The organism is Enterococcus sp. AZ089 (genome assembly GCF_050547225.1).
Classification (GTDB): Bacteria; Bacillota; Bacilli; order Lactobacillales; family Enterococcaceae; genus Enterococcus_D; species Enterococcus_D entomosocium.
The window spans coordinates 2,448,215-2,563,557 of sequence record NZ_CP172954.1 but is presented as its reverse complement, the minus strand read 5'-3'; the positions used below and the strand labels follow the sequence as shown (position 1 = coordinate 2,563,557).

The following is a 115,343-nucleotide window of genomic DNA, read 5'->3' as shown; positions in this document are numbered from 1 at the left end:
GCGGCAATTTTTATCGTCCAATCATTTTCTATACGACTGCTGAGCAAGAAGTGCTTGCGCAACGAGCCAAAAAGGAATTAGCACAATCTGGTTATTATCAGCAACCCATCGTGACCGAGATCCGCATGGCTGCACCCTTTTGGCCAGCGGAAAACTACCATCAAGCATTTTACAAGAAGCAGCCCAAGCGCTACCAGCGGATCAAGCGAGCGCGCAAGCAACTGATGCTTTTTTATAAACTGAAACGCTGGACAAACCGAGGGGAAAAACGATCATAGGCAGAAGATACATCAAAAAAGCGGGGCTCCGAGAAAAGGCCAGAGGATCAAATGAAGGCTCTTTTCTCCACAGGCCGCGCTTTTTTCTGCGCGTTTAGCCAATTGGATAAAAAACGAAGATTTATTTTAGAATAATGTCCAAAGAAAGCGTTAACAACAAGAATTATAATAGAGAAAGAAAAAGTGGCGAAAAAGGTCGAAAAAGCAGGCGTCTTTTGCTTGGTTCCTTTCTTCGAGGAAAGAAGGTGGGAAACACCAGAGAAAAATCAGCGGAAAAATCAATCAGCAACACCCCATAGCAACACAACATTTATTATATGAAGATTCATATAAGTTAGGAGAAATGTGATGAAAAAAAAGGGAACGTTCGTCTCACTGTTTATGGCTCTCATTCTTTTTATCTTTTCAGAAAGAACAGTGTTTGCGGCAGAAGCGATCAATGAGATCGTTGCACCAACTGGAGTCAAAGCATTTTTAGTACTGATTCCGTTAGTGTTAGTACTGGTTTTACTCTTTAAAAAAGTAGATATGATCATTGCTGGCTTGATTGCTGGGATATTGGCGATGATTATTGGCGGGATCAGTTTAGCTGAAGCCAATTCGCAACTGTTGGAAGCTATTCCGACGATGTTAAGTATTACGGTGCCAATCATCAATTCCGCTGTAGCGATGGCGGTCTTCAAAGCCGGTAGTTATACGGCAGCCTTAACCTTAGCCAAAAGAGGGACCAAAGGAAAAGTGGAATATGTGGCTGGTTTTATTGTCATCTTATTGGCAGCAGCGACTTATATGTCTGGGATCGGCGGCGGGAGTGCAATGGTGATCGCACCATTAGCATTTGCGGCGGTTGGGGTGGTACCCGAATTGATCGCAGCGATGTCGTTAGCGGCAGCTGTCTCCTTTACGACCTCTCCTGCCTCTTTGGAATCTAGTATCGTGTCTGAACTGGGCGGCTTTAGTGTCGCTTCTTATGTCGATCAAATGCGCCCATTTTGGTTGTTATTCGTTGGTTTGGCGATTTTATTGGCATTCTTCGGGACCAAGCGTCGTCATCTGGGCTTCAAAGAATCAGCCAACCAAGAGTACGAAAACAAAAGCAATGGCGAGTTATTCAAAACGACACTGCCTGCGATCTTCTTGCTTTTTGCGGTCATCTTTGGCCCGTTGATCAATGACCTGATCGGCTTTGTCCTCTTTACGCCGCTAGTTAATATGGTGGTCACGTTGGCGTTGATTTTTGTTTGTACCGACTTTTCGATGAATCAATCGGTGGAAGCGATGGTGGATGGGTCCACGTATATTTTGACCCGCTTGTTCCAAGTGGGGATCTTTTTAGCCTTCATCAACGTGATCGCTGAAACTGGGACGTTTGCTGTTATTGCCGGTGCGGCACAAAATGCCCCCGCAGCGATCGTCGTTCCCGTGGCGATCTTGACGGGTGTCTTGATTGGGATTCCCGCAGGTGCCTATGTCGGCTCCGTATTAACATTAGTGTTACCAGTTGCCGTTTCATTAGGCTTCCCAGTGTTAGCTCTTGGTTTTGTAACGATGGGGGTTGGACTCGGCAGTCAAATGAGTTTCGTCAACATTACGATGCAAGCTTTATCTTCTGGTTTCCAAATTCCGATTCTGGATGTAGTCAAAGGAAACGTGAAGTGGTTGAGTTTAGCAGCCGTATTATTATTAGTCATCGGCTTAGTGTTTGGCTGATGGATAGGAGGAAAACATGGATTTATTGATCAAACAAGCACGTCTTGAAGACGATGCAGAATTAGTAGACATTGCAATTTCAGGAGGAAAAATCACCGCAGTTGCACCCAACATTGAAGAATCAGCAGCAAAAACGATTGAGGCGAAAGGCAAAGTGGTGATCCCCGGATTGATCGAAAGCCATATCCACTTAGACAAAGCCTTGATTGCCGATCGTGAACCTAATAATTCAGGTACATTACAAGAAGCGATCCAAGTTACGGCAAAGCTCAAACCGACTTTTACCGAAGAAGATATTTATGATCGAGCGAAACGTGCATTAGAAATGCTGATCGTACATGGTACGACTGCTGTTCGCACCCATGCCGAATTTGATCCGGCGCAAGGCTTCACTGGGTTTGACACCATCATGCGCTTAAAAGAAGAGTACCGAGACCTGATCGACATTCAGGTCGTTGCCTTTCCGCAAGAAGGAATTTTTAAAGCACCCGGAACGGATAAAATGATGATTGAAGCGATGGAAAAAGGCGCCGATGTCGTTGGCGGCATTCCTTACAATGATGCGCCAGCCAATGAACACATCGACTTGATCTTTGAGATCGCCAAACAATTTGACAAAGACATTGACTTGCATCAGGATTTTGCTGACGAAGCAGACGATACATCGATCGTCTACCTGTGTGAAAAAACCATCGCAGAAGGCTACCAAGGTCGGGTATCTGTAGGACATTTGACTGCGCTGCACGCTATGGAACCGGATCAGCTGGCAGAAGTTATCGATTTGATGGTCAAAGCCCAAATCAATGTGATGCCGTTGCCTGCGACCGACTTACACTTAGGTGCTAGAAATGATGCCTACAACGTTCGTCGTGCCGTTACGCCGATTCGCAAATTACGTGATGCCGGTGTGAATATTTGCTTAGGCAGCAACAATATTCGTAACGCCTTTACGCCCTATGGCAACGGTGATTTGATTCAAATCGCTATGTTGGCTGTGCCAGTGGCGCATTTAGGCGGCGCCGATGACCTGCCGACAGTCTTGCCAATGATTACGACCAATACCGCCAAAGCATTAAATATCAAAGACTATGGGATCGCTGTTGGCAACCGCGCAGATTTGATTCTTTTAGATACCCAGAGAAAAGCCGATGTGCTGATCGATATTCCTGAACGTTTAGTGGTCATCAAAAATGGCCGCATCACCGTGGAAGTCAAAAAAGAAGTGACGATCCACCGTTAGCAACAGGTCATGTTTTCTTAAGTAGTACGATTTATTCGTGCTACTTTTTTTATCGTAATATAGTTGAAGTAACAAGATCATTTTCTAGTCATTTGTTCTTTTTTCATCTATGATAGAAAGAAAACCGCTATCACGGAGAGTTCGTTTAAGAAAAACCTGTCAAAACTGTTTGACAATGCCGTAATATCAATGGATTTGAGCAGCAATCACAGCAGGTCTGCGTTAAGGTAGAAGAAGGAGGCCAAGATGACGATTGGGGAAGCACTAAAGAACCATCGAGTCACACAGCAAATGAGCCAAGAAGAAGTAGCAAAAAAAATTTTAGTGACCCGCACATCGATCTCAAATTGGGAAACCGGCAAGACGGTACCAGACAGTTTGAATTTATTGAAACTGAGTACCCTTTATGGGTGCAGTGTCGATGAGCTATTAAAAAAGGAGCGAGCAGGAATGAAAAAGAACTTTCGTACGATGACCTATGGTGCTGGATTGAAAGACGGAACGATGCGTTTGAAAATCGAGACTGATGCCAGCAAGTTTTTCCCACGAGGTGTTGAAGTCAAAGCATCCGTCGATTTAGAAACAGGAGAAGTGACCTTTTTTGTCGAGCAAGAGGATTTGAAAAAGCTGAAAGCAGCCACCGACGAAAAATAATTTTTTTATGCAGGTTTTTGCTGAATTTTGCTTGGACAAGAGAAAAAAGTGATGGATAAAAAAACACGAGCCTACCTGCATCGTGTTTTTTTATGTGGGATGAAAGAGGACTGAGGCAATCGATGGAAGCTGATTCTGTTTTTTCTTATCTGCTATTTTCAAAGTTTGTAACGTTTAAGGGAAAGCGAAAAGATGTAAATGGATATATACAATATATAGTGAATAGATCGATTTTTATCTAAATAAAGCACAATATGTAGTATTTACTTTTTTAATAGATTGTGTAAAATAGCAGATGTAGTGAAGAAGGAGCTGTTGTTTTTGAGAGTAACTGTATGTTGCGGCACCCGTTTAGAAAATGAGGAAAAGTTGGCAATGACCGCTCGTGCCATCGGCAATGCCTTAGCAAAAAATCACATCGAGTTGGTTTATTGCGGCCCTTTGGCTGGCTTGATGAGGGAGATCGTGAAAGGGGTCTTTGAAAAAGAAGGCGCAGTGACGGGGATCTATCCATCAGGTTCCTTTGCAGAAGATTTGCCGCCAATCATCACTGGATCAAGCACATACACCGAGTTCTATACGGATACGAGGGAGGAACAAACGCAACAATTGCTGGAAATGAGCGATGCCTACCTTGTATTACCTGGTGGATTTGGTACACTAGAGGAGTTGTCATCAGTATGCTCTTTTACGACTCTTGGGCCCTTGTCAGGCAAGCCGATCGGTGTGTTGATGAACGAAGGCTTAAATGATGGACTAAAGCCGCTGCTAAAAATGTTTGAAGCTTCCAGCTTTGCTTGGGCTGAACTGTCTGAAACGCTCTTTTTCCTATCTGACGTTGAGTCGTTGATCCAACGATTGGCTGCGAAGGGGTCAGGAATGGAGTGCTTGGCAGGATGAAGCATGTCTATTTAGCGGGACCGTTTTTTTCAAACGAACAAGTCGGCCGACTCAAACAGGTAGAACGCAGTTTAGCTGAAAACCCGCAGCCCTTGGCGGTCTATTCGCCGCGCTTGTATCAAGAAGGTTCATCTGAACCCAATACACCAGAATAGGCAAGAGAAATTTTCGAAAAAGACATGCTGGAATTGACACGAGCCGACGTCGTCGTTGCCGTTTTGGTTGACCATGGAGGGATCACCGATCCGGGAACAGCCTTTGAAATCGGCGCAGCACACGTACTAAATAAACCAGTGATCGCTTTTCAGGAAAAAACCGCGGCGGTCAATCTGATGTTGCCGGAGTCGGAGCAAGCGTACTTGACTGATTTGGCGGCACGAACAGCGTATGATTTTGAAGCGATGGCGCACCGAGCATTTGTCGGTGACTATATTTAATAAAGGATGATGAATGTGTTATTAATCGCAGGAACGATCGGGGCAGGAAAAAGCAGTTTGACTGATTTTTTATCGAAGGAAATGGCGTCGAAGCCTTTCTATGAAAACGTGGAGGACAACGATGTTCTGCCATTGTTTTATTCCAATCCAGAACGATACGCCTTTTTATTGCAGATTTTTTTCTTAAACAAAAGCTTTTTAGGGATGCGGGAAGCTTTGTCCAATGATGACAATGTCATTGACCGCTCCATCTATGAGGATAGTTTGATGTTTCATCTAAATGCGGATCTAGGTCGAATCGCACCGATGGAAGTCGAACAATACGATAACCTGTTGAACACGATGTTGCGGGAATTGGAAGAATCTGCGCCGTTGAAGCATCCAGATCTAATGGTTCATATCAAGGTTTCCTTGGATACAATGATTGAACGGATCAACAAACGTGGTCGTTCCTATGAACAAATTGCCAACGATCCGACATTGTACGACTATTACAAAGAATTAAATCAGCGATACGATGAATGGTATGAAAACTTTGACGTTTGTCCGAAAATGCAAATTGATGGGGATCAATTGGACTTTGTTGCCAATGAAGACAACCTCATGGTGATCCTCGAGATGATCCAAGAAAAACTGGCGGAAGTCCGTCAGACCCATGGCAAAGGCCACTATTGTACGGACAAAGCCATCGCAAAAGGTGATTTTTCTAAGAAAAACGCAGCATCTGTGACAAGCTGACCCAGCAGTTGAGGACAGCTTACGAAAAAAAAGAAGTGTCTTATCGACAATGGGAGGGAGCAAGGCGATGAATGTTGAACGATTTATTGAAGCGAGGAAACAGGCGGGCTTCTCGCAGCAAGAACTTTCGGAAGGAATCTGTACGCAAGCCACTTTGAGTAAATTTGAAAACAACGGGCAGGCACCGTCCCTCAAAATTTTGATCAAATTGTGTAATCGGATCGGCTTGCCATTGGTCGACTTGTTTTCTTCCATGAATGTCGCAACGACCAAAATCAAAGAAGAATTGGCAAAAGCCGAATTCTACTTGATCACGAGCGAGTATGAACAGTTGGCTGCATTGTTAAGTCAAATCGAAGTGAAGCTGATCGATGAACCAGCATTAAAAGCGCAATATGATTATTTAAAAGGCTTTGAAATGATTTTTAATGAAGCTGCGATTACCGATGTCTTGTTTCAATTCGATCAGTTATTGATGAATGAAACGGCGGAGGAATTGTTTGATTTCTTAGCGTATACTGGGATCGGTTTGGTGTATGCCAGAGAAGAGGAATGGGCAAAGGCTGAGTTTTATGTGACGAAGGTCTTTGAGAAAATTTATACCTATCCGATCAAAACGATCGAAGACACGTGGCGGGTGTTGAACATCGTCTTTCATTGCGGCGTCTTTTATGCCAAAGTCGATGATTTGGAAACTAGTGATACCTTGTTGAATTATGTGTTGGCGATTTGTTCCGACAATCACTTGACCTACTACTTGGCTCGCGCGGCAGCCCAACTGACCGAAAATGCCATTCGTGAACAACAGCCGAAAGAAACAATTTTGGAAATGTTACACGATGCACGAGCATATGCCAAAATCAATAAAAACGTAAAATTACTGGCGCATTTAAAATCGATCGAGGAAACGATCAATTAAAAATATATTTTCGACAAAAAAGCTTTGTTGCTCAAATGCTTGATAGCTAGCAGTCCTTTCGACGAAGGGACTGCTTTTTTGAATTCCTTTTATATAAAAAAATATATAATCGTGTTGACAAAAAAATATATCGGGAGTATTCTTTAATTGTGAAAAAACTAACATAATTTGAGGTATATCGTTTTTAGGAGAAGGGATTTTATGAAGGCAGCAGTGAGAGAAGCCGCTCGCACGATTCAGCGGATGGGCACGTCCATTGAGTTAAAAGTCGCTCATACAGAACCAGAAAGTGTACTGGACGAGCTGGAGACCCAGCTGAAAGGATACGACCATCGCTTTAGTGCCAATGATCCGCGATCGGAATTGAATCAGCTGAATCAGTTGGCAGGACAAAAGGGGCTTGTGCTTGATCCAGAATTGTACCAGCTGATCGAAATCGGCAAACATCATAGCTGTGCTCCCCACAGTCAGCTGAATATTGCCATCGGTCCACTGGTCCAAGCATGGCGCATCGGGTTTGAAGATGCCCGCATCGTATCAAAGACGCAGGTCAAAGAATTGCTTGCGCTAACAGACCCGCAACAGATCCAATTGGCAGCAGGCAAGGTTTTTTTGAAAAAAGCTGGAATGAGGATCGACCTCGGAGCATTAGCAAAAGGCTACATCGCTGATAAGTTACGCACCCTTTGCCAAGCCCGTGGAGCAGCGTATGGATTGATCAACTTAGGCGGAAATATTGTCTGTTTCGGCGCTGCACCAAATCATTCGGACGGGCATTGGCGGATCGGGATCCGAGATCCCAAAGGCGGTCGGGCAGACACCTTGGGCATTCTGCCAATCAAGGACCAAACCGTCGTCACTTCGGGGATCTATGAGCGGGTCTTGACCACCGCTGAAGGAACGTATCATCATTTGATTGATCCTCAGAGTGGCTTTCCCATCGAATGTGGGTATTTGAGCATCACGATCGTTGCAGCGACATCGTTACTGGGGGAAATCTGGACTTCGCGCTTGTTTGGCAAGCCCATTCCAGTTGTTTTGCAAGAGATTCAGCAGCAGCCAGAAATCGAAGGAATCATCGTAACCAAAGAAAATGAAGTCATTGCCTCTAAAGGCATTCAGGCAAGACTTTTAAGATAGCCCAACCAGAAAGGAAGAGACAGGATGAAATTTATCGGATTCGTAGGAACCAATGCCACTCGTTCCACCAATCGCACGTTGTTGCAGTTTATGAAAAAAATGTTTGCCAATGAGGCAGAGATCGAACTAGTCGAGATCAAAGATCTTCCAATGTTCAACAAACCAGAATCAAAGGAGTTGCCCGTACAAGTAACCCAGCTTGCCGAAAAAATCACGGCAGCAGACGGTGTGATCATCAGCACACCAGAATACGATCATGCCGTACCCGCAGCGTTGATCAATGCCCTGAACTGGTTGTCCTATGGAATTTTCCCGTTTGTTGACAAGCCAGTGATGATCACTGGTGCTTCTTATGGGACGTTAGGTTCTTCTCGTGCCCAAGCCCATCTAAGACAGATTCTGGATTCTCCAGAGTTAAAAGCACGGATCATGCCTAGCTCTGAATTTCTATTAGGTCATTCGCTGCAAGCGTTTGACGAGCAAGGCAACTTGATCGATGAAGAGCAGACCCAAAAACTGCAAGGACTGTTCAACGATTTTCTATTATTTGTAAAAATTACCAGCCAGTTGCAGCACGCCCATACCGCCAATCAAAAAGAAGCTGCTGAATTTTCATGGGAAACCATCTAATCGCAAAAGATAGGAGCGTAAAGACAATGAAATTGATCGGAATCGTCGGATCAGCCGCTGAAGTCTCCACCAATCGTCAGCTGCTGAACTTTATCAAAAAGCAATACAAAAAGGAATTCACGTTAGAACTTGTAGAGATCAAAGACTTTCCTCTCTTTAATCAAGAGGAAGATCAAACCCAACGCCCAGCCATCCAGCGTTTGAATCGGCAATTATTGATGGCAGACGGTGTGATCATTGCTACACCAGAGCACAACCATACCGTGACGGCAGGACTGAAAAGCTTGCTAGAATGGCTTTCATTCAAGATCCATCCTCTGGAAAACAAACCAGTAATGATCGTGGGTGCCTCTTACTACGATCAAGGAACTTCAAGGGCCCAGCTGCATCTGCGCCAGATTTTGGACGCACCGGGAGTCAATGCTTTAGTGATGCCAGGAAATGAGTTTTTGTTGGGCAAAGCCAAAGAAGCTTTCGATGAAGCGGGTGATTTGATCGATGCCCGAACGGTTGCTTTTTTGGATGCGACGATCAACAGCTTCTTGCAATTTATCAAAGTCGTTTCTGCCTTAGCGGGTCCTAAACAATTGCCGCCCGAAGACCTCTACGCCACAGGGAAAACCGCAACCACCGTGGAAGGAGTGGATATGTATGATGATCAATGGCTGGAAAAAGCCGCTGAAGCAGTCGGTGCCGTTTCTGGCAATACCTACGTCAAACTAAATCGCGGCTTGCTGACAGTCGATCAGATCAATTACTTCTTAGATTCGATGCCGATGGAATTGACATTTGCCGATAGCAACAACCAATTCTTGTATTACAATCTGCGGGAAGAAGCCCAAAATATGCTGGCAGCACGTGTGCCAGGACAAGTCGGCAATCCATTAGCAAAATGCCATCCTGAAAAATCCTTCAAAAATGTTGAGTGGGTGATCCAACAGCTGCGCAGTGGGGCAACCGACGCGGTTCGGGTCCATGTGCCGAAACAGGTGCCAGAAAAATACATCGTCCACAATTATCAAGCGATGCACGATGAAAACGGCGAATATGCGGGGATCAACGAATACATCCTTGATTTCAAGCCAATCATCGAATGGTATTTGCAACAAACCGGTCAAAAACTTGTCGGCAATGAAGACGCCATTTCCAGTGCTTCTGTGCACCAAGAACCGACCGATGCGGTCACTAGTGCCAGTACTCATGACGCACCTGCAGCAGATGCGGTCACCAGCGCTTCAGTGAAATAAGGGTTGTCTAAAGGGAGAGAAGGAATCGCTAGAAGCATTCGCTTGCAATCAGTTGCCAAGCGAATGCTTCTCTTTTTGCTGCTTTTTCATGAATGAACGGTTTTCTATGAGCGATTGAATTGATCAAGGACATCGTTGCGAGGATTTCGAAAAGTTTCTGAAAAAAATTTGCATATTCATCTTTTGCTCCGTATACTAGTTTAGGACGTTGTTTATAAAACGCTGTATCATCGTACATATTTTTTTGATAGGAGGAATTGCATGAAAGACAAACGAAAAGTCTTGCGTCCGTTAGGATCAGGGTTTGCGATGGCGGTTCCTTTGTTTATAGGGATCCTTGTTCAGGACCCTTTGATAAGTTCTGTGGGGGCGATGGGGGCTTTTTCATACTTAGCTTTTCAACATCGGTCCCTTTTTTATAATCTGCGCGCCATTTTAACCCACGGGGCGGCGTTGCTGCTGGCCTTTATTTTAGGCGCTGGGACAGCACTGATTCCTTGGAGCGCGCCTTTTATTATCGGTGCTTTATCGTTTTCCGCGTTTTTGTTGTCAAAAGTGATGCGGATCCCCAAGCCGGATTATTTCTTCGTGTTGATGCTTTATGCCACCGGCTTTAACTTTCACGCCGCTCATCTTGGAGAAATCTTGCACCACAGTTCCTATTTGCTTTACGGCATCGCAGGCTCATTGCTTGCTGGACTGGTGATTTCGTTAGCTGAACAGCTACCGTTGAAAGAAGAAAAAACGGCCTTTCAACAACTGAGCTTGCACGAGAAATATTCGCTGGCATTATCTCAGCAACCAGAAATGGTCATCAAGGCGCTGCACTTTTCTTTGATATTGTTCATTGCGACCTACATTGCCTATCTGTTGCGGGACAGCAACGGCTATTGGATCTTGATTTCTGCTGCTGCCGTCTTGGCAGGAGAACATATGGAAAAAATCAAAAATCGCACGATTGGTAGGGTACTGGGAGGAATCGTGGGGCTGCTGCTGGGTTTCTTATTGATGTCCTTGCATATGCCCCTTGAAGCGATCGCAGTGGTATTGATCATTCTAAACATATTGACGGAGTTTTTTATGCCAGTCAATTATACCGTTGCTAATTTTTTTACCAACCCGCAAGTCCTGCTGTTAATGACCATCGGTACTAGTTTTACGCCGCTGAAATTGATCCCATTGCGTTTTTCAGGGGCATTGATCGGCAGCGTGCTGGCAATGCTGTTGATCTTTCTAATGGATTGGGCAGTAAAGCAAATGGAGCAAGCACTGGGAAACAAACCAGAAGACACGACGGATCAAACACAATAGAATGCACCATCATCGATAAGCAAGAGCAGCAGCTCTTGCTTTTTTTTGCCTTTGATCCTCTATCTAAACGTTATCTCCATCGGATAGGAAAAATAAGGGAAATATGAAATAATCGAGCAAAGGTTCCTATTTTGAAATAGAAGCGTTTACATTTTTGCAAAATAAAGTGGCAGAAACATCTACTTTTTTTGTTGTAAGCGAAATCATATACTCAAATCAGAGAAGGAGAGAAAGTTGTGAAAAAACGAATCGTAGATGTTTTGCATCGCCTGTTGGTGACTGATTATCCACTATCCATCGAGCAACTGGCAGAAGAGACCGCAGCCAGTGGGCGGACGATCCGCAATGATTTGAATGAGATCAACACGTTTCTTGCTGACTTACACATCGGACCGATCCAAACCCTTCGAGGAAAGGGCATCCTTTTGAAACTGACCTCGAAACAGCAAGCCATTGTTTGGCAGGCATTACACGCACAACAGTCGGAATATATGACCCGTGAAGAGCGTCGTTTTGATCTGCTGCTGCATCTGACATTTTCAAAAGAGATCCTGGTGTTGAATAAAAAAGAAGAAGCGTACCAGATATCAAAAAGCAGTATGGATGAAGACATGCGCCGTTTGCGGGCGGACATCAATAAATATGGCATTGAGATCATCAGCCTAGGAAAAAAAGGACTGCGGTTGAATGGATCGGAACGAGCGATTCGGACGATGATTTTTGACATCATCAATCAGCGGATCGGTAGGTTGCCACTTGATAAACAGACCCCAGATTTAGTCTTTACGAAATTGCTTTATCGCTATTTGCCGCAAAAAGAAATCAAACAGATCCAACTAGTGATGCAAGCAGTGTTGCCGCCAAATCAAAATGAGTTGTATAGCAGCCAAATCTTATTGTTTACCGCCATTTGGCTGATGCGTATCAGAATGAAGGAATTTATCACTCGCATGAACTGGTCTACTTCCAGCAATCAGCTCCAAGGGTCAGCCTATATTCAGGCGATCGCTGAAACCTTTTCGATCCAGCCACCAGAAATCGAAGTCAACTATCTTTCTTTCATCATCGAGTCACTGAACTTTAAAGATTTGTCCAATTCCATCGAATGGGCGCATGCGCAACTTTTGTCGCTGCAGCTGATTCAATTTGTCGAATGCCAAACCAAGATCCCTTTTAGTAAAAAGGAAGAAGAGCTGTTAGAGGGGTTGTATAAACATATGGCCGCGCTGATCGTTCGAGCCAAGAGCGGCATTCAAGTACCCAATCCGATCAAAGAGACCGTTCGCAAAAATTATGGACAAATCTACCAAGCCGTCAAGGGCTTCGCCCCCACGATCGAAGAGATCGTCGGTCAACCACTATCAGAAGATGAACTGACATTTCTCGTGATCCATTTTTCTACAGCCCTAAGTTCATTGAACCACGAAATCATTACGAGCTATAAGGCGGTCGTCGTCTGTAACCATGGAATGGCAACCGGCAATCTGCTGGCAGCCAGCCTCAAGGAGAAGTTTCCAGAAGTAGAAGTTGCGGCAGTCTTGAATTCACAAGAAGTCAATTTGATTACGAAATTCGATGTGGATCTGGTTTTTTCAACCTATGAGATCGATTATCGAGAAAAGCCGGTATTATTGATCCCACCGATCATCAATGAAGAAAATCACCAAGTGATCCGCCGTTTCTTAAACAACAATGAACAATTCAAGCGGATCGCCTTTGACCAAAAAAATGCCACACTGTTCTTCAATCAGTTGCTTACAGTGATTGAAGAAAGCGGCGGGACAGTCGATGCTGTCGCCTATCGCAAATTGACACACTTGTTTGAACAAAATCAATTAGCCATTAATGCAAGGGAGATTCAGCCAATGTTAAAAGATGTTTTATCCGCTAATCATATTCAATTAAACGTTCCTGTTCAAAATTGGGAAGAAGCCATTGAACGCTCTGCGCAGCCGCTACTAAAAGAACAGATCATCGAAAAACGCTATATCGAGGCAATGGTTGCGGCGGTGGAGGAATACGGTCCTTATATCGTCATTGGCAAACATTTGGCGCTGGCGCATGCACGACCAGAAGATGGCGCCCAGCAGCTGGGTGTGAGTGTCCTCACCTTGGCACCGCCAGTCGCATTTGGCAACCCAGAAATGGACCCCGTCAAAATCATTTTTTGCTTGGCTGCGGTGGACTCCTACTCTCATCTTGCCATCATGAAGGAATTGATCGAACTGATCAATGATGAAGAAAAAGTCACGCAGTTGCTGGCTTGCTCTACGATTGAAGCGTTTCAATCATTGCTATTTTCATAAAAAACAAGAAAAGGGGAAAAAATCATGAACAAATTATCGATCTTATTCGTATGCGGTGCAGGTCTTGGCAGCAGCTTTGCGGCTCAGATGTCAACAGAAGATGTCTTAACGAAATTAGGAGTGGAGGCGAAATTGGATCATGTCGATATCTCATCAGCGGTATCAATGAAACCAGACATCATCATTACGGCAGAGAATTTCCGAACGCAATTTGAAAAGTTTGCCTTGGACCCGACAACCGCAATCATTTATTTACGCAACATCGTTTCCAAACCAGAAATCGAAGAAAAAATCACTCCAGTATTAAAGGAAAAAGGCGCACTGTAAGGAAGAGGCATGACGAAGGGAGTTTGAAAAAATGGGCATCATCAATTTTATCATTGATAATATTTTAACGCAGGCATCGATCACGATCGCTTTGATCGCGATGTTAGGGCTGCTGCTTCAGAAAAAGTCAGCAGGTCAAGTCATTTCAGGAAGTTTGAAGACGCTATTGGGCTTCCAGGTTTTAAGCGCTGGTTCTAGCATCATCGTCGGTAGTTTGACCTATTTCGGCGAGATTTTCACAGAAGGATTCGACATGCAAGGCATAATTCCTTCCATTGAAGCCATCAACGGGCAAGCGATGAATGAGTTGGGATTGGGTCGGGACATAGCGCTGACATTTTTAGCCATCTTTGTTTTTAATATTTTATTGGCACGCTTTACAAAATGGAAATATATTTTCTTAACGGGTCAAGCCATTTTATGGATGGCGACCATGACGACGGTCTTTGGCTATTTCGCTGGTTTACGGGGCGTTGTCTTGATTCTTGTCGGTGGATTGATTGGGGCGATCTTTGCCGTAGCGATGCCAGCGATGGCTCAGCCCATCATCCGCAAAGTCACTGGGTCAGACGACATTGCTCTCGGACATTTCTGTACGATCGGCTACCTCTTTGAAGCAGGCGTTGCCTATCTGTTTGGAGAAAGAGGCGAGAAGAAAAAATCGATCGAAGACATCAAACTGCCACGTTCTTTTGAATTTTTACAAGATACCTATCTTTCTGTCATGGTCGTGATGGTTCCACTGTATATCGTGACGGTCTTGTTTGCTGGAGAAACCTTTGCTTCTACGCTCTCTGGTGATCAAAATTACATCATGTATGCCTTCTTGCAAGCCATTCAATTCGTGGTTGGGGTCTATGTTTTGCTAGCTGGCGTTCGGTTGCTCTTAGGCGAGATCGTCCCTGCGTTTCGTGGGATCGCCATGAAATTGGTGCCTGATGCAAAACCAGCACTTGATTGCCCAGTATTCTTCCCATATAGCCCCAATGCAGTTATTTTAGGCTTCATTACTACAACGATTGGGACAGTCATCGCCATGTTCGTTTTACCAGTCTTTGGCTTGGCGATGATCTTGCCAGGGATGCTGACGAACTTCTTTGCAGGCGGTACCGCTGGGATCTTCGGCAATGCGGTCGGTGGACGTCGAGGGGCGATCATCGGAGGGATCTTTCACGGCTTCTTCATTACGTTACTGCCAGCCCTACTTGTAACGATCTTCAATCAAATGGGCTTTGTTAACGCTACGGCAACTGATGTGGATACCGTTACGGCAGCCTTGCTATATGCTTGGATCATCAGTCCCTTATTGAAAAACTTTTAATCGCTAGGAGGAAGACCTATGTTCTCTTTTTTCAAAAAAGAAAAAAAGCCCACAGAAACACCAGCGGTTCCTTTGACCGCTGAAGAAAGCCAAGAGGCAGAAGCGCTTATTGCAAATCTAGAAAGTCAGTTGCAAGCAGAAACCGACATCGACGAACAAGCAAAATTGTATGAAGCGTTAGGCTTAGCGCAGGCAAAACTTTCCCGCACAGAAGAAGCGATCAACGCATTGGAAAAAAGCTTGCAGGCGAAAAAATCGATCGGGGACGGCTACAAAAAACTGATGTCCCTTTACAATGCTCAGCGTGCCGCCGCCGCACGAAACGGCGACGATGCAAAGATCGACTATTACATGGACAAAATGGAAGAAATGCGGCAAATCGCCAAACAACTTACGATCAGCGGCAATTAAACTAGACGAGGTGGAATCAAGGATGTATACAACATTAAAAGAAGTAACGAAAACAGCAGAAGCATTGAATTTTACAGTGGGGGCTTTTAATACCCATAATTTAGAAATGCTGCCAAGTATGCTGCGGGCAGCCAAAGAGATGGGGGCACCCATCATCATTCAAACAAGTATCGATACGGCGAAATACATCGGCTATGATGTCTTGGTCAATGTCGTCAAAACGATTGCCGATCACGAGCTAGTAGATGCTGTCTTGCATTTGGATCATGCCAGAGATTTCGATGAGATCAAAGCGGCGATTGATAGCGGCTATAGCTCGGTGATGTATGATGGCTCGCATTTGCCCTTCAAAGAAAACATTTTGAAGACGCGCGCAGTCGTCGAATACGCTCATGCTCATGGGGTGTCCGTCGAAGGAGAACTAGGAACGATCGGCGGCACAGAAGAAGGCATTCATGTGGAAGAAGACGATAAAGTCTTCACACGCCCAGAAGATGCGGTAGAATTTGTTGCTGCTACTGGCGTCGATGCGCTAGCCATCGCTATCGGAACCAATCACGGTCAATTCCGCTCCAAAACCGAAGTGAATGTTGAGTTATTGAAGGAGATTCATGCAGTCGTCGACGTGCCGCTAGTCATTCATGGAGGAACTGGCGTCAAAGAAGAAGATTATCCTGAATTGATCAATAACGGCATTCGCAAGTTTAATGTAGGTACTGAATTGTTGGTCAATTGGACGAAGATTGCGAAAGAAAATTTTGGGGCAACGGAAGTCAACAAATCTTTGCGCCACAACGTGATCCCATCCAATGAAGCCATCAAAGAAATCGTCAAGCACAAGATCGGCCTTTTCATGAATACGAAAGCGCCGACTGCGATCGGCAAATAGATGGTACGCAAAAAGATGCTTGTTTTATTAGCAGGCAGCCCTGGAACTGGAAAAAGTTATTTACTGAATCTGTTGAAGACACGTTTTCCTGATCTTTTCGCTCTTACGCCAGATGAAATCAAAGAGTGCTATGCCGAATCCCTCGGCTTTGATTCATTGGCAGAAAAAGCCCAGATCGAAAAGCAGTATGTTTGGCCTTTTTACTATCAGGCATTGGGCTTGTACATGTCTTTAGGAAAACGCTTGGTGGTCTCGGAATACCCTTTTAGTGAAAAACAGAAGCCCTTGCTAACTTTTCTCGCCCAAAGCTATGGTTATGAGTGCTTGACCATTCGTTTGACTGCTTCTTTTGAAACCTTATGGGAAAGACGTCACTTACGTGATCGAGCGGATGACCGTCATTTGAGTTTCATCATGGAACGGTACCATTACGGGGATGTACTGGAAGATAGACAAGCTGCAACCAACCATATAACCAAAGAAGCGTTTCGGCAAATCATCACTGATCGCCGTTACGATGACTTTCAGTTAGGAGCGCTTATCGAAGTCAATGTGGAAGATTACGAGCAAGTGGATTATCGCCCGTTGATCGAGAGAATCGCTGAACAACTCAATGACTTAAATTGAAGAAAAACAGGCGCTACACCTGAAAAGGGCAGCGTCTGTTTTTTTAGTCTAAGCCCAAAAATTTCGAAGTTCCTTGGTTTTGGACTTGGAGGATTTCGGCTAATACTTTGGCATCAAATTGTCCCTCTTTATTGGCGGAATAGACATTGACCTTGAGCTGGTAATCGGGCAAAGCATAGTTTTCAAGACTTGCTTCAAGCTGCGCGACCGCTTGTTTCGAGAGTGGTTCACCGACGAGTTTTAATTCAAGGGATTGTTTCTGCTCATTAAGTGTTTGCTCCAGCAAATAATGTTCCCCCAGTTTGGCTTCTACAAAACGCTTGGCATGGTATTCCACGATGGTCGTTTGGATCGTCGTATAAACGAAGAAACTCCCAATGACCGTGATCGGTAAGGCAACCACGGCAAACTTCCACCATTTTTGGTGACGGAAATCCCCATACTGCAACAGCCAGATGGTAATGAACAAGGAAAAACAAATCAAAAAGGAATTGGTGAAGAAGAGTTGAGCAGACTCCCATGAAATCGAATAGTCTTTGATCGACAGCCCATAACCCGTCACACAAAGCGGCAAAATCAGGGACGTCCCGATGGAGACGCCGATAATAACATCGTTGTCGCGGCCCCTGACTTTGGCAAAAGCCAGTGCTGAACCACCGATCAATGCGACGCAAATATCCCAAATCGTCGCAGACGTTTGGGTGATGATCTCAGGTGTTGTGTCTTTGACTGGCGTGAGTAAGAAAAAGGCAAATGAGATGATAAGTACGATGATGACTTGGATGCTAAAGACCAGCAGTCCTTTTTTAACCAAACGTAAATGGGAAAGACCTAAACCAAAGCCGATCCCGTTGATCCCATTTAAAAGTGGCGAAATTAACATCGCCCCGATAATCGTTGTCGTAGAGTTGTAGTTCAAACCAATCGAAGCAATCAGCGTTGCACAAACTAAAAGTGCATAGACGAGCATCGTTTGGTCCATATCTTTTTGAATTTTTCCAATCAATTGTTCTTTGGAAACTAAATCAGGCGTTAAGTTCACCTTCATCATCCTTTCTGAGAAAAATCGTTCTGCTCTTTTCATTGTCCCTTAAATCGGCCGATTTTACAAAAATCTGCGTCTATCACGTGATGATAGCAACGAGAATTCAATGATTGGGTTGCCAATCTTTTGCAAAACCGCCGAATTCCTCTAGAATAAGAAGCATAACAGAGAAATGGAAAAGGCGGGGAATGGATGAAAGATTATTTTGCGCAATACAAACGCCTGTTATCGATCGCTGAAGCAGGTTTGTACTATGGCAAAGATGTCTACGATAAGGAACGTTACCAAGAGATCAAAGAGTTGGCATTGCATTTGATGAGTACCGTCGTGGATCAAGACGCAGCTGCGTTGACCCTTTTAACAGAAAAAAATGAGGGCTATCCTACGCCCAAAGTCGATGTACGAGCATTGATCCAAAAAGGCGAAAAAATCTTGCTGGTGGAAGACAGCCTAACGAAAGAATGGTCACTGCCAGGAGGCTATGCAGAAATTGGCTTGACACCACGGGAAAACATCAAAAAAGAAGTGCTGGAAGAAACTGGCTTACTCGTTGAGGTCAAGGAGCTGCGAGCAATTTTTGATACGAATCTAAGACCAGACATTCCGCAAGTGTTTCAATACTATAAGCTGGTCTTTGCCTGTGATGTTTTGGCAGGGGACTTCATCAAAAACAGTGAAACCTCCAACAGCGATTACTTTTCGTTGAAGGAGCTGCCGAAGCTTTCCATCAAGCGCACCACCAAGGAACAACTGGAGCAATTGGTGAATGAGAAGTCGTTACACGTTGATTAAAAACAGCTAAGGGTAAGATGTTGGAAAAAGCGTTTTATTGGTTTTTTTAACTGGATAATATTTACTTGCAGATAAAGTTGGTTTATGATTGATTTCGTCGTTTTCATTATAAAAAATCAAGCAATGGCGACACCTTTGCTTGATTGCTGGAGGAGTAAAAATGAAGAATCAAATCAATTCCTTTTTTGGGCTGGATGCCTTACAAACAACGGTCAAACGAGAAATCTTAGCTGGTTTTACCACCTTTATCTCGATGGCCTATATTTTATTCGTCAATCCAACGGTCCTTGGGGCATCTGGGATGGACGAAGGTGCCGTCTTTACGGCAACGGCGTTAGCCAGCGCATTGGGCTGTATTTTGATGGGAGTTTTAGCAAAATACCCGATCGCTACGGCACCCGCATTAGGAATCAACGCCTTCTTTTCTTATTCAGTCTGTATTGGAATGGGGGTTCCATGGCAAACAGCATTAGCGGGTGTGTTTGTGGCATCACTGATTTTCATCGTGATCACGATCTTCAAATTACGGGAACTGATCATTGATGCGATCCCTGCTGATTTAAAATATGCCATCTCTGGCGGGATCGGTCTGTTCATCGCCTTTTTGGGATTGAGCGAAGGCGGGATCATCGTTTCTGACGATTCGACCCTTGTGGCGCTAGGTTCATTGAGTGTTGGTACGACGTGGCTGACGATTTTTGGTTTAGTGATCACTGCCGTCTTGATGGTTCGCCGAGTTCCTGGCGGAATTTTTATCGGGATGGCCGCAACAACTGTTTTAGGTCTTTTGACTGGCTTGATCCAAGCACCATCCAGTATCGTTTCTGCTGCACCAAGTATTTCGTCCACATTCTTAGTGGCGCTCAACCATGTTGGAGACATCAACTCCCTGCAAATGTGGGTCGTGGTGCTGACTTTCTTACTCGTCACTTTCTTTGATACCGCAGGCACCTTGGTGGGACTTGCCAATCAAGCTGGTTTCATGAAAGACAACAAAATGCCACGAGTCGGCAAAGCACTTGCTTCTGACTCCACTGCCATGCTCGCCGGTTCTTTATTAGGGACCTCACCAGTAGGGGCGTATGTGGAATCTTCCGCTGGGATCGCCGTGGGCGGTCGTTCTGGCTTGACTGCTGTGACGACTGGAATTTTCTTCTTGTTCGGCTTGTTCTTTTCACCATTGCTATCCGTTGTCACTTCTCAAGTGACGGCACCAGCACTGATCGTCGTAGGTGTGCTGATGGCACAATCGCTACGAGAGATCAAATGGCACGAAATGGAAATCGCAATCCCAGCCTTCTTGATTCTACTAGGCATGCCGTTGACCTACAGCATCTCCGATGGGATCGCCTTGGGCTTCATCTTTTACCCAATCACCATGTTAGCAGCCAAACGCGGCAAAGAAGTCTCACCGATCATGTACGGCTTGTTCTTTGTCTTTCTTGGGTTTATGTGGATTTTGAATGTGTGAGGGACAATTTAAGAGTAGGAATTGTATTCCTATATGAAATGAAAAAACAGTCAAGCTTGAGGCTTGGCTGTTTTTTTATTTGGAATAATTGGTAAATAGATGTGAACATTGATTTTTAAAATGTCTATATGATAGTACGTATGATTGAGGATTTTCTATTCAATCAGAAATAGTCAGAGTTATGTTCTAACTACTCTTGAGAAGAACGCTACTTCTCAATAAAAAAGTGAATTGATTATATATCAAATTATGGATTCGATTTTCAACTTATAATTTTTCACCATATTTAGCTTTAAGGTGAAATATAAAATATCCTGAGAGATGTTGTTTCAGTTTTCCATTCTTATTTTTTTACAATTTCTTCAACTGATCTATTTCATTATAATATCTTGTTAAAATTGTGGTAGCTGTTTAATATACTGTTTGGCTTCGCTTTAATTATTTTTAAATTATCATTAAATAGAAATAGTTTATAGGAAATGGATATTTTTAGCTTATTTTTTCAAATATCATAGATCAAATAAGGTATGATTAAATGAATATACAATGTTAAGATAGGTATAGTGATTTTGATTTGAATTGGAGGTGTGTAGATGAAAAACTTACAACTGAAGTTTATTGCTGACCCGACAACTGTTCGTTGGTTTCGGATACTAAACCTTTTTGAACGCACTCAAATAGCGACCAAAGGCCAATTAGCTAAACTAAATGAAGTTTCTGAACGGACGATTTTAACTGATATAAACAAGTTAAAAGAATATTTTTCTGATAGTGCTAAAATTGTTTCAACCAATAATGGCTATCTTTTCGAAAAAAAGAATTCCCTACGATTTATTGAACAAAAAGAAAAGCTATTGCAAAATGAAATTCTGTTTGAATTGTTAGGGAATATTTTCTATGGTGAACTAGAGGATGTAGCGGAATTGATTGACCGTTTTCACCTTTCTGAAACGTCTTTTCGACGCTATTTGAGACGAATTGAGCCGGTTCTTAAAGAATACGGCTTAAAACTATCACTTACTCCAATTGATTTAAAAGGTGATGAAGCAAACATCCGAAAATTTTTCAAAGACTTTTATTATGAAGGAGAAATGACCCCTCACACGTTGGTTCCTCCTAAAGAGATTCATGGATTAATCTATCAGACTTTTTTATCGAAGTTAACTGAAGCATCAGTTGGAACAGGTACTTCGCCGATTGAATTTTATTACAGTCTATATATTGCTATTGAGCGAGTACGACAAGGAAAAACAATCAAAGTTCCATCAAAGCTTTATAAAAATGTAATGAATAGCAAGGACTCCAATAATCTACTTTTGATCCAGCAAAGAATTCAAAAGAACTATCAAGTTGAATTAGGAGTAAACGAGCTTTGTTGGTTATATTTAGCTACTATTGCCAAGCGTCCTTTTGATCGAGTCGATCAAGATAAACTATTTTGTGAACTGTTACAATTAAATGATTCTTTAACTGTTCTAACGGAAAATTATCTAAAAAACTACTTTCCAGAATTACACACAACCGAACTATTTTGGGTTTTCGACGCTTTTTTCCTTTCGAGATATATCAATCACTTGATTTCTCCGGTCCAAAATAAAATAATGTCTGAGATTATAGAAAAAACCAAGTTTGAATGTAAGGAATCATACATGAAAAATCGCCATTTTCTGCGCTCCTTTCTATCTAAATTAGATTTAACAGAAGACTTTTTGGAAGATATGGCGACTAGCTTAACATTGCTATCAGAAAGACTGCGGGAACAATGGTTATATAAAAGGAAGAAAATTGTTTTTTTATTAGAAGGCGATCTATATGTTTGTCAAATGATAAAATCTCGAGTTTTTCAATATTTTGGTGATCGGCATCAAATCTTTTTCATTACGATTCCTGCTTTGACGGAAGATTTTTTGAATCAAGAAGATATTGATCTAGTTGTCACGAATTATAGTGAATATCTATCAGAGTATAATCTAAGTACCAACTGGTTACTATTAAAAACAGTACCTGATAAACAGGACTGGGAACTATTATTCAGAACAGTCGAACCTCAAATGTTCGAACTTATAAAATAATTAAATAATAAACATATTTTAAGTCTATTCAAAAGCAGGGAAAGCCTTTTGAATAGGCTTTTTTATGCTGTATTTCCCCCCAGGGTGAAAAATACGATTTTTGTATTCAAAAGCAACCTTATATACTCTTCTTTAGAACTTAGTATCCTTTTATGACTATGCGGGTTCGAAGGTGACTGCCTGAATAATAAATGATCATGATTTGAGAAATTGAAGCGAAAAGAATAGGAGTGTTAGGAAAGTGATACGCAAGTTAGGGTATATTATGTTGGTCATTACAATGGCATTAGGACATCCCATCACTGTATTAGCAAATACAGTTGTAGATGTTTCCCAAAATGACAGGGTTAAAAATAATCAGGAAATGACGGATCTTTCTATTGGTGAAGCTTTTACAGCTGAAGAAACGGAGGGAATTACGGAGCAGTTTGAAGAGAGTCGATTGACAGATGCGGAACAATCGACGCTATCTACTGAAGACAGTTTAGATACTACTGAATCTGTGGACCCTAGCGAAACAGAAAGCAGTATAGAGGCAGAAACATCTGAAAGCTCTTCTAAGGATGAATCCAGTGAAGCTAGTTTAGATAGTAAGGCGGAAGTCAATCAAGAGGAATCAGAAGAAGTGGCTGAAGGTCTATGGGGAACCGTTCCTTGGACATGGGATGAGGAAACGAAAACAATTGCGTTAGAAGAAGGGGCAGCCGGCACGTCAGCCACAGCACCTTGGAAAACCTACACGAATGTTGTTCAAATTTCTGTTAATGGCAAGGTTATTTTTCCAGAAGACGTTTCATGGTTGTTTGGATCACCGCAAGCGCAAGCAGCAGAACGTCTAACAGATTTGCTGACGATTGAGCATGCAGGAAATATCGATGTGTCAAATGTGACAAACATGGATCGCATGTTTCATGGCGTTACTACACTAAAAAATATTGATGTATCAAATTGGAATGTATCGAATGTGACGGACATGAATGGAATGTTTGGACAAACCAGATCTTTAGCAAGCTTAGATGTGTCAAATTGGGATGTATCAAATGTACAAAATATGGGAGGAATGTTTAATTCAGCAGAGTCTTTAACGAGTTTGGATGTTGCAAGTTGGGACGTATCAAGCGTGACGAATATGCGTAGCATGTTTGGTCTAGCCAGATCCCTATCCGACTTAGACCTTTCAAACTGGGATGTTTCCAGTGTAACTGATATGGGCTTGATGTTTAATGCGGTTAACTCTCTCACAAGCTTGGATCTTTCACGTTGGGATGTTTCGAGTGTAACAAACATGTCGAATATGTTTGGAATAGCGACTTCATTAGTTACTATTGACGTGTCAAACTGGGACGTGTCGAATGTCACATCGATGCTGAGTATGTTCAGTTCGGCTAGAGCGTTAACGAGTCTTGATCTTTCGAGCTGGGATGTAACGAATGTTACAAATACGAATAATATGTTTGACATGACCCAATCGTTACGTGAACTGACCTTAGGTGAGAAATCTATTTTTGCTTCAAACGTAAGATTGCCAAGAATCAACGCAGGTCTACCCTACTCTGGAAGATGGATAGAGCGTATCAATGATGAGGGGGATAACGGTTCAACTCCAGTAATTTATGCTTCATCTGATGAGTTTATGAATCAGTATGATGGCAGTAACCCAGGGACATATGTTTGGGAAAGGTTAATCTCAGCACCAGTGACTATACGTTATGAAGATACCGAAGGGAATGAGTTATCTGAACCAGACATGCTAGATGGGGAGGTAGGAGAACGATACATAAGTGAGCCCAAAGAGATTCCCGGTTGGTCTGTTGTAGAAACACCAGCCAATGCATCAGGTAGATTTACTGAAGAAGAACAGGAAGTCATTTATGTCTATGAGCGATCAGACTCATTAGTCAGAGGAACATGGGGAACCGTTCCTTGGACATGGGATGAGGAAACTCGAACAGTTGTGCTAGAAGAAGGAACAGCTGGCACGCCAGCCACATCCCCTTGGCGAATAACTTATAGAAATGTTACTCGAATTGTTGTAAATGGTACGGTCATTTTTCCAGCCAATTCAGCCTATATGTTTTCTGGTCATACCCTTGATACACGATTAACAAGTCTGGAGACTATCGAGAATGCAGAGAAAATCGATGTCTCGAATGTAACAAACTTTGGTTACATGTTTCATAGCGCTAGCGCATTACGTTCAGTGAACGTTTCAAATTGGGATACATCTAATGGAACAATCATGAACTATATGTTTAATGGAAACAGCAGCTTAACTGAATTGGACGTTTCAAATTGGGATACCTCCAATGTCACTGGTATGTTCTTTATGTTTCAAAATGTGAATCAGTTAACCGAGCTGGATGTCTCGAATTGGGAAACAGGTAATGTTACGAATATAAATAATATGTTTAATGGTGTTAGAAGAGTGACCAAGTTGGATGTCTCAAACTGGGATACCTCTAAAGTCGAAGGAATGCAGGGGGTCTTTCAAAATACTGCTAGTTTAACAGAAATCGATGTCTCGAATTGGGATACCTCTAAAGTAAAACGAACAGACTATATGTTCTATAATAATTTGACCGGTGATTGGGTCAGTAAATTGACTACGATTGATGTTTCAAATTGGGATACTTCAAATATAGAAAACATGATGAGTATGTTTGGGGGAGCAAGAAACTTACTTCATTTAGATGTGTCAAATTGGGATACCTCAAGCGTTACCAGTATGTTTAACTTATTTGAAGTAACACCGAAAATAGAAGAATTGGATTTATCAAATTGGGACACCACAAATGTTGGTTCTTCTAGTTCTGCATTTGCTGTTGCTAGTGGGATGTTTAGAGGAATGAATGGACTCAAAAGATTACATTTAGGAGATAAGACGACCTTTTTACATCTAGCAGAAAATCTCCGTCCTACTTTGCCAGAGAATGTGATGCCTGCTGAACTGTATACAGGTAATTGGATCTTTGAAAAAGACCTTGAGGGGAATCTTTCCACCGAACATTTAACCCTGACACCAACTAACTTTTTTCATGAATATGACGGAAGCAAGACTGGTACTTATGTGTGGGAAAAAAAGGAAGCACAACCAGTTACAGTTCGATATGAGGATGTCGATGGGAATCCACTGTCGACTGAGACAATTTTAAACGGTACGATAGGACTTCCTTATGAAACTGAAGCAAAGGAAATACCAGGGTGGTTCTTGACAGAAACACCGAGTAACGCTTTTGGAACATTTACCGCAGAACCTCAAGAAGTGATCTATGTTTATGATCGCTCCGATGCGGCATCAGTGACGGTCAAGTATGAGGATACCGAAGGAAAGCAACTGTCGGAACCAACGATTTTAAGCGGGAAAGTTGGTCTACCATACGAAAGCGAGCCAAAAGAAATCCCTGGTTGGTATGTGCCAGAAACTCCGAGTAATGCTCATGGGATTTTTGGCGAAGAAGCGCAGGAAGTGATTTATGTTTATGCTCGATCGGATGCAGCACCTGTAACAGTCAAATATGAAGATGCCGAAGGAAATCAATTGTCAGAACCTACGATTCTAAGCGGGAAAGTTGGTCTACCATACGAAAGCGAACCAAAAGAAATCCCCGGTTGGTATGTGCCAGAAACGCCAAGTAATGCTCATGGAATTTTTGGCAAAGCCCCACAGGAAGTGATCTATGTTTATGCTCGATCGGATGCGGCACCTGTAACAGTCAAATATGAAGATGCCGAAGGAAATCAATTGTCAGAACCTACGATTCTAAGCGGGAAAGTTGGTCTACCATACGAAAGCGAACCAAAAGAAATACCTGGTTGGTATGTGCCAGAAACGCCAAGTAATGCTCATGGAATTTTTGGTGAAGACCCACAGGAAGTGATCTATGTTTATGATCGATCGGATGCGGCACCAGTGACGGTCAAGTATGAAGATACCGAAGGAAATCAACTGTCGGAACCGACGATCTTAAGCGGAAAAGTTGGTCTGCCATACGAGAGCGAACCTAAAGAAATTCCAGGCTGGTATGTGCCTGAGACACCAAGCAATGCTCATGGAATTTTTGGTGAAGACCCACAGGAAGTGATCTACCTTTATGATCGCTCTGATTCAGCACCTGTAACAGTCAAATATGAAGATGCCGAAGGAAATCAACTGTCGGAACCGACGATCTTAAGCGGAAAAGTTGGTCTGCCCTACGAGAGCGAACCAAAAGAAATTCCAGGTTGGTATGTGCCAGAGGCACCAAGCAATGCCCATGGGATTTTTGGCAAAGCCCCACAGGAAGTGATCTATGTTTATGCTCGATCGGATGCGGCACCTGTAACAGTCAAATATGAAGATAACGAAGGGAATCAGCTTTCGGAACCAACGATTTTAAGCGGGAAAGTCGGTCTGCCCTACGAAAGCGAACCAAAAGAAATTCCAGGCTGGTATGTGCCTGAGACACCAAGCAATGCTCATGGAATTTTCGGAAAAGAAGCGCAAGAAGTGGTCTATGTCTATGACCGTTCGGATGCAGCACCAGTGACGGTCAAGTATGAAGATACCGAAGGAAATCAATTGTCAGAACCTACGATTCTAAGCGGGAAAGTTGGTCTGCCCTACGAGAGCAAGCCAAAAGAAATTCCAGGTTGGTATTTGCCAGAAACGCCAAGTAATGCTCATGGAATTTTTGGCGAAGCCCCACAGGAAGTGATCTATGTTTACGATCGATCCGATGCGGCACCAGTGACGGTCAAGTATGAGGATACTGAAGGAAATCAACTATCTGAATCAACGATTTTAAGCGGAAAAGTTGGTCTGCCATACGAAAGCGAACCAAAAGAAATCCCCGGTTGGTATGTGCCAGAGACACCAAGCAATGCTCAAGGAATTTTTAGCGAAGACCCACAGAAAGTGATCTATGTTTACGACCGCTCGGATGCGGCACCTGTAACAGTTAAGTATGAAGACACCGAAGGGAATCAACTGTCGGAACCAACGATTCTAAGCGGAAAAGTTGGATTGCCCTATGAAAGCGAACCGAAAGAAATACCTGGGTGGTATGTGCCAGAGACACCAAGCAATGCTCAAGGAATTTTTAGCGAAGACCCGCAGGAAGTGATCTATGTTTACGACCGCTCGGATGCGGCACCAGTGACAGTCAAATATGAGGATACCGAAGGAAATCAACTGTCAGAACCAACGATCTTAAGCGGGAAAGTTGGATTGCCATATGAAAGCGAACCAAAAGAAATTCCAGGCTGGTATGTGCCAGAAACACCGACTAATGCTCATGGAATTTTTAGCGAAGACGCACAGGAAGTAATCTATGTTTACGATCGCTCCCATGCGGCACCAGTGACGGTCAAGTATGAAGATACCGAAGGAAATCAACTGTCAGAACCAACGATCTTAAGCGGAAAAGTTGGTCTGCCCTACGAAAGCGAACCAAAAGAAATTCCAGGTTGGTATGTGCCAGAGGCACCAAGCAATGCCCATGGGATTTTTGGCGAAGACCCACAGGAAGTGATCTACCTTTATGATCGCTCTGATGCGGCACCAGTGATAGTTAAGTATGAGGATACTGAAGGGAATCAACTATCGAAGCCAACGATTCTAACTGGGAAAGTCGACATGCCATATGAAAGCAAGCCAAAAGAAATTTCTGGTTGGACCGTGATGGAAATACCAACCAACGCCTCTGGAACGTTTGCGAATGACGTCCAAAAAGTGATTTATGTCTATCAAAAAGAAGGAAATAATGGTGGACAAACTTCGCCTGAAAAAGAGAATCCAGAAAATGACAAAAGAGATCCTGCAGATCCAAAACTTCCCCATACTGGGGAAATGATGGCGGGGCAACGAATCATGCTCATTGTTGGATCACTACTACTATTAATTACCTTAATCATTATCTTTGACAAAAAGAAAAATAAAGACAGGTAAGACTTACATTAGTCAATATTAAAAAAAGCAGCAAAGCCCATGAAGGTTTTGCTGCTTTCTCAAATCTAAAACTAGTTACAAAATAGAGTATTCAATAAATGAAAAGGGATGCGTAGTCCTTTTATGGTATGTGAGAATAATCAGTAAGAGCGGAGAGGAGTATAAGAAAATGTTGTTTGCGACGAAAAAAGAGTATGTCAATTATTTTCAAAAAGAGATAGATCGTTTGCCAAGAGAGAAAGACACGCTGGAAGACTATTTAGAAAAACAAGTAGAACGATTAAATCAACTAATTGAAGAAATTTCGAAAGAAACCTTTTGGGAGGTTATTCCACAAATTCTTGGGATTGATGCAAAATTGGGCCTTTTAGTTGATTTATCTAAGTATGAGGAGTTTTCAGACAACGACATCATAAGAATTATTGAGAGCGACTATAAAAATTATTTTAAAGAATTGTGTGGGTATGATCTTAGTATGGAAACGAAAAACTCAATCGTTTTTAATGTCTGCTGAAGACACTCTTTTTTATTGATCTTAGTACTTGTAAAAAAGAAGATATCTGAATCAATACTTTGTCTGCAATTATTTTTATCAGCACTTAGCATTAGGAGATGAAAAAAATACTTGATCTTTCCCTCCTATTTGTTTTTTACGCAAAACCTGCGCTTTTCTTTCAGTTATTGTTATAATAAAAGAAAATGCGAAGGTGGGAAATCATGACAACGATCAAGGACATTGCTGAAAAGGCGGGAGTAGCGAAAAGTACGGTTTCCCGCTATCTGAACAATGGCTATATCAGTGAAGAAAAGCGCAAAAAAATTGATCAGATCATTGCTGAAACTGGCTATCGTCCTAATACATTTGCTCGATCGCTGAAAGCCCAAGACACGAAATTGCTGGGCGTGATCATTCCTCGATTGAATTCGCCCTCGACAAATGATGTGTTAAAAGGGATCGATACGACGGCTCGGGAAAACGGCTATCAAATGCTGATCACCAACTCTGATCAAAGCGATGAACGGGAACTAGAAAATATCGAAATGCTAGTCAAACAAAAAGTAGCAGGGATGATCCTTTTTGCGCGCAAAATCACGCCGCAGCTGCAAGCGGTGCTGGCAGAGGTTCCTATGCCGGTCTTATTGTTAGGCCAACAGTTAGCTGGCATTCATTCCATCGTCCATGAAGATTATCAAGCGGGCAAAACCATGGCAGAATATGCAGTCAGCGCTGGCCACCGACGTTATTTATTTGTTGGGGTCAGTGAGAATGATTATGCGGTAGGTGTCTTGCGAAAAAAAGGATTTCTTGATGTCTTGGCACAAACCCCCAACGTCAAGGTGGACTTTATCGAAACGTCTTTTTCTAGAAGAGAAACGTACCAAAAAGCCCTTGTGTTCTTGAAAGATCAACCGGCAACGTACATCGCCTGTGCTACGGACAATATTGCTGTTGCTGTATTGAAAGCCGCCCATGAACTAGGGTACCAAGTGCCGCAAGACTTTTCCTTGAACGGATTTGGCGGCTATGATTCGACGGATTATGTCTATCCGACCATCACAACGACCCAATATCCCTATGTCCAATTAGGCATCGATGCCGTCTTAACGATCCAAAAACTGACACAAGGGGAAGAGGTTCCTGAAGTGATCGAATTACCGAATCGATTAGTGGTCAAACAGTCGACTGCCAAGCTTGACAAGCAGGAGCAATAAAGCAAACATTTTTAGAGAAAACAGGACGTCCAGTTGCGGCGTTCTGTTTTTTTATTTTCTTTGCTTGCAATTGCAAGCGGTTTCTGTTAATCTACAAATGTAGAACCGGTTCCACAAATGAACCGACGATCAAAGGAGTGGGAAAAATGAAGGAACAAAAAACGATCGACCAAGTGTTAGAAGCTGTTGGCGGCAAAGAAAATGTCAAAAACTTTGAACACTGTGCCACACGTTTGCGCTTGATTTTGAAAGACGATCAGTTAGTAGATAAAGACAAAGCGGAAGCAGTTGAGGGCAGCAAGGGCTATTTTTTCAACACGGGACAGCATCAGTTCATTTTTGGAACAGGAAAAGTCAATGAAGTGTATCAAGCCTTCGCAGCAGAAATGGGCAATGACGCCTCCGCTGAAAAAGCTGGCTTCAAAGATGATGTTTATTCGAATCTGTCACCCGTCCAAAAAGTTGTCCGCACGTTGTCAGATGTCTTGGTGCCATTGATTCCAGCTTTGGTAACGACAGGGCTCTTGATGGGGATTCGGGGGTTATTGACCGAGTTGGGGGTCACCTATAGTGCTGACTGGTTAGCCATGTTTGAAATGTTAACGGATACAGCCTTTGCCTTTTTACCTGTTTTGATCGCCTATAGTGCGACGAAAAAATTCGGCGGTAATCCGATCATTGGGATCGTGGTAGGGTTAATGATGGTGGCACCGCAATTGCCGAACGCTTGGGCAGTTGCCAGCGGGGATGCAGAGCCATTGCACTTATTCGGTTTATCGATCTCTGGGTATCAAGGGTCGATTTTTCCAGCAATTATTGTCGGGATCTTAGTTTCTAAGCTAGAAAAATGGTTCCGTAAATTTGTTCCGCAAATGATGGATTTGATCGTGACACCATTCTTAACGATCGTCATTACTTTAGGCTTGATTTTGTTTGCGTTAGGACCAATCTTGCAAGTAGCTGAAAGAGCAGTCATCAACAGTATCGTCTACTTGGTGCAAGCGCCATTGGGCATCGGTTATATCATTTACGGAGGGGTTCAGCAAGTGATCGTGATCACTGGATTGCACCATTCGTTAAGTATTATTGAGTTAGGGTTATTGAATACGACAGGCGAAAACGTTCTACAAGTCTTAGGTACAGCAAGTATGGCGGGACAATTCGGGGCTGCGATCGCTGCGGCATTTATTTATAAAAACAAAGTCAAACGCTCAAATGCCATCAGTGCGGCGGTTCCAACCTTATTTGGGATCACTGAACCTTTACTATTTGGGGTCAACTTACGCTCGATGCGGATTTTTGGCGCAGGCATGCTGGGGGGCGCAGTCGGCGGGTTTGCGACGTATGTCTTCCAATTAGCTGCCACTGGGATGGGCATCACTTTTATACCAGGACTGTTGTTGTATACTGGAGATTTCGGTGCCATGCTGAAATACGTTGTCGTGATTTTGATTGCCTTTGCAGTCGGTTTTGCTGGTGTCCAATTGCAGCGCAAACCGCTAGCCAAAGAGTTGAATCAATAAATAATCCCTTGCTGTTCATCGGCAAGAGAAAAGAGGTACCGCATTGTTAACGAAGGAATACTGGGCACAGCTTGCCCAAACACAAAACGAATTAGCAGAAAAAATCAGTGCTGATGCGTGGCGCTTGAACTATCATTTGATGCCAGAAACAGGATGGATGAACGACCCGAATGGTCTTTGCCAATTCAAAGGCGTGGTTCATTTTTACCATCAATATGTACCGCAAACGCCCCATGGCGGGGAACCACCTCACTGGGGACACAAAACGTCGACGGATTATGTCACGTTTCAAGAAGAAGAGCTGTTTCTTTCTCCCGAACACGACTATGACAAAGACGGGGTCTACTCGGGCTCTGCCTTTATCGAGAATGACGCGATCCATTTCTTCTATACTGGGAATGTCAAACATCCTGGTGATCATGACTATACCTTTAGTGGACGAGAACAAAACACGGTCCATGTAATCAGCAAAGACGGCTATACCGTCGAAAAGCAAGAAGTCGTGATTCCTCATGAGGACTACCCTGAAGGATTTACCGATCATATTCGTGACCCAAAGGTTTTTGCCCATGAAGACACCTACTATATGCTGCTAGGCGCGCGTACGTTGGAAAACGAAGGCAAAATTTTGATTTATGAATCGACGGATTTAAATGAATGGACCTATCGAGGAATCTTTTTCGGTGAGGACTATGCTCTAGGCTACATGTGGGAATGCCCAGACTACTTCCATTTAGATGGCAAAGATGTGTTGGTCTTCTCACCGCAAGGCTTGGCAGCCAAAGAACATGCCTACCAAAATATTCATCAATCAGGGTATCTGATCGGTGAGGTGGATTGGGAAACCCTGACGTTTAAAGAAACTTCTGCGTTCCGTGAACTTGATTATGGGTTTGACTTCTATGCCCCGCAAACCTTTGAAGATGAGCAGAAACGTCGGATCTTGTGGGGCTGGATGGGGCTAGGGGATACCAGTCCTGAATACAGCAATCCTACGATCCCTCGCGGCTGGCAGCATGCCGCAACGCTGCCAAGACAGCTTTCGGTCAAAAATGACCAGTTGTATCAAGAACCTTTGCCAGAATTCCAAAAATTGCGGGACAAGCAAGTCAGCCAAAAAATTGTGCTTTCAGAGAAACCGCAGCACTTGTCTTTCGATGAATTGGCATATGAGTTGCAAGTTACGGCGGAAGCCCCATTGCAGCAGTTCCAGCTTGGACTTTTGCAAGATACGACTTTGGCTTATGAAGCTGGCGTCTTCACGATCCATCATGGCGTTTCTGGCTACGGCCGTAAACAGCGCAGTGTCAAGGTCGATGAGCTGACGCAGCTGCAGATTTTTGTCGATACGTCTTCGATTGAGATCTTCCTAAATGGCGGGCAATATTGTTTGACCTCTCGCGTGTATCCAAAACGGACCGAGGCGATCGCTCTCAGCGGAACCGGCACGGTTAGTGTCAATGCTTGGGCATTGGCGAAAAAATAAAGCAACGATCCGAAAACGACAGCAAACAGTTGGTTTTTCTTGTTGCACCCCCAAGAGTCAGCTTTTTCTCTGGCTTTTAGGGGGTGTATCATACCAACTATTTTGCTGTCGTTATTTGCTTGTTACTGCTTTTGTTGGTTTTGGATAAAGGTCTGAAGCGCAGGCGCATCGATCCGATAGCCGTCTTCAGTTTTTGTGACTAGTTTTTGCGTTTTGAAATCTTTTAAGGTATACGTCAAATGGCGATAGCTCACGCCTAAGTATTCTGCGGTCTCCGTCAATTTTTCTTGAAAAAGATCATCGATCGAAGCTTCCAACAGTAGATGAGCAAGGCGCCAAGCTAAGGGATAGGTTTGATTGACGGAAAAATGATCCATACGCAGCAGCAATTTTTCACCGATAGTTTTGCCTAGTGTTTGTACGAAAGCCAGGTCTTGCATGAGCCCGTGAGCTGCTGCTTGCATCGGAATGCCCAGACATGTTGTTTCACCGATCGCAACCACGGCTTTCGGTACTGTTTCGGCGCCAATCAACGTGAGATCGCCAATGCAATCACCAGGATGGAGAAACTGCAGCAAGGCACGTTTGCCGTTTTCTTGCGTTTGAATGATCTTGGCTTTGCCAGTCAATAGGACGAAAAAGACCGACATCGGCACCGTTTCTTTTTGGATCGCTTCTCGATGATCAAAGGTCCAGAGGGCACTTTGTTGTAAAATCTCCTCAGGAATCGGCAAGGGGCAGCTTTCTTTGATTGGTACCTGCTTTATTGCCAAGGCATAAGCGGTTTTTTTCACTTTTTTCCTCCAAACTAGGAGAAATCTCCTATTTGTTTTTAGTCAGTATAGCACATACTTAGAAAAGCAAAAACGAAAGTGTGGGAGAAAAAATGAATAAAAAGCAATGGATAGGATCAGGGATTTTTTATGGGCTGAGTGCATTCGGGATCAGCTTGACCATTAAAGCAAGCGTTGGGGTCAGTAGTTTTAATGCCTTGAATGTTACGCTGGCAACGATGTCAGGAATCAAAGTCGGCACCATCACAACAGCCATCAACTTGGGCTTTTTAGCTGCCTGTTGGCTATTGGATCGGCGGCAGACGTCCCTCAAACAAAAAGGCAGTGAGTACTTGATTATGTTTTTCGCTTTGCTGGCTTTCGGCTATTTGATCAATGGCTTTGTTTACTACTTCTTGGCATCGCTGCACTTGACGAATTATTGGAGCCAACTAGCTGCTTTGATCGGTGGGATCTTAATTTCTGGAACGGCGACGGGACAAGTCCTACGGTTGCAGGTCTTGAAATTTCCAATCGAGCACTGGTGTCATTTGCTGGCGCAACGCAGTCGTTGGACATTTAAGCAGTACCGTTATGGCGTTGATGCAGTCTGTATTTCGGGGGCACTCTTGCTAGCAATCAGTTTGGGCTTACCGCTAGCGGTGAGGGAAGGGACGGTCATTAGTTTCTTTTTGCTGTCAGGTGCCATCGCTTGGTCGAAGGAACGTGATTTGGCAGGGGCTTTACCCATTTGGCAAAGAAACAGTTAGCCAGCAGTATTCTTGGAATCGGGAAGGCGTCGAGTGTTTTAAAAATGCAGAAAGCGTTTTTTATGCTACTCTTATTAAAAAATCGAGATGTTTAGTAGGAGGAGACAGGATGAATCGGTTGATTGAAGGGTTTCAGGAAAATTTTGCACCAAAATTGGTTAGGATCAGTGAAAATCGGTTTTTAGTTGCCGTGCGCAACGGAGTCGCCGTTACGATGCCGCTGACGATTATCGGCAGTCTCTTTTTGATTTTGGCCAATCTACCTTTTCCTGGCTGGACCGAGTTTGTCGGGGAGTTTGGCGTCAAACTAGGCGCTGCCAGCAATTTTACATTTGGAATTTTGGGACTGGCCGCTTGTATCGGGATCGCCTACTATTTGGCGGCTTCGTATGAGACCGATCGGATCGGTTCTGTCGTGTTGGCAGTCTGCGCGTTTTTGCTGCTGCAGGCGGGGGAAGAATGGACGATCGATCCAGCTTCTTTGGGGGCGTCTGGTCTGTTTACAGGAATCGTCACAGCGATTGCGACAGTAGTGATCCATCGCTTTTTTCTCAAGCACCGCTTAGTGATTCGGATGCCAGCAGAAGTGCCGCCCGCAGTTGCCAAGAGTTTTTCGGTCTTGCTTCCCGGAGCTGCCATCATCACTGGTGCCTGGGTGATTCGGGTCTTGTTGGAATTTAATGTCAATCAATTCGTGCAAGCCATCTTTTCACCGCTGGCAGTTGGTCTAAACACATTGCCTGGGATGCTGTTGTATACCTTTTTGATTTTGTTGCTTTGGTGTTTAGGGATTCATGGCAGCAATGTGATGGGGAGTATCGGCGATCCGATTTTTCTAGCTTTATTAGCAGCCAATACCGAAGCCTACACTGCAGGCGAACCGTTACCGAACATTTTTGCAGGCGGGTTTTATATCATGTTTTTGTGCTATGGAGGCACTGGTTCAACACTGGGGCTGATCATCAACATGTTAGTTTCAAAGAAAAAAGCCTATCGTTCCCTAGGGAAGATGGCTTTGCCCTCTGCTATTTTTTGTATCAATGAGCCAATCATTTTTGGGTTTCCGATCGTGATGAACCCTATTATGATGATTCCTTTCATCCTGACACCCCTTGTATTATGTGTCGGAACGTATTTCTTGTCGGTCACCAATGTCATTGGGCGAATCATGTTCAATCCACCGTGGACCACACCGCCCTTTATCAATACTTACCTTGCAACCGGCGGCAATATCCCTGCTGTTCTTTGGAGTATCGCTTCCTTACTGATTAGTGTGGCGATCTACTATCCATTCTTTAAAATCAGCGAACGAAGTTTAACGGAAGAAGAAAAAGGCGTTACCGACGCAGTTGCCGCGAAGGGGGAGAACTAAACGCTTATGATTGGCACGTGGTGCGTTGTTTTGTCTGGCAAAGAAAACAGTGGCTGCTACTCATCAAATTGCACAGTGATCCCAGATTTCGTCAATTGTTCCCATTCACGGATCGTTGGCAAGCGACCTTGGCAAAATAGCTGATCGTCGACATAAACGAGTGGCAGACAGCTGCGGCCATTGCTTGCTAATTGCTGCTTGACGGCTTGATTCGTATGAAAGGGGGCAGGATCTTCTGTAAAGAAGTATTCGTCGATCGTTAAAGGTTCGTTATGGAATGTTTGATGAGCCTGGGTCCTTTCTTCATTTATTTTTAACTGGTGAGTCAAGTGTGCTTCCCAAGTATCTTCTTTCTGGTCGGCATAAACAGCGATCGTTGGCATTAAATCAAATCCTTTCATGGCAGCTGATTTGTCAAAAGTATACCTGAATTTCTTGCCACGAGCAAAAAAGAGTGTCAAAAAGAAGTGAAAAGACAAAAAAGACGCATTTGCGTCTTTTTTGTCTTTTCTTATTCGTCAGCGGGTAAAAAATCGAAATTGGTCAACTCGTTGTAGGAATATGCTTTGTCGATTTGTCCTTTGTCTTTCGTCCAAGCAATGATCGCGTCGTATTGCTCTTGCGGTACAGCTTGGGCATAAGGATAGTCTTCCTGGCTGTCTAAGTAAGTACTCATAGCATCTGGAAATTGATAGTCTGCCAAGATGTCGGCATAGTCTGTTGCTGAATGAGCATTCATGTAATCGATGGCTTCGTTGTAAGCAGTGTAGAATGCTTTTAGGTCTTGCGGTCGATTTTGGATGACTTCGTCCATAAATTGCAGCGTCCCGCCTTTGATGCCAGCATCTTTAGAGCTGCCTAAAACAATCGCCCCTTGGGCAGCCAACATGCTGGCTTGCGGTTCCGTATAAACAGCGCCATCGACTTGGTCATTGAGCAATGCTTCGGAACGGGCAGAAAAAGAAGCGATATCCACGATGTCATAAGTAAAATCATTTTCTTGTGCAAATTGATCCATGATGTATTCTAAAATGAAATTCGGTACAAGGGTGATTTTTTTATCCGCTAACCCTTTCATCTCAGTAATCCCTGAATTCGGTGAAGCGAGAATCTTGAAGTTTTCCAAAATATCAGAAGTGATCGTCATATCGATGCCGTTTTGCTTGAAGGTCGCTTCTGTCATGACATCGCTGATCGTACCATCCAACTCGCCTGCCTGCACTGCCACATTGCGGTCATTTGGGGAAGTGAAGGATTTGAGTTCCACAGTCAATCCTTGCTTTTCGAAAAAGCCTTCTTCTTTTGCTAGAATGATCGGAATCGCTGATTCTGCTGGTAACACCCCGATCGTCAATGTTTGATCCGTGACCGCAGCTTCTGTACTGCTAGTGCTGGAATTGCTGGTACTTGCTGTTTCGCCAGTGTTGCCGCAGGCGGCAGCGCCGACAGCGAATAGTGCTAGGATACTTGCTAAAATCGTTTTTTTCATTGGTTCATTTCCTCGTTTCTAAATCGTTGTTCAAAAGCAGCCATTGGTAGTGAGAACGGGATGACAGCCCGATGGAGTTCCATTGGCTTGGTTTTTGTCGTATTGATGCCAGGTTTGGTTGTAAATGCCAGAACAAAGCCTTCCTTTTCTAGTGTTGCGATCGTCTGCTGATCATAAAAGCCAAAGGGATAGGCAAAAACATCCTTGATGGCCACGTGCTGATTGCAGCTTCGTAAGTCTTGCGCAAAGGCTGCCGGTGTTTCCCACATTGACCGCCCTTGCTGGTCCTTGCGTTCGTGAAAATGAGCGGTATGATTGGCATATTCGAAGACATCGCTCATTTCGGCTAATTCGGCACTGCTCAATGTCCGCGAAACTTCTGGTTCGTAAGGCTGAGGGGCATCAAAAAGCCAGCCGGTCACGACAAAGGCAGTGGCCTTGAAACCAGCTTCCTTCAACAGTGGGTAGGCATATTCTTTCATTGATTGATAACAGTCGTCAAAGGTCAGCAACACGGATTTTTCTGGTAGCGGCTGCTGCCGGAAATAAAAATCTTTGACTTCTGCAAGGGTCAACGTATGGTAATTTTCTGCTTTCAAAAAGTCGATTTGTTGTTTAAAATGAGAAGTGCTATTGAATAAGGGCAGAGGCAAGGCATCTTGATAGCCGTCTGCGACTTTGATCGGGCGCACCTGATCATAAAGTTCTGCTTCGGGACGTATTTCATGAAATACGAGGGTCTGAAACATCATAAACCATCCTTTCTTGTCAATCACGCAAAAAATAGTATAGCATAAAATGTGAAAACTAACACAAATAATTTTAAGAAAGAAGTTTATTCTCTGATGAGTATTCGATTCGATTCCGTTTCCTTTACGTATGGGGAAACCGTCATTTTTAAGGATCTTTCGTTTTGTTTTGAACAAGGAACGACCTATGTGCTGCTGGGAGAATCGGGGATTGGCAAAAGCACGCTTTTATCCTTGATCAAAGGGTTGCAGCGACCGCAATCAGGCACGATCACTTACCAAGGCTGTTCCCCTGACAACATCGAGGTCGTTTTCCAAGAACTGCATTTGTTTCCTTGGCAAACAGTTTACCAAGCACTGGAAATGCCGCTGCTTATCAATCAAACACCCAGTGAGAGCCGTAAAAAACGGGTCACAAGCTGTTTGGCGGAGTTGGGATTGACGCAGGTGCAGGACCGCTATCCACATCAGCTTAGTGGCGGTCAAAAACAACGGACCGCCATGGGGCGGGGACTGATCACACAGCCCGATGTTTTATTATTGGATGAGCCGACTGCTTCGCTGGATCAAGAAACCAAAGCAAACGCCCAAGCCATGATCGCTGCCCAACAGCAGCGTAGACAAAACAGCTTGATCGTGGTGACCCACGATCCAGAAGAGGCAGTGTTTTTGGGGCAGACGATTTTGTTGCTAAAAGATCAGGGCGTTACGCCGATCAGTAATCCTTTTTATGGCCGCCAGCAGGAACGAGACTCATTGGCTTTTTATGAAGTCGTCTTGCAGTTGAAAGAACAAATGAGGGAGGCAAGGCAATGAAAACCATCAAATCTTTTGCTTGGGGCTTCTGTTCGTTTGTCGTGGTTTGGTGGGGTGTAAGCTGGGTGACCAACAATCGCTCACTGCCTAATCCTTTAGAAACAGCTGAACGTTTTTGGGCATTGCGAGAAGTCTTGCTGATCCACGCAGGTGCCAGTTTGCTGCGGGTATTTGCGGCGTTGAGTGGGGCGTTGCTAGTCGGGGTGCCGTTAGGAATCTTGATTGGGCGATCCCAAAGAGTGGATCGGCTGCTTGGTCCACTGCTTTACTTTTTATATCCGATTCCTAAAGTTGCGTTTTTACCCGTCTTTATGATTTTCTTTGGCTTAGGCAATCTCTCAAAAGTTCTCTTGATTTTTGCGGTAATCGTCATTCAAGTGATCGTCTCGATTCGTGATGCAGTCACAAAGATCCCGTCAGCTTACTTTCAGGTCATGAAAAATTATACCAATCAATGGCGCCATGTCTTGCGCTTCGTTATTTTGCCCGCACTCATGCCCGCACTTTTTGCCAGTGTGCGGGTCAGTATCGGGATTGCGTTGGCTTCCCTCTTTTTTGCCGAAAACTACAACACGACGTATGGTGTCGGCTATCTGATCTTAAGTGCGTGGTCAAAAATGGACTACCCGCAAATGCTTTCCGGGATCCTTCTGATTGCTTTGATGGGCTATCTGCTTTTTGCCAGTATCGATTGGTTGGAAAGAGTGGTTTGCCGTTACCGGCAATCTTAGAAAATGAATGGTTGCTCCATTGTATGATAGTATTTATTGATAAGAAAGAGCGATCGAGCAAGAAAAACGAAGTTGATCGCAATACTAAGGAGTGAGCGAGTGATAGGGTTTATCTATTTTATTGTCATTGTTTTGGCGAATGCAGTAGGCGCTGTTTCGGGTATGGGTGGTGGTGTATTGATCAAACCGATTTTCGATTTTATCGGTGCCCATTCTGTTGCTGCGATCTCTTTTTACTCGGCGACAGCGGTCTTCACGATGTCCATCGTTTCGACAGCTAGACAATTAGCCAGTGGACGGAAAATCAATTGGTCGATTGCCTTGTGGATTTCTGGCGGCGCTGTGTTAGGTGGTATCTTAGGAAATGTTGCCTTTGAACGACTATTGCTGGTCTTTCGAGACGACAAGATGGTTCAGCTGATCCAAATCCTTTTGACTGTGCTGACACTATTGTTTGCTTTTTTGTATACAAAATATAACTGGCGCGGGTTTGCGTTGGAAAAAGTCGGCTGGTATACAGCTTGCGGCTTGATCCTTGGTTTTTTAGCCAGTTTGCTGGGGATCGGCGGCGGACCCATCAATGTTTCTTTATTGATGCTGCTGTTTGCCATGCCGATCAAAGAGGCGACGATTTATTCCATTTGTACGATTTTTTTCTCACAGCTGGCAAAAATTTTGACGATCGCTTTTTCGACAGGTTTTGGTCTATATGACCTCAAGGTTTTATGGTTTGTCATTCCGGCAGCCATTGTTGGGGGACTCATCGGGGCAAAGGCTAGCAATGTCCTTTCGCCCCAGCGGGTGACACTGGTTTTTCAAACAGTGATCGTTTTGGTTTTGCTGATCAATATTTACAATGGCATGCAACTATTTTTCTAATTCAATCGGCTTGCTTAACTATGAAAAAGCGGCACCTATTCACAGGGATAGGTGCCGCTTGTTTTATTGCCATTCGGATTGATAATTTCCTTTGAGATCATAGACATAATTGATCTCGGTTCGATTACGAATCCCATTTAAACCAACGGTCCAAGTCCATTCACCTTGGAAGCCGTTTAAAATGACGATGCTGACGCCAGGAACATAGTGATCTAGCTGAGCTGCTCGCGCCTCAGAATCCTTGATGATCTTGGGAATGACGCCCCAGTCGATGGCATCAAAGGCAATGGTATCTTCCATCGAAAGCTCGATCGTATCGTCGTCTTTTTTCCATTTGGTCAACAGATTTTCTGGGTAATACCAATACTCGTCTTGTAGGCCTGTGTTTGGATTGATCACTCGCGCAACTGCATAAATGCCGCTTTTTAGCGGGACATTGCGGATGTGAAAACTATAGCTGACCAGTTGCAGCTCTTTGTCCTTGAATGAAGATTGATTTGGCAGCGCCGCCATAATTTCTTTGGCACTGGTTTCTTCTCGAAAGAGTTGGCGGTCTACAGGTAAAAAGGTGGAAACTACGCCAATACAAAAGAGAATCGCTGGTAGCAAGAGCAATGAGAATAACCAGTAAAATGGCGATTTTTTGTGTTTTTTGAGGCCGATGATCAGACCGATCAAAAAGACCAGCAGGATCCCTGCTACCCAAAAGTAGGGGAACAAACGAATGATCTGATGCCTGGTTTCAACGACTTGGTATTCATTCAGACCAAACCAGTTTTCCGCGATGGTGAGGTTATTTAAAACAATAATTCCGCCAATAATACCTAGAATAAATAAGAAAATCAATAGCAAAAGCATCCGACCGAGTATCCGACGTATCAGCGAGGGTCTAGTAGGTGGGGTCATGAGTCACGTCCTTTTTATATTTTCGAAAATAGTAGGTTAAATACAAGAGTAGTACAACTGGTGTTTTTTTTCAATGATTGTAGACAAAAAAACTACATCCACAGATGCGACCTCAAAAAGTTAGACCAAAAATCTAACTTTTTTGGGGTCAGCACACCGCAGATGCAGGTTTTATTTTCATTTAGTCGAGTGTTTGTTGGCGGGCGATAGCTGGAAAGAATTTTAGGCTATACAATGCGCTGATCCCAACTAGAATATAAATGACGCGGGCAATGATCGACGTGCTGCCGCCGGTGATCGCTGCGACAAGGTCAAACTCGAAGGCGCCGACCAGCAGCCAATTGATCCCACCGATGATCAATAGTGTCAGTGCGATCCCATCAAATGTTTTTAACATAGGAAACTCCTCTCTAGTTGTCGCCCCATCAACGTTCATCGTCGGTGATGGTGACATCTTTTTCTTTCTCGCCTTCTTGATTGCGATCATTATAGATATAGACATGGCGAACGATTTTAATCAGCGGGCGAATGGTCAAAAAGACACCGCCGATCAAATAGGCGATCGTTCCGTAAATCGCAGGTAAGCTAGTTAATGAAACGATACTCCCGAAAATATAAAACAAGCCCGTCAAAATATCATTCGTAAGTGAGATCAACATGTAGCGATTTTGAAAGTAGATGCGAAAGCGACTTGCCTTGATGATCACATCTTCTTCTTTTCCAGGATCGAATTGATGTTCACTCCGTTTGATTTTTGGCATAGGTGCCATCACTGCTCCTTTATTTGTGCTAAGGTTTCAAGACAACTTTGATGTTCTCGTCTTCTTTTTTGTCAAAAATCTCATACGCTTTGGCAGCATCTGCTAAAGGCATCGTGTGGGTGATGATCTGTGACGGGTCAAACAAACCGTCCGCGATCATATCATAAATTTTTGGCATCAAATGGATCACAGGTGCTTGCCCGTGTTTGACATCAATGTTGCGCATAAAGAATTCTTGCAATGGATAAGAAGAAGCAGGTGTCATGTAAACGCCAGTGATTTGGACGGTACCAAATTTTTTGACTGCCTTGGCGGCCATCTGGATCGGTGAGATTGTTCCACTTTGCAAGCTGACTAGATTTTTGGCTTTTTCTTTGACGGGTTCTAAACCATCCATCCCAACACAGTCGATGATCACATCAGCGCCACCTTTGGTCAGCTCATACAATTCATCGGCACTAGTAGCCAGATCATCCAATTGGAATGTTTCGACTTGATTGTAGCTGCTGGCTTTTTCTAGGCGATGAGCAACAGGGTCCACGGCAATCACCCGCTTAGCGCCTGCCATCACAGCAAATTTTTGCGCAAACAAGCCAACTGGTCCTGAGCCTAAGACGATCACGGTATCATCTTTTTTGACGCCGGCATTTTGGACGCTCCAAAATGCTGTAGGTAAGATGTCAGATAAAAACAATACTTTTTCATCAGGGATCGTTGATTCAGGTACGATAAACGAGGTGAAATCTGCGAACGGTACGCGCAAGAATTCGGCTTGACCGCCCCAGTGGTTGCCGTTCATTTTTCCAAAACCGAATAAGCCGCCATACAATGTATCTTCTGAAGAATTGTCGCATTGACTTTCCATCTCATTTTGACAAAAGTGGCAATGGCCGCAACCGATATTGAAAGGGATGACGACGCGGTCGCCTTTTTTTAGTTTCTGTACTTGACTGCCGACTTCTTCGACAATACCCATTGGTTCGTGACCAACGACATAGCCTTCTTCCAAAACCGAGCCGCCATGGTGGTAAAGGTGGAGATCAGAGCCGCAGATTGCAGTTGCGGTGATTCGGATGATCGCATCCGTCGGTTCTAAAATCGTTGGATCTTCTACACGGCGAACGTCCATTTTTTGATTTCCTTGCCAGGTTACTGCTTGCATCATTTTTCCTCCTTGTTTGTTCAGATAAGTTCGGACAATCACTAATTTTTCCAACAACATGTTTTTACTTTTCAGTAACAGATAAGTTAATTCTGCAAGGATTTTAACGATTTGACAACGAAAACGCTCAAAACGGTTGATTAGGATTTTTCTTCATCAATGGTTTAAAAAAAGAAAAACAGATGATTTGCTAAAAAAGTGAAAGCGTGACACTATTAAAGTGAAGCATGCATGTGTTACGAGTATCTACTGGAACCTGCATCAACCAGTGACAAGAAATGAGGAGGGATGATCATGGATCTAACGATTCGAGGAAAAGCTTCCTGCACCAATTGCAATGAAAACTTTGATGGGAAGCTAGTCGTTCATTTACAAGAAGACAGCGAGGGGCAATTAACCATGGTACCACCGTTGGAAACGAATGAATTGGCAGAAGATGAAATCGCTATTCATTATACTTACGGGGAAGTGAAGGAAGCCATCGAAGGAACCTTCGTATGTCCAAACTGTCAGACAGAAAATGAGGTTCGAATTGAAATTCCGACCGAGCTATTAGATGGCTCAATGAATTGAATGAATAATTAAATTGAAAAAGCTCTCTGTTCCTTGAACAGGGAGCTTTCGTTATTTATTGGTCATTGGTTTATTTTGTTCCATCAATGATTTGGACATTGAAGTCTCGTAAGATGTCGAGTCCTTGCGACTCGTGATTTTTACCGGCGACTAATGTTTTATTGATGGTGAAATCAGCGTCAGGAAAGGCGCTTTGGATCTCGATCGTATTGGAAAGGACGCAGATGTTGGTTTCAACACCGGTGATTTCGATTTTCTTTTCTTCTTCAGGCTTAAATAGATTTTTCTTGATGTCGATCAAGACTTCAGGTGGAATACTGTAATAGTATTTCTTGACGACTTTTTCATTTTCGAGAGGCTTAAGTTCTGGGATAAGCTGCAGGGCAGCGGCTTCTTCATCAGGCGTTCCTTTGACTTCGATTGGGATGTCGCGGGTGTGTAAGATGTACTCCCCATTCGCCCGCGCTTGTTCTAGGCGCTTGGCGATTCGTTTGACGAGAGCGGCGCTATCTGGCACATACGCTTCGTTCGCTTCATCGAGAATTTGGTTTTGCATATCGACAATGACTAGCATGTGGTTACTCCCTTTCTATAAACATCGTTTTTCAAATGATCTAACGAGAGGTTGAAAAATAGGTGCTATTTCTATGATGCCCCACTTTTTTTAAATTTTCAAAGAAAACGCTCTTCTTATCGTGAAACGGTAAAAATGTTATTTTTTTATTCGAATAACGATGCTTTTTGTTTGCTGAAAAGAAGAAGTAGTGATAGCTTTTAAATAGTACATTAAAAATAAATGAAAGTAGGTTAGGTTAAATGAGAAAGTTATTTTATATGGGGACTTTGCTTTTTTCAGTTGGTGTACTGGCGGCAGGATGTGGCAATAGTGAAACCGCTGATTCCTCGGGGAATGAGTCAGCAGATGGCAAAACGACGTTGGATTTTTGGTCCTTCTGGGGGTCTGGTGCAAGACAAGAAGTAATTGAAGAAATTATTGATGATTTTAATGCGTCACAAGATAAAATCGAGGTCAAATACAGCTACCAGCCTTGGGGCGATATTTGGACAAAATCACTGTCGTCGATCACTGCTGGTAATCCGCCTGATGTTATTGTACAAGATATTAATTCTGTTGCTCAGCGGGCAGAAGCGCAGCAAGCAACAAATTTAAGCGAGTATATCGAAGAAGGCTTTTCTGATGAATTTTATCCGCAATTATGGGATACGGTGGAGTATGAAGGGGATGCGTATGCTGTTCCTTTCAATACAGATACGCAAGTGATTTTCTACAACAAGACACTCTTTAAAGAGGCAGGTATCAGTGAAGAGCAACTGCCCCAAACGTGGGAGGAGTTAGAAACAGTTGCTCGTAAATTAGATGTCAAAAACGGTGATGACTTTGAGCGGATCGGTTTTTACCCATTGTGGAATTTAGGAGCCGATGTGTGGGCCTTGAATGCCGACGATGGCGTCAGCTGGTTTGACAAGGATGAGAACGTCAAAATCGATACAGACAACAAAGTGGAAGCGTTGGAATGGATCTTAGACTGGCAAGAGTATTATGGTCAAGATACCATCAATCGGTTAGAAGCTGAATTTGGTTCAGGTGTTGCCGATCCATTCATTTCTGGATTAGTGGCGATGCGTGCGCAAAACATCAACTACTACTCAAGTTTAGCGGAAAATGCACCGGATGACTTTGAATTTGGGGTCATTCAAATTCCTGAAAAAGAAAGTGGTTCTGGTCACTGGTCATGGGGTGGCGGGTTCGTCTTAGAAGTGCCATACGGAGCCAAAGATCCTGAAGCGTCCTATGAGTTTATCAAATACTTGTCGACACCAGAAGTTCAAGAGAAATTTGGTGAGAAAAGCTTTGATATCATGGCGAATCGAACAGCCAACGAAAACTTGGTCAACAACGACAATCTAGATGAAAACGGCCAAATGATCTACCAAATGGCAGATGAAAACTTTGCCAATACGGTGATCACACCTGTACCATTGACAGCGCCTGATTTCAGCAGTCTTGTCAATGAACAGATCGACCAAATCATGCTGGGCAGCAAAACACCGGCTGAAGGGTTGGCAGATGCGCAAAAAGCGGTGGAAGATCTCGTTGAGCAAAACAAATAAATTTCAAAACGAGCGTTTTTAAAAAAGAAGGAAAGTCCAGTCGGTTAGCGGACTGGGCTTTGCTTTCCGCTTTGCGAAGCGGACGTGTTTTCTTGAATAAACAATGAGTAAAAATAGAATGGAGTGGAAGGAATGCCAAAGAAGCGTTCAAAAAGTAAACGGCAAGAAGCTCTTTGGGGCTACTTCTTCGTAGCACCATTTTTGCTTGGGTTCGTGATCTTTATGTTAGGGCCCATGCTGTTTTCCTTCGTAGGAAGCTTTACCGATTACAATCTGACTTCAAAAATGAATTTTATCGGCTTTAAGAACTTTACCCGCATGTTTACGCAAGATACCCTGTTTTGGAAATCTCTTTATAACACGGCGTATTTTGTACTCTTCAATGTTCCCTTAACAACGTTATTCAGTGTTTTTCTAGCCACTTTACTGAATCAAAAAATCCGCGGAATCAGTTTTTTCCGAACGACCTTTTACTTACCAGCGATCCTTTCAGGGGTTGCCGTCTACGTCTTATGGATGCAATTATTATCTCCTTCCGCAGGATTGATCAATACCTTCTTGAGCTGGTTCAATATCAAAGGTCCGGCATGGCTGTTTGATCCAGAATGGACGAAACCAGCGTTGATTTTGATGAAGATTTGGAGTTCAGGGGGCGCGATGCTCTTGTATCTAGCTACCTTGCAAAATATTTCGCCGACGCTGTACGAATCGGCTGAGATCGATGGAGCGGGGGTTTGGGCGAAATTCAAAAATATTACGATTCCTTTGATCACGCCGATCATCTTTTATGATGTGATTACTTCAACGATCGGTTCTTTTCAAATTTTCCAAGAAGCATACGTGATGACCAAAAATGGTACCGGCGGTCCGGCGAATTCGCTGCTATTCTATAATTTGCATATGTGGAACAAAGCATTTGTTGCCTTTGATATGGGTTATGCGATGGCCATGTCGATGATCTTGTTCTTGATCGTCTTAGTCTTGACCTTTATCAATCTCAAGCTGGCACCACGCTGGGTTCACTATACCGGAGGTGGCAGCTAATGGAAATGACGACAAAAACGCGAAGCAAATCAAGCCAACAGCGAGTCAAGAAAATCATCAGCTATGTGGTGATGTCGATCATCGGGATCGTGCTGCTGATTCCGTTGCTGTGGATGGTCTTTACGTCATTGAAACCGATGGAGGAGATCGTGCGTTACCCGCCGACCTTTTTCCCAGAAGAAATCAATCTTGGCAATTATTTGGAGACCATCAACGCCTTTCCTTTTTGGCAGTATGCAAAAAATACGTTATTCATTACCGTCTTAGTGGTCTTCGGGAATGTCTTATCAAATTCCTTCATTGCTTATGGGTTTGCAAAATTGGCCTTTCCAGGAAAAAATTTGATCTTTGCCCTCGTCTTGTCTACGATGATGATTCCTGGCTTTGTGACGATGATCCCGCAGTATGTCTTGTTTTCCAAAATCGGCTGGGTCGGCACCTATCTGCCGCTGATCGTTCCAGCGTTTTTCGGGAACGCCTTTAACATTTTCTTGATGCGGCAGTTTTACTTGTCTGTCAACAATGAATTGATTGAAGCCGCTAAGATCGATGGCGCCAATCATCTTTATATTTGGAGCCATCTAATGATCCCATTGACGAAACCCGCACTGATCACGATTGCCATCAACTCCTTCAATGTGGCGTGGAATGATTTCTTAGGGCCGTTACTGTATATTCAAAACCAAGAAAAGTACACGCTGCAGATTGGCCTGCAAGTCTTCCAAAACCAATCAACGACCCAGTGGAACTACTTGATGGCAGGAGCAACGCTTGTGTTATTACCGACGATCTTGCTGTTCTTCCTCGCACAACGCTACTTTATTGAAGGAATGGATCTGACGGGAGGTTCCAAAGGATGAGAACAAAAGTCACGCCGCAACGCTTGAACCAAGCGCTGTTGACTGGCATCAACTGGCTTCCGCATTTACTGGTTTTACAAGGCATGTGGCTGTTGTATTCCTTGCCTTTGATCACCAGTACCACTGCTAGTCGAGCATTGATCGAGACGTTGATGGAACTGCGGAATGATGGCTTGGAAGCAAGTAGCAAAGCTCGTTTTCAGCAGGTGTTTCATCAACAGCGGGCAACGAGAAAAGGGCAAGATCGTTTGCTCAGTCTATTCTTTCTGCTGCTTTTAGTGGACAGCTTTGTCTTTCGCCGTCTGCAGCACCCGCTGTTTCAGATCGCTAGTTACGCGTTAGCGCTCACCTTTGGCTTGTTTTGCTTGGTCTTACTTTATCAAACGAGGCTGCTTCACACCTATCCGCAGCAGCCTATCTCATTATTTTATAGTTTTTATCAGTTTGCGCGTTCACCAAAACGAGTACTGGCGCATCTTTTAGTAACGGTGACGCTTGTCTTGACCTTTTTGCTGTTTGGTCCTGTCTACTTATTGGTCTTAGGAATCAGCACCTTGTATTTGGTCAATGTTGTGCTCTGTGACAAAGCGTTTAAATAGAAAACAAACGGGTATCCCGGAACTTCTTTAGTGAAAAGCTAGGGAGTTCCGTTTTTTTTGTGAAAAGAAGGTTGACAGGGTCGAAAATTATGCCTATGCTGAATGTAAATTTAGTAAACAGTAAACAGATGAGGTGCAGCTATGGCAAGTATGAGAGATATCGCGAAATTAGCCGGGGTGTCGGTAGCAAGTGTTTCTAGAATCCTTAACAATGATGAAACCTTCAGTATCAATGAACACACGCGTCAACGAGTCATTGAGATCGCCAACCAAATGAATTATTCAAAAGAAAAAAATCAACCCCATTCCCGTGAAGTCGGCGACCAAAACACGATTGCCATCATTACCCGCCACGATCGAGAGTCGGAAAGAAACGATCCGTATTTTATGATGATCCGCAATGGGATCGAAAAGGAAGCGGCGAAGTGGCGCTTAAAAACGATTCGGGCCTTTTCCATGCGGGAGCCTCAAAAAGATTTGGCACAATTGGCGAAGTACGGCGCAGTCATTATTATTGGAGAGATGACCAGCGATGCTTTGGCAGAGATCAGTCAGCAAAATGCCAATATTATCCTGGTGGATAATTATAGTGAAGCACCTAGCTACGATTGCATCCAAACCGATTTTGCCCAAAAGACCCACCAGATCCTCACGATGTTAAAAGAGAAGGGTCATGAGCATATCGCCTTTGTGGGTGGTGTTGCCAGCCGAGTGACGATTTCTGGCGAAGTCGTTTACGATGAACAAGAGATTCGAGCAGAAAACTACCGCCAATGGATGTTGCTCAATAAATTGGAAAAGTTCACAACCGTGCTGCAGGGGAAATGGTCACCAGAGACTGGTTTGCATTTTGGTCAGCAGATCGCGCAAATGAATCCTCGCCCCACAGCGATCGTAGTTGCCAGCGATCCTATGGCTGTCGGGGTTTACAAGGCACTCGCTGAAGCGGGGCTATCGATTCCTAAAGATGTGTCAGTCGTTAGTTTTGATGATATCGAAATGGCGCAATTTATGACGCCCGCACTGTCCTCCGTCAAGATGAAAGCCGAAGAGATGGGGCAGATGAGTGTCGAATTAGCGAAAAATAAAATCCTAGGGGTGCGGACGATGCCGGTTCGCGTCGTTTGTGGCAGTGAATTGATCATTAGAGAATCGATTGCCGAAAAAGATCAGTGACGTCTGATCTTTTTTATTTTAGGGGTTGTGTAAACATTAACTAAACAACTATACTGACTGTAGTAAACGTTTACAGTTAAAAATAAAGGAGAAAACGAAATGAAGTTTATTGATAAATTAGCCGAAAAGATGGTGCCTTTTGCTCAGATCATTGCCAACAACAAATACTTGTTAAGTCTGCGTGATGGGTTTATGGTCGCTTTTCCTGCGACAATGTTTGCGTCAATTATGATTATTATTCAAAATCTGCCTGCTACTTTCGGACTCTCGGAAAAACTTCCAGAGGGATTCATCACGTTTCTAAACGACTTTTTTGGTCCTATCGGAAATGCGACCATGAGTATCACCGCTATTTTCGTTGTTTTTGGGATCGGCTATCAGTTGGCTGGCAAATATGGACAAGCCAAATTATTTGCGGGTGCCATCTCACTGTCTTCGTTTTTGATGCTGCTGCCTTTTGGCTCATCCGAAGAGTTAGGTACAGTGATCCCCTTGTCGAAATTAGGGGCTGAGGGAATGTTTGTCGGAATCATCACGGCCATTATCGCTACGCAGATCTATTGCAAAATCAGTGCGGCTGGGCTGACGATCAAAATGCCAGATTCGGTTCCGCCAATGATCGCAGAATCATTTGTCGCCATCATTCCTGGGGCGGCACCGTTGTTCCTTTTCAATTTGATCCGCTACTTGTTCACCTTTACTTCATGGGGCAATGCCGTTGATTTCGTTTATGAGATTTTGCAAAAACCATTGATGGGCTTAGGCGGTACGTTGCCAGCAGTACTGATCGCCGTCTTGTTCACCCAATTCTTCTGGTGGTTTGGGATTCACGGGACACTAGTGGTCAATGCGGTGATCGATCCAATCATGAATGCGTTAGCGATCGAAAACTATGAAGCTTACAAAGCAGGGGCTGAACAATTGCCCCATATCATTAACACTACGTTTATGGGCGTGTTCGTCAATCAAGGAATGCAGTTGGGGATCTCGATTACGATGGCCTTCTTTATCGCTCGTTCGATTCGGATGAAAAAATTAATGAAGACCGTGATCGCGCCATCTGTTTTCAACGTATCTGAACCGATGACCTTTGGTTTGCCGATCGTCTTGAACCCGATCGCTTTTGTCCCATGGATCTTAGCGCCATTAGCTAGTACGACGATCTCTTACTTTGCGATTGCCGCAGGCTTGGTGCCACGACCAATCGGAGCAACGGTGGTTTGGACGACCCCGGTCTTCTTATCTGGTTGGTTAGGCACGGGTTCTGTTGCCGGCGCAATCTTACAGTTAGTGACGGTTGCCGTAATGACCTTGATCTGGGTGCCATTCTTGATCGTAATGGATCGCGGCTACTTGAAAGAAGAAAAAGCGGAAGCGGCATTAAATGAACAAGCGACATCTGAGACGATCAATCAAAGGGTAGAAGAAAGATAAGCCCAGAAACGGAAAGGAATGCAATACGCGCACCCTTTAGAAAGGAATTTGTGATGAGAACCGATACTTTGTCTTGTAGTTATCAAATGAATACCACATCTACGGATTTTTCCCGTGTGTTATTGGCGGAACAAGAGAAATTCTTTCGAGCCAAACAAGCCCAAGAACCGTTCGGGGAAGGTTGCCGTATTGAAACGATGATTCAAAACAAAACCGCTCCGCGGATGGTACCAGCCGTTATGACGGTCAAAAAAATTGCCGCTGATGAGCTGTGGCTTCGTACGACCCATGAAGAAGGAGTGATCGATCAACGGTATAGTTTTGCTCCAGGACGAAAAGGGAAGCTGCAAGTCACGTATTCGGAACAAAGCCGTTTTGAGCAGCAGAAAACAACCTACAGCTTTATGTTGGCGGCGCTGTTTTACAAATTCTTTTTCAATCGTGGTGTCAAAAAACGCTTGCGTTATCTTGAAGCAGCTTGTCAACGAGCAGGGACAAATGAAAAAAATGGGGAAAATTGAGGATAGTAATGATAGAAATAAAGAACGAACAACTCTTTCACTTATACAATGAAAAAATCAGTTATATCATAAATGTGTTACCAAATCAGCAACTGGGTCATGTCTATTTTGGGCCATCTTTAGGCACACTGGCGCCGTTTGATCAAGCGTACCTTGAGAAAAAAGAGAATAAATCGGCAGGAACCGTCAAATTTTTTGAAGCAGACAATCTTTTTACCTTGGCAGACCGTTTTCAAGAATTGCCAACGTATGGGACTTCTGATTTTCGAGAAGGTGCAGTGTCGGTTTTTGAGGAAGAAACCCCACTTTATGTTGATTTTAAACTTGTGGCTTTTCACTGTTTTGAGGGCAAAGAACGAAAGCTGGCGCAACCAGCCAGCTTCGCGGCTGCCGATGAAAGCCAAAGCATCGTCTTTGAATTGGTAGATCAAGAGCGGCAGCTGGAACTGGCGATCACCTATACGATCTTCAAAGGATCAGGCACCATCACGCGGCAGCAAACATTGACCAATACGGGGAGCAAGCCTAGAACCATCCAGCGCTTTTTGAGTGGTGTCTTGGAGCTGAAAAATCGTGATTTTGAACTGCTGCATCTTTCAGGCGCATGGCTAAAAGAACGACATATCAAGACGGTTCCTTTGACCCAAGGGACGATCAGTGTCGGCTCGTTAAAAGGAGCGTCTGGTCATCAGCACAATCCTTTTGTTGCCTTAAAAGAACAGCAAGCCACCAATGACACTGGTCACGTCTACGGTGCCAACCTGATTTATTCTGGTAACTTTTTGGCGCAAGCGGAAATGGATGAGTGGGACAACGTTCGATTGATGTTGGGGATACATCCTGAGCATTTCAGCTGGCAGCTTTCACAAGGAGAAACCTTTGAAGCACCAGAATGTCTCTTCACCTTCACCGCTGCTGGTCTGAATGGCTTGAGTCAAGAATCCGCCCAATTTATCGAAAAGCATGTGATTGCCCCTTATTGGCAAAAGCGGCAGCGGCCGATCGTCTTTAATAACTGGGAAGCGACTTATTTTGATTTTAATGAAGAGAAGCTGTTGACCTTAGCCCAAGAAAGCAAGGCGTTAGGGATGGAGTGCTTTGTGCTGGATGATGGTTGGTTTGGAAAACGTAACAACGACCGCAGTTCATTAGGCGATTGGGTGGCGGACCCTGCCAAATTTCCAAAAGGAATCGGGTCTTTTGCTGAGAAAATTCATGCCATGCAGCTGCAGCTGGGGATTTGGTTTGAACCGGAAATGGTTTCGCCAGATAGTCAGTTGTACCAAGAGCATCCTGAGTGGGTAGTCAAGCATCCTTATGAGCGGATCTCTGTGGGGCGCGGGCAATACGTGTTGGATTTTGCCAATCCAGCAGTGGTTGAGGCAATTTTCGAAGCGATGCAAAAAGTGATCCTTGAAACCAAGCTGGATTACATCAAATGGGATATGAACCGCAATATCACGGAAGCTTACTCTACTTACTTAGCGGAACAGGGAATTTCTCAGACGGAGTTTTATCATCGTTATATTTTAGGCCTTTATCGCTTATATGAAAAAATCTTAGCGGCGTTTCCGACCCTTTTGATCGAAGGCTGTGCTGGCGGCGGGGGCAGATACGATTTGGGAATCTTGTTTTACAGTCCGCAGATTTGGCCTAGTGATGATAGTGATGCAGTGGAACGTTTAGCGATCCAAAGCGGAACATTGTTAGGGTATCCTTTGTCCTCCTTCAGCAATCACGTGTCGGCGGCACCAAACCACCAAGTCGGCCGGGCAACGTCTTTAGCCTTTCGGCAAACCGTCGCAATGTTTGGGCCTTTGGGGTATGAACTCGATCTCTTTCACTTGTCTGAAACCGAAAAGCAGGCGATCAAATCCCAAATCGTCTTTTATAAAAAACAGCGGCAATTGCTGACCTTTGGCACTTTTTACCAGCTGCAGCAGTTGGAACATGCCAATGAAAAAACTTGGGCGGTGTATGATCCGCAAAATGAAGAAGCATTGGTTGCTTTCTTTCGCGTGTTGGCACAAGCCAATCCGACGGCGGAAGACTTTTTGCCCGCAGCCTTTCTCGATGGCCAACAGGTGTATCAGGTCAATGGCGAACCCGTCTCTGGTCAGCTGTTAAGGCAATTAGGGTTGCGTAAACCCTATCAGTTTAATGCCGTCAACCATGGAACGGCGCAAGTCACTGGCGATTTTCAATCATTTGTATACCAGTTACAAGCCAAAAAAGGAGCAGAATGATGAGCAATCAATTGTTTGATCAGCAGTTTATGCATGGTGGGGATTACAACCCCGATCAATGGCTGGCTTATCCAGAAATCTTGCAAAAGGATCTTGCTTATATGCAGCAAGCCCATGTCAACACCGTCACATTAGGGGTGTTTGCTTGGAGTGCCTTAGAGCCGCAAGAAGGCGTTTATCAGTTTGACTGGTTGGATCGTGTGTTTGATCAGATCCATGGCATCGGCGGCAAAGTCATTTTGGCCACTCCTAGCGGTGGGCGTCCTCAGTGGCTGAGCCAAAAGTATCCCGAAGTCAATCGGACCAACGCCCAAGGGCAAAAACATACCCATGGGTTTCGCCACAATCACTGTTACTCTTCACCGATCTATCGGGAAAAGGTGACGCAAATCAATCAGCAGTTGGCAAAACGTTACGGCAAGCATCCGGCATTAGCCATGTGGCATATCTCCAATGAGTACTCTGGGGAATGCTTTTGCTCCTATTGTCAAGAAAACTGGCGCAGTTGGCTGCAAAAGAAATATGGTGATTTAGCCACGTTGAATCATGCCTGGTGGACTTCTTTTTGGAGTGGTACGTACTCCGATTGGTCGCAGGTTTTACCGCCTTCGCCTCTAGGAGAACACAAAGTGCATGGCATGGATCTTGATTGGAAACGATTTGTTACAGATAGGACGATCGATTTTTATTTGCATGAATGTACGCCGATTCGCCAACTGACACCGGACATTCCTGTGACGACGAATTTTATGGCGGAAGGACATGCTACCCAAGACTTTATTCCTTTGGAAGGCATTGACTACAGCAAGTTTGCTCGTCATGTGGACATCGTTAGCTGGGATAGTTACCCTGATTGGAACAACAACTTTGAATCTTTGACAGCGACAGCAATGAAATCTGCCTATGTGCATGACCAGTACTGGTCTTTGAAGAAACAGCCCTTTTTAGTGATGGAATGCACGCCGAGTTTTGTTAACTGGCATTCCTTCAATAAAGCGAAAAAGCCTGGTGTCCATCAGTTGAGTGCCATGCAGCAGATCGCTCACGGCTCAGATAGTACCTTGTATTTTCAATGGCGCCAATCCCGCGGCAATTCAGAAAAATTCCATGGGGCAGTCGTGGGACATGATGATTCCACGGAGAATAGGGTCTTCAAAGAAGTTGCGGCTTACGGCAAGCGCTTGGAAAAAATCAAAGAGATTCAAGGAACCACAAGAAAAAAAGCAGTGGCGATCCTTTTTGACTGGGAAAGCAACTGGGCATTGAAGCGAGGCGGCGGGTTTGGTCGACCAACCAGACGGTATCCGCAAACGTTGCAGGAGCATTATCGTTATTTCTGGGAACAAGACATCGCTGTCGATATTTTGACGCCAGAGCAAGATTTTTCTGACTATCGGTTGGTGATCGCTCCGATGCTTTACTTGATGACCTCGGAGACGATGGCAAAACTTTGCCAGTACACGGAAGCTGGTGGTACCTTGATTTCCAGTTACTTTAGCGGCATGGTCAATGAAACCGACCTGTTGTATCTGGGGGGCTTGCCACAGCCGTTGCGAGGGTTATTAGGCATCAACGTGCTGGAGCTGGAAACTCTTTTTGACACTGAACACAATCAAGTGGTTTTTCAAGGACAGCCCTTTGAAACACGGGACTATTCTGCAATCATCGAAGCCGAAACAGCGGAGGTACTAGGGGTGTATCAAGCGGATTTTTACCAAGGAACACCTGCGATCACCAAACATACCTTTGGTGCAGGCACCGCCTACTATCTGGCGGCTCGCACCAACTATGACTTTTTCGAACAGTTTTATGCCTCTTTGGTCCGTGAGCTGTCCTTGGCAGAGGAAAGGATCGCGCATGCCAATCCTGCAGTCTCGATCCAAGGCAGGATCAGTCCAGAACGAACGTACTTTTTCATCATGAATTTTTCTGAGAAAGAGCAGACACTACACTTGATCAAAGAAGTCGTTGATTTAGAGACCAATCAAGCAGTCCCTCAAACAGCAACCTTGGCGCCGTATGAAGTGCGAGTGGTTTATTTTAACAATTAGCTGACCATTGGAAAAAACGTCCCTTTCGACAAATGCAGAAAGGGACGTTTTTTTGATGAATGGTTTATCAGAAATCATTCTGGATCGGCTGCTTGGTGCTTTTTCATCCATTGAGGCAATGCGGCACTGATTTGTGTCGGCAACACGACATAGTGCTCTTTTGCCAAGGCTTCGCCAATCAGGCTATGGAGATAGACAGCCGCGTGGATCGTTTCCTCTGTTTTTTCAAACTGTGCCAAAAAGCTGGTAATCATGCCTGCCAGCGTATCACCCATCCCACCAGTCGCCATTGCGGGTGTTCCTAGGGGATTTTGGGCGATGCTGCTACCGTAAATTTGCGTGCGATGGCTTTTTAAGACCACCAGACTTCCGAGTTTTTGTTGGGCTTGCTGATTGTTTTCTTCGGTCTGGTCGGCAATTGCCAGTCCGCTGAGCCGTTGCCATTCCATCTGATGCGGCGTGAAGACGACTTGTTCAGGAAAGGGGATGATCAGCGGATATTTGGCAGCCAAATTGATCGCCGAACCATCGATCACCAACCATTGGTGTTCTTTTTGGGCAGAAACGATCCGCTGCAGCAGATCAAAATTGCTTTTTCCTTCTCCTAATCCGGGACCAATCAGTAGGACGTCCGCCGATTCGGTGACCGTATCGATCAGTTCTGTTTGCTGCCAATCGACAAACATCGCTTCAGGCAAGCGGGCGTGCAGGGCGGTTCGGTTGACGCCATCGGAGATCACAGTGGTCAAACCAGTTCCCCCATATACACAGGCTTGCGCCGCCATTAAGATCGCCCCACCGAATTGGCGGTTGCCCCCTACTAAAACGGCCCGGCCAAAGGTACCTTTGTGGCTTTTTGTCGGGCGCTGTTGGATCACTTGGGATAAAATCGCAGAATCAAGTTGCTCCATGCAATGACTCCTTTCGTTAATCAAAATCGAGTTATATTTATTATACCTGTTTCCTAGAAATTTCATAGAAAAGACCCATGGAAAAAGGCGCAATTTTTTTTCCTTTTTTGGTTTAAGAGTGTTATCATAAATAGCGAGAACAGAAATGGAGGGAACACTATGACAATCGATTGGAAAAAAGAGGTCGAAGCCCGCAAAGACGATTTGCTGAACGACTTGATTGATCTATTGAAAGTGAAAAGTGAAAGAGAAGATGATAAAGTGACTGCGGACGCGCCATTTGGTCCTGGACCTCGTGATGCGTTGCTACACATGCTAGCTTATGGCGAACGTGATGGCTTCACAGTCAAAAACGTCGATAATTACGCTGGTCACATCGAATTTGGTGAAGGAGACGAAACATTAGGGATCTTCGGTCACATGGATGTTGTTCCTGCAGGTGACGGCTGGTCAACCGATCCTTATGATCCAGTCATCAATGACAACAAAATCTATGCTCGTGGTTCTTCTGATGATAAAGGTCCTTCAATGGCCGCCTATTATGGGATGAAAATCATTAAAGAATTGGGCTTGCCATTATCGAAAAAAATCCGTTTTGTCGTTGGTTCTGATGAAGAAAGCGGCTGGGCAGATATGGATTACTACTTTGAGCATGAAGAAAAGCCTGATTTTGGCTTCTCGCCAGATGCCAATTTCCCAATCATCAATGGAGAAAAAGGAAATGTGACATTAGGGATCCATTTCCAAGGCAACAATGAAGGAGACTTCACGCTGCAAAGCTTCACTGCTGGCTTGCGAGAAAATATGGTACCAGGAACGGCAACGGCAAGCTTCATTGCTCCATCAACAGAAGAAGCATTAGCGATCGAAAAAGCCTTTTTCGATTACGTTGAAGCCAATCCAGTGACGGGCACAATTGAAACAGAAAATGAACAAGTGACGATCGAATTAGTCGGTAAAGGTGCCCATGGTGCCAGCCCACAATCAGGAATCAATGCGGGAACCTTCTTAGCTGTCTTCTTAGATAACTATGCCTTTGGCGGCGGCGCAAAACAATTCATCCATGCAGCAGCAGCCTATGTCCATGAAGATTTCTACGGTGAAAAATTAGGTGTGGCGTACGAAGACGAAAAAATGGGTAAATTAACTATGAATGCTGGCTTGTTTGCTTTTAAAGCGAACCAAGCAGGAACGCAAGCAGACAACTTTATCGCCTTGAACTTCCGTTATCCTAAAGGGGTAACTGCGGAAGGACTTGAAATCGGTGTGGAACGCACCGTCGGTATGGAAGGGGCCACCGTTACTCGCAATGACCGCAACATGGAACCTCACTACGTGCCAGCAGATGATCCATTGGTAGAAACTTTATTGGCGGTTTATGAAGAACATACCGGCGAAAAAGGCTTTGAACAAATCATCGGCGGCGGCACATACGGCCGTCTATTGAAACGCGGCGTTGCCTATGGCGCAATGTTCCCAGGCTATGTTGATACCATGCACCAAGCCAATGAATTCATGAGCTTGGATGACCTATTCAACGCAGCGGTGATCTATGCAGATGCTATCTACCGTTTGGCGAAATAAAGAGACATTGATACCGTCTATTCTTTTTTAGCGGAGTCGATTTATTGATACTTAGATGAATAGAGGCAATAAAGGAATAGCAGTACGACTGATTGTTTTAATCATTGTCGTACTGTTATTTTATTACTTTAGAAAATAAATATTTTATTTTCGTTGGGTTATTTTATTATTGACATCAAATCATCCGAATGATTTACTTTTTGTAAGGAGTTGAAAAGTGATGCCTGATTTGGTGAAATTTATTTTGGTTATTCTGGCGATTTGGGTGGTTTATCAAATATTTACGACGGTTTTATTTACCCTTTCCCAAAAAGCAGTTGCCAAACGAATCAAAAGCGGGAAGATGTCTGATCAGCAATTGGCGAATTTGTACCACGCTGTAGCACGAGCAAATCAAGGAAGCAATTTCCAAGCGATTTTCTCTTATGGGCTCTTTTACCGCAGCCATGCAAAGCAAAGTGATGCGGTCTATGAACTGTATCGCGCGGAAATGGCGAAAAGAAATCTGCTGTAACCAACTGTGAAGCAGCTGCTTTCGAGAATATTGCTCGAAGTAGCAAAAAAGCCTAGGTCCTGTACAACAAGTGCAGAACCTAGGCTTTTTGGGTATTTACTCGGCAGCAAGCTGTGACAGATAAACACAGCTCTTTGATTCAGCTATTTCTTGTCTTTGTTGCTTTTTTGATCCATGCCGGCACCGATCGCTACACCTAGTGCGATGCCTAAACCCATGCCTAATGCCAGGTTGTCAAAAAACAGCATCCCAAATGCAGCACCTAAGGCCATTCCGACACCGATCCCCAATCCCATATTGTTAGAAGCGGCTTCTTTTTCTTCAGACGTTTGCGGCGGTTTTTTCGTCATTGTGAAAAACCCCTTTCTTTTTAGTATAGAGGGGTTTTGTTTTGATGACAAACATTCGAACTGCTGCTCAGTGATTTTCATGAGGAGAGAGCAGCCGCTTGGTACAGTAAACGGGGGTGGGGACCATTGGTCTATCTTCCGCCGGGCAAATAGTTACGCTCGGGGTTGTAGCGGCGAATAATCTTATTTTCAGCAAGTACGTGCTCATAATAATAAACAGGCGCATCCTTAGTCTCTAGTCGAAAAACAAAGACGAGCGGAACCTTTAAGACGGAATAGCGCGCGGGGATCGCAATATATGATTTTTGATTGCGCTCCATCGTCAGTGCGAATTCATCAAACAAAAGCGCCACTGGTGTGGGAAAGTTTACCAATTCATAATAGTGTTTTTCAAATGCATAGGTTTCTTGTTTTGCATAAGCAATTTTTGCAGCTGGCATACGCATTCACCTCACTTGAATTATACGAACATTTGTTCTGCTTGTAAAGTGGAAAATCGCCAGACGAGGAAAAAGGGGATGCGTTCTCTATGAAAAAGATGTTTTGCTAACAAGAAATTTGCTACACTAGAGAAAAGAAGGAATCAAAAAGGAGCAGATACCATGGATTATGAACGCTTTGCACGATTACAGGCACGCTTTACCGATGAAAAACTGCTGACCAATGAAGGGGTCTATCGGTTGCGCTTGTCAGGGAAGGCGCAGTTCGAACTAGCCTTTATCAAAACCGGACCCTGTGGCGAGTCTGTCTACCAGCCGCTGATCAAGGGCACTTTTGCTGAAAAAGAAGCAATCCCTACCTATTTGCTGGATCTTGCGGCGCAGCCTATGACGCAAATCAGTCAGCGAACCTCCGAAAATGAAGCAGTGTTAGATAAAGCGTTAGTAGCATTAATGGAAAAATGTGAGCAGGCAGTTGCCGTCAACGAAGCCGCACAAGAAGCCGCACGTTAATTAGCGCGACAAAGATACAAGAGCAGCCTGAACCTGATTTTTTACACCAAGCAAAAAAACGATCCTGACAAGATTCCTTGCCAAAGATCGTTTTTTATTTTCCCGTGGTGATTAGTGTCCTCATTCGCCGAAGTGGTCTGAGAAGCCTTGTTGCTTCATAAAGGCAGCGACATCTGGACGTCGCGGTTCACGGAAAAATTCCGTCATTTTCGTTTGCCAATTGGTTTGCTGTTGATTGCTGCTGCGCTGTGCATAATAGGCTTCCGTCGTTTGGTTGTACTGGGCTGTTTGCTCCTGCGTCAGCGGTTGATACTGATCGACACTTACGATCGCTTCTTGAGGCAAGCGGACTTTCGGCTCATTTCTATGTTGCGGATAACCGATCGTCAAGCCGAATAACGGAAACGTCAATTTTGGTAAGCCGACAAGTTCTGCGATACGAGGCAAATCATTGCGGATGCCGCCGATGTAGCAAATTCCTAAGTCTTGTGCTTCAGCATATGCTACCATATTTTGGGCAGCGATCGTCGTATCAACGACAGACACAATAAACGGTTCCATCGTGGTTAAGTGGGTATCCGGCAACCCTGCTTGGGTCAGCAGCTGCTGATGCTTATGTAAGTCGGCGACAAAAAGATAGAAGACCCCCGTTCGAGTGATGTAATTTGGGGCACCGGCAATTTTTTCGATAGCAGCCAGTTTTTCAGGATCACTGACCTCAATGATCGAATAAGCTTGAACAAAGTTCGAACTGGAACCACTTTGGGCAACCGTCACTAATTTTTGCTTGAGTTCCTTTGATAGTGGCCGGGGTTGAAAATCTCTGACAGAGCTGTGGCGGGTAAAAGTATCAAAAAGATCCATCGTTTTTCCTCCTGTAACGTACAAATTTCTTTTTTCTTTAGTGTAACAGAAAAAAAGGAATGGGAACAAAAAGAATGTTTTCAAAAAATTTTCAAATTGATGTTTTATAGTTGCCAAGCACAACAGTTTCCGTTATGATAATGATACATTCTTATTATTATTCCTTAGGGGAGTAACCGGTGGCGCAAGCTGCGATAATATCAACAGTAAGTAAGCTGGCGACAGCTTTCTGGTATTATTTGAAATGGTGAGACCTAAGACAAGCGTATACTTGTCTTAGGTCTCTTTTTTTCTAGCAGAGTGCCTAAGGAAAATAAAATTAAAAGGGGCAAAAAAATTGGCGAAAGAAATGTATCAAAAAGAAATCTCGGAAATTATGGCAGAGGTCCAGAGCAGTCCAGAGGGGTTGACGCAGCAAGAGGCAGCCAAGCGGTTAGAAAATGGCCTGAACCAGCTGAAGGAAGCACCTAAGAAATCAAGCTTTGCCTTATTCTTAGATACCTTCAAAGATGCGATGGTGATCGTCTTGTTGATTGTGGCAATCATCCAAATGGTTATGGGTGCACACGTTGAGTCCATCGTTATCTTCGCAGTACTCTTGTTGAATTCCGTCGTCAGTGTGATACAAACGAAAAAAGCCGAAGGATCGTTAGACGCTTTGAAAAGCTTGTCAGCACCAGATGCTAACGTCATTCGGGATGGCAAAGAACAAAGTGTGCTGGCGAAAGAATTGGTTGTCGGCGATATCGTTATTTTAGAAGCTGGGGACTATGTACCAGCAGATGGTCGATTGATTGAAGAGGGTTCTTTGAAGGTCGATGAAGGAATGCTGACTGGGGAATCAACGCCAGCGGAAAAAGAATTAGGTGTGATCGATCGTACCGCACCGATCGGCGACCGTGACAACATGGTCTTCAGTGGAACGATCGTCACTTATGGGCGTGGTCGGTTTATCGTAACCGCGACTGGTAATGTGACGGAAATCGGTCAAGTGGCTGGCTTATTGGAAAGTACGGTTGAACACAAAACGCCATTGCAACGAGGATTGGACAGCTTCAGTAAAAAACTGAGCTTGGCGATCTTGGTCCTTTCATTGATTATTTTAGGGGTTCAAGTAGCACGGTTGTTCTTAGGTGACGGAACAGGTGATATGACGGAAGACTTAGTCAACGCCTTTATGTTTGCGGTAGCCGTAGCCGTAGCAGCGATTCCAGAAGCATTGCAATCGATCGTGACGATCGTCCTTTCGATCGGAACAAAACAAATGGCGAAGCGTCATGCCATCATTCGAAAACTACCGGCGGTTGAAACATTGGGTTCAACGAGTATCGTTTGTACAGATAAGACAGGGACCTTGACCCAAAACAAAATGACCGTTGTTGACTACTATTTACCAAATGGACAAACGGGCACGTTCCCCGATGAGCCAACTACCTGGACATTGCCTGAAAAACGCTTGGTAGAAATCAGTGTCTTGGCAAATGATGCTGCCATCAGTGAAGATGGGGCGAAGCTAGGAGACCCTACTGAAATTGCTTTTCTGGATTACAGTGAGAAACTAAATCAGCCTTATCGGGCAATTCGTCAACAGTTTCCTCGTTTGCAAGAATTGCCTTTCGATTCTGATCGTAAATTGATGTCCACCTTACATGAGATCGATGGCGAACATTTGTTGTTGACCAAAGGTGGTCCAGACATCGTCTTTGGCCGCAGTACCAAAGTCTTGATCGATGATCAAGTCGTGCCTTTAACAGATGAAATCAGAAATAAATTGCAGCATCAAAACGAAGAATTCTCAAAACGGGCATTACGGGTCTTGGCGTTTGCTTACCGTCCATTGACCGATGCCCAATCACGAGAATTGACACTTGAGGATGAAAACGAGCTGATTTTGGTTGGTTTGATGGCAATGATCGATCCTCCTCGTAAAGAAGTCAAACAAGCCGTAGCAGATGCCAAATCTGCCGGTATCAAAACAGTGATGATCACAGGGGACCACAAAACGACAGCCGTGGCGATCGCACAAGAGATCGGTATTTCAGCTGAGGGCGACTTAGCCTTGACTGGTACGGAATTGGATGCTCTTTCTGAAACCGAACTAGCGGATCAATTAGACAAAATCACAGTTTATGCTCGTGTTTCGCCGGAAAACAAAATCCGTATCGTGCGGGCTTGGCAAGACAAAGGCAAGATCTCTGCCATGACCGGAGATGGAGTCAATGATGCACCCGCCTTGAAACAAGCGGATATCGGGATCGCAATGGGAACCGGAACGGACGTTGCCAAAGATGCAGCGGCGATGGTCTTGACGGATGATAACTTTGCCTCGATCATTCGTGCCGTAGAAGTTGGCCGAAACGTCTTTGACAACATCAAAAAAGCCATTTCGTATTTGTTTGCTGGAAACTTAGGTGCGATCATTGCGATCGTCTTTGCCTTAGTGATGGGTTGGGACAATCCATTTACTGCCTTGCAGCTACTCTTTATCAACTTAGTCAACGACTCATTACCAGCAATTGCTCTGGGAATGGAAAAAGCCGAACCAACCATCATGCAACGTCAGCCTAGAGATCCAAATGCAGGTATCTTCACTGGAAAAACTTTGATCTCAGTAACGTATCGCGGTATTTTGATTGCCGCTGTCGTGATTTTGGCACAATGGTTAGGGATGAGCCAATCACCTGAGTTAGGTGTAGCGATGGCCTTCTCAACACTTATCTGGAGCCGGACATTGCAAACATTGCCAGCACGCTCAAATACCGAGACTGCTTGGCAAGCTGGCCTTTTTGCCAATAAAATGGTGTGGTTGGCGATCGTCGTTTGTGGTGGACTATACAGCATTACCTTGATTCCTGGCATCCGTGAAGTCTTTGCGATTCCAGCAACCTTCACTTTAGGACATGTCGGTCTATGTATCGCAATGGCTGCTGTGGCAGTTGTTTTGATGGAAATCACAAAACTGATTATTATTGCCGTTCAAAAACGTCAAGGAAACGCCTAAAGCAAAAAACGTATCGATCCTTTGATCGATACGTTTTTTTGTCGTTTCTCCTCACTGCTTAGTTGATTTTTTTCAGCTGACTGATTTGGGCAGCGACTTGCTTCAAGAAGGCTTCTTGACCAGCCGGCTGTTCTTGGCTGTAAAGGTAGGCTTCGTATTGCTGCGTCAAGCGGATAAAATCACCATGAAACAGTGGATAGAATGCTTCGAGTCGTTGGGCATAATCAATCAACGGCTCCGCCTCGTTACGGTACAAAACTTTCGTCGTTTGCCTTAAAAACAAAGGATAGGCAGCAACTAGTGGCTGTTTGTTAAAGCGGCAGATCAACCATAAATGAATACGGAAAAACGAATGGCGGAAATAGAAAAGCAGGCCAAGTCCTAGGAGAGCTAAGCCTCCAAAGAAGCCATTACGCAGCGTTTGTTTCAGCTCCTCAGTCAACCAAACATCATCGGTAACCGCGGCTGTTGCAGAACTGCTGGTCGTGGTTTCACTACTTTCTGTTTCCGTGCTGCTCGTTGGTGTTGTCTCGCTGCTAGCGGTCGGCGTTTCTTCGGAGCTAGTAGATTCTTGCGTCAACACGGGACGATCAGGATTTTGGAAACTAGGTGTCGGTTCAAAAGGCACCCAACCGTATCCGTCAAAGTAGACTTCCACCCACGAGTGGGCATTCAAGTTGCGGACAGTATAAGTAGTGATGCCGTTTTCTGTCACGGGGGATCCAGGAGAAAAGCCTTTTGCCCAGCGAGCAGGGATCTCTAAACTCCGTAGTAGAACGACCATTGCCGTGGAAAAATTGTCGCAGTAGCCGACTTGTGATTCAAATAAAAATTGATCAACGTAATCTTGCTCTTCTGCAGGCACGACGGCATCGGTTTTGGAATAGCGGAATACGAGCGGATCTTTCAAATAGCTTTCAATTGCGGTGACTCGGTCAAACAGACTGTTGCTGTCAGTGGTGATCTCAGCGGCGAGATCTCGTACCCGCTGCGGCAAAGAATCGGGTAATTGGATATAATCGATCGGAGAATCCGGATAGATCAAAGGCAGATTTTGAAGATTTTCTGCGGAAAAATCTGGATGGTCCCAATCGAGGGTCAAGGCCGTGTCTGGTAGCGAATCAATCAAATCGACCCGTTGAATAGCGTCGCTGATTTGAAAGCCACGCGCGCCGCTTTCAAGGGATAACCTACTGCGGCCATAGGGCAATGGCACATAGTCTCCATGGTTTTGGAATTGGATCCGCACTTGTTCATTCTCAGGATAGGTTTGTTGATAGCTCTGGTCAGCGATGGTGACATCGTCTGCTTCCAAGCGAACGTCTTCGCGGCTCGTACTGATCCAGCCTTTACCAGAATAAAAGTCTTTGCTTTCCACCCGCCAGTAATGCGGGGTTTCTTGTTGCGCTTCAAATAAAATCGTCGCATCATCAAGTAGTGGTCCGCCTAATTGACGATCATTTTCACTGAAACCCGTGCGAGAACCAGTGGGGGTGCCATGTTCTTCAATAAATTGATAAAAACCCAGCTGATTCAGATTTGTCCGTATAGGCGTGGAACGGGCTGCCAACTGATCCCGCACGCTCGTCTGCGGCAAGTAGACAGCAGTGACGGCTAAGCCACCAATCAATAGCATCACGCCGAACCAGGGGGCGATCGTTTGACTGGATTGAAAGGCGCTGCGCTGGATCATGGAAGAAGCCAGCGCGCAAAGAAAAATACCGATCAAATGCCACGTCAAATCAAATTGATTAAAAATCACGACTGTCAGCAAGTAGCCGATCATGGTACCGTAAATCAAGAAAAAGCGTTGATAAGCAATCGGTAAGATCGCTAAAAACAAGACCCAACTAACGATCAATGTCACCGCCGCCAGTTCGGTGATATAGCCGACTTCACCACTGAGGATCTCTTGAAAGGCACGGTGCAGGTCTAGCCAAAAACGCAGTAGCCAATCAAAAGAAAAGGCAGTCCCATAAGGAAAGATCCGATACAAGACGATCAGCCAAGCGGCTGCCAGCAAAGGCAAACTGTAACGGACTTTCGGCACGATGGTCAAAATCAAACAGACACTAAAGGCATAAGTTAAAAGGGTGAACTGATTGCCAAGGTCATAGACTGCGATAAACGGCAAGATCACCAGTGATAGACTGAGAAAGGTCAAAAGACCAATCAGTGCTTTCTTAATAAATCTCATCCTACCACCTCCTCAAGTTCATTCAACTGCCTCATTAAATCAGCGTAGGTAAACACTTGGCAGCTGTTTTTTGCTTCCAACTGACTGAGGTAGTTTTCCAGTTGTGGGGTGAAAACCGGGGTAATGAAGATAAGATGGCTGCCAGTCAAGAGCGGTACCCCTTCAGGAACTTTCTCGAAGGGAAGGATCTGGGCATAGGCAGCGGCATCCGTTTGGTAAGGGGAAGTCAATCCGTCACCAATCAAGAGCGGCTGAAAAAGTCGTTGATTTTGTGAGAAATGGTGGATCGAATAAAACAGTGTCAAGGTCTCTTCAAAAGCAGGATGATCTTCTCCCCAAAAGAGCAGAAAGATGTCTTGTTCTTCTTCGTATTCTCGTTCGCGATAGATCAATTCCTGTTGTTTGCTGGATAATTTCCAATCGATATTTTTTAATGAATCCCCTAACTGGTATTGACGGAACTGTCGAATAGAAAAATTGGGTTCCCCGTGGGTTTGGCTGCGGACTTTCTGTTTAAAAAATGGCAATAGGGCAACGGCTTCTAGCTTCAATTTCGGTAGGATCAAAATCGATTGTTTCGCACCTGCAGCGTAGCTTTTTTCAAAAAAGCCAAAGAGATCATGGCTGTACAATTGAACGGGCAATTCTTCATAGCTGCCGCGCTCCTTTGGGGTCCAAGGCAGATGGAGCCGAATCAGATTGCCTCGATAAAAGGCGCTGTGATGACTATTCTTGAAACGATCGTCAAACTGCAAGGTGAAATCGACCAGCGGCAGCAGCGTCGGGCGATACTTGAAGACTTGCAGCGGTAAGGTGATCGCTGTCTGTGTTTCAGCTTGGATCGATTCTTCTAAAACGATTTGGACCTTCTTGAGGGAGGGCAGCAAGAATACTGCGTCAAGCAACAATAACAGAGTCAGTAAAAACCAGAGGCTCCAACCGGCATTATTATTAAAGATCACACAGTAAGCCAGCAGCAAAAAATAGGCAGCGCTAAACAACAGGAGGCGCAGCACGCGTTCAAGCTTTTTTTTCTTCATCGCTATTTCCTTGTAGGGACAGGCACCCGTTGGATCATCTGTTTCATCAAATCTGAAAGGGTCTCCGCGCTAGCATGAACGCCGCCTTTCAGTAATAAACGATGACCGAAGACTGCTGGTAAAATTCGCTGTAAGTCTTGCGGCGTGACAAAGGTCCGTCCTTCCGTCAACGCTAACGCTTTTGCCCCTTTTAAGAAGGCGATCCCACCACGAGGACTGATACCAAGGTCAATGGCATTATGCTGGCGGCTCGCTTGAACCAGCTGCAATGCGTAACGGGCGACCCGCTCATCGACATACACGTCGTCCACCATCGCTTTCAAAGCGGTCACTTCATCAGCATGTAAAATGGTTTGGATCTGATCCAAGCTTTGCTGTCGTTTTCCAGTCAAGAGGGCGAGCTCATCTTGAAAATCTGGGTAACCGATATGCAGGCGGAACAAAAAACGATCCAATTGGGCTTCAGGCAAAGGATACGTTCCTTCATATTCGATTGGGTTTTGGGTAGCTAACACAAAAAAGTGGGGACTCAATGGGTACGTTTGATTGTCGATGGTGACATGATTTTCTGACATGGCTTCTAAGAGCGAGGCTTGCGTCCTTGGTGTGGTTCGGTTGATCTCATCTGCCAAGAGGACGGAGGTGAAGATCGGGCCGGGACGAAACTCGAACTGGTGGCTTTGGGAATTAAAAATCGACACACCTAACACATCGTTAGGCAAAAGGTCTGGGGTAAACTGTACCCGTTTGTAGTCACTTTGAATGGCTTTGGCTAATGATTTGACCAACATCGTTTTCCCAACACCGGGGATATCTTCGAATAAAACGTGTCCACCAGCAAGCAGCGCAGCCACGGTAAATTGGATCACATCTCGTTTGCCTAAAATCACTTTTTCCACTTCTGCGATCAAGGCATCAATTTTTTGTAATTCAGCGGTCATGAAACAACCTCCTTGCGTTCTTTTCTTCTATTGTAACGGTTTTCTAGGACTGTCGCAATTTTCGTGTAACAATTAAAGAAAATTTCAAGAATATTCAAAAAAAGGAAAATCCTGCCTGCGGGTTTGCGGAAGAAAAGCAAAAAACTTCCGAAGCGGTTCGTCGGAAGTTTGCGTTTGATAGAAAAGAAGCGACTAGAAGATGTGGTGTAAGAGGTCAGCGGCGATCTGGTCCGCCTGCCGTAAATTCCAAGCATCGGTTCCTGGCTGAGCAGTGGCAGCCGTCAGCCAGTGGATGCCTTCTGTGGGAATCCCGAAACAATAGAGGGCAGTGTAGGGGCGTTCATCTGGTCCAAGGACCTGATTGGTCTCAGGATCGATGGCGATAGCACCCGTCTCAAAAGGCACCTCATTGGGTATCGGCAACCGGTGCGGGTGAATGATCCGATCGTTTAGCAGTTGCCGCAACAAGGAATTGTTGGTTCGACGAATCGCTGTCGATGGAATGCGGGCCTCAATTAGTTGCGTCGCGTGATAGCGTGTGTCGGGAAATCGCTTTGAATACGTACAATAAGCCTCCTCAATCTCAACAGTCATGTCAGGACCTAGTAAGGTCACCACTCCGGCTTCCATCAAGGCGACCAGTTCCTGCAGTCGTTGAACCGGCGGACCGATCGATAAAAAGCTGTTCAAGGGAACGAAAGACTGCCAAAAGAGTGTTTTCAGGTCTTGTGCTGGCATTAGCTGATGATCGAGAACAAACCGAATCGGGTCCCGCAGGTCTTTGAAGACTTCCAAGGCACTGCTGATAGGTCCTGTTAGATTGCCTTTTTCGGCATCTTGGATTTGGGTACGTAATAGCGCAATGAAAAAGTCTTGCAAGGACTGCTGCTCTTTCTGAGCAAAGGGATCGGCTAGTTGGTGCCATGACCACCATTCCCTCTTAGGAAGCTGCCATTTTTTTAGCAAGTCTTCAGATCCTTCCGTGGCAACAAAGGCGGTGGTAAAAGCGTCAAGCTGATCTTTGTCAAGCCGCTGTTTTTCTAAAAGCAGCGTCTGATAATAGACGAGTTCTGCCTCTTTCTTTAAATAGAAGAGCAGTGTCTTGCCAGCAACCGTTTTGGCTGCTTGCCAAGCAGCTAGGCGTTCAGGGGTCAAAAAAACGGGCTTTCGCTGCTGCGTTGGTGTTTTTTGATTGCGGCCACGAGGATGATACGGGACACCCCGACGAGAACCGGCGATGATTTGCGGTTCTTCACCAGAAGGTTGATAGACGAGGGATTCATTGACTTTGACGAAGGTTCCGCCCCGACCACTGGTCAAGCGGGTGACGTAATCGTAAAAGGCAAGTCCTAGTCCCCGTAAAATCACAGGTTCGCCAGCTTTCACAGCCGTTAGATCCGTATCTGCCGCATTGGCTGGCGGTGCATAAAACCAGCCATTATTTTCTGCGGCAGCCGCCAATTGTTGTTCCCCTGATGACAGTTGGGCTTGTGAATGGCCTGTAGCTAAGACGACGGCATCAACAAGGAATGTTTGGTGAGCCGTCGTCAACTGGTAGCGATTTTTGGAAAGAGGGGTCAAAGAGCTGACCCTGTCTGACAGATGGTTGATGGTAATGGATTCAGGTAACTCTATTAACAACTGCTGATAAAACCACAGCTGATAGAGTCCATATAACGCCCGCGAGCAATGCCCGTTAGGATCAAGTGAATCAAGTGCTGTGCATTCCGCAACGAGCTCAGGGGCATGGATGGCTGCGAAATGTTTCCCTTCTGTCACTGCCCATTCGTACAAGGTAGGTCCTTTGACCACGGGGCCGCCGGTGCTTAATGTGTCATCCGTGAAAAGGGTGACTTGGCTGGTCACAGAATTCAATAGCAAATCTGCCGATTGGTCCGTGCGCCAAACTGCCCCAGGAAGAAAAGGATCAAACAGCAGCAAGTCGATGGCTTGTTTGTTTTGTTTGCTATGAGCAATCAGCCGTTCTGAAAGTGAAAGTCCACGAGGACCAGCACCAATGATCGCTATTTTCATATCACACCACCTCAATTATTCTATGGTCTTTGTGTCATCAACGGGCTAAGTCAAAAGGTGTCTTGCGGAAAATCAGCCAGTGCATGCCTAGCACCATGGCTTCATCGATAGCATCGATATAATGGAAAGCGGGCTGATTGGGTTGTTGCTGCAGCAATGGATTTTTTTGGATCGCGTCTAGGAGATCGGTTTTTACTGCATCACTGCTGGCTAAAATGATACAGTGGGGGGCAAAAGCTGCATTGTAAAATGGCAGTATGCTTGTCAGGCGCTGGACCAAAGCCGTGCGGTCTTGCGGTGCACCTTGATCCAAGTAGCCGGGTAAAAATTTTGCCTCTCCCGCTAGGGCATCTTTTCCTTCTAAAAGCGCACCATTGACTAGGAGCGTGATACCGGGCATGCTTTTTTCAGGATTGTACATGCCAACGATGGTTTGCTGCAAGGAGATCTGTTGGGCGATGCAATAGCCGATCGTTAAAATATGGGCATCGTTTTGACAGTAGAAGGGCAGTGCAGTGACCTCTGCCACGAGGGCTGCCAGCTGCCAGCCGTTAAATTTTTCATACCAGCTGGAAGTCACGGTTCCTCCACTGATTTTTCCTGGTAAAAAGAGGGCGATCTGTTCCACAGAAGGAAATAATGCCAGCTCGTTCGTTACACATTCTTGAAAGCGATGAGGGGAAACATCAGGAAAGGGCTGGTCGTGTTTTGCCAAAACCTTCCCCTTGCGGTCGATCAGCATGGACCAAAGAGCCAAGGAGCCATCGTGATCGATAAAGCTAAGCAAAAGAGAATGACCTCGGTCTTGATTTAGCTGATAGGTCACTGCTGGTCGTCCTAGCTCTTTTTGCTCCAGCGGACCTTTCGTGATTTCCCCCTCTGTTAACAATTCTTTTAATAATGAGTTAGTGGTGACCATGCTGATGCCGGTTTTCTTCACTAAATCGGAGGCGAATAATGCCCCGTTTTGAAACAAAGTTTTTAAAACCAGCTGTTTGTTTTGCTGGCGAATGGTATGGGTGGTAGAAGCCATAAATGTTCTCCTTAATGAAGTGATTTAATTAAGTATACCGACGGGATGAAACGATGTAAAGTTTTTAAAAGACTGACTTGACGGAAAACTTGAAAATAAGTATACTTAATTAACAACATTAATTAAGTGATTTGGAATGAAGAGGACACGAGGTAGAGGGGAAGAGAAACGTATGATCAAATTAGTCATCACAGATTTAGACGGTACATTTTTGAACAGCCAAGGCAGTTTTGATCGGCCTTATTATGAACAAGTCAGCCAACAAATGAAAGAAGCGGGTGTTGCTTTTGCTGCGTGTACCGGCAAACAGTGTGAACGAGTGGAAGAACTGTTTGGTGAAGCAGCAGCGGATGTTTGGATTCTTGGGGATAGCGCGACCCGCATCAAACATCAAGGAGAGTACATCTTTGAATCGCTGCTGCCAAACGAATTAGGGCGGCGGATCATTGCGAAGCTCGCTGCGATTGCGCAAGATCATGTGATCATCGCTTGTACACCGACTGCGGCGTACATTGCTGACACAACCAATGAAGCGGATGCGCAGAAAGTGCGTGGCTCTTATCGGGTGGTCAAAACGGTGGCGGATTATCAAACTATCACAGAAGATTTTGTGAAGCTCACTATTTTTGATCCCAAACTACGTTGTTTTGAGCATGTCCAACAGTTAAGCGAATTTACCAATGAAGCGTACATCGTGGCTTCGGAAGCCGCTTGGATCGATATCACCAATCAAGGCGTCCACAAAGGAACGACTGTGGCACACTTGCAAGAATTGCTGCACGTCACACCCGAGGAGACAATGGTTTTCGGCGATGGCTTGAACGATTTGGAGTTGATGGCAGCTGGCACGTTTAGTTTCGCCATGAGCAATGCCTTTGAGGAAGTCAAGGCAGCGGCAGCGTTTGTGACCAAATCAAACGATGAAAATGGCGTGCTGAAAACTATCGAACGTCTGTTACCGCTACAAATGAAACAATAAAAAAATCGCTCCCTGGCAGGGACAGCGTGCACTTTCAATTGACTGAAAGTAGACTGCTGCCTGTTGCTAAGGAGCGGTTTTTTCGTTATGCATGTGGTTGACTGACGCTATAAGGATAGGCATCGGCTGACCACTCTTTGCTGCGAGGGACGATACCTAGCTGGAAGTTCAATGTACCACCGGCAGTCAATTCTTGGTGGGTGAAAAATAATCGCTCGAAGGGTTCTTCGTTCAATGTAATTTTATCCACGAAGAGCTGTTGCGGCGCATTGGGCGTGCTCTTGATCACTAAGTCTTTGCCTGAAGCAAGATGCAGTGTTGCTTGATCAAATAAGGGCATGCCAATGACATATTCGCCTGTCCCCGGTGTGACTGGATAAAAGCCCAAGGCATTGAAGATGTACCAACCAGCCATGCTGCCGTTGTCTTCATCGCCAGGAAAGCCTTTTGGTGAGTCATTGAAGCACTGTGTCAGTAGCTGCTTGATCAAGGGCTGTGCCATTTCTGGTTTGCCCAAATAGCTGAATAGATACGGATAGTGGAAGCTTGGCTGATTGGAGATCGCCAGCTGACCAAAATCGAGTGCGGCCATCTCACTCATTTCATGGATCTCGAACCCGTAGCCTTCTGTCGTATAGCGAGGTTCTTGATTGCACAAGTCGATCAGTTTTGCTTCAAAGGCCGCTTTGCCGCCGTGTGCAGTGATCAAGCCAGCGAAATCATGGTAAACAGCAAAACTACTTTGCCACGCACTGCCTTCTGCATAATCCAAGCCCCAGCGTGTGTCACTAAACTCTGGACGAAAAGCGCCATCTGGGTCTTTTGCCCGCATAAAGCCGGTCTCCTGATCGAAAATGTTGCGGTAATTTTGCGATTGCTGCTGATAATAGTCTGCTTGCTCGTCACCCAGCTGTTGCGCGACTTGTGAGATACAAAAATCACTGTAACAATAATCAAGGGTGTGATTGACCGATTCATGATGCGTCAATGGCACATACCCGTAAGTCAAATAGTCCGTCGTGCCGCGCCGACCATAATTGGGATTTTCACTTTGGACGGTGGCACCTTTTTTCATCGCTGCTAAAAATTCGGGCATCAAATCGGGACGGATACCTTTTACTGCGGCATCAGCGATCACGGCATCGATCAGCGTCCCGGGCATCAACCCCCGCTCATCAGGTGATAGCCATTTTGGTAAAAAGCCGCTTTCGCGATAACTGTTCAAAAAGCCTTCCAGCATGTCTTCCAATTGTTCGACAGCCAAGAGTGAAAAGAGCGGGTAGACAGTTTTATACGTATCCCAAAAGCCGTTGTTTGTGTACAGTGGTCCTGGTTTGATCGCTTTTGCCAAGGTATCCCAGTGCACTTTGCGACCCTCTTGATCGATTTCGAAGAAGGTTTGAGGAAACAAGAATAAGCGATAAAAATTATGATAAAAAGTAGAAACTTGTGCTTGATCGTGATGCTCGATCTCGATTTTTTGCAAAAAATGATTCCATTGCTGTTGGACAGAAGCCAGATAATCGGCAGGAGCCCATTGCTGTTCCCGCTGCAAGTTCAAACAAGCTTGTTCGCGACTGAGAAACGAGGTTGCAAAACGGATCGTCTGTGTTTGGCAATCATCAAAGCGGAGAACGACGAAGGCTTCTTTGCCTGTCAAGGCACCTTCGATCGCCGTGATGGGTGTTTCAAAACGATAGACGAAATGGATGGTGAAGCTTTCGTCTTCGCATCCTGAAAATACGATCAGTTGACCAGCCACTGTCTGTTCATCCAACTGTTCTAAGACATAGTCACCCGGCAGTGACAAGCCAAGACCCGGCTGATCCCCGCAGTTTTCAATAGACAGCACACCGCCATACATACTGGGAATCAAAGTCGTTGTTGTTAAATACCGCTGCGTCTTGATTTTAAGAAAGGCTGGATTAAAGGTGCTTTCTTCCGGACGATACGAGCTTTGCGCATGGAAAAGGGTATTTTCAGAAAGCGTGCCGTTTATCGGCAGCATCGTCAGATGGCTGAAATCACCCATCCAAGGGCTAGGCTGATGGGTGATGCGAAAGCCCTGAAAGGTTCGATCTTCTGGATGAAACCACCAACTGCCTCGTTGATCGCTGGTTTGCGGGGCAAAGTAGTTCATGCCAAAAGGAACCCCTGTATAAGGCAGGCAGTTGCCATGGGAAAAACTATATTGGTTGTCTGTTCCGTGTCGTGTGTCGATCATTGATACGTTCACTTGGTTCACTCCTTTAATTGGGTTGATTCTCTTTTGATCAAAGAAACAGCCACTAAATGGGTGGTCGTCTCCGTTGGTACTGGGGGTGCTGCCTTCGCAGCGTTGATTTTCTCAATCACTTGGTTTCCTGCCAAGCGCCCCATCTCCGCAAAATTCTGCCCGATGGTCGTTAGTGCTGGATCAACGAGGGCAGCGGCTTGGATATTATCGAAACCAACCAGGGAAATGTTGGCAGGGACGTGCAAATCTGCTTGACGCAGTGCACGCATCAATTCGATGGCGATCAAGTCATTTTCACAGACGGCTGCCGTGACCTGATGTTCTTCCAGGTAGGCAAGCGCATTTGCGATGCTGGCAGCCGCGTCGTCTAGCTTGGTGCGAAAGGTTCTTTGGGCTTTCTTCAGCGCATCGATGTAACCTAGATAACGCTGACGGACGGATTGTGGATGATGGGTATCACCAAAAATATAAGCGATCCGTTGATGCCCCAACGCAAGTAAATGCTCCGTAGCTAGCTGTCCACCTTGAAAGTTATCTGGCATGACCGCTGGAAATTCAAACTCATGCAACTTTTTATCTAAGGTCACGATAGGAAAGTGTTTTTCAGCACATTCGAACAGCAAGTCATAGTAAGAAAACGTATTGCTGGCGTAATAGATCAGGCCGTCGAATTCTTGCATCAGCTCAGCTGCCGTCGTTTTTTCCAAATAATCCACTGGTGTCATCAAAAGTTCAAAGCCGTGTTCTTGCATCACGGGGTAAATGCCTTCGGTAAAGTTTCCTAAAGAGAGATCATTGGCAAAGGGCAAGACAAACAAAATTCGTCCAGTCGCTTTTTTTTCCTTCAATTCTCGGACAAAGCTGCCGCTGCCTTGCACGCGATAGATCAGCTGATTTTGTTCCAGTTCCGTCAAGGCTCTTTTAGAGGTGATCCGACTGACTTGGTATTGTTCAGATAGTTCTTTTTCAGTAGGGACACGACTGCCCGGAGCTAATCGCCCTTCAACGATGGCTTCGTGAAGCTCCGAGTAAATTTTTTTATATAATGGTTGTTTCATAAGAAAACCCCTTTTGATATATCATATTTGTTAGCATACCATAAACCGATAAAAATGAAAACCCTTTAATTATTTTGAAAAAGCGCTAGACATTCACATGATTCATGATATACTAGGTTCGTAAATTGATATATCAAATCAGGGAAGGTGATGGAATGGTTTATAAAGAAATACCAACTTCAGTAGCAACATTTATGGAAACGATTACGGATCTATGCGGAGAAACGCATGCCGATTGGGCGAAAAATTTTAATGCAGCTTTTGCCAATACACTATTAACGACGGTCAAGCGTCATGAAGATGGCACGACCTTTTTACTGACGGGGGATATTCCAGCCATGTGGCTGCGAGATTCCACTGCGCAAGTTCGTCCGTATTTAGTGATCGCCAAAGAAGATGAAGACTTAGCAAGTATGATCAGCGGGTTGGTCAAGAAGCAATTCTACTATATTACGATCGATCCTTACGCAAATGCCTTTAACGAATCAGCCAATGGCGCTGGCCACCAAACAGACGATACAGAAATGAACGATTGGATCTGGGAACGCAAATATGAGATCGATTCTTTGTGTTATCCGATCCAACTGGCCTATCTGCTATATAAAAACACAGGCAGAACAGATCAGTTCAATGATGATTTTGTAACAGGCATCAAAAAAGCCTTGGAGGTGTTTGTAACAGAACAAAACCATGAGGAATCCCCGTATCGCTTTGAACGGGATACCTGGCGAAAAGAAGATACCTTGACTCATGACGGCAAAGGCGCGCCGGTGAAACCCGTTGGCTTGACTTGGTCAGGTTTTCGACCAAGTGATGATGCCTGCAAATACGGCTATTTGATTCCCTCCAATATGTTTGCGGTGGTGGTCTTAGGCTATATCCAAGAAATCTTTACGACGGTTTTAGAAGATACCGCGATCGTGGCACAAGCGAAAAAATTGCAAGCAGAGATCGAAGCAGGGATTAAAGCATACGGGTTGACCAAAAATCAAGCTGGCGAAGAAGTCTACGCGTATGAAGTGGATGGATTCGGCAACGGCACACTGATGGATGACAGCAACGTGCCGAATTTGATCGCCGCCCCTTACTTGGGGTATGGCAGTATGGAAGATCCCCTTTATCTTCAGACCCGTAAAACGTTGTTAAGCAGTGAAAATCCGTATTTCTATGAAGGCAAATACGCTAAAGGCATTGGCAGCTCTCATACGCCAGAAAATTATGTGTGGCCGATCGCCATGGCAATGGAAGGCATGACCACCACTGACAAAGAAGAAAAGAAACGAATTCTGGATCAGTTAGTGGCGACAGATGCGGGTACAAATTTGATGCATGAAGGGTTCGATGTCGATGATCCTTCGCAATACACGAGAGAATGGTTCTCTTGGGCGAACATGATGTTTTGTGAATTGGTCATGGATTATTTCGATATCCGAGTGGAAAAATAAGCAGCACGACCCACGACCGTTCGAGTGACACAAAAAGCAGTCCAACGACGCAAACAGCGAGGAGTAAAAATCAATGAAGAAACAAGTTTATATCATCTCTCACAGCCACTGGGATCGGGAATGGTACATGCCTTACGAACAGCATCACATGCGGCTAGTTGAATTGATGGATGATCTTTTAGAATTAATTGAAAATGACCCTGAGTTCCACAGCTTCCACCTAGATGGGCAGACGATCATCTTGGATGACTATTTAGAAGTGCGACCTGAAAAACACGAAGCGGTCAAAGCGGCCATCAAACAAGGGAAATTACAGATCGGTCCGTTTTATATTTTGCAAGATGACTTTTTGATCAGTGCTGAATCAAACACCCGTAATATGCTGATTGGAATGGCAGAAAGCAAAAAGTGGGGCACCCCCGTTATGTTGGGGTATTTCCCAGATACTTTCGGCAATATGGGGCAAACCCCGCAAATGATGCTGCAAGCCAATCTTGAAAGTGCTGCATTTGGGCGTGGCGTCAAACCAATCGGCTTTGACAACGAAGTTTTACCCGATGATCAATTTACTTCCCAATATTCTGAAATGCATTGGGAAGGACCAGATGGCAGTCAAATCTTTGGTCTACTTTTTGCCAACTGGTACTCCAATGGCAATGAGATTCCGGTGGATAAAGCAGAAGCCGAAGCTTTTTGGACGCAAAAATTGCAAGATGTAGAGAAATTTGGTGCCACCAATCATTACTTAATGATGAATGGGGTCGATCATCAACCTGTCCAAAAAGACATTTCGGCAGCGATTCGTACAGCTAACGAGCTTTTCCCAGAGTATGAATTCAAACACGCCAGCTTTACCGAATACCTTGAAGCGGTGCAAGCAGATCTGCCAGATGACCTAGGAACTGTCACAGGTGAATTGACCAGTCAAGAAACCGATGGTTGGTATACTCTAGCCAATACCGCATCTTCCCGAGTCTATCTGAAACAATGGAATACAAAGGTTTCCCGCCAATTAGAAAATGTCGCTGAACCATTAGCAACTATGGCTTATGAAGCAAGCGGCAGCTATCCTCACGATATGTTGGATCATGCGTGGAAAACATTGATGCAAAATCATCCTCACGACAGTATCTGCGGCTGTTCAGTGGACGAAGTACACCGAGAAATGATGCCGCGGTTTGAAAAAGCCAATGAAATTGGTAAGTTCGTGGCAGATGAAGCGTTACGCAATTTAGTAGCCGCCATCGACACGAGCAGGTTTCCTGAGGAGAGTCGTCCCTTTGTGGTCTTCAACACCACTGGCAGCACCCGTTCTGGTTTAGTGGAAGTCGTGATCGAACTTGAGCGTAAAACATTCCGTGAAGGATTGCCAAGCAAGCTTTACCACGAATTATTGGCGAAGCCAAAAGGTTCTTTTTCGGTGATCGATGAACAGGGGAAACCTGTTGCTGCGATCATCAGTGAAGAAGAGGTCCTTTTTGACTATGAATTGCCTAAAGATGCCTTTCGGATTCCTTTCATGAAACGCTTTGTCACGGTTCAAGTAGAAGCAAACCAGTTGCCGGAATTTTCATGGCAGACCTTTGCCCTAGTGGAAAAAGCCGCTACGCCAGTAGAGAGCGCACCGATCGTTTCAGAAGGAGGGCGTAAACTTGCCAACGCACATTTGGAAGCCGTCATTACTGAAAACGGCAGCTTGACGATTACAGACAAAGCAACCCAAAAAACGTATCGCAATTTACTGGTTTTCGAGGATGTGGGGGATATCGCCAATGAGTACATCTTCAAACAACCAGAAGGGGATCAAGCAATCTTATCGACGCAATTTCCGCATCAGGTGACGATCGAACAAAACGATCCGCTGGTGGGAATTGTGCGACTGACACAAGAATTACAGATTCCTGTTTCAGCAGATGACCGTTTGTTAGAAGAACAAAAAGCTGTCGTCGATTTCCGTTTCCGTAAAGCACAGCGGAGTCAAGAATTGGTTGCTTTCAAGATCGAGACGGAGATTCGCTTAGAACGAACCAGCAACCGCCTGGCATTTAAAACCACCGTCAACAACCAAAGCAAAGATCACCGACTGCGGGTTTTATTCCCAACAGGGATCATCACGGATTTCCATGAAGCTGACAGCATTTATGAAGTCGTAAAACGGCCGAATCAGGTTTCCAGTCATTGGGAAAACCCAACGAATCCGCAGCATCAACACGCCTTTGTCAACTTGCATGATGAAACAGGCGGCATGACGGTTTCTAATTTTGGTTTGAACGAATATGAAATCGTGAAGGATCAGATCTGCTTGACCTTGTTGCGCTGTACGGGAGAGCTAGGCGATTGGGGCTACTTCCCAACACCAGAAGCGCAATGCTTAGGCAGCCACACCTTTGAATATGGCGTAGCCTGTCATGGGGCTCCTGAAGAACGTTATGAAACGTATCGCCAAGCACAAGCTGCCCAAGTTCCTTGGACGGCAAGCCAGACCGACAAGCATCAAGGCAAGCTAGCCAGCAGCAACCAATATATGGAAGCTCATGGAACGACGGTAGCTATCACCGCCTTAAAACGCAATCGCCAAGACCAGCAGATCGTTTTGCGGGGCTATAATTTGGCGGATCAAGCCACTGCCTTTCATGTGCAAAAAGAGCAGGCGACACTCTGTCTGTTGAACCTATTAGAGGAAGAACAAGCATCGTCCGTCAATGAGCAATTACACCCATATGAAATTCGAACCATTGGAGTAAAGGAGTGAGAAATGATGGTTTACGGAGGAATTGAAGCCGGCGGCACAAAAATGATTTGTGCCGTTGCCGATGAACAGCTGACGATCATCGCCCAAGAGTCGATCCCAACGACAACGCCAGAGGAAACGTTAGCGGCGATCTTTGCCTTTTTCGATCCCTACGATCTCGTGTCATTAGGGGTCGGTTCCTTTGGTCCGATCGGGATCGATCCAACCCAAGCGACCTATGGCCACATACTAGCCACGCCGAAACAGGGCTGGCAGCAGTTCGATTTTCTCGGTGCGTTGAAGAAGCGCTACCCAGAGACAGCATTTGCTTGGACAACAGATGTCAATGCTGCCGCTTATGGAGAATTACGCCAAGGAGCGGCACAAGGCAAAGACAGCTGTGTCTATTTGACGGTAGGGACCGGCATTGGCGCCGGGGTCGTTCGTGAAGGAAAGATTTTCGAAGGGATCGGTCATCCAGAAATCGGTCATACCTATGTCAAACGCCACAGTGAAGATATGTATGCTGGTACATGCCCGTATCACGGCGACTGTTTGGAAGGATTAGCCGCAGGGCCTTCTTTGGAAGGACGTACGGGGATCAAAGGACAAGACTTGCCGCAAGCGCACGAGATTTGGGGGTTGCAGGCCTTTTATCTAGGGCAAGCGCTGGTCAATATCACGTTAACTTTAGCACCTGAGATAATCATTTTAGGCGGTGGGGTCATGAATCAGCCGCATTTACTAGCTCAAATCCAACAAGCCTTCCTGAAACAAATGGCAGGCTATATGGAGACACCACCAGTGGAAGACTACATCGTCACTTGGGGCTTGCCGAACAAAAGTGGCATTATCGGCTGTCTCTTGTCAGGCAAAGAGCAGGTGACTGCCCATGACTAACCTGCATTTTCCTAAAGATTTTTGGTGGGGAGCCGCTGCCAGCGGTCCGCAAACTGAAGGACGAACGGCCGATGATGGCAAAGGCGATTCGATTTGGGACTATTGGTACGCAACGGAACCAGAACGCTTTTATCAAAAACGGGGACCCAAAGATACCGTCCAGCTGCTGCAGCGTTACCCAGAAGATGTAGCATTGATGAAAGAGATCGGCTTTAATTCTTTTCGAACCTCGATCCAGTGGAGTCGCTTGCTGCCAGAAGGAAGAGGAGCGGTCAATCAACAAGCGGTGGCGTTTTATCGCGAGTACTTCGCCACTTTGATCGAAAATGGCATCGAGCCTTTCATCAATTTGTATCATTTTGATATGCCGATGGCACTGCAAAAAGAAGGCGGCTGGCTCAATCGCGAGACTGTCACAGCATTTGCAGATTATGCCGCTTTGTGTTTTGAGTTGTTCGGTGATCAAGTCCGTCATTGGTTCACGCAAAATGAACCGATTGTGCCAGTGGAGATGGGGTATTTGTATCAACAGCATTACCCAGCAGAAATCAACTTGGCACATGCGGTGCAAGTCGGCTACCATGAAGCACTCGCCAGCGCTTTAGCGATCCAACGCTTCCGTCAGTCTCAGCAATCAGGCGAAATCGGCATCATCTTGAATTTGACACCGACCTATCCGAAAGATCCGAATGATGAAAAAGATGGCCAAGCGGCGCAACTGGCAGATGCCTTTTTCAACCGTTCCTTCTTAGATCCAGCGGTCAAAGGCACCTTTCCGGAAGAATTGATCACTGTCTTAAACGAGTTGGCGATCATGCCAGAAACCAGAGCAGAAGATTTGCAGATCATTAAAGAAAACACGGTCGATCTCTTGGGGGTCAACTATTATCAGCCGCGGCGGGTGCAGCAAAAGCGTTCTGCCAAAACAGCGGACACTCCAATGCCAGAAGATTACTTCGATGTTTATGATTGGCCAGAAAAGAAAATCAATCCCCATCGAGGCTGGGAAATTTATGAACGAGGCATTTATGATACCTTGATCAACCTACGAGACAACTACGGCAATATCCCTTGTTATATTTCAGAAAACGGCATGGGAGTCGAAGATGAAACACGCTTTATCGATGCCAGCGGTCAGATCCAAGATGAGTACCGCATCACCTTTATCAAAGATCATTTGCGGTATGTTCACCAAGCAATCCAAGAAGGCAGCCGGTGCCGCGGGTATCACATGTGGACTTGCATGGATAATTGGTCTTGGCTGAATGAATTCAAAAATCGTTACGGGTTTATTGCCGTTGATTTGGCTACCCAAAAACGCACCATCAAAAAGTCAGGTGAGTGGTTCCGCGAAGTGATTCAGCAAAACGGCTTTGTCGATTGATCCTTTGTAAAAAACAACTCAATGAAGCGTCCTATCTTGCAAAAGGTAGGACGTTTTTCTGGTTTTTAGAGAATAAAAACAAAATATAAACAAAGACCTTTAATTTGTTTCATTTTATCTTTAGTTTGTTCCTTATTTTTTAGGGATGAAAGCGTTATTCTAGTAGCATGAAGGAGATGATGAGATGTGAAGAAAAAGGGGTTTTGGAGGAATGTCTGGCAATACAAAGCGTTAATATTGATGGCTTTGCCAGGTGTTGTCTGGTTTATCTTTTTTTTCTATATACCTGTATTCGCAAATGTGGTGGCGTTCAAAGATTTCCACATTTCACCAGACGGCTTTTTTGCCAGTTTGAAACAAAGCCCGTGGGTCGGCTTTGATAACTTTAAATTTTTATTTGCATCCAATGATGCTTGGCTGATCACTAGAAATACATTACTTTACAATATCGTATTTTTAGCATTCAACCTATTCTTTGCGATTGCCTTTGCCATTATAATGAGTGAGCTACGCAATAAGCGTTTGGTAAAAGTTTATCACACGATGTCACTGTTGCCGTACTTCCTTTCTTGGGTGGTTATTTCGTACTTTGTCTATGCCTTTTTGAGTCCAGACAAAGGGATCATCAACCAATGGATCACGGGTATGGGCGGTGAAGGAATCAACTGGTATGCTGATCCGAAATGGTGGCCGTTTATTTTCGTCTTTATGAATGTCTGGAAGAGCTTAGGCTACAACAGCATCATCTATTATGCGTCAGTGGTCGGGATCGATCAAACGTATTACGAAGCCGCGATGGTCGATGGTGCCAGCAAATGGCAGCAGATTAAAAATGTGACGTTGCCACAACTGATTCCAATGATTTCCGTCTTGTTGATTTTGAACATCGGTGGGATCTTCCGTGCCGACTTCGGACTTTTCTATCAAGTCCCACGAAACTCTGGGGCGTTGTACCAAGTCACCTCCGTTTTAGATACGTACATTTATAATGGACTGACTGCCACAGGCGACTTCGGGATGACCGCAGCTGCCGGCCTTTATCAATCAGTGGTTGGGGCATTATTATTACTAACAGCGAATTTAGTTGTTCGTAAACTAGAACCAGATTCAGCATTATTCTAAGGAGGATGGATAAATGAAGAAAAAAGTAACGAAAGTCGAGATCCGCTCCTTTAACCCAACGGTCAACCTGATTTTTAATATCGTGATCGGTCTGTTCGCGATTTCCTGTGTCTTGCCGTTTCTCTTTGTGATCGCGATCTCATTGACCAGTGAAACCTCTTTGGCAGAAAACGGCTATCGCTTTTGGCCACAAGAATTTTCGTTCGCAGCATATACCTACCTGTTTAGCGGACAAATGAGCAGCAAAATTCTCCAAGCATTTGGCGTATCTATTTTTATCACTGTTTTTGGTACCTTCGTCAATGCAACGATGACTTCGCTATATGCCTATGTCATCTCTCGCTCAAATTTTCCATTCCGTCGGTTCTTTACGATCTTCGCTTTGATCACCATGTTGTTTGCGCCAGGGATGGTTGCCAATTACTTAGTGATGGTCAACTTGATCCAATTGAAAGACACGATTTGGGCGTTGATTTTACCCCTTGCCTTAGGGCCTTTTAATATCCTTGTTATGCGGACCTTCTTTAAAAAGACGGTACCAGATAGTATTATAGAATCTGCGCGCATCGACGGTGCCAGCGAAATGAAGATTTTTCTGTCCATCGTGTTGCCCTTAGCGGTTCCAGGGATCGCAACGATCAGTCTATTTGCCGCTCTTGGCTATTGGAACGACTGGTTCAATGCATTGTTGTATATTCAAAAAGACTCTTTAGTGCCGTTACAAGCACTTTTGATGCGGATTCAAAGTAACTTGGACTATCTAGCCAAAAGCTCTGGTATGGCTGCCCAGATCCAAGGTGGTTTGGCCGCTTTGCCAAGCGAAACTGCTCGCATGGCAATCGTTGTTGTTGCAACCTTACCGATTGCGATCACCTATCCATTCTTCCAACGGTATTTTGTCGGTGGTCTGACAATTGGTGGCGTCAAAGAATAATCAAATAAGTATAGGGAGGAAACAAAAATGAATTTGTGGAAAAAAACAGCTTTTGCTGGGATGGCCGCAGCGGCAACTTTGGGAATGGCTGCCTGTGGGTCGAACGGCGCAACATCCGATTCAGAAAACAATGCAGACGGCGTAACGACTTTATTGATGTATCAAGTCGGGGACAAGCCAGAAAACTTTGATCAATTAATGGAGATCGCTAATAAACGCATTGAAGAAAAAACCAACGCTCGCATCGATCTGCAGTATATCGGCTGGGGAGACTGGGATCAAAAAATGAGCACCATCATTTCATCGGGTGAAAACTACGATATTTCCTTTGCCTCAAACTATGTTGCGAATGCGCAAAAAGGCGCGTATGCAGATTTGACGGAGTTAGCACCAAAATATGCCAAAGAAGCGTATGATCAATTAGACGAATCTTATATCAAAGGCAATACGATCGACGGAAAATTATATGCCTTTCCAGTCAACGGCAATATTTATGCCCAACAAGTCTTGACCTTCAATAAAGAGTATTTAGATAAATATGATTTGGATATCAGCGGGATCGAATCTTATGCGGATGCCGAAGACGTGTTGAAGAAGTTCAAAGAAGAAGAACCAAACATCGCACCGTTTGCGATCGGACAAACCTTTAATGTTTCTGGAAACTATGATTATGTGATCGGGAAAGATTACCCATTTGCTGTCAAATTGGATGGCGATACAACGAAGATCATCAATCAATACGAAGATGATGAACAAATGGAAAACTTGAAATTGATGCACAAATGGTACAACGAAGGCTTGATCCCAACCGATGCAGCCACCAATACAACTGGTTACCCATTAGAAGGCAACACATGGTTCATGCGTGAAGAAACCCAAGGACCAATGGATTACGGCGATACGATCTTAAGCAATGCCGCAGGTCATGAATTGGTTTCACGTCCAATCACGAAACAATTAAAATCAACCGGACAAGCGCAAATGGCAAACTTTGTCGTAGCGAATGTTTCGAAAAACAAAGAAAAAGCAGTGGAAGTGTTGGGCTTGTTGAACAGCGATCCTGAATTGTTGAATGGATTGGTTTGGGGTGTCGAAGGCGAAGCATGGGAAAAAATCGAAGGCCAAGACAACAAAATCCGTCTCCTTGATGGCTACTTGCCAAATACCCGGATGGCTGCTTGGAACACTGGAAACAACATGATCCTTTACACACAAGAATCCATCACAGACGATATGATCAAAGAGCGTGATGAAAACATCGCTAACGCGGAAGCATCACCAATCTTAGGGTTCAACTTCAAGACTGATAACGTGAAAACAGAAATCACGAATATCGCCAATGTCATGAACCGTTACAAAGCAAGTTTAGCAACCGGAACGATCGATCCAGAAGAAAATGTTCCGAAACTAAACGAAGAATTAAAAACCGCTGGCTGGGAGAAGGTCCGCGATGAAATGCAAAAACAATTTGATGAGTACCGCGCAAGCCAAGAATAAGCAACAGGTGGTTCTCATAAATCAATAGATCAAGCAAGCCGGAGGCTAAACGCATCAGGACCAATGGTTCCCACGTCTAGCTTTTGGCTGCTTTTTCTTTTAAAGTAAATAGCAAAATCTTTGATAAAAAACGTTACTTTTGTTTTTAACGTTCAAACAGCAAGCATGTTGCATCTAAAACGTACATAGCATTAAAAGATTCTCAGGTAGCTTGAGTAGGAAGCTGGAATCATGCTACATTTTCGGTAGGGAACAAATAAGGGAGGAATTTAAATGGAAGAAACAGCAAATAGCGGGTTGGTCAAGGGCTTTCGCTTGATTTGGGCGATCGTGAAGTTGAATTTGTTTTTTGTCGTATTGACGCTTGCCGGTGGTGGAATCTTAGGAATCGGTCCAGCGTTTCATACCATCAGTGCTTTGATCCACGAAGATGGACTGAACTATGAGAATCAAAGCTTTCGTAGTGCATGGCGCATTTGGCGCAACGTCTTTGTCAAGGCCAACAAGCAGTTTTATCTGTTTTTCCTACTGACAGGGTTCTTAGTGTATAACTTGTATTTAGCTACCCAGATCCAAGGCTTGATTTGGTTGATGATCTCTTTTGTTTTAGTTGTTGTCAGTGGATTGAGTGTTTTACTGTACCTGTTAAGTGTGGTTTTTGACACGTCTTATGAGATTTCCTTGTGGAATAACCTGAAATTGTCCTTTGTGTGTCTGTTTCTTCATATGGCGACCTTTCTAAAATTACTGGTTGGGATCGCTAGTATTCTAGTTTTTACTTGGATGATGAAAGGGCTCTTGCTCTTTGGAACCTTCAGCTTACTGATTTTATGGTGCCATGTGGCGATCAGCCAGGAAAAAAACGTCATTGATCGGGATTTGGCACATGACTAAGTGGCGTTTTCGTTTGTTCAAACATGATTTTTTGATCAATCAGTTGATGCAGCTGTACAGTGTGCTCTTGGTGATCATCTCCATCATTATTATGCTGGTCCTGACCGCTTATACCGGAGCGGATCGTTTTACTACGAGTGAACGTTTAGTGGAGAGCACAAGCATGCAGCTGGATGCTTATGTACAAGACCAAAATACCGTTGTTTCAACGGTACTTGGCGAATTTACTAGTTCAGATACCGCCTTTGAATCATTACGCAACTATTTGCAGCTTTCATTGCCAGATTATTTTTCCTATAGTAATGATATTTTTCGCCAGACGGGACAAAGTGTTTACTTACCAAATATTCTCTATCGTTTGATTCGTAATCATCCTAGTATCGAAGAGATCATCATTCAATTGGATGAAAGCAATGAGACACTAGTGGCAACGCCGGATACACCTTACGGAGAAAAACACAGCGGCAAACAGATTGATTTAAAAAATCGTCTGTTTTTTGTTCGTTCGATCGCCCAACCAAGTAATTATGCCCAGCCCTTAGGCCAAGTCTACGTGATCTTTCGTTCAGACGATGTTTTAGCCAATCGACAAGAAGACAACCAAATTCATGGAATCAACAGTTTTTTGTATACCTCAAATGGTCAGCGGCTGTACAAGGATGCCACGAACCTCAGCAAGGAAACTTTAGCCAAAATAGATCAGGCGGTTGCTCACGGAACCATTCACGACACTCTTTCGAAAGACTTTTATATCAAAAAACAAACCACTGTCAGCGGAGAAGTGTCCCTGGTTTTGTTGTCAAAAAGGGTGATCTGGCGTGATATTTTTTCTAGTGCCATCTGGATCTTTAGTTTCGGGATCGGGATTCTCTTATTAGTCCTATGGGTGCTTCATCGCACCTTTAAGCGCTATACATCGCAAGTACAGCAGATCGTCTATGCGACGAAAGAAGTCAGCCAAGGGAATTTTGACAAACGGATCGATACCGCCAATGTCCAACAAGAGCTGAAAGAAATCGCAGAAGCCATCAATCAAATGACCTACAGTATCAACGAGTACATCAAAGATATTTACACGCTAGAGATCAAACAACGGGATGCCGACATGCGGGCGCTGCAAGCCCAGATCAATCCGCATTTTCTGTATAACACGTTAGAATACATTCGAATGTATGCCTTGAGCCGCAACCAAGAAGAGCTGGCGGATGTCGTCTATGCTTTTTCGGCCCTATTACGGAACAACACGACGCAAGAAAAGACGAAGACCTTAAAAGAAGAAATCGATTTTTGTGAAAAATATGTCTACTTGTTTCAGATGCGCTACCCAGATAAGATCGCCTATCATGTAACCATCGATCCGGCATTAGAACAGTTGGAATTGCCGAAGTTCACACTGCAGCCACTTGTCGAAAACTATTTTGTTCACGGCATCGATTATCAGCGCAATGATAACGCCATCAGTATCAAATCTTATAAAGAAGCCGGTCAAATCGTGATTGAAGTCAAAGACAACGGCAAAGGCGCAGATCCGCAGCAGTTAGGGATGATTCATGAAGAATTGCAAAATCAGGAGATCGGAGCCCAAACCTCAATCGGGATCAAAAATGTTCACGAACGGTTGCGGGGCATGTTCAATGGCGCTTATCAAATGGACGTTACGTCTCAAGCAGCCGCTGGGTTTACGGTCAAGATCCGTCTAGATGAAAACAATTTGCAAAGGGGGCATGAGGCAGATGTATAAAGCAATGTTCGTTGATGATGAATATATGATCTTGCAAGGGCTGCAAATGATCTTGCCTTGGCAAGAGCTGGGCTTTGAGGTGGTGCATACAGCGAAAAGTGCTAGTGAGGCCCTCGAGTATCTACAAGAACATTCCGTTGATTTGCTGATCACGGATATTCGGATGCCAGAAATGAACGGCATCGATATGATCCGTCAAGCGCAAGCGTTTGGGAATCGATTTTTTTCGATCATTCTATCTGGTTATCAAGAGTTTGCCTTTGTCAAACAAGGCATGGCGTTAGGTGTGCGTAATTATCTAGTCAAACCTGTTAACAAAGAAGAACTGCGTAGCAGTGTTCAAGCGATTGCAGCTGAGTTAGAGGAGCAGCAAAAACTGTTGGCAGAAAAAGAACTTTATCAAGAATCAAGCCTGCTGCTTTGGTTGAATGATGAATTGAACGAAAGCGAGTACCTCCATTTGCTGGCGCAACAGAGGGTGCCGCTAGCAGCCCCCTTTACCGTTTTGCAGTTCAATGGGACTGCCGAGATCTTACAAAAAATCACGACGTTTTTTCAGCAACACGATCAGCCATTGATCTTACCAGGGCGATTAGATGAAAACCAAGTGATCATTACCGCAGCCGGACCAAGACAGCAAATCAACGCTGACTTAAAAGCATTAGCCCAGCAACTTAATAGTAAAGACTGGCAGTTGATCATGAGCGAAACCATCAACGAGTGGGAGAATTTGTATAAAGCCTATGAGAAAATCAAGCAGGTTCAATCGCTGCAAGCCTTCTATCCAGATCTGTTTTTACAAGAACAGACGATCCACGTGGATATATTAGAGCGAAACGAAGAACTACCGTTTCTATCTTTTAACAAAGCGCTGACCATCGGGGATGTTAAAACAATCCAACATGAGCTAGATAAAATGTTCGCTATTTTGGAACAAACCCAAGCAGACCCTGAGCATGTTCGTTATGTTTCTTTTTTATTGTTCAATGATATTTATCGGCAACTGCCGGTGCTTTCCCAAGAAAACCATGAGCAGATTTTAGCACGAATCCGCGAGTCCAATACATTGGCAGATTTGCGGCAACTCTTTGATGATGTGCTGGAGCTGGCTAAATCACAACCGCCGCAAAAACGTTATTCAGAGATCGTTCAAAAGACGATCCAGCTGATTGAAGAAGGTTATACCCATGATTTGACGGTCAAATCAGCGGCAGAAGAACTGCACGTTAGTGTTGTTTATTTGGGGCAGCTCTTTAAGAAAGAAACGGAAATGAGCTTTAATCAGTATGTCAATCTGGTGCGCATCAAGCAAGCCCAACAGCTGCTGCTTCATTCGAAAGCCACGATCAGTGAGATCGGGGATCGCATTGGTTACAACAATACCAACTATTTTTCCAAAATGTTTAAGAAATTGAATGGTTTGACCCCCAAAGAGTTTCGCGATACCTATGAACAGCATTATGAATCCCTTGATTGAATTTAGATTTCTTCAAAAAAAATCCGGTTTTTGTGATTAAATGATAGTAATTGTGACGCTTTCACGGTAAACTAAGAGAGGAAAAATAAAGAAGAGAGCGTGATGTTGTGAAAGAAACCAAAAAATTTGCACAAGTTTTGATAGGTACCGGGCTGATTGCGTTAGCCATATCCTTATTGATCACTGCCCATCAAGGATATGATACGATCAGTACGTTTTTGTTAGGAATTTTGAATTTTATCGATGTCCCTTTTTGGATAGCCAGTTTGTGTTTTAACATTGTTGTTTTGTTGATCGTTGCAGTCTTTGATCGTGCCGAATTAGGCATTGGCAGTTTTATCAACGGGATCGGCTTAGGCTTGTTGATTGGGATCTTTGAACCAGTGATGGACAAAGTATCAATTCATTTGCCTTTCTACCCATGGATCGCTATTTTCGCTGCACCGATCTTATTTGGCATCGGCGCCGGCATTTACGTTTCTTCCAACAAAGGTTCAGCGGCGTTAGAAGCCTTGACGGCCTTGATCTATAAACGAAGCAAATTGACCCAAAAAACGATCCGTATCGGCTTGGATGCTGCGATGGTCTTGATCGGTTTTGCGTTAGGCGCCAGTGTGGGGTTAGGTACTCTCTTGTGTATCGTCTTTATTGGCCCAATCTTTGAAGCCACCATGAAAACCATCGCTGCCCGAAGGAAAAACGCCTAGCCTTGAGAATAAGTCGGAAAAAGCTGTCTGTGAGGGCAGCTTTTTTGCTGCTTCCATTTAAGGAAATCATCTGAAGAAAGAGGAATCCTGATTTCCTTAAGATTCTCTGGGTAAAAAAAGTGTTTTCTCCATGGTTCCCGACTGATTGGACTTGGTATACTGATAAGACGAGTAAAGGAGAAGTGAAAATGAAAAGTTATCGTTCGACGATTGCGGCTTGCTTTGTAGGGTACATCGTTCAAGCCGTGATCAATAATTTTGCCCCCTTATTATTTTTGACCTTTCAAAGCCAATACCAGCTACCAATCAGCCAGATAACTTTGTTGGTCAGTTTTAACTTTTTGACTCAGTTAGCCGTCGATTTTGCAGCAATCTTTTTTGTAGACCGTATCGGCTATCGTATTTCGATCGTAGCGGCGCATTTTTTTGCAGCGATCGGCTTGATTGGTTTAGCCATTTTTCCCTTATGGTTTCCGACCCCGTTTAGTGGATTATTATCAGCGGTTTTGTTGTATGCCATTGGCGGTGGCTTGCTGGAAGTTTTAGTCAGTCCCATCGTTGAAGCCTGTCCAACGGAACATAAGGAAAAAACGATGAGCATGCTGCACTCGTTTTATTGCTGGGGGTACGTGGGGGTCGTTTTGTTCTCAACGGCGTTCTTCATGGTGTTCGGTATTCAACAGTGGCCGATTTTAGCGATCGTCTGGGCGCTGATCCCGTTGGTCAATTTGTTTTTCTTTACCAAAGTCCCGTTGGCGCCAATCGTTGCCGAAGGAGAACGAGGGTTGACCACTCGGCAGCTCTTTTCCTTGAAAAGCTTTTGGCTGTTTCTGGTGATGATGGTCTGTGCTGGAGCCAGCGAACAAGCAGTCAGCCAATGGGCATCGACCTTTGCTGAACAGGGCTTAGGTGTTAGTAAGACACTAGGCGATTTGGCAGGACCGATGGTTTTTGCCTTGATGATGGGGATCTCCCGCTTGCTTTACGGCAAATTTGGAGAACGAATCGATTTGAAACGCTTTATGTTTTTGAGTGTTTTGCTTTGCCTACTGGCGTATATGATGATCGGCTTTGCTTCATTGCCATTGATCGGGTTCCTTGGCTGCGGCTTAAGCGGTTTTGCCGTAGGGATCATGTGGCCGGGGGTCTTTAGTCTTTCTGCGCAATACATTCGCAACGGCGGGACGGCGCTATTTGCTTATTTGGCATTAGCGGGAGATCTAGGATGTTCAATCGGACCCGCTGTCGTCGGTAGCATCGTCGAATGGACGGGACAACAGCTGCAGGTTGGGATTTTAGGTGCGATCATTTTCCCGATCATCTTGCTGGCAGGAATTTATTTGGTTCAACAAATGCACAAAAAACGACAGCTTCCGTTGCTGGTTTTTCAAGAATCCACAAAAGAATAAAAAAATTTTGGAGCAAATGCCGTCTTTTCATGGTATTTGCTTTTTGTTTTCTGAAATTCCTCTAGTCAAGATAGTTTCTATCCGCTATACTTTGACTTATTCATTTAAAAAGGAAGTGATGTTGTGAAAAGTCAATTGAAAAAAGAAATCAGTTTTTTTGGGGCATTATCGACAGTAATGGGAACGGTGATTGGCGCCGGCGTGTTTTTCAAAGCAGCGGCTGTGGTCCAGCAGACCCAATCGACTGGATTGACCTTGTTGGTTTGGCTGCTTGCCGGCTTTCTAACGATTTGCGGCGGCTTGACCGTGGCAGAGTTAGCGACGGCGATTCCTGAGACCGGCGGACCTATTCGATATATCGAAAGAATTTATGGGAAATTACCCTCCTTTTTATTAGGCTGGGCACAAAGTATCATTTACTTTCCAGCGAACGTGGCGGCTTTAAGTATTATTTTCGCAACACAATGTTTGAACTTATTTCATCTACCTAGCAATTATTTGCTTCCTTTATCGATTTTGACCGGAACGAGTGTGACCTTGATTAATCTTTTGGGAACAAAAGCTGCAGCTCAAGTCCAGTCCGTCACCTTAGCAGTCAAGCTGATTCCGATTGCGGTGATTATCGTGGCTGGCCTGATGACACCAGGGCAAGTATCGGTCTCATTGGTGGATTTTTCTTCCAATACTCAAGGATCCCTTGCAGCTGGTATCAGTAGTGCCCTCTTAGCAACCCTTTTTGCTTATGATGGCTGGATGGGGGTCGGCAATGTCGCTGGAGAAATGAAGCGACCCGAAAAAGATTTGCCAAAAGCCATCATCTTTGGGTTGAGTTTTGTTACCTTGGTGTATGTGTTGATCAATGTTGCCTTTTTAAAAACATTGCCGATCGATCAAATCGCTGGTAATTTGAACAGTGCCTCAGAAACTGCGATGGCCTTGTTCGGCAGTTTTGGCGGAAAATTGGTCACGATCGGTATCTTGATCTCTGTGTATGGCGCATTGAACGGCTATACAATGACTGGCTTGCGGGTCCCATATGCGATGGCGTTGGAAGATGAGATTCCTTTCAGCAAGACCTTTGCGACCTTAAGTAAAACCACTAATGCACCCTATGCGGCGGCCTTTTTACAATTAGGGATCGCGTGTGTCATGATGCTTTTAGGCACCTTTGATCTCTTGACCGATATGCTGGTTTTTGTTATGTGGTTCTTTAGTGTATTATTGTTTGTAGGAGTTTTTCGTTTGCGAAAAACAGAACCGCAGATGAAGCGTCCGTATAAAGTTCCTTTCTATCCAATCATTCCCTTGATTGCGATTTTAGGCGGCTGTTTTATCTTGATCATGACCTTGATCACTGACACGTGGTTAGCAGTCGTGGGAATCGGCGTGACGTTACTAGGAATTCCCGTTTTTTATGGAAAAGCAAAAGGAAAAGCGAGAGGGGCGAAAGAATGAAGATCGTTGTACTTGATGGCTATGCGTTGAATCCAGGGGATTTGGCTTGGCAAGGGTTTGAAGAATTAGGAGAGGTGACGGTGTATGATCGTACCTCATATACAGATAAACAAGAAATTATTGAGCGAATCGGTGATGCCGAAGCGATTTTGACAAATAAAACGCCGATCACCGCTGATGTGCTCAAAGCATGTCCGCAATTGACCTACATTGGGGTATTAGCAACTGGATACAATGTCGTTGATTTGGCAGCAGCGAAAGAACAAGGAATCACCGTGACCAATATTCCTAGCTACAGTACCAATGCAGTGGCACAAGCGACCTTTGCTTTGCTGCTGGAAGTGACGAATCAAGTGGGACACCATAATCGTTCCGTGCATCAGGGAGACTGGCAAACTAGCAAAGATTTTTCTTATTGGCAGACACCGTTGATGGAATTGGCAGGCAAAACGATTGGGCTGATTGGATATGGTGCGATCGCTCAAGCAGTTGCCACGATCGCACATGCGTTTCAATTGAAAGTAATCTACTTTAATCATCGACCAAAACCAGCACAAGCGGATTGGGCAAAACAAGTTTCGCTGGCGGAACTGTATCAAGAAGCAGATATCATTAGCCTTCATGTTCCACAGTTTCCTGAGACAGAAAAAATGATCGATCGCACAGCATTGGCACAAATGAAATCTTCTGCGATCCTGATCAATACCGCCCGTGGCGGCTTGATCGATGAAGCGGCAGTTGCTGAAGCGCTGAAAACCGGGCAGATCGCAGCCTTGGCGGCAGATGTCGTCTCGAAAGAACCGATTGCAGCGGACAATCCCTTGTTGCAAGCACCAAATTGCTATTTGACGCCGCATATCGCTTGGGCGCCAGTCGAAACCCGACGTCGTTTGATGGGGATCGCTGTGGCGAACTTAAGCGGCTTTAAAGCAGGTACAGCGCAAAATGTCGTGTAAGCAAAACGAGCAATTAAAAGGACTTTGACAAAGCAGGCGACTAGCAAAGCAGTTAGTCTCGCCAACACAGTAACCATTTCGACCAGTCAGCCAGCCTCACAAGGTGATTGGTCGTAGGACTGGTGGTTTGTCTAAGTCTTTTTTTGCTGAAAAAGAAAGGAGACGGTCTTGAAAAAGTATTATTATCTAGCGGCCTTTGTTAGCTTGCTGGTCTTGAGCTGGCTGATCCAAACCCAAAGCAGTCGCTTTTATACACAGCCGATCATAGAAGTACAAACGGTTCAAGTCACCGCCGACCAGCAGCAGATTCAAGGGATCCTTCGCAACGGAGAAGAAGCTGGGGCACTGCGGACAGTCACTACGCAATACACCCCCAACGGTGCGATTCATCCGTTGTATCAGAACGGACAACAGCTGCTTTTGCAAAAAGAAGGGGATGGCTGGCAGGTACAAGCACAAAAACGGGATGGGTATCTCTTTTTCTTCCTTGCCTTATTCCTGATGGCAGTAGTCGCAATTGGTGGCAAAAAGGGCTTACGGGCTTTGCTTAGTATCTTTGTGAATACTGGCTTGCTGCTCCTTTTTCTTTGGTTTCACAAAGGCAACAGCTCCTTTTCATTGGTCTTTTTGATGATCGTTTTTACGATCGTCTCGTTGGTTTTGACGATGGGGATTTCCTATGGCTTTCGTACGATCGACAGCCGCAAAATCATTGCCTCGTTAGCCAGCGTCCTCTTGGCGTTTTTTCTCTGTCGGTTCGCCATGGATCTTTTGCAAGATCATGGGTTGCGCTATGAGGAAATGTCGTTTCTGACCCGTCCGTATCGCAGTGTCTATCTAGGAAGTCTGCTGATTGGCGCAATCGGTGCCAGCATGGACAATATCGTCATGCTGATTGCCAGTTTAGATGAGATCCAACGCATCAATCCCCAGACGAGCCGCAAGGAACGATTAGCGATCGGTCGGTCCATCGCGCAAGATACGACTTCTTCGATGATCAATGTCTTGTTGTTTGCCTATTTAAGTGGGAGTATGCCAGCGCTATTGTTTTACCTAGCCAATGGCTGGCTGCTTTCGCAAGCATTGCCGATGCATCTTTCTTTAGAAATAGTGCGTACAGTATGCGGCGGCTTTGCGTTGGTTTTATCGGTACCGTTGACGCTCCTTTGTTTTGAAGTGCATAGGAGGAAAGCAAAATGACTGTTTTGTTTGTGTTGATCTTGCTTTTTCTCTTGCTGACTTTCGCCGTTTTTCGGATCGAAGGGCTGTTTCAAGTCACAGGTCTGTTTATGAATGTGGCCGTCTTTCTAGCGCTACTGGTCCTGATTGACCGAGGGGCACCGATTTTACCAGCGGCTTGTGTTGCCTTTTTAGCCGTGGCGGCGATCACCTTGTTTTTCGTGAACGGCGTCAATCAGAAAACCAAAATTGCCTTTGTCTGTGTGTTGGTCTTTCTAGGGCTTTTTCTACTATTATTTCCTCTTGTGCTCTCTGCAATGAATCTTCATGGGTTTTCGGCAGAGGAACTCGATGAGTTGGCGATGTATTCCTTTGATGTAGCCATCGATTTTAAGACATTGATGACTGCGATCATTTTGATGAGTTTTTCGGGGGCGGTGGCAGATGGGAGTATGGCGATCAGCACTGCGACCTATGAACTTTTTCAAGCAAACCCGCAAGTCTCAATCAAGGCATTAAGTAAAAGTAGTATGACAGTGGTATCAGACGTATTGTCTTCGACGATCAATACCTTATTGTTTGCCTTTATGGGAAGTAATCTGGCGTTGATTGCGTGGTTTCAAGATTTGTCGATCTCCTTTGGTGAAATGATCAATTCAAAGGCGTTCGTCTCAGAATTGATCGTTTGTTTGATCACGGGTCTGGCAGCGGTGATTATTTTACCCATCACCGCATGGGCAGCAAGTTGGTATTTTTTGAAAAGAAACCGAATGGAATAGGAAGGAGCGCAACCACCATGGAACCACTAATTGAAACTAAGCGATTAGTGCTGCGAGAAATGAGTCATGAGGATCGTCCAGCGATTGAAAAGATTTTGCAAGATCCAGAAGTTATGATTGCCTATGAAGGACCCTTCAGTGAGCAAGAAGTCACTGGTTGGATCGACAAACAGCTGCAACGCTATCAAAACGATCACATTGGCTTGTGGCTAGTGATTGAGAAAGCATCCGGGCAAGCGATCGGTCAATGCGGGTTGACATGGCAAGACGTCAAGGGAGAAGCCGTTTTAGAAATTGGGTACTTGTTTCAAAAGAACTTCTGGCATCATGGGTTTGCCACAGAAGCCGCCCAGGCTTGTAAAGACTATGCGTTTGCAACGCTGAATGCCGCCATTGTTTATTCGATCATTCGTGAGACCAATCAAGCCTCCATAAATGTGGCATTGCGCAATGGAATGAAGCTGGTGGATCGCTTTGTCAAACACTATCGGCAAGTGGACATGCCGCATCTTGTGTATGCTGTGGCGAAAGAGATGTGAAAAACGAAAGAATGCTTTTTCGATTTAGACAATGAAACGCCCTTAGAAAGTTAGCTTTTTCTAACTTTCTAGGGGCGTTTTTTATGCTTGCGTAAAGCTTTTTCGCTCGATGAGTTCAGCCCCTAAAAGGACTGTTTTGGTGATCGCTCGAGGATGAACGATCTGATCCACCAGCAAATCGATCGCGGTTTTGGCGATTTCCTCCACATCGATGTTAAACGTTGTTAGTGGGGGAGCCACAAATTTTGCGATCTCATTGTCATTGATACTGATTAATTCCAAGCGATCAGGAATGATGATAGATCGTTCATTTAACGCTTGGAGCACACCAACTGCGACGGTGTCAGAAGCCACAAAGAGCGCCTCTGGCAAATTGTCACCAAGGGATTCCACCATTTTTTTCGCCAAACGATAGCCGGTTTCAACGGAAAAATTGCCACCAGTAAACAGGAACGCCTCATCGAACGCATCTCGACGAGCCAGCGTTTGACGGAAGATGATCTCGCGACTATCCATTTCTGCACGTTGAGTATCAGGGTTTAGATAAGCGCCACCAATAAAGCCGATCTTACGGTATCCTTTTGTTAAAAACAGATCGATCGCCAGTTGCGTCATTCGATCAGTATCGGGTTTGACCGTATCGAACAGCTCTGGACAGGGGTTGATTTCCAAAAGGACACCATAGGGGCAAACGGATTTGAACTGCTGCGTTTCTTTCTCAGTGAAAGAGCCAATCCCAATAAACCCCGCGACCTCTTGCAATGTTTCTAAAACATCATCTTCATGGGTGATCAGTTGAATTTCCAAATTGTTGATTTTCGCATATTTTTCTAAAGAGATTCGCAATTGTCGAAAATAGACATCTTGAAGCTCTTCTTGTTCTGTCAGCCAGAAAAGGACGGCGATTTTTTCTAGTGTTGTTTTTATTTTTGAGCGATCATAACCTAGTGATAAAGCGGTATGAATAATTTTTTGACGCGTATCGGCTGCGATCGACAACGATTCGTCGCCTTTCAATAATCGGGAAACAGTCGCTTGTGAAAAGCCTGATTGCTCGGCAATTTTTTTTATTGTAACCAATCTTCTTCACCTCTTTCTTCTAGTATACGCTAACAACTTTACCAAGTAAATGAATTTACTAAATATATTTACTTGATAGTGAAATTTCAGAGCGTGGAGGTGTTTCAAAAAAATGTTTGTTTGAAAAACCTTGATTTAACCCGTTTGTTTACTCTGTTAAAGAAATTAATTTAGTAAAACTATTTACATATTAAGTAAAATAATTTATTATAAACAAGAAGATAGCGTTTGCAAAATAAAGAAAAGGTGGAGAAATGATGATGAAAAAAATGTCTCGAGTTCTTTTTTTAAGTGTAGCAGCTTTAGGATTAGGTGCTTGCGGTCCACAAAGTGAAGGGACAGATAGTACTGCAGCAAATAGTGGCAGCGATAAGGACTATGATCTATTGGTCTGGGAAGACCAAGCAAAATCAGCTGGGATTGAAGAGGCAGTCAAACAATTTGAAGAAGAACACGATGTGACGATCAAAGTGGTCGAAAAAGCCTATGGTGGACAGATTGAAGATTTACGATTGGATGGACCCGCTGGTACAGGTGCGGATGTCATCACAATTCCTGGTGATCAAATCGGTACAGCAGTTACCGAAGGGTTGTTGAAAGAATTAACAGTCGATCAAACGCTACAAGATCTGTATACGGAATCAGCAATGCAATCGCAAATCGTTGATGGCAAAGTCTATGGTTTACCGAAAGCGGTTGAAACACAAATTTTGTATTATAACAAAGAACTAATTTCTGAAGAAGACTTGCCACAAACAACGGATGAGTGGCTGGAGTATTCCGAGTCTGTTTTAGGTGCTGACAGTTATGGGTTACTGGCATTGTGGGATCAAATTTATTACGCACAAGGTGTATTGAGCGGTTATGGTGGTTATGTTTTTGGCGAGAAAGCCGATGGATCCTATGACCCTGAAGATATTGGATTAGCTAATGAAGGCGCGATCGAAGGGGCAGACTATATCCAACAGTTTTATGATGCCGGTGTTTTTCCATCCGGATTGGTCGGTGAACAAGGAATCAATGTGTTGGACTCTTTATTTACGGAAGGAAAAGCTGCAGCTGTCGTCTCTGGTCCATGGAACTTGACTCCTTATAAAGAAGCGGGCATCGACTATGGTGTGAAAGAATTGCCATTATTAGGCAATGGTGAACATATGGGCTCCTTTATCGGTGTCAAAAGCTACAACGTAAGTAGCTATTCCCAAAACCCTGAATTAGCTGAAGCGTTCGTGAAATTTATCAGCAATGAGGAGAATTCAAAAGTCCGTTATGAAAAAACGCAAGAAGTACCAGCGGTTGCTTCATTGGCAGATGATCCAGCAGTTCAAGAAAGCGAAAGTGCTGCAGCCATTGCTGCTCAGTCCCAATACGCAGAACTAACGCCTGGGATCACTGAAATGAATTCAGTATGGGAACCAATGGATGCCGCATTGCAGACCATTGCTACTGGAAAGGCTGAACCGAAAACAGCTCTACCACAGGCAGTCGATCAGATCAAATCAGCCATTGCAGCAATTCAAAACTAAAAAGTCGTTACGAGGACAAACGTTTCGGATGGTGATTCAGTACTAGGAATCAAGTAATGCCGAACGAAACGTTTGTCAGCGGCTTTTTCTTACAGGGGGCGAAAATGTGAAAAACACGCAGTCGTATGCAAAACGAGCAATGCTATTCTCGATAATACCAGGATTCGGTCAATTTTATAATCGGCAAAAAATCAAAGGCGCTTTATTTTTCTTCTTTTTTGCTATGTATCTTGTCGTCTTTAAAGATTTATTTAATATGGGACTTTGGGGCATCGTGACATTAGGCGTGGAAGTGCCGAGAGACAATTCCATCTTTTTATTAGCAGAAGGATTAGTTGCCTTGATCGTCATCGGTTTTGGTCTGTTGTTCTATTATTTAAACATCCGTGATGCCTATAAAAACGGCGAATTAAGAGACAATGAGCTACCAGTCAACTCTATCCGTGAAAGCTACCAGGCACTATTAAGAGAAGGCTATCCTTATTTAATGAGTAGCCCAGCATTTTTCTTACTCGTGTTTTCTGTTATTTTTCCGATTCTCTTTAGTATCGCGTTAGCTTTTACGAACTATGATCTGTATCATTCTGCACCTGCCAATTTAGCAGATTGGGTGGGATTAGAGACCTTTAAGAAGATTTTTACTGTCGATATTTGGCGTAGTACCTTCTTCAATGTTCTAGGCTGGACAGTTATCTGGACCTTGATCGCCTCAACGCTACAAGTTTCTATCGGAATATTTTTAGCGGTGCTGGTGCATCAAAAAGAACTACGATTCAAAAAGTTCTTTCGAACGATTTTGATCCTCCCATGGGCAGTTCCGGGATTTGTTACGATCTTGGTATTTTCAGGAATGTTCAATGATTCCTTTGGTGCGATCAATAATACGATTTTGAATTTCTTCCAGATTTCACCGATTCCTTGGCTAACGAGTGCGAATTGGACCCGTTTAGCTTTGTTACTGATTCAAGGCTGGCTAGGCTTTCCGTATATTTTTATCGTGACTACAGGGACGCTGCAATCCATTCCTGATGATTTGTATGAGGCGGCGACCATCGATGGTGCTTCAGCTATGCAAAAATTCCGACGAATCACATTGCCATTACTGCTTTATGCAATGGCACCAATTTTGATTACGCAATATACGTTTAATTTCAACAATTTCAATATCATTTATCTGTTTAATTCTGGTGGACCGGCAGTTCCTGGTTCGACCGCTGGTGGTACCGATATTTTGGTTTCATGGATCTATAAGCTCACGATGCAAAATAGTCAATATGCACTAGCAGCAGCATTGACGATTCTCTTATCGATCGTCGTGATCGCGATTGCTTTATGGCAATTCCGCCGAACAAATTCATTCAAGGAGGTTGGATAACATGAAGGCAGCAAGTATGAAAAAACAAAAATTTGTCCGCCTATCCTTGACGTATCTCGTACTGATTTTTACGGTAGTGGTGATCGTCTACCCTTTACTATGGACGATCGGTGCTAGTTTTAATCCTGGGAACAGTTTAATAAGTACGAGTCTGATTCCGACGAGTCCGACATTAAGTCACTACACGAAATTGTTTGCTGGCGACAATTCGCTATATTATAGTCAATGGTATTTGAATTCATTGAAAATCAGTGTATGCACTATGTTCCTGTCACTGATCTTTGTCTCCATGACGGCTTATTCCTTTTCACGGTTTCGTTTTACAGGCCGTAAAAATGGATTGATGCTGTTCTTACTACTACAAATGATCCCGCAGTTCTCTGCCTTGATCGCAATTTTTGTACTGGCGCAAATGCTCGGCTTGATCAATAGTCATTGGTTGCTGATCTTGATTTACGTTGGGGGTCAGATTCCCATGAACACGTACTTATTGAAAGGATATTTTGACTCGATTCCGTTAGATTTAGACGAGAGTGCCAAGATAGATGGTGCAAGCAATACGCGAATATTCTGGCAAATTTTGATTCCATTATCTCGACCAATGCTGGCAGTGGTTGCCATGAATGGTTTCACCGGACCACTGGGAGACTTTGCCCTGTCTTCAGTGATTTTACGTAATCCTGAGTACTATACATTACCCATCGGGTTATACAAATTAGTCACGGATAAAATGGGTGCCAGCTATACGACTTTTGCGGCAGGGGCCATTTTGATCAGTATTCCGATCGCGCTCGTCTTTATTGCATTACAAAAACATTTTGTCACCGGTTTGACCGCTGGCGGCACAAAAGGATAGGAAGAGAAGATGATAAGATATAACTTAGAAGAACGCTTTTTACATGGTGGGGATTATAATCCTGACCAGTGGCTAAATTATCCCGAGATCTTAGCCAAAGATTTAGAACTAATGGAAAAAGCTCATGCTAATACATTTTCCCTTGGTATTTTTGCTTGGAGTGCCTTAGAGCCAGCAGAAGGGGTGTTTCAATTTGAATGGTTAGACAAAATCATGGATGAGCTTGCCGAACGAAACAGTAACGTCATTTTAGCGACGCCAAGCGGCGCGCGTCCTGCCTGGTTGTCTAAAGCATACCCTGAAGTTCTCCGGACCAATGAAAAACGGGAAAAAATGTTACACGGTGGGCGACACAATCACTGCTTTTCTTCGCCAATCTATCGTGAGAAAGTGGCGATCATCAATCGGAAATTAGCTGAACGCTACCACGATCACCCAGCACTATTGATGTGGCATATTTCCAATGAGTATTCTGGAGATTGTCATTGTCCTATTTGCCAAGAAAACTTTCGTCAGTGGGTCAAGCAGAAGTACCAAACGCTAGCAGCCTTGAATGAGGCCTGGTGGGGACCGTTCTGGAGCCATACCATCACCGATTGGTCGCAAATCGAATCTCCTTCACCGATCGGCGAAATGCAAGTTCATGGACTAAATCTAGACTGGCATCGTTTTGTAACCGATCAGACTATTGATTTCTATGAACATGAGATCAAAGACATTCGTCGTTTGTCTCCAGATGTGCCGATCACAACGAATTTCATGGCAGATACCCGTGATTTGATTCCCTTTTATAGTCTTGATTATGGAAAATTTGCCCAGCATGTGGATGTCATTAGTTGGGACTGTTATCCTGCTTGGCATAATGATTGGGGAACGACAGCTGATTTGGCAAGTAAGGTTGGGTTTATCAATGATCAATATCGTAGCTTGAAAAAGCAACCATTTTTGATCATGGAATCAACCCCTAGTGGTGTGAATTGGCATCCAGTCAATCGCACGAAACGTCCCGGGATGCATCTTTTGTCTTCTATGCAATTTATTGCTCACGGTTCAGACAGTAATCTTTATTTCCAATGGCGGAAATCTCGAGGCTCGTCTGAGAAGTTCCATGGGGCCGTCGTGGACCATGACAACGACGAGCAAAATCGTGTTTTTCAAGATGTAGCAGAAGTGGGGAAAGCCTTAGAAGAAATCAAAGAAATCAAAGGATTGCACAAAAAAGCCAAAGTGGCGATCATCTATGATTGGGATAACAATTGGGCGCTCAATGATGCGCAAGGTTTTGGTTTGGAGAGCAAACGCTACCCACAAACGTTGCAAGAGCATTATCGCTATTTTTGGGATCATGACATCGCGGTTGATGTCATCACGAATGACCATGACTTTGATGCTTACCAATTGATCATCGCTCCGATGCTTTACCTCTTACCAAAAGAAACTATGAAAAAATTTCAACAGTATACGAAAAATGGCGGGACACTGGTTTCCACTTATTTGACGGGGATCGTGAATGAAACGGACTTGACCTATTTAGGGGGCTGGCCCCAAGAGTTAGAAGAACTGTTTGGTGTGTCTGTGAAAGAAATCGATACGTTATATCCGAAACAAAAAAATCTGCTTTTAATGAAGGAGCAGCAGTACCAAATTCATGATTATTGTAGTATTGTCCAAACAAACACCGCCCAAACGTTAGGGGTGTACGGTGCAGATTTTTATCAAGGTCAAGCTGCAGTGACCGTAAATGATTATGGTGAAGGAAGTGCCTACTATCTCGGGGGACGGACGGATCAAGCCTTTTTGGAAGACTTCTATCAAGAAGTAACACAACAGCTTCGCTTACAAAATGAGTGGGTCCGCCAAGGTTCAACGAACGTGTCGATTCAAAGTAGAGAAAGTCAGCAAGAGCAGCTCGCTCCGACTACCTATTATTTTGTGATGAATTTTTCCGAAGAAAATCAAGAAGTAGAGGTAGCAACTTCAGGAATCGACTTGCTTACAGGAAAAACGACAAACCAACTTCTTCAGTTGGCGCCTTATGAGGTGCAGATCATCAAAGTGACAGCATAAGATCAATAAAACTATTGTGTCAATTATATGAGAAAAAAGAAGTACTAACGCTGATGAAAAGCGTAAGTACTTCTTTTTTATAGAGAGTGTTTTAATTTTCTTGCGCAAATTCGGCAGCTTTTGTTCCTGCTTGGCGTCCGAAGATGATGATATCGGCAACGGCATTACCGCCAATTCGGTTTTCACCATGCAACCCACCAGTTACTTCACCGGCTGCAAAAAGACCTGGAATGATCTCGTTATCCGTAGCGATCACTTCTGTGTTGGTGTTGATCTTCACGCCGCCCATCGTGTGGTGGATACCAGGAGCGATGGCAATGGCATAGTAAGGTCCTGTTGACAAATCGTTGTCCATTGCTGTGCTGCGTCCAAAGGCTTCGTCTTCACCAGCAGCTACACTGCTGTTCCAGGTAGCGATCGTTTCAGCAAGCGCTGCTTCTGGCATGTCCAATTCTTTTGCCAATTCTTCAATCGTGTCAGCGGATTTGACTAACCCTTGTTGCTCGTAAAAATCAATGGCTGTTACGCGTTCTTTGACACCTGCATCAAAAACTAACGTTGCCGATTTTTCAGGTAGGGCAATAATCGCTTCAGAGACTTTGTCTCGTGTTTCCATTTCATTGAAGAACCGTTCGCCTTCTTGATTGACCAAGATCGCGCCTTCTCCACGGACAGCTTCAGTGATCAACAGTGATTTAGACTGATCCACTGTTGGGTGGATTTGGATTTGCTCTAAATCAACCGTTTGTCCGCCTAACGCTTCGATCATTTTGATTCCATCACCAGTCGAACCCTCTTGGTTCGTTGTCACGTAGTCTGCCAATTCTGGTTTGTACTCGGTGATCATGTCGAAATTGGCACCGAAACCGCCTGTTGTAACGACAACTGCTTTGGCATCAATGGTTTGTTCGTTTCCTTCTACTTCAACGGTCACCCCGTTGACTTGACCATCTTCTTCATTGATTTCTTTGACATCGGCATTTACAAAAATTGGGATTTCCAATTCATGGATGTTGCGCATCAAGCCATCAACTAAGTATTCCCCAACCGCGGAACCATCAGATGGACGGTGCGTTCTTTTTTCACTCATCCCGCCAGTCGTTGTTAAGTTGTCTAAAGTGATACCCATGGAATCTAACCAATCGATCGCTTCTGCTGAATGATCCACAAAGTAGCGCAACAATTCTTCATCATTGGTGTTGTGACCGCCAGCTAATGTTTCTTCATAGAATAGATCGTTTGAATCTTCAATGCCTTCTGCTTCTTGGAATTTGGTTTCTGAAGCGTTCATTCCTGCAGAAGATTTCAATGTATTCCCACCAGAAATTGGCATTTTTTCTAAAATAACTGGGTTTGCGCCAGCTTCCTTTGCTTGGATCGCAGCGGCCATTCCAGCGCCACCCGCACCGACAATCACGACATCGTAGCTGTCTGCAAGTTCGCTAGGGTCTGTGTATTCTTGACCAGATGCAGCTGAAGTTGCATCTGTTTCTTCATTAGCAGATGAACCAGTACTTGTGCTGCTGCTTGTTTGTGAATCAGCGCCACAAGCACTCAAAGTTGCTAACGAGGTTAGGACTAATAGTGTTTGGAAAATTTTCTTCATTGTTTTTATTCCTCCTAAAACTTTTTCCAAATCAAAGACTAACATAGTTGTCATGTTATTTTTAGGTTTTGTTCGAAAAATCACATAATAATTAGAAAAGTTTAATTTATAAAGCGTTTTAGTCGGAAAAATAGTATTTATTGGTCAATCAACGGTAAAAATATTTAGTGAATTTAGATAAATGGAATAACGTTTGGCTGTTTTATTTGTTTGCTTATACGCATGATGATCTTTCAATGGCCAGATTTGTTTTTGTTTGTTTCATGCTTAAGAAGATCGATTCGCCATTGTGGTGGAGAGGAAATATCCGCCCAATATTCTTCTAAACGAATAATTTTTCCAGCCTTTATAGTAAAAAAGGAGGTAACGTAATAAGCAGTCTCCTGTGACCAGATTTTCGAAACAGCGATCAGTTGATCGTTTTGCCACGTACCTTTTATTATTTGTCCAGACCAGTCTCCGGGATAGCGACAGTTTGCTGATAAATACTCAGTTAACGTCATTATTTCACTGGTACAAGGCCATATGATTTTGGCCTCTGGCTGAAAAAAGGTTTTTAAGTGCGCTTCATCTTGAGTAATTACACTGTAAATAAATCGTTTTAGAAAATGGTTTTTCGACATCTTTCTTTCCTCCATCTTTTTTCTTTTATTGTATCAATTGGAAAAAGAAAAAAAAGACAAAAATCTAATGTTTGAACTACAATCGATTGAAAATAGTTGTTTTTCAGAGGGATAGAATGTTCCACTATTTACGCATCAAAGACGGATAAATACTTGGTTCCTAACAAACATTGTCCCAAAATTACTGTATGCATTAAAAAAATCAAGAGAACTGTCTTGCAAAACCAATCCTTTCTTGTATAATAAAAATAAGTTAGGTCTACCTAAAAAATAAATAAACTATCCTTAACTATGGAAATGGAGTGAAAATAATGATTACTTTTTCAGAAATATCCGCAGCCTATGATGGCGATCATCAAGTGATCTCGGATTTGTCGTTTCAAGTAGAGAAACCGGCGATCGTAGGGATCATCGGACCAAATGGGGCAGGGAAGTCGACGCTGATCAAAGCGGCGTTGAAGTTGATCCCTTCCAGTGGGAACATGAGTGTCAACAAAAAAACGTTAAAAGATTTTCAAAAGGAAATTGCCTATGTCGAACAAAAGACTGCGGTTGACTACACGTTTCCGATCACAGTCAAAGAAGTCGTATCTTTAGGCTTGTATCCTAAGATGCGCATGTTCCAAAGAATGTCGGCCAACGATTGGCAGAAAGTGACAGCCGCTCTGGCAGCGGTAGAAATGGAATCCTTTGCGGAGCGTCAGATTGGGGAATTGTCCGGTGGGCAGTTTCAGCGGGTCTTGATTGCTCGAACGTTGGTGCAAGATGCTAACTATATCTTCCTCGATGAGCCCTTTGTAGGGATCGATGCCACCAGTGAAGCGATCATCGTCGGGCTGTTACGTAACTTGCGAGATGCTGGCAAGACGATTTTTATCGTTCACCATGATCTGGGGAAAATCACCGAATACTTTGATTACTTGGTTCTGCTCAATCAAACCCTGATCGCTGCGGGCCCAGTGAGTGAAGTCTTTACCGAAAGCAATTTGAAGCAAACATTTGGCGATGCGATCATCGTGAAAGGAGGCGTTTAACATGTTGACAAGCTTTTTTACCAGTTTAAGTAACTATCATTTCTTGCAAAATGCCTTGATCACGGCAGTCGCGATCGGAATCGTCGCAGGGGTGATCGGTTGTTTTATTATCTTACGAGGGATGTCCTTGATGGGGGATGCAATCTCTCATGCGGTCTTACCAGGGGTAGCCTTGTCTTATATCTTCGGCGTTCATTTTTTTGTCGGGGCGATCTTCTTTGGGATCTTGGCTTCCATGATTATTACCTATATCGCCAATAACAGCCTGATCAAAAGTGATACGGCGATCGGTATCACCTTTAGTTCGTTTCTAGCTTTAGGGGTTATCTTGATTGGGGTAGCAAACAGTTCGACTGATTTGTTTCACATTTTGTTTGGGAATGTGCTAGCGGTACAAGATAGCGACAAATGGCTGACGATCGCTATCGCTATCCTTGTGCTGGCAGTGATCATCCTTTTCTTCCGTCCACTGTTGATCACGTCTTTTGATCCGATGATGGCAAAGGCTTTTGGGATGAAAGTGCAAGCCTATCACTACTTATTGATGTTCTTATTAACTTTGGTTTCAGTGACAGCGATGCAAAGCGTCGGAACGATCTTGATCGTGGCTTTATTAGTCACTCCAGCAGCAACGGCTTATTTATATACAAAACAATTGAAGCATATGATGATCATCGCAGGGGTTTTAGGTGGTCTCGCCTCATTTATCGGCTTGTTTATCGGGTACAGCTTTAATATTGCCGCAGGATCAAGTATCGTTTTGACCGCAGGAGCCTTTTTCGTGATCGGTTTCTTGTTCTCACCAAAACAAAAGACCAGTCCAGTCAAGCGCTGGTCAGCGACAGCGGTTTTAGCAACGGCAGCTGTAGCCGGTGGCTTCTTTTTGGCACAGCAAAACGGACAGATGGACCAAACAGAAGGGAAACTTTCAGTAGTAGCGACCAATTCGATCATTGCTGATATTACGGAAAACATTGCCGGTGATCGAATCGATCTTCACAGTATCGTACCGGTGGGGCGTGATCCCCATGAGTATGAACCTTTAGTGGAAGATGTTCGAAAAGCGACCGATGCCGATCTTATCCTTTACAACGGCTTGAATCTAGAAACTGGCGGCAATGGCTGGTTTACCAAATTGATGAACAATGCCAATAAGGTAGAAAATGAAGATTACTTTGCCGTCAGTGATGGCGTGGATGTGCTTTATCTTTCTGATGACGAAGACCACAGCAAAGCCGATCCTCATGCCTGGTTGAATCTAGAAAACGGCATGATCTATGCCCGCAACATTGCTCAACGCTTGAGCGAAAAGGACCCTGACAATCGCTCTTTCTATGAAGAAAACCTTGAACACTACTTGGCTTCATTAGAAGAACTGGATCAGCAAGCGAAGGAAAACTTCCAATCGATTCCCGAAGAGAAGAAATTGATCGTCACCAGTGAGGGAGCCTTCAAATACTTCTCCAAAGCCTACGGTGTACCGTCTGCCTATATCTGGGAAATCAATACCGAAGAAGAAGGAACCCCTGCGCAAATCAAGAACTTAGTGGATCAGCTGCAAAACTCAGCCGTCGCTTCCTTGTTTGTCGAAAGCAGCGTCAATACTCGTCCGATGCAAAGTGTTTCTCGTGATGCAGGTATTCCGATATTCGGAACCGTCTTTACCGATTCGATTGCAGAACCGGGAGAAGAAGGCGACAGCTACTATAACATGATGAAGTGGAATCTCGATACGATTTATCAGGGCTTGAATCAATAATGCAAAAAACATCCTTAGCTCGTTCTGGCTAAGGATGTTTTTTCGTCGTATTTTTGTGCTGGAGAAAAGCAAAGAGATAAAATCCGCAGCCCATCAAAGCAGCAAGAAAAGCGATGACAGGAAAGTACAACCCCTGACCGTATACATAGGCTGTATAAGCGAAGAAGGCGATCAAAAACCAAAGCGTTCCCGAGATGAGCATTTTTTGGTTCCTCCTAATTGTTTAAAAGTATTTATTTGGTATATTTTAACACGATAGGGGCAAAAAGAAAATCAGCGAATCGAACGTTTGCTGAAACGATTTGCTGATTTTTTCCCAATTACAACGATGAACAGTTAAGAAACGTTCAATTGCTGTTGCGGTTCTAAATGGTAATAAAGGATCTCTGGCGGGACGCCGAGTCGGGCGGGAATCTTGGTCATACCGACCCCACTGGAAACACTCAATAAGGTCTCATTTCCTAAAAGGTAGAGCCCATCGGTATATTTCAACGCCCCCTTTGTTTTCGCATAATAAAAAGGCAAGCGAATCTGCCCGCCATGGCTATGGCCAGAAAGAATCAAGTCGTAGTTTGGCAGATTGGTGATCCGAGAAACATAATCGGGTTCATGGAGCAAAAGCAGCTGCCATTCTGCTAAGGTTGCTTCATAGGTAAAACTGACTTTCGGACTTTCTATATCGATACCGACAATATTCATCGACGTCTTGTCATCAGAACCAAAAACCGACTCATTATCAAGTAAGGTAAACCCTGCATGCTGGTATATTTCCTTAACAAAGTAATGACCGTCATTCAAATGGTCATGGTTCCCCATAACTGCGATCTTACCCAGAGGCGCTTGCAATTTTTTCAGCTTTTCGATCAGTCGCTTGGTTGAACGATGCGGCCATTTTTTATAATTATCGATCAGATCCCCCGTGATGATGATCAGATCCGGCTTGTTTTGGATCGTTGATCGAATGATGCGATTCATTCGTCTTGGTTTAAACCAACGAGAAAAATGGAGATCACTGATATGGGCAATCACGATATTGCTTTCTGCTTGGTAAAGGTCATAAGCTTTTGAAATATCTAAGACGGTGCGCTTGTCTTTTTTTATGAGATAATGCCGTTGTTTGAGAAGATGCGGTTCAATAATAAAGGAGTAAACTAGCAAGCCCGTAAGGAGGAATGCAATAAGAATGAGGGTGTACATGGCGTGGCTCCTTTTTTGATTTGCTAGTTTCTAGCATAGTAGATTCTTACAAAAAAAGCAATCATACGGAAGCAAAAATAACAAAAAATATCCATCGTATTTCGCTTGATTTTTCCATTAAAAAAGATACAAAAGAAGCTGCAACAGCCTATCTTTTGTATCCTAGATCGCAATTATTTGATTTTCACCAATCGTTTGAAGCGTGCCTTGTGTTTGACAGGGATCAAAGCCATGACACAATCATAAGGGACAGAGATGATCGCCCATGCGAGACTTTTACTTGAAGCAAAGGGATAGTTTTGCTGTAAGACAAAATGGCCACTGATCAAGGCAAAACCGATACTACCGACCCACAGCCATTGCGGGTCCCAATTCGTGAAGTGCTGGAGGGCTGTGATGACAAACGGATAGCCGTAAAAGTACAATGCAGTCAAAACGAAAGTGACATTTTTGGTTAATTGACGCAAGGTCAGTAAGAAAAACAAGCCAGAAAGAACGATACCCAATGGAGGAAACAGACTAACTAAGAAGGAATAAACGATGCCCCATAAGATCATGCCTGGGCCTTTGACGAGAGCAGCTATGACAAAGACAAAAAGTAGGAATAAGAGCTGTTGCGAAAAACTTGCTGCCGTCAAAAGTCCGAAGAAACCAACCAATAACCAGTGAGAAAAAGTCGCTGTTTGATTCTTTTGTGGCGTCTGCTGCTGCAGTTTTAGCCATGTAGCAAAATTGGGGAAATCTTGCTGGAAATTTCGCTGAAAATCGCTATTGAATGCTTGATGGGCATTTTGCTGCCGATAGTAGTGATATTGATTTTTTAACGTGCCTTTCGTTGCTGCTTTTTGGCCAGAAAAAAAGCGGCCGGGATCAATTTTTGATCGTTCCATATTTCCACCTCCATACGATTTCGTTACCCTCAGTATAGAGAAAATCAGCTTCGGCGTCCTCCAACTTTGGGCGGATTTTTTTTGCTTGCTGAAAGTTTTCTTAAACTGCTGAAAAAAGCGGAGAGGATTCGTTTCTTAAACCGTCAAAATATGCTAGAGTATAGAAGGACTAAGGAGGAGATTTCATGATTTTTGATTCTCATACACATTTGAATGCAGAACAGTTTAACGAAGACATTCCCGAAACCGTCGCCCGTGCGCATGAACTAGGAGTAACGGAGATGGCGGTCGTCGGTTTCGATCAGCCAACGATTGAAAAATCGTTAGCATTAAGCAAAGAATATCCTGGCATTTACAGCATTATCGGTTGGCATCCCACCGAAGCTGGTTCTTATACCCCACACGTAGAAACCTATTTGCAAGAGCGCTTGGAACGACCAAAAGTCGTTGCCCTAGGTGAAATCGGTTTAGACTACCATTGGATGGAAGATCCGAAAGAAGTTCAAGAAAAGGTCTTTCGTCGGCAAATGGCAATCGCTCGTGAACATCAGCTGCCCATCAGTATTCATACCCGTGAAGCCTTAGAAGATACCTATGCGATCTTAAAGGATGAAAAAGTCCAAACAATCGGTGGTATTATGCACAGCTTTAGTGGAGACGGAGAATGGGCGAAAAAGTTCTTGGATCTAGGAATGTACATTTCCTTTAGTGGTGTCGTGACCTTCAAAAAGGCCACGGAGGTACAAGAAGCTGCACTAGTCGTACCACAAGATCGGCTACTCGTTGAGACTGACGCGCCGTATTTAGCCCCTGTTCCTTATCGCGGCAAACGCAATGAACCCGGCTATACCCATTATGTGGTGGATAAAATCGCGGAGCTGCGGCAAGAAGCGGTCGCTGATGTTGCGGCCTACACGACAAAAAATGCCCACCGCTTGTTTAGGATCAATGACTGATAAACCGAAAATCGAAGAAATCATTGTCGTCGAAGGCAAAGACGACACCCGTCGATTGCAAGAAGTGTTCGAAGTAGATACGATCGAAACGATCGGTTCAGCGATCGATGATACGATCCTTGATCAAATCGAGCATGCCCAAGAGACACGAGGGGTCATCGTGTTTACCGATCCCGATTTTTCGGGAGAAAAGATCCGCAAAATCATTATGGAAGTGGTTCCGGATGCCAAGCATGCCTTTTTACCGCGCAGTCAGGCAGCACCGAAAAGCAAAGGCAGTTTGGGCGTGGAACACGCCAGCCATGAAGCATTGAAAGAAGCCTTGCGAAAAGTCGTAACCCCGATTGCTTCAAATGAAGTCAGTGAAGGAACCATTGATCGCCAACAGTTATTAGCGTATGGCTTGATCGCAGGCGCTGGAGCAAAAGAGAAACGAGAGCGGCTAGGAGATCTTTTACGCATCGGCTATACGAACGGCAAACAATTAGAGAAGCGGCTGGCAATGTTTCGTATCACCGATGCAGAGTTGGCAGAAGCTATGAAAACAGTGGAGGAAGAATTGTGAAGGAAGAACGGGATATAGCAACCCCCTCAAGAACCAAAGAGATTTTAGCGAAACATGGCTTTACCTTTAAAAAAAGTTTAGGACAAAACTTCTTAACAGAACCGAATATTTTACGGAAAATCGTAGAAACAGCAGGCATCGACGAAACGACAAACGTCATTGAGGTTGGACCTGGAATCGGTGCGCTGACCGAACAGTTGGCAAAACATGCCAAGCAAGTGTTGGCGTTTGAAATTGATGATCGGTTGATCCCTGTATTAGCTGATACGATGCAGCCTTACGCAAACGTAAAGATCATTCATCAAGATGTCTTGCAAGCAGACCTATCAACGACCATTCGGTCAGAATTCAGCGATACGGCTGCTTCATTAAAAGTTGTCGCAAATCTGCCTTATTATATTACTACGCCTATCATGATGCACTTTTTAGAGTCTCAGGTACCAGTAGATGAAATGGTCGTGATGATGCAAAAAGAAGTGGCTGATCGAATCTCAGCAGTTCCCGGGACCAAAGCCTATGGCTCGTTGTCGATCGCTGTGCAATACTACATGGAAGCAAAACTGGCATTCATCGTCCCGAAAACCGTTTTTGTACCCCAACCGAATGTTGATTCGGCTATTTTGAAATTGACGCGCCGTCCACAACCAGCGGTCGCAGTCACCGATGAAAAAGAGTTCTTTAAATTAACGAAAGCAGCCTTTCAGTTGCGTCGTAAAACCCTTTGGAACAATTTGCAAAATAGCTATGGAAAAGATGAAGAAACCAAACAGTGGTTGGCAGACAGTTTAGAAGCAAGTGGGATCGATCCGAAACGTCGTGGAGAAACGCTGTCGTTAGCGGAATTTGCCAAATTAAGCAATGAAATGCAAGCGCGCAAAGGATAACTTCTATAAAAACGGATGTTGAATAAACATTCGTTTTTTGTGTCTTGACACCTTGTGGAAATACCAGTAGAATAAGCAAGACAGAACTGTCATGACACATTGAAGGAGAGAGTATAAATGAAAAATCATTCCATCCGCCATTTAACGATCGCTGCATTGTTAATCGGCATGGGGATCGTCATTCCCATGGTAATGCCCAAAATCGTCATCGGACCTGCATCTTTTACCTTAGCTAGCCATGTTCCCGTATTTGTGGCGATGTTCTTTTCACCAGCGATGGCGATCGCTGTAGCTTTAGGAACGACCTTTGGCTTTTTCTTAACACTACCACCAATCATTGCATTACGGGCATTGTCCCATGTTGTTTTTGCAGTCATCGGTGCCTTTTATTTACAGAAGCACCCAGATATTTTACTGAAAAATGGCAAACCCTCTTTATTGAATATCAAATTTCAGAGCTTTAACTTGATTATCGGACTGATTCATTCTGCCGTTGAAATGGCAGTCGTTGCCGCCTTTTACTTCACAGGAAATGTACCAGGGACAGCATTCGATGGCAATTTCTACTATTTCTTGTTCGTTTTGATGGGGATCGGTGGCTTGATCCATAGCTTGATCGATTTCAATTTGGCTTATTTTGTTGCAGGTGCCTTAAGCAAACAATTTGATATTCGTTCGTTTTCAAAAGCAAAAGGACGCTTTATTCAGAAACAGAAGAAAGCGGCATAAGCGCCAGTTTGAATAGACCCGCTGCGTAAACGGGTCTATTTTTTTGTATTCAGATTAAGAAAATACTCCTTCTTAAAACGTTTATTATAGTGAAATAATAAACAGAAATAAGTTATAATATAAAAGAGGAGGAAGTAGATGAAGAAGAAAAAGTTAAAACGGTTACTTTTAGGTATGTTCGTCTTGATGCTCTTCTTTCTGCTGATTTTTTATGACAGTAAGAATGGGCAGTCCCCCTTTGAAAAGATAGAGGATGAATTGACACTAGCACTTTCGGATGAAGAACAAACACCAGAGCCTGAATACAGTGACGTTATTCAATTGGATGTTCCGTTAGAAAATCAATTCGATGAAGTTACGTTAGGAAATGGTTGTGAAGTAACTGCTTTATCGATGCTCTTGAATTTTTACGGATTTGATACCAATAAAAATCAATTGGCAGAAGAATTAGTGTATGTCCCACTTTATGAGGATTATAATCACCATGGAGATCCGCGAGAAGGCTTTGTTGGAAACATCTATGGCGGCGATAGCGCGATGGGTGTTGACGTAGAACCGATCACTGATGTCGCCGAAAGTATTGTAAAAGAGCAATATGAAGTCGTTAGTGGACGAGACAAAAGTTTTGATGAGATCGTCAAAGTCCTGCAATCTGGGAAACCAGTTTGGATGATCGCGACGTTAGAATTACAAGTACCTACCGATGCTGATTTCTTTCAATGGAATACCCAAAATGGCGAAATCCTTGTGACTGCATTGATTCATTCGGTGGTGATCACTGGCATCGATGGTGATACGATGTATGTCAACGACCCTTATGGACATAAGGATCGCGAAGTCAGCAAAGAAGACTTAGCAGCGATCTATGAAAAAATGGGTCAGCAATACTTATATTTAGAAGAAATCTAAGAAAAAGTCTCAACTTGCCGTTGACAGTAAATGAAAAAACAATTATAATTTTTTAAAATTAAACAAAGATTTCGATAACGTTGAAGAGAAGAGTAGCAGATCAACAAAGGTACAGAGACTCCGGTTGGTGAAAAAGGAGACATGCGGTGATCAGTGAAGATGAGCTCTGAGTTTTTTTGTCGGTTCACGCCAGCAAAACGGCATGCGCCCGTTACAGCGCCAAGTATCATAGTGTACTGTTGAGGTGTTATTTGTGAGAATAGCACGAATTAGGGTGGTAACGCG

The 115,343-nt window shown here is 44.3% G+C and carries 102 protein-coding genes (1 of these 102 cut by a window edge); 75 read left to right on the top strand and 27 right to left on the bottom strand.

What is annotated here, in order from left to right; all coding sequences use genetic code 11:
• The 19 genes from msrA to IGJ01_RS11760 all read left to right on the top strand — a co-directional run.
• Positions 1-278, top strand: partial view of a peptide-methionine (S)-S-oxide reductase MsrA gene (gene msrA / locus IGJ01_RS11850; RefSeq protein WP_005234639.1) — the 3' end only. It extends 646 nt beyond the left edge of the window; the window shows 278 of its 924 coding nt (coding positions 647-924); the start codon falls outside the window, past its left edge; the stop codon is at positions 276-278.
• A 348-nt stretch (positions 279-626) separates the two neighbouring features.
• On the top strand, positions 627-1,988 hold the full coding sequence (locus tag IGJ01_RS11845; RefSeq protein ID WP_430601112.1) for a citrate transporter: 1,362 nt from the start codon (positions 627-629) through the stop codon (positions 1,986-1,988).
• 16 nt (positions 1,989-2,004) lie between these two features.
• Positions 2,005-3,228, top strand: a complete 1,224-nt coding sequence (locus IGJ01_RS11840; protein ID WP_005234642.1) for an amidohydrolase family protein — start codon at positions 2,005-2,007, stop codon at positions 3,226-3,228.
• 246 nt (positions 3,229-3,474) lie between these two features.
• Positions 3,475-3,882: a helix-turn-helix domain-containing protein gene (locus tag IGJ01_RS11835; RefSeq protein ID WP_061054425.1), complete on the top strand. Its 408-nt coding sequence runs from the start codon at positions 3,475-3,477 to the stop codon at positions 3,880-3,882.
• Positions 3,883-4,203: 321 nt separating this feature from the next.
• Entirely contained in the window at positions 4,204-4,782 is a 579-nt protein-coding gene (locus IGJ01_RS11830) for an LOG family protein (protein ID WP_244732222.1), read from the top strand.
• Complete coding sequence (locus tag IGJ01_RS11825; RefSeq protein ID WP_244732221.1) at positions 4,779-4,937, top strand: hypothetical protein; 159 nt, start codon at positions 4,779-4,781, stop codon at positions 4,935-4,937. Before IGJ01_RS11830 ends, IGJ01_RS11825 begins: the two co-directional genes overlap by 4 nt.
• Positions 4,938-4,961: 24 nt before the next feature.
• The gene (locus tag IGJ01_RS11820; RefSeq protein WP_244732219.1) at positions 4,962-5,219 is read left to right on the top strand and encodes a nucleoside 2-deoxyribosyltransferase; all 258 of its coding nucleotides are present in this window, start codon (positions 4,962-4,964) and stop codon (positions 5,217-5,219) included.
• 15 nt (positions 5,220-5,234) lie between these two features.
• Positions 5,235-5,957 carry a deoxynucleoside kinase gene (locus tag IGJ01_RS11815; RefSeq protein WP_005225447.1) on the top strand — a complete coding sequence of 241 codons (723 nt, stop codon included), beginning with the start codon at positions 5,235-5,237 and terminating at the stop codon, positions 5,955-5,957.
• A 67-nt stretch (positions 5,958-6,024) separates the two neighbouring features.
• Positions 6,025-6,876 carry a helix-turn-helix domain-containing protein gene (locus IGJ01_RS11810; RefSeq protein ID WP_034878437.1) on the top strand — a complete coding sequence of 284 codons (852 nt, stop codon included), beginning with the start codon at positions 6,025-6,027 and terminating at the stop codon, positions 6,874-6,876.
• A gap of 201 nt (positions 6,877-7,077) precedes the next feature.
• Entirely contained in the window at positions 7,078-8,016 is a 939-nt protein-coding gene (locus IGJ01_RS11805) for an FAD:protein FMN transferase (protein WP_005234651.1), read from the top strand.
• Between the two features lie 24 nt (positions 8,017-8,040).
• A complete protein-coding gene (locus IGJ01_RS11800) occupies positions 8,041-8,646 on the top strand; it encodes an NADPH-dependent FMN reductase (RefSeq protein ID WP_244732218.1) in 606 nt (201 codons plus the stop codon).
• Positions 8,647-8,672: 26 nt separating this feature from the next.
• Entirely contained in the window at positions 8,673-9,893 is a 1,221-nt protein-coding gene (locus IGJ01_RS11795; RefSeq protein WP_034878439.1) for an NAD(P)H-dependent oxidoreductase, read from the top strand.
• A 261-nt stretch (positions 9,894-10,154) separates the two neighbouring features.
• A complete protein-coding gene (locus IGJ01_RS11790) occupies positions 10,155-11,204 on the top strand; it encodes an FUSC family protein (RefSeq protein ID WP_005234658.1) in 1,050 nt (349 codons plus the stop codon).
• A gap of 236 nt (positions 11,205-11,440) precedes the next feature.
• Positions 11,441-13,510, top strand: coding sequence for a BglG family transcription antiterminator (locus tag IGJ01_RS11785; protein ID WP_430601111.1), 2,070 nt, complete (start codon positions 11,441-11,443; stop codon positions 13,508-13,510).
• 24 nt (positions 13,511-13,534) lie between these two features.
• Complete coding sequence (locus IGJ01_RS11780) at positions 13,535-13,837, top strand: PTS sugar transporter subunit IIB (RefSeq protein ID WP_074932245.1); 303 nt, start codon at positions 13,535-13,537, stop codon at positions 13,835-13,837.
• Positions 13,838-13,868: 31 nt separating this feature from the next.
• On the top strand, positions 13,869-15,158 hold the full coding sequence (locus tag IGJ01_RS11775; RefSeq protein WP_008379073.1) for a PTS sugar transporter subunit IIC: 1,290 nt from the start codon (positions 13,869-13,871) through the stop codon (positions 15,156-15,158).
• A gap of 18 nt (positions 15,159-15,176) precedes the next feature.
• Positions 15,177-15,569, top strand: a complete 393-nt coding sequence (locus IGJ01_RS11770) for a tetratricopeptide repeat protein (protein WP_270787735.1) — start codon at positions 15,177-15,179, stop codon at positions 15,567-15,569.
• A 22-nt stretch (positions 15,570-15,591) separates the two neighbouring features.
• On the top strand, positions 15,592-16,458 hold the full coding sequence (locus IGJ01_RS11765; RefSeq protein WP_010747730.1) for a class II fructose-bisphosphate aldolase: 867 nt from the start codon (positions 15,592-15,594) through the stop codon (positions 16,456-16,458).
• Positions 16,459-17,085, top strand: coding sequence for a zeta toxin family protein (locus IGJ01_RS11760; RefSeq protein WP_074932238.1), 627 nt, complete (start codon positions 16,459-16,461; stop codon positions 17,083-17,085).
• A gap of 43 nt (positions 17,086-17,128) precedes the next feature.
• Here the strand turns inward: IGJ01_RS11760 and IGJ01_RS11755 are convergent, their stop codons facing one another.
• Positions 17,129-18,133, bottom strand: a complete 1,005-nt coding sequence (locus tag IGJ01_RS11755; protein ID WP_228095031.1) for a DUF389 domain-containing protein — start codon at positions 18,131-18,133, stop codon at positions 17,129-17,131.
• Positions 18,134-18,322: 189 nt separating this feature from the next.
• On the opposite strand from IGJ01_RS11755, the gene IGJ01_RS11750 reads away from it, so the two are divergent.
• The 8 genes from IGJ01_RS11750 (at position 18,323) to IGJ01_RS11715 (ending at position 33,113) form a co-directional block, all read left to right on the top strand.
• The gene (locus IGJ01_RS11750; RefSeq protein ID WP_115232071.1) at positions 18,323-18,922 is read left to right on the top strand and encodes an NUDIX hydrolase N-terminal domain-containing protein; all 600 of its coding nucleotides are present in this window, start codon (positions 18,323-18,325) and stop codon (positions 18,920-18,922) included.
• Between the two features lie 160 nt (positions 18,923-19,082).
• Positions 19,083-20,393, top strand: coding sequence for an NCS2 family permease (locus IGJ01_RS11745; protein ID WP_081116571.1), 1,311 nt, complete (start codon positions 19,083-19,085; stop codon positions 20,391-20,393).
• A 593-nt stretch (positions 20,394-20,986) separates the two neighbouring features.
• Positions 20,987-22,465, top strand: a complete 1,479-nt coding sequence (locus tag IGJ01_RS11740) for a helix-turn-helix domain-containing protein (protein WP_430601110.1) — start codon at positions 20,987-20,989, stop codon at positions 22,463-22,465.
• Positions 22,466-22,706: 241 nt separating this feature from the next.
• Positions 22,707-28,391, top strand: coding sequence for a MucBP domain-containing protein (locus IGJ01_RS11735; RefSeq protein WP_430601109.1), 5,685 nt, complete (start codon positions 22,707-22,709; stop codon positions 28,389-28,391).
• A 169-nt stretch (positions 28,392-28,560) separates the two neighbouring features.
• Positions 28,561-28,905 carry a DUF7006 family protein gene (locus IGJ01_RS11730; RefSeq protein WP_042890343.1) on the top strand — a complete coding sequence of 115 codons (345 nt, stop codon included), beginning with the start codon at positions 28,561-28,563 and terminating at the stop codon, positions 28,903-28,905.
• Between the two features lie 203 nt (positions 28,906-29,108).
• Positions 29,109-30,104: a LacI family DNA-binding transcriptional regulator gene (locus tag IGJ01_RS11725; RefSeq protein WP_077452799.1), complete on the top strand. Its 996-nt coding sequence runs from the start codon at positions 29,109-29,111 to the stop codon at positions 30,102-30,104.
• Between the two features lie 146 nt (positions 30,105-30,250).
• Positions 30,251-31,627 carry a PTS transporter subunit EIIC gene (locus IGJ01_RS11720; protein WP_086297404.1) on the top strand — a complete coding sequence of 459 codons (1,377 nt, stop codon included), beginning with the start codon at positions 30,251-30,253 and terminating at the stop codon, positions 31,625-31,627.
• A gap of 43 nt (positions 31,628-31,670) precedes the next feature.
• Positions 31,671-33,113: a glycoside hydrolase family 32 protein gene (locus IGJ01_RS11715; protein WP_430601108.1), complete on the top strand. Its 1,443-nt coding sequence runs from the start codon at positions 31,671-31,673 to the stop codon at positions 33,111-33,113.
• A 122-nt stretch (positions 33,114-33,235) separates the two neighbouring features.
• On the opposite strand, the gene IGJ01_RS11710 is transcribed toward IGJ01_RS11715, so the two are convergent.
• Positions 33,236-33,907, bottom strand: a complete 672-nt coding sequence (locus IGJ01_RS11710) for a cyclic nucleotide-binding domain-containing protein (RefSeq protein ID WP_005234674.1) — start codon at positions 33,905-33,907, stop codon at positions 33,236-33,238.
• A 92-nt stretch (positions 33,908-33,999) separates the two neighbouring features.
• On the opposite strand from IGJ01_RS11710, the gene IGJ01_RS11705 reads away from it, so the two are divergent.
• On the top strand, positions 34,000-34,656 hold the full coding sequence (locus IGJ01_RS11705) for a YczE/YyaS/YitT family protein (protein WP_086316407.1): 657 nt from the start codon (positions 34,000-34,002) through the stop codon (positions 34,654-34,656).
• 109 nt (positions 34,657-34,765) lie between these two features.
• Entirely contained in the window at positions 34,766-36,028 is a 1,263-nt protein-coding gene (locus IGJ01_RS11700) for a PTS sugar transporter subunit IIC (RefSeq protein ID WP_430601107.1), read from the top strand.
• Between the two features lie 56 nt (positions 36,029-36,084).
• Here the strand turns inward: IGJ01_RS11700 and IGJ01_RS11695 are convergent, their stop codons facing one another.
• The 3 genes from IGJ01_RS11695 to IGJ01_RS11685 are packed head-to-tail and all read right to left on the bottom strand — an operon-like array spanning position 36,085 to position 38,266.
• Positions 36,085-36,489, bottom strand: coding sequence for an arsenic metallochaperone ArsD family protein (locus tag IGJ01_RS11695; RefSeq protein ID WP_086317419.1), 405 nt, complete (start codon positions 36,487-36,489; stop codon positions 36,085-36,087).
• A gap of 50 nt (positions 36,490-36,539) precedes the next feature.
• Positions 36,540-37,517, bottom strand: a complete 978-nt coding sequence (locus IGJ01_RS11690) for an ABC transporter substrate-binding protein (RefSeq protein WP_430601106.1) — start codon at positions 37,515-37,517, stop codon at positions 36,540-36,542.
• Complete coding sequence (locus IGJ01_RS11685) at positions 37,514-38,266, bottom strand: polysaccharide deacetylase family protein (protein WP_429967500.1); 753 nt, start codon at positions 38,264-38,266, stop codon at positions 37,514-37,516. Before IGJ01_RS11685 ends, IGJ01_RS11690 begins: the two co-directional genes overlap by 4 nt.
• A 96-nt stretch (positions 38,267-38,362) precedes the next feature.
• Here IGJ01_RS11685 and IGJ01_RS11680 point away from each other — a divergent pair, with 96 nt between their 5' ends.
• The 3 genes from IGJ01_RS11680 to IGJ01_RS11670 all read left to right on the top strand — a co-directional run bounded on the left by IGJ01_RS11680 (position 38,363) and on the right by IGJ01_RS11670 (position 40,692).
• Positions 38,363-39,082, top strand: coding sequence for an ABC transporter ATP-binding protein (locus tag IGJ01_RS11680; protein ID WP_034878447.1), 720 nt, complete (start codon positions 38,363-38,365; stop codon positions 39,080-39,082).
• On the top strand, positions 39,079-39,813 hold the full coding sequence (locus IGJ01_RS11675) for an ABC transporter permease (RefSeq protein ID WP_005234686.1): 735 nt from the start codon (positions 39,079-39,081) through the stop codon (positions 39,811-39,813). The genes IGJ01_RS11680 and IGJ01_RS11675 overlap by 4 nt, the downstream gene beginning before the upstream one ends.
• A gap of 99 nt (positions 39,814-39,912) precedes the next feature.
• Positions 39,913-40,692, top strand: a complete 780-nt coding sequence (locus IGJ01_RS11670; protein ID WP_194199665.1) for a sulfite exporter TauE/SafE family protein — start codon at positions 39,913-39,915, stop codon at positions 40,690-40,692.
• A 63-nt stretch (positions 40,693-40,755) separates the two neighbouring features.
• Here the strand turns inward: IGJ01_RS11670 and IGJ01_RS11665 are convergent, their stop codons facing one another.
• From IGJ01_RS11665 to IGJ01_RS11650, 4 genes are all read right to left on the bottom strand, one after another.
• Positions 40,756-41,598, bottom strand: a complete 843-nt coding sequence (locus tag IGJ01_RS11665) for a hypothetical protein (RefSeq protein ID WP_008379024.1) — start codon at positions 41,596-41,598, stop codon at positions 40,756-40,758.
• Between the two features lie 181 nt (positions 41,599-41,779).
• Positions 41,780-41,995, bottom strand: a complete 216-nt coding sequence (locus IGJ01_RS11660; protein WP_008379021.1) for a DUF378 domain-containing protein — start codon at positions 41,993-41,995, stop codon at positions 41,780-41,782.
• A gap of 28 nt (positions 41,996-42,023) precedes the next feature.
• Positions 42,024-42,368, bottom strand: a complete 345-nt coding sequence (locus IGJ01_RS11655; RefSeq protein ID WP_005234707.1) for a YrhK family protein — start codon at positions 42,366-42,368, stop codon at positions 42,024-42,026.
• A gap of 19 nt (positions 42,369-42,387) precedes the next feature.
• On the bottom strand, positions 42,388-43,521 hold the full coding sequence (locus tag IGJ01_RS11650) for an alcohol dehydrogenase catalytic domain-containing protein (protein ID WP_430601105.1): 1,134 nt from the start codon (positions 43,519-43,521) through the stop codon (positions 42,388-42,390).
• Between the two features lie 288 nt (positions 43,522-43,809).
• On the opposite strand from IGJ01_RS11650, the gene IGJ01_RS11645 reads away from it, so the two are divergent.
• Positions 43,810-44,094, top strand: a complete 285-nt coding sequence (locus tag IGJ01_RS11645) for a hypothetical protein (RefSeq protein WP_005234711.1) — start codon at positions 43,810-43,812, stop codon at positions 44,092-44,094.
• Positions 44,095-44,164: 70 nt separating this feature from the next.
• Here IGJ01_RS11645 and IGJ01_RS11640 read toward each other — a convergent pair whose 3' ends face one another.
• A complete protein-coding gene (locus IGJ01_RS11640; RefSeq protein WP_430601104.1) occupies positions 44,165-44,668 on the bottom strand; it encodes an isochorismatase family cysteine hydrolase in 504 nt (167 codons plus the stop codon).
• Positions 44,669-44,910: 242 nt separating this feature from the next.
• Here IGJ01_RS11640 and IGJ01_RS11635 point away from each other — a divergent pair, with 242 nt between their 5' ends.
• The 9 genes from IGJ01_RS11635 (at position 44,911) to IGJ01_RS11595 (ending at position 56,158) form a co-directional block, all read left to right on the top strand.
• Positions 44,911-46,227 carry an ABC transporter substrate-binding protein gene (locus IGJ01_RS11635; RefSeq protein ID WP_008379010.1) on the top strand — a complete coding sequence of 439 codons (1,317 nt, stop codon included), beginning with the start codon at positions 44,911-44,913 and terminating at the stop codon, positions 46,225-46,227.
• A gap of 132 nt (positions 46,228-46,359) precedes the next feature.
• Positions 46,360-47,271: a carbohydrate ABC transporter permease gene (locus IGJ01_RS11630; protein WP_008379008.1), complete on the top strand. Its 912-nt coding sequence runs from the start codon at positions 46,360-46,362 to the stop codon at positions 47,269-47,271.
• Positions 47,271-48,131, top strand: a complete 861-nt coding sequence (locus IGJ01_RS11625) for a carbohydrate ABC transporter permease (protein ID WP_430601103.1) — start codon at positions 47,271-47,273, stop codon at positions 48,129-48,131. Before IGJ01_RS11630 ends, IGJ01_RS11625 begins: the two co-directional genes overlap by 1 nt.
• On the top strand, positions 48,128-48,730 hold the full coding sequence (locus IGJ01_RS11620; protein WP_430601102.1) for a hypothetical protein: 603 nt from the start codon (positions 48,128-48,130) through the stop codon (positions 48,728-48,730). Before IGJ01_RS11625 ends, IGJ01_RS11620 begins: the two co-directional genes overlap by 4 nt.
• Before the next feature lie 141 nt (positions 48,731-48,871).
• Positions 48,872-49,906, top strand: a complete 1,035-nt coding sequence (locus IGJ01_RS11615; protein ID WP_016613602.1) for a LacI family DNA-binding transcriptional regulator — start codon at positions 48,872-48,874, stop codon at positions 49,904-49,906.
• 99 nt (positions 49,907-50,005) lie between these two features.
• The gene (locus IGJ01_RS11610) at positions 50,006-51,340 is read left to right on the top strand and encodes a PTS sugar transporter subunit IIC (protein WP_015509292.1); all 1,335 of its coding nucleotides are present in this window, start codon (positions 50,006-50,008) and stop codon (positions 51,338-51,340) included.
• 53 nt (positions 51,341-51,393) lie between these two features.
• Positions 51,394-51,861, top strand: coding sequence for a hypothetical protein (locus IGJ01_RS11605; protein WP_429960603.1), 468 nt, complete (start codon positions 51,394-51,396; stop codon positions 51,859-51,861).
• A gap of 8 nt (positions 51,862-51,869) precedes the next feature.
• Positions 51,870-54,107, top strand: coding sequence for an alpha-galactosidase (locus IGJ01_RS11600; protein ID WP_016621047.1), 2,238 nt, complete (start codon positions 51,870-51,872; stop codon positions 54,105-54,107).
• Positions 54,104-56,158 carry a beta-galactosidase gene (locus IGJ01_RS11595; protein WP_430601101.1) on the top strand — a complete coding sequence of 685 codons (2,055 nt, stop codon included), beginning with the start codon at positions 54,104-54,106 and terminating at the stop codon, positions 56,156-56,158. Before IGJ01_RS11600 ends, IGJ01_RS11595 begins: the two co-directional genes overlap by 4 nt.
• Before the next feature lie 74 nt (positions 56,159-56,232).
• Here IGJ01_RS11595 and IGJ01_RS11590 read toward each other — a convergent pair whose 3' ends face one another.
• Positions 56,233-57,069: an NAD(P)H-hydrate dehydratase gene (locus IGJ01_RS11590; protein WP_430601100.1), complete on the bottom strand. Its 837-nt coding sequence runs from the start codon at positions 57,067-57,069 to the stop codon at positions 56,233-56,235.
• 159 nt (positions 57,070-57,228) lie between these two features.
• Here IGJ01_RS11590 and pepV point away from each other — a divergent pair, with 159 nt between their 5' ends.
• Both pepV and IGJ01_RS11580 read left to right on the top strand, forming a co-directional pair.
• Positions 57,229-58,653 carry a dipeptidase PepV gene (gene pepV, locus IGJ01_RS11585; protein ID WP_008378990.1) on the top strand — a complete coding sequence of 475 codons (1,425 nt, stop codon included), beginning with the start codon at positions 57,229-57,231 and terminating at the stop codon, positions 58,651-58,653.
• A 220-nt stretch (positions 58,654-58,873) separates the two neighbouring features.
• Positions 58,874-59,167 carry a hypothetical protein gene (locus IGJ01_RS11580; RefSeq protein WP_016613595.1) on the top strand — a complete coding sequence of 98 codons (294 nt, stop codon included), beginning with the start codon at positions 58,874-58,876 and terminating at the stop codon, positions 59,165-59,167.
• A gap of 143 nt (positions 59,168-59,310) precedes the next feature.
• On the opposite strand, the gene IGJ01_RS11575 is transcribed toward IGJ01_RS11580, so the two are convergent.
• Positions 59,311-59,517 (bottom strand): hypothetical protein, encoded by a 207-nt coding sequence (locus tag IGJ01_RS11575; protein ID WP_008378986.1) that lies wholly within the window; start codon positions 59,515-59,517, stop codon positions 59,311-59,313.
• 131 nt (positions 59,518-59,648) lie between these two features.
• A complete protein-coding gene (locus tag IGJ01_RS11570) occupies positions 59,649-59,957 on the bottom strand; it encodes a DUF5960 family protein (protein WP_008378984.1) in 309 nt (102 codons plus the stop codon).
• A gap of 162 nt (positions 59,958-60,119) precedes the next feature.
• Between IGJ01_RS11570 and IGJ01_RS11565 the strand changes: the two genes are divergently transcribed.
• The gene (locus IGJ01_RS11565) at positions 60,120-60,470 is read left to right on the top strand and encodes a hypothetical protein (protein ID WP_429960607.1); all 351 of its coding nucleotides are present in this window, start codon (positions 60,120-60,122) and stop codon (positions 60,468-60,470) included.
• 120 nt (positions 60,471-60,590) lie between these two features.
• Here IGJ01_RS11565 and IGJ01_RS11560 read toward each other — a convergent pair whose 3' ends face one another.
• The gene (locus tag IGJ01_RS11560) at positions 60,591-61,334 is read right to left on the bottom strand and encodes an NADPH-dependent oxidoreductase (RefSeq protein WP_008378980.1); all 744 of its coding nucleotides are present in this window, start codon (positions 61,332-61,334) and stop codon (positions 60,591-60,593) included.
• A gap of 349 nt (positions 61,335-61,683) precedes the next feature.
• Here IGJ01_RS11560 and IGJ01_RS11555 point away from each other — a divergent pair, with 349 nt between their 5' ends.
• Entirely contained in the window at positions 61,684-64,335 is a 2,652-nt protein-coding gene (locus IGJ01_RS11555) for a cation-translocating P-type ATPase (protein WP_016613591.1), read from the top strand.
• Between the two features lie 58 nt (positions 64,336-64,393).
• On the opposite strand, the gene IGJ01_RS11550 is transcribed toward IGJ01_RS11555, so the two are convergent.
• From IGJ01_RS11550 to IGJ01_RS11530, 5 genes are all read right to left on the bottom strand, one after another.
• Positions 64,394-66,532 carry a transglutaminase-like domain-containing protein gene (locus IGJ01_RS11550; RefSeq protein ID WP_244732192.1) on the bottom strand — a complete coding sequence of 713 codons (2,139 nt, stop codon included), beginning with the start codon at positions 66,530-66,532 and terminating at the stop codon, positions 64,394-64,396.
• Positions 66,529-67,572, bottom strand: coding sequence for a DUF58 domain-containing protein (locus IGJ01_RS11545; protein WP_244732191.1), 1,044 nt, complete (start codon positions 67,570-67,572; stop codon positions 66,529-66,531). The genes IGJ01_RS11550 and IGJ01_RS11545 overlap by 4 nt, the downstream gene beginning before the upstream one ends.
• A gap of 2 nt (positions 67,573-67,574) precedes the next feature.
• Complete coding sequence (locus IGJ01_RS11540) at positions 67,575-68,513, bottom strand: AAA family ATPase (RefSeq protein WP_005234736.1); 939 nt, start codon at positions 68,511-68,513, stop codon at positions 67,575-67,577.
• A 192-nt stretch (positions 68,514-68,705) separates the two neighbouring features.
• Positions 68,706-70,547 carry an FAD/NAD(P)-binding protein gene (locus IGJ01_RS11535; RefSeq protein WP_430601099.1) on the bottom strand — a complete coding sequence of 614 codons (1,842 nt, stop codon included), beginning with the start codon at positions 70,545-70,547 and terminating at the stop codon, positions 68,706-68,708.
• A gap of 37 nt (positions 70,548-70,584) precedes the next feature.
• Entirely contained in the window at positions 70,585-71,580 is a 996-nt protein-coding gene (locus IGJ01_RS11530) for an ROK family protein (protein WP_008378969.1), read from the bottom strand.
• A 172-nt stretch (positions 71,581-71,752) separates the two neighbouring features.
• Here IGJ01_RS11530 and IGJ01_RS11525 point away from each other — a divergent pair, with 172 nt between their 5' ends.
• Positions 71,753-72,559: a Cof-type HAD-IIB family hydrolase gene (locus IGJ01_RS11525; protein ID WP_042890481.1), complete on the top strand. Its 807-nt coding sequence runs from the start codon at positions 71,753-71,755 to the stop codon at positions 72,557-72,559.
• 85 nt (positions 72,560-72,644) lie between these two features.
• Here the strand turns inward: IGJ01_RS11525 and IGJ01_RS11520 are convergent, their stop codons facing one another.
• Together IGJ01_RS11520 and IGJ01_RS11515 are read right to left on the bottom strand one after the other, a co-directional pair.
• A complete protein-coding gene (locus IGJ01_RS11520; protein ID WP_034872311.1) occupies positions 72,645-74,795 on the bottom strand; it encodes a GH92 family glycosyl hydrolase in 2,151 nt (716 codons plus the stop codon).
• A gap of 5 nt (positions 74,796-74,800) precedes the next feature.
• Positions 74,801-75,853 (bottom strand): GntR family transcriptional regulator, encoded by a 1,053-nt coding sequence (locus IGJ01_RS11515; RefSeq protein WP_430601098.1) that lies wholly within the window; start codon positions 75,851-75,853, stop codon positions 74,801-74,803.
• A 155-nt stretch (positions 75,854-76,008) separates the two neighbouring features.
• On the opposite strand from IGJ01_RS11515, the gene IGJ01_RS11510 reads away from it, so the two are divergent.
• From IGJ01_RS11510 to IGJ01_RS11430, 17 genes are all read left to right on the top strand, one after another.
• Positions 76,009-77,298, top strand: a complete 1,290-nt coding sequence (locus tag IGJ01_RS11510) for a glycoside hydrolase family 125 protein (RefSeq protein WP_016613582.1) — start codon at positions 76,009-76,011, stop codon at positions 77,296-77,298.
• Positions 77,299-77,371: 73 nt separating this feature from the next.
• Positions 77,372-80,050, top strand: coding sequence for an alpha-mannosidase (locus IGJ01_RS11505; RefSeq protein ID WP_430601097.1), 2,679 nt, complete (start codon positions 77,372-77,374; stop codon positions 80,048-80,050).
• Positions 80,051-80,053: 3 nt separating this feature from the next.
• The gene (locus IGJ01_RS11500; protein WP_016613580.1) at positions 80,054-80,929 is read left to right on the top strand and encodes an ROK family protein; all 876 of its coding nucleotides are present in this window, start codon (positions 80,054-80,056) and stop codon (positions 80,927-80,929) included.
• A complete protein-coding gene (locus IGJ01_RS11495) occupies positions 80,922-82,313 on the top strand; it encodes a glycoside hydrolase family 1 protein (protein ID WP_016613579.1) in 1,392 nt (463 codons plus the stop codon). Before IGJ01_RS11500 ends, IGJ01_RS11495 begins: the two co-directional genes overlap by 8 nt.
• A 240-nt stretch (positions 82,314-82,553) precedes the next feature.
• Positions 82,554-83,435: an ABC transporter permease gene (locus IGJ01_RS11490; protein WP_086294872.1), complete on the top strand. Its 882-nt coding sequence runs from the start codon at positions 82,554-82,556 to the stop codon at positions 83,433-83,435.
• Positions 83,436-83,448: 13 nt separating this feature from the next.
• The gene (locus IGJ01_RS11485) at positions 83,449-84,369 is read left to right on the top strand and encodes a carbohydrate ABC transporter permease (protein ID WP_430601096.1); all 921 of its coding nucleotides are present in this window, start codon (positions 83,449-83,451) and stop codon (positions 84,367-84,369) included.
• Between the two features lie 27 nt (positions 84,370-84,396).
• Positions 84,397-85,866 (top strand): ABC transporter substrate-binding protein, encoded by a 1,470-nt coding sequence (locus tag IGJ01_RS11480; protein WP_061054401.1) that lies wholly within the window; start codon positions 84,397-84,399, stop codon positions 85,864-85,866.
• Between the two features lie 273 nt (positions 85,867-86,139).
• Positions 86,140-86,760, top strand: coding sequence for a DUF624 domain-containing protein (locus IGJ01_RS11475; RefSeq protein ID WP_008378954.1), 621 nt, complete (start codon positions 86,140-86,142; stop codon positions 86,758-86,760).
• Positions 86,753-88,501 (top strand): sensor histidine kinase, encoded by a 1,749-nt coding sequence (locus IGJ01_RS11470; protein ID WP_061054512.1) that lies wholly within the window; start codon positions 86,753-86,755, stop codon positions 88,499-88,501. Before IGJ01_RS11475 ends, IGJ01_RS11470 begins: the two co-directional genes overlap by 8 nt.
• Positions 88,494-89,978, top strand: a complete 1,485-nt coding sequence (locus tag IGJ01_RS11465) for a response regulator transcription factor (RefSeq protein WP_008378952.1) — start codon at positions 88,494-88,496, stop codon at positions 89,976-89,978. The genes IGJ01_RS11470 and IGJ01_RS11465 overlap by 8 nt, the downstream gene beginning before the upstream one ends.
• Positions 89,979-90,085: 107 nt before the next feature.
• A complete protein-coding gene (locus tag IGJ01_RS11460) occupies positions 90,086-90,685 on the top strand; it encodes a YczE/YyaS/YitT family protein (protein WP_005234774.1) in 600 nt (199 codons plus the stop codon).
• A gap of 188 nt (positions 90,686-90,873) precedes the next feature.
• The gene (locus IGJ01_RS11455; protein WP_430601095.1) at positions 90,874-92,094 is read left to right on the top strand and encodes an MFS transporter; all 1,221 of its coding nucleotides are present in this window, start codon (positions 90,874-90,876) and stop codon (positions 92,092-92,094) included.
• Between the two features lie 123 nt (positions 92,095-92,217).
• On the top strand, positions 92,218-93,549 hold the full coding sequence (locus IGJ01_RS11450; protein WP_086332566.1) for an APC family permease: 1,332 nt from the start codon (positions 92,218-92,220) through the stop codon (positions 93,547-93,549).
• Positions 93,546-94,505 carry a D-2-hydroxyacid dehydrogenase gene (locus IGJ01_RS11445; RefSeq protein ID WP_086316390.1) on the top strand — a complete coding sequence of 320 codons (960 nt, stop codon included), beginning with the start codon at positions 93,546-93,548 and terminating at the stop codon, positions 94,503-94,505. Before IGJ01_RS11450 ends, IGJ01_RS11445 begins: the two co-directional genes overlap by 4 nt.
• A gap of 168 nt (positions 94,506-94,673) precedes the next feature.
• Complete coding sequence (locus IGJ01_RS11440) at positions 94,674-95,705, top strand: YibE/F family protein (protein WP_074535020.1); 1,032 nt, start codon at positions 94,674-94,676, stop codon at positions 95,703-95,705.
• Positions 95,702-96,463: a YibE/F family protein gene (locus tag IGJ01_RS11435; protein WP_086373168.1), complete on the top strand. Its 762-nt coding sequence runs from the start codon at positions 95,702-95,704 to the stop codon at positions 96,461-96,463. The genes IGJ01_RS11440 and IGJ01_RS11435 overlap by 4 nt, the downstream gene beginning before the upstream one ends.
• 17 nt (positions 96,464-96,480) lie before the next feature.
• Complete coding sequence (locus IGJ01_RS11430) at positions 96,481-97,002, top strand: GNAT family N-acetyltransferase (protein ID WP_430601094.1); 522 nt, start codon at positions 96,481-96,483, stop codon at positions 97,000-97,002.
• Positions 97,003-97,083: 81 nt separating this feature from the next.
• On the opposite strand, the gene IGJ01_RS11425 is transcribed toward IGJ01_RS11430, so the two are convergent.
• Positions 97,084-98,082 (bottom strand): LacI family DNA-binding transcriptional regulator, encoded by a 999-nt coding sequence (locus IGJ01_RS11425; protein WP_008378943.1) that lies wholly within the window; start codon positions 98,080-98,082, stop codon positions 97,084-97,086.
• 254 nt (positions 98,083-98,336) lie between these two features.
• On the opposite strand from IGJ01_RS11425, the gene IGJ01_RS11420 reads away from it, so the two are divergent.
• The 4 genes from IGJ01_RS11420 (at position 98,337) to IGJ01_RS11405 (ending at position 103,906) form a co-directional block, all read left to right on the top strand.
• Positions 98,337-99,608 (top strand): extracellular solute-binding protein, encoded by a 1,272-nt coding sequence (locus tag IGJ01_RS11420; protein WP_430601093.1) that lies wholly within the window; start codon positions 98,337-98,339, stop codon positions 99,606-99,608.
• Between the two features lie 139 nt (positions 99,609-99,747).
• Entirely contained in the window at positions 99,748-100,983 is a 1,236-nt protein-coding gene (locus tag IGJ01_RS11415; protein ID WP_016613570.1) for a carbohydrate ABC transporter permease, read from the top strand.
• Between the two features lies 1 nt (position 100,984).
• Positions 100,985-101,839 (top strand): sugar ABC transporter permease, encoded by an 855-nt coding sequence (locus IGJ01_RS11410; protein WP_008378938.1) that lies wholly within the window; start codon positions 100,985-100,987, stop codon positions 101,837-101,839.
• A gap of 9 nt (positions 101,840-101,848) precedes the next feature.
• On the top strand, positions 101,849-103,906 hold the full coding sequence (locus IGJ01_RS11405) for a beta-galactosidase (protein ID WP_430601092.1): 2,058 nt from the start codon (positions 101,849-101,851) through the stop codon (positions 103,904-103,906).
• Positions 103,907-103,997: 91 nt separating this feature from the next.
• Here the strand turns inward: IGJ01_RS11405 and IGJ01_RS11400 are convergent, their stop codons facing one another.
• Together IGJ01_RS11400 and IGJ01_RS11395 are read right to left on the bottom strand one after the other, a co-directional pair.
• Positions 103,998-105,512, bottom strand: coding sequence for a flavocytochrome c (locus IGJ01_RS11400; RefSeq protein WP_008378933.1), 1,515 nt, complete (start codon positions 105,510-105,512; stop codon positions 103,998-104,000).
• Positions 105,513-105,745: 233 nt separating this feature from the next.
• On the bottom strand, positions 105,746-106,135 hold the full coding sequence (locus IGJ01_RS11395; RefSeq protein WP_194199511.1) for a nuclear transport factor 2 family protein: 390 nt from the start codon (positions 106,133-106,135) through the stop codon (positions 105,746-105,748).
• Between the two features lie 311 nt (positions 106,136-106,446).
• Here IGJ01_RS11395 and IGJ01_RS11390 point away from each other — a divergent pair, with 311 nt between their 5' ends.
• Positions 106,447-107,169: a metal ABC transporter ATP-binding protein gene (locus IGJ01_RS11390; protein WP_008378931.1), complete on the top strand. Its 723-nt coding sequence runs from the start codon at positions 106,447-106,449 to the stop codon at positions 107,167-107,169.
• 1 nt (position 107,170) lies between these two features.
• Entirely contained in the window at positions 107,171-108,928 is a 1,758-nt protein-coding gene (locus IGJ01_RS11385) for a metal ABC transporter permease subunit (RefSeq protein WP_430601091.1), read from the top strand.
• 28 nt (positions 108,929-108,956) lie between these two features.
• Here the strand turns inward: IGJ01_RS11385 and IGJ01_RS11380 are convergent, their stop codons facing one another.
• From IGJ01_RS11380 to IGJ01_RS11370, 3 genes are all read right to left on the bottom strand, one after another.
• Positions 108,957-109,130, bottom strand: a complete 174-nt coding sequence (locus tag IGJ01_RS11380; RefSeq protein WP_010747796.1) for a hypothetical protein — start codon at positions 109,128-109,130, stop codon at positions 108,957-108,959.
• 134 nt (positions 109,131-109,264) lie between these two features.
• Positions 109,265-110,125: a metallophosphoesterase gene (locus tag IGJ01_RS11375; protein WP_005234806.1), complete on the bottom strand. Its 861-nt coding sequence runs from the start codon at positions 110,123-110,125 to the stop codon at positions 109,265-109,267.
• Between the two features lie 173 nt (positions 110,126-110,298).
• Positions 110,299-111,015 carry a hypothetical protein gene (locus tag IGJ01_RS11370; protein WP_005234809.1) on the bottom strand — a complete coding sequence of 239 codons (717 nt, stop codon included), beginning with the start codon at positions 111,013-111,015 and terminating at the stop codon, positions 110,299-110,301.
• Positions 111,016-111,200: 185 nt separating this feature from the next.
• Here IGJ01_RS11370 and IGJ01_RS11365 point away from each other — a divergent pair, with 185 nt between their 5' ends.
• The 5 genes from IGJ01_RS11365 (at position 111,201) to IGJ01_RS11345 (ending at position 115,058) form a co-directional block, all read left to right on the top strand.
• Complete coding sequence (locus IGJ01_RS11365) at positions 111,201-111,971, top strand: TatD family hydrolase (protein ID WP_016613564.1); 771 nt, start codon at positions 111,201-111,203, stop codon at positions 111,969-111,971.
• The gene (gene rnmV, locus IGJ01_RS11360; RefSeq protein ID WP_005234813.1) at positions 111,964-112,536 is read left to right on the top strand and encodes a ribonuclease M5; all 573 of its coding nucleotides are present in this window, start codon (positions 111,964-111,966) and stop codon (positions 112,534-112,536) included. The genes IGJ01_RS11365 and rnmV overlap by 8 nt, the downstream gene beginning before the upstream one ends.
• Positions 112,533-113,420: a 16S rRNA (adenine(1518)-N(6)/adenine(1519)-N(6))-dimethyltransferase RsmA gene (rsmA, locus tag IGJ01_RS11355; protein ID WP_008378923.1), complete on the top strand. Its 888-nt coding sequence runs from the start codon at positions 112,533-112,535 to the stop codon at positions 113,418-113,420. Before rnmV ends, rsmA begins: the two co-directional genes overlap by 4 nt.
• A gap of 117 nt (positions 113,421-113,537) precedes the next feature.
• The gene (locus tag IGJ01_RS11350; RefSeq protein ID WP_005225537.1) at positions 113,538-114,149 is read left to right on the top strand and encodes a hypothetical protein; all 612 of its coding nucleotides are present in this window, start codon (positions 113,538-113,540) and stop codon (positions 114,147-114,149) included.
• 138 nt (positions 114,150-114,287) lie between these two features.
• Positions 114,288-115,058, top strand: coding sequence for a C39 family peptidase (locus IGJ01_RS11345; protein ID WP_016613561.1), 771 nt, complete (start codon positions 114,288-114,290; stop codon positions 115,056-115,058).
• Positions 115,059-115,343 lie beyond the last annotated feature (285 nt).

Coding starts and splice junctions, on each gene's coding strand:
- IGJ01_RS11845 (WP_430601112.1), top strand. CDS start 627: ATGAAAAAAAAGGGAACGTTCGTCTCACTGTTTATGGCTCTCATTCTT.
- IGJ01_RS11840 (WP_005234642.1), top strand. CDS start 2,005: ATGGATTTATTGATCAAACAAGCACGTCTTGAAGACGATGCAGAATTA.
- IGJ01_RS11835 (WP_061054425.1), top strand. CDS start 3,475: ATGACGATTGGGGAAGCACTAAAGAACCATCGAGTCACACAGCAAATG.
- IGJ01_RS11825 (WP_244732221.1), top strand. CDS start 4,779: ATGAAGCATGTCTATTTAGCGGGACCGTTTTTTTCAAACGAACAAGTC.
- IGJ01_RS11820 (WP_244732219.1), top strand. CDS start 4,962: ATGCTGGAATTGACACGAGCCGACGTCGTCGTTGCCGTTTTGGTTGAC.
- IGJ01_RS11810 (WP_034878437.1), top strand. CDS start 6,025: ATGAATGTTGAACGATTTATTGAAGCGAGGAAACAGGCGGGCTTCTCG.
- IGJ01_RS11805 (WP_005234651.1), top strand. CDS start 7,078: ATGAAGGCAGCAGTGAGAGAAGCCGCTCGCACGATTCAGCGGATGGGC.
- IGJ01_RS11800 (WP_244732218.1), top strand. CDS start 8,041: ATGAAATTTATCGGATTCGTAGGAACCAATGCCACTCGTTCCACCAAT.
- IGJ01_RS11795 (WP_034878439.1), top strand. CDS start 8,673: ATGAAATTGATCGGAATCGTCGGATCAGCCGCTGAAGTCTCCACCAAT.
- IGJ01_RS11790 (WP_005234658.1), top strand. CDS start 10,155: ATGAAAGACAAACGAAAAGTCTTGCGTCCGTTAGGATCAGGGTTTGCG.
- IGJ01_RS11780 (WP_074932245.1), top strand. CDS start 13,535: ATGAACAAATTATCGATCTTATTCGTATGCGGTGCAGGTCTTGGCAGC.
- IGJ01_RS11775 (WP_008379073.1), top strand. CDS start 13,869: ATGGGCATCATCAATTTTATCATTGATAATATTTTAACGCAGGCATCG.
- IGJ01_RS11770 (WP_270787735.1), top strand. CDS start 15,177: ATGTTCTCTTTTTTCAAAAAAGAAAAAAAGCCCACAGAAACACCAGCG.
- IGJ01_RS11765 (WP_010747730.1), top strand. CDS start 15,592: ATGTATACAACATTAAAAGAAGTAACGAAAACAGCAGAAGCATTGAAT.
- IGJ01_RS11760 (WP_074932238.1), top strand. CDS start 16,459: ATGGTACGCAAAAAGATGCTTGTTTTATTAGCAGGCAGCCCTGGAACT.
- IGJ01_RS11755 (WP_228095031.1), bottom strand. CDS start 18,133: ATGAAGGTGAACTTAACGCCTGATTTAGTTTCCAAAGAACAATTGATT.
- IGJ01_RS11750 (WP_115232071.1), top strand. CDS start 18,323: ATGAAAGATTATTTTGCGCAATACAAACGCCTGTTATCGATCGCTGAA.
- IGJ01_RS11745 (WP_081116571.1), top strand. CDS start 19,083: ATGAAGAATCAAATCAATTCCTTTTTTGGGCTGGATGCCTTACAAACA.
- IGJ01_RS11740 (WP_430601110.1), top strand. CDS start 20,987: ATGAAAAACTTACAACTGAAGTTTATTGCTGACCCGACAACTGTTCGT.
- IGJ01_RS11730 (WP_042890343.1), top strand. CDS start 28,561: ATGTTGTTTGCGACGAAAAAAGAGTATGTCAATTATTTTCAAAAAGAG.
- IGJ01_RS11725 (WP_077452799.1), top strand. CDS start 29,109: ATGACAACGATCAAGGACATTGCTGAAAAGGCGGGAGTAGCGAAAAGT.
- IGJ01_RS11720 (WP_086297404.1), top strand. CDS start 30,251: ATGAAGGAACAAAAAACGATCGACCAAGTGTTAGAAGCTGTTGGCGGC.
- IGJ01_RS11705 (WP_086316407.1), top strand. CDS start 34,000: ATGAATAAAAAGCAATGGATAGGATCAGGGATTTTTTATGGGCTGAGT.
- IGJ01_RS11700 (WP_430601107.1), top strand. CDS start 34,766: ATGAATCGGTTGATTGAAGGGTTTCAGGAAAATTTTGCACCAAAATTG.
- IGJ01_RS11690 (WP_430601106.1), bottom strand. CDS start 37,517: ATGAAAAAAACGATTTTAGCAAGTATCCTAGCACTATTCGCTGTCGGC.
- IGJ01_RS11685 (WP_429967500.1), bottom strand. CDS start 38,266: ATGTTTCAGACCCTCGTATTTCATGAAATACGTCCCGAAGCAGAACTT.
- IGJ01_RS11680 (WP_034878447.1), top strand. CDS start 38,363: ATGAGTATTCGATTCGATTCCGTTTCCTTTACGTATGGGGAAACCGTC.
- IGJ01_RS11675 (WP_005234686.1), top strand. CDS start 39,079: ATGAAAACCATCAAATCTTTTGCTTGGGGCTTCTGTTCGTTTGTCGTG.
- IGJ01_RS11665 (WP_008379024.1), bottom strand. CDS start 41,598: ATGACCCCACCTACTAGACCCTCGCTGATACGTCGGATACTCGGTCGG.
- IGJ01_RS11660 (WP_008379021.1), bottom strand. CDS start 41,995: ATGTTAAAAACATTTGATGGGATCGCACTGACACTATTGATCATCGGT.
- IGJ01_RS11655 (WP_005234707.1), bottom strand. CDS start 42,368: ATGGCACCTATGCCAAAAATCAAACGGAGTGAACATCAATTCGATCCT.
- IGJ01_RS11650 (WP_430601105.1), bottom strand. CDS start 43,521: ATGCAAGCAGTAACCTGGCAAGGAAATCAAAAAATGGACGTTCGCCGT.
- IGJ01_RS11645 (WP_005234711.1), top strand. CDS start 43,810: ATGATCATGGATCTAACGATTCGAGGAAAAGCTTCCTGCACCAATTGC.
- IGJ01_RS11640 (WP_430601104.1), bottom strand. CDS start 44,668: ATGCTAGTCATTGTCGATATGCAAAACCAAATTCTCGATGAAGCGAAC.
- IGJ01_RS11635 (WP_008379010.1), top strand. CDS start 44,911: ATGAGAAAGTTATTTTATATGGGGACTTTGCTTTTTTCAGTTGGTGTA.
- IGJ01_RS11630 (WP_008379008.1), top strand. CDS start 46,360: ATGCCAAAGAAGCGTTCAAAAAGTAAACGGCAAGAAGCTCTTTGGGGC.
- IGJ01_RS11625 (WP_430601103.1), top strand. CDS start 47,271: ATGGAAATGACGACAAAAACGCGAAGCAAATCAAGCCAACAGCGAGTC.
- IGJ01_RS11620 (WP_430601102.1), top strand. CDS start 48,128: ATGAGAACAAAAGTCACGCCGCAACGCTTGAACCAAGCGCTGTTGACT.
- IGJ01_RS11615 (WP_016613602.1), top strand. CDS start 48,872: ATGGCAAGTATGAGAGATATCGCGAAATTAGCCGGGGTGTCGGTAGCA.
- IGJ01_RS11610 (WP_015509292.1), top strand. CDS start 50,006: ATGAAGTTTATTGATAAATTAGCCGAAAAGATGGTGCCTTTTGCTCAG.
- IGJ01_RS11605 (WP_429960603.1), top strand. CDS start 51,394: ATGAGAACCGATACTTTGTCTTGTAGTTATCAAATGAATACCACATCT.
- IGJ01_RS11600 (WP_016621047.1), top strand. CDS start 51,870: ATGATAGAAATAAAGAACGAACAACTCTTTCACTTATACAATGAAAAA.
- IGJ01_RS11595 (WP_430601101.1), top strand. CDS start 54,104: ATGATGAGCAATCAATTGTTTGATCAGCAGTTTATGCATGGTGGGGAT.
- IGJ01_RS11590 (WP_430601100.1), bottom strand. CDS start 57,069: ATGGAGCAACTTGATTCTGCGATTTTATCCCAAGTGATCCAACAGCGC.
- pepV (WP_008378990.1), top strand. CDS start 57,229: ATGACAATCGATTGGAAAAAAGAGGTCGAAGCCCGCAAAGACGATTTG.
- IGJ01_RS11580 (WP_016613595.1), top strand. CDS start 58,874: ATGCCTGATTTGGTGAAATTTATTTTGGTTATTCTGGCGATTTGGGTG.
- IGJ01_RS11575 (WP_008378986.1), bottom strand. CDS start 59,517: ATGACGAAAAAACCGCCGCAAACGTCTGAAGAAAAAGAAGCCGCTTCT.
- IGJ01_RS11570 (WP_008378984.1), bottom strand. CDS start 59,957: ATGCCAGCTGCAAAAATTGCTTATGCAAAACAAGAAACCTATGCATTT.
- IGJ01_RS11565 (WP_429960607.1), top strand. CDS start 60,120: ATGGATTATGAACGCTTTGCACGATTACAGGCACGCTTTACCGATGAA.
- IGJ01_RS11560 (WP_008378980.1), bottom strand. CDS start 61,334: ATGGATCTTTTTGATACTTTTACCCGCCACAGCTCTGTCAGAGATTTT.
- IGJ01_RS11555 (WP_016613591.1), top strand. CDS start 61,684: ATGTATCAAAAAGAAATCTCGGAAATTATGGCAGAGGTCCAGAGCAGT.
- IGJ01_RS11550 (WP_244732192.1), bottom strand. CDS start 66,532: ATGAGATTTATTAAGAAAGCACTGATTGGTCTTTTGACCTTTCTCAGT.
- IGJ01_RS11545 (WP_244732191.1), bottom strand. CDS start 67,572: ATGAAGAAAAAAAAGCTTGAACGCGTGCTGCGCCTCCTGTTGTTTAGC.
- IGJ01_RS11540 (WP_005234736.1), bottom strand. CDS start 68,513: ATGACCGCTGAATTACAAAAAATTGATGCCTTGATCGCAGAAGTGGAA.
- IGJ01_RS11535 (WP_430601099.1), bottom strand. CDS start 70,547: ATGAAAATAGCGATCATTGGTGCTGGTCCTCGTGGACTTTCACTTTCA.
- IGJ01_RS11530 (WP_008378969.1), bottom strand. CDS start 71,580: ATGGCTTCTACCACCCATACCATTCGCCAGCAAAACAAACAGCTGGTT.
- IGJ01_RS11525 (WP_042890481.1), top strand. CDS start 71,753: ATGATCAAATTAGTCATCACAGATTTAGACGGTACATTTTTGAACAGC.
- IGJ01_RS11515 (WP_430601098.1), bottom strand. CDS start 75,853: ATGAAACAACCATTATATAAAAAAATTTACTCGGAGCTTCACGAAGCC.
- IGJ01_RS11510 (WP_016613582.1), top strand. CDS start 76,009: ATGGTTTATAAAGAAATACCAACTTCAGTAGCAACATTTATGGAAACG.
- IGJ01_RS11505 (WP_430601097.1), top strand. CDS start 77,372: ATGAAGAAACAAGTTTATATCATCTCTCACAGCCACTGGGATCGGGAA.
- IGJ01_RS11500 (WP_016613580.1), top strand. CDS start 80,054: ATGATGGTTTACGGAGGAATTGAAGCCGGCGGCACAAAAATGATTTGT.
- IGJ01_RS11495 (WP_016613579.1), top strand. CDS start 80,922: ATGACTAACCTGCATTTTCCTAAAGATTTTTGGTGGGGAGCCGCTGCC.
- IGJ01_RS11490 (WP_086294872.1), top strand. CDS start 82,554: ATGGCTTTGCCAGGTGTTGTCTGGTTTATCTTTTTTTTCTATATACCT.
- IGJ01_RS11485 (WP_430601096.1), top strand. CDS start 83,449: ATGAAGAAAAAAGTAACGAAAGTCGAGATCCGCTCCTTTAACCCAACG.
- IGJ01_RS11480 (WP_061054401.1), top strand. CDS start 84,397: ATGAATTTGTGGAAAAAAACAGCTTTTGCTGGGATGGCCGCAGCGGCA.
- IGJ01_RS11475 (WP_008378954.1), top strand. CDS start 86,140: ATGGAAGAAACAGCAAATAGCGGGTTGGTCAAGGGCTTTCGCTTGATT.
- IGJ01_RS11470 (WP_061054512.1), top strand. CDS start 86,753: ATGACTAAGTGGCGTTTTCGTTTGTTCAAACATGATTTTTTGATCAAT.
- IGJ01_RS11465 (WP_008378952.1), top strand. CDS start 88,494: ATGTATAAAGCAATGTTCGTTGATGATGAATATATGATCTTGCAAGGG.
- IGJ01_RS11455 (WP_430601095.1), top strand. CDS start 90,874: ATGAAAAGTTATCGTTCGACGATTGCGGCTTGCTTTGTAGGGTACATC.
- IGJ01_RS11445 (WP_086316390.1), top strand. CDS start 93,546: ATGAAGATCGTTGTACTTGATGGCTATGCGTTGAATCCAGGGGATTTG.
- IGJ01_RS11435 (WP_086373168.1), top strand. CDS start 95,702: ATGACTGTTTTGTTTGTGTTGATCTTGCTTTTTCTCTTGCTGACTTTC.
- IGJ01_RS11430 (WP_430601094.1), top strand. CDS start 96,481: ATGGAACCACTAATTGAAACTAAGCGATTAGTGCTGCGAGAAATGAGT.
- IGJ01_RS11420 (WP_430601093.1), top strand. CDS start 98,337: ATGATGATGAAAAAAATGTCTCGAGTTCTTTTTTTAAGTGTAGCAGCT.
- IGJ01_RS11415 (WP_016613570.1), top strand. CDS start 99,748: ATGCTATTCTCGATAATACCAGGATTCGGTCAATTTTATAATCGGCAA.
- IGJ01_RS11410 (WP_008378938.1), top strand. CDS start 100,985: ATGAAGGCAGCAAGTATGAAAAAACAAAAATTTGTCCGCCTATCCTTG.
- IGJ01_RS11405 (WP_430601092.1), top strand. CDS start 101,849: ATGATAAGATATAACTTAGAAGAACGCTTTTTACATGGTGGGGATTAT.
- IGJ01_RS11400 (WP_008378933.1), bottom strand. CDS start 105,512: ATGAAGAAAATTTTCCAAACACTATTAGTCCTAACCTCGTTAGCAACT.
- IGJ01_RS11395 (WP_194199511.1), bottom strand. CDS start 106,135: ATGTCGAAAAACCATTTTCTAAAACGATTTATTTACAGTGTAATTACT.
- IGJ01_RS11390 (WP_008378931.1), top strand. CDS start 106,447: ATGATTACTTTTTCAGAAATATCCGCAGCCTATGATGGCGATCATCAA.
- IGJ01_RS11385 (WP_430601091.1), top strand. CDS start 107,171: ATGTTGACAAGCTTTTTTACCAGTTTAAGTAACTATCATTTCTTGCAA.
- IGJ01_RS11380 (WP_010747796.1), bottom strand. CDS start 109,130: ATGCTCATCTCGGGAACGCTTTGGTTTTTGATCGCCTTCTTCGCTTAT.
- IGJ01_RS11375 (WP_005234806.1), bottom strand. CDS start 110,125: ATGTACACCCTCATTCTTATTGCATTCCTCCTTACGGGCTTGCTAGTT.
- IGJ01_RS11370 (WP_005234809.1), bottom strand. CDS start 111,015: ATGGAACGATCAAAAATTGATCCCGGCCGCTTTTTTTCTGGCCAAAAA.
- IGJ01_RS11365 (WP_016613564.1), top strand. CDS start 111,201: ATGATTTTTGATTCTCATACACATTTGAATGCAGAACAGTTTAACGAA.
- rnmV (WP_005234813.1), top strand. CDS start 111,964: ATGACTGATAAACCGAAAATCGAAGAAATCATTGTCGTCGAAGGCAAA.
- IGJ01_RS11350 (WP_005225537.1), top strand. CDS start 113,538: ATGAAAAATCATTCCATCCGCCATTTAACGATCGCTGCATTGTTAATC.
- IGJ01_RS11345 (WP_016613561.1), top strand. CDS start 114,288: ATGAAGAAGAAAAAGTTAAAACGGTTACTTTTAGGTATGTTCGTCTTG.